Annotated in this window: 115 protein-coding genes (2 of these 115 cut by a window edge); 76 read left to right on the top strand and 39 right to left on the bottom strand. The window is 69.5% G+C overall.

Annotated elements, in window-relative coordinates; all coding sequences use genetic code 11:
- The 20 genes from nifB to KGA65_RS19085 all read left to right on the top strand — a co-directional run.
- Nucleotides 1-532: the 3' end of a nitrogenase cofactor biosynthesis protein NifB gene (nifB, locus tag KGA65_RS18990; protein ID WP_225864698.1), read on the top strand. Its footprint begins 1,049 nt before the window's first position; the window shows 532 of its 1,581 coding nt (coding positions 1,050-1,581); the start codon falls outside the window, past its left edge; it ends in the stop codon at nt 530-532.
- Between the two features lie 54 nt (nt 533-586).
- Complete coding sequence (locus KGA65_RS18995; protein ID WP_225864699.1) at nt 587-781, top strand: 4Fe-4S binding protein; 195 nt, start codon at nt 587-589, stop codon at nt 779-781.
- 148 nt (nt 782-929) lie between these two features.
- The gene (locus tag KGA65_RS19000) at nt 930-1,310 is read left to right on the top strand and encodes a HesB/IscA family protein (RefSeq protein WP_225864700.1); all 381 of its coding nucleotides are present in this window, start codon (nt 930-932) and stop codon (nt 1,308-1,310) included.
- 26 nt (nt 1,311-1,336) lie between these two features.
- Nucleotides 1,337-1,948 (top strand): hypothetical protein, encoded by a 612-nt coding sequence (locus KGA65_RS19005; protein ID WP_225864701.1) that lies wholly within the window; start codon nt 1,337-1,339, stop codon nt 1,946-1,948.
- A gap of 14 nt (nt 1,949-1,962) precedes the next feature.
- A complete protein-coding gene (locus tag KGA65_RS19010; RefSeq protein WP_225864702.1) occupies nt 1,963-2,814 on the top strand; it encodes a 4Fe4S-binding leucine-rich repeat protein in 852 nt (283 codons plus the stop codon).
- Nucleotides 2,795-3,130 (top strand): nitrogen fixation protein NifZ, encoded by a 336-nt coding sequence (locus KGA65_RS19015; protein ID WP_225864703.1) that lies wholly within the window; start codon nt 2,795-2,797, stop codon nt 3,128-3,130. Before KGA65_RS19010 ends, KGA65_RS19015 begins: the two co-directional genes overlap by 20 nt.
- 36 nt (nt 3,131-3,166) lie before the next feature.
- Nucleotides 3,167-3,454 carry a nitrogen fixation protein NifZ gene (locus tag KGA65_RS19020; RefSeq protein ID WP_225864704.1) on the top strand — a complete coding sequence of 96 codons (288 nt, stop codon included), beginning with the start codon at nt 3,167-3,169 and terminating at the stop codon, nt 3,452-3,454.
- Nucleotides 3,454-3,864, top strand: a complete 411-nt coding sequence (locus KGA65_RS19025; RefSeq protein ID WP_225864705.1) for a DUF3024 domain-containing protein — start codon at nt 3,454-3,456, stop codon at nt 3,862-3,864. Before KGA65_RS19020 ends, KGA65_RS19025 begins: the two co-directional genes overlap by 1 nt.
- A 24-nt stretch (nt 3,865-3,888) precedes the next feature.
- The gene (locus KGA65_RS19030; protein ID WP_225864706.1) at nt 3,889-5,049 is read left to right on the top strand and encodes a cysteine desulfurase family protein; all 1,161 of its coding nucleotides are present in this window, start codon (nt 3,889-3,891) and stop codon (nt 5,047-5,049) included.
- A 32-nt stretch (nt 5,050-5,081) separates the two neighbouring features.
- Entirely contained in the window at nt 5,082-5,294 is a 213-nt protein-coding gene (gene nifT / locus KGA65_RS19035; protein WP_225864707.1) for a putative nitrogen fixation protein NifT, read from the top strand.
- Between the two features lie 11 nt (nt 5,295-5,305).
- A complete protein-coding gene (locus KGA65_RS19040) occupies nt 5,306-5,587 on the top strand; it encodes a hypothetical protein (protein WP_225864708.1) in 282 nt (93 codons plus the stop codon).
- 164 nt (nt 5,588-5,751) lie between these two features.
- Nucleotides 5,752-6,900, top strand: a complete 1,149-nt coding sequence (locus KGA65_RS19045; protein WP_225865001.1) for a DegT/DnrJ/EryC1/StrS family aminotransferase — start codon at nt 5,752-5,754, stop codon at nt 6,898-6,900.
- A 13-nt stretch (nt 6,901-6,913) separates the two neighbouring features.
- Nucleotides 6,914-7,759 carry an SIR2 family protein gene (locus tag KGA65_RS19050; protein ID WP_225864709.1) on the top strand — a complete coding sequence of 282 codons (846 nt, stop codon included), beginning with the start codon at nt 6,914-6,916 and terminating at the stop codon, nt 7,757-7,759.
- A gap of 35 nt (nt 7,760-7,794) precedes the next feature.
- The gene (locus KGA65_RS19055) at nt 7,795-8,103 is read left to right on the top strand and encodes a 2Fe-2S iron-sulfur cluster-binding protein (protein ID WP_225864710.1); all 309 of its coding nucleotides are present in this window, start codon (nt 7,795-7,797) and stop codon (nt 8,101-8,103) included.
- A gap of 41 nt (nt 8,104-8,144) precedes the next feature.
- On the top strand, nt 8,145-9,782 hold the full coding sequence (locus KGA65_RS19060) for a flavin monoamine oxidase family protein (protein ID WP_225864711.1): 1,638 nt from the start codon (nt 8,145-8,147) through the stop codon (nt 9,780-9,782).
- Nucleotides 9,779-11,467 (top strand): AAA family ATPase, encoded by a 1,689-nt coding sequence (locus tag KGA65_RS19065; RefSeq protein WP_225864712.1) that lies wholly within the window; start codon nt 9,779-9,781, stop codon nt 11,465-11,467. Before KGA65_RS19060 ends, KGA65_RS19065 begins: the two co-directional genes overlap by 4 nt.
- Before the next feature lie 4 nt (nt 11,468-11,471).
- A complete protein-coding gene (locus tag KGA65_RS19070; protein WP_225864713.1) occupies nt 11,472-12,401 on the top strand; it encodes an LLM class flavin-dependent oxidoreductase in 930 nt (309 codons plus the stop codon).
- A gap of 226 nt (nt 12,402-12,627) precedes the next feature.
- Entirely contained in the window at nt 12,628-13,338 is a 711-nt protein-coding gene (locus KGA65_RS19075) for a YebC/PmpR family DNA-binding transcriptional regulator (protein ID WP_225864714.1), read from the top strand.
- Nucleotides 13,339-13,382: 44 nt separating this feature from the next.
- Nucleotides 13,383-13,640, top strand: coding sequence for a DUF3297 family protein (locus KGA65_RS19080; RefSeq protein ID WP_225864715.1), 258 nt, complete (start codon nt 13,383-13,385; stop codon nt 13,638-13,640).
- Nucleotides 13,641-13,762: 122 nt separating this feature from the next.
- Nucleotides 13,763-15,097, top strand: coding sequence for a sensor domain-containing protein (locus KGA65_RS19085; protein WP_225864716.1), 1,335 nt, complete (start codon nt 13,763-13,765; stop codon nt 15,095-15,097).
- Between the two features lie 18 nt (nt 15,098-15,115).
- Here KGA65_RS19085 and KGA65_RS19090 read toward each other — a convergent pair whose 3' ends face one another.
- Nucleotides 15,116-17,296, bottom strand: a complete 2,181-nt coding sequence (locus KGA65_RS19090) for a prolyl oligopeptidase family serine peptidase (protein ID WP_225864717.1) — start codon at nt 17,294-17,296, stop codon at nt 15,116-15,118.
- Between the two features lie 38 nt (nt 17,297-17,334).
- Nucleotides 17,335-18,558, bottom strand: coding sequence for an MFS transporter (locus KGA65_RS19095; RefSeq protein WP_225864718.1), 1,224 nt, complete (start codon nt 18,556-18,558; stop codon nt 17,335-17,337).
- A gap of 120 nt (nt 18,559-18,678) precedes the next feature.
- Here KGA65_RS19095 and KGA65_RS19100 point away from each other — a divergent pair, with 120 nt between their 5' ends.
- Complete coding sequence (locus tag KGA65_RS19100; protein WP_225864719.1) at nt 18,679-19,629, top strand: LysR family transcriptional regulator; 951 nt, start codon at nt 18,679-18,681, stop codon at nt 19,627-19,629.
- Between the two features lie 16 nt (nt 19,630-19,645).
- Here the strand turns inward: KGA65_RS19100 and KGA65_RS19105 are convergent, their stop codons facing one another.
- Nucleotides 19,646-21,094, bottom strand: a complete 1,449-nt coding sequence (locus tag KGA65_RS19105; RefSeq protein WP_225864720.1) for a sensor histidine kinase — start codon at nt 21,092-21,094, stop codon at nt 19,646-19,648.
- Between the two features lie 5 nt (nt 21,095-21,099).
- Nucleotides 21,100-21,774 (bottom strand): response regulator transcription factor, encoded by a 675-nt coding sequence (locus KGA65_RS19110; protein WP_225864721.1) that lies wholly within the window; start codon nt 21,772-21,774, stop codon nt 21,100-21,102.
- 195 nt (nt 21,775-21,969) lie between these two features.
- Between KGA65_RS19110 and KGA65_RS19115 the strand changes: the two genes are divergently transcribed.
- The 3 genes from KGA65_RS19115 to KGA65_RS19125 are packed head-to-tail and all read left to right on the top strand — an operon-like array spanning nt 21,970 to nt 24,673.
- Complete coding sequence (locus KGA65_RS19115) at nt 21,970-22,983, top strand: ABC transporter substrate-binding protein (protein ID WP_225864722.1); 1,014 nt, start codon at nt 21,970-21,972, stop codon at nt 22,981-22,983.
- Nucleotides 22,980-23,807 (top strand): ABC transporter ATP-binding protein, encoded by an 828-nt coding sequence (locus tag KGA65_RS19120; protein WP_225864723.1) that lies wholly within the window; start codon nt 22,980-22,982, stop codon nt 23,805-23,807. Before KGA65_RS19115 ends, KGA65_RS19120 begins: the two co-directional genes overlap by 4 nt.
- Nucleotides 23,804-24,673 (top strand): ABC transporter permease, encoded by an 870-nt coding sequence (locus KGA65_RS19125; RefSeq protein WP_225864724.1) that lies wholly within the window; start codon nt 23,804-23,806, stop codon nt 24,671-24,673. The genes KGA65_RS19120 and KGA65_RS19125 overlap by 4 nt, the downstream gene beginning before the upstream one ends.
- Nucleotides 24,674-24,878: 205 nt before the next feature.
- Here KGA65_RS19125 and KGA65_RS19130 read toward each other — a convergent pair whose 3' ends face one another.
- From KGA65_RS19130 to KGA65_RS19145, 4 genes are all read right to left on the bottom strand, one after another.
- Nucleotides 24,879-25,589 carry a hypothetical protein gene (locus KGA65_RS19130; protein WP_225864725.1) on the bottom strand — a complete coding sequence of 237 codons (711 nt, stop codon included), beginning with the start codon at nt 25,587-25,589 and terminating at the stop codon, nt 24,879-24,881.
- A 101-nt stretch (nt 25,590-25,690) separates the two neighbouring features.
- Nucleotides 25,691-26,128 (bottom strand): type II CBASS E2 protein, encoded by a 438-nt coding sequence (locus KGA65_RS21235; protein ID WP_510594498.1) that lies wholly within the window; start codon nt 26,126-26,128, stop codon nt 25,691-25,693.
- Entirely contained in the window at nt 26,128-27,384 is a 1,257-nt protein-coding gene (locus tag KGA65_RS19140; RefSeq protein WP_225864727.1) for a nucleotidyltransferase domain-containing protein, read from the bottom strand. Before KGA65_RS19140 ends, KGA65_RS21235 begins: the two co-directional genes overlap by 1 nt.
- Nucleotides 27,385-27,458: 74 nt before the next feature.
- The gene (locus tag KGA65_RS19145; protein WP_225864728.1) at nt 27,459-28,586 is read right to left on the bottom strand and encodes an SAVED domain-containing protein; all 1,128 of its coding nucleotides are present in this window, start codon (nt 28,584-28,586) and stop codon (nt 27,459-27,461) included.
- 258 nt (nt 28,587-28,844) lie between these two features.
- Between KGA65_RS19145 and KGA65_RS19150 the strand changes: the two genes are divergently transcribed.
- From KGA65_RS19150 to KGA65_RS19170, 5 genes are all read left to right on the top strand, one after another.
- Nucleotides 28,845-29,360: a hypothetical protein gene (locus KGA65_RS19150; RefSeq protein ID WP_225864729.1), complete on the top strand. Its 516-nt coding sequence runs from the start codon at nt 28,845-28,847 to the stop codon at nt 29,358-29,360.
- The gene (locus KGA65_RS19155; RefSeq protein ID WP_225864730.1) at nt 29,357-29,764 is read left to right on the top strand and encodes a hypothetical protein; all 408 of its coding nucleotides are present in this window, start codon (nt 29,357-29,359) and stop codon (nt 29,762-29,764) included. Before KGA65_RS19150 ends, KGA65_RS19155 begins: the two co-directional genes overlap by 4 nt.
- Before the next feature lie 95 nt (nt 29,765-29,859).
- Nucleotides 29,860-30,597, top strand: coding sequence for an ImmA/IrrE family metallo-endopeptidase (locus KGA65_RS19160; RefSeq protein WP_225865002.1), 738 nt, complete (start codon nt 29,860-29,862; stop codon nt 30,595-30,597).
- A gap of 369 nt (nt 30,598-30,966) precedes the next feature.
- Nucleotides 30,967-31,383, top strand: coding sequence for a MerR family transcriptional regulator (locus KGA65_RS19165; protein ID WP_225864731.1), 417 nt, complete (start codon nt 30,967-30,969; stop codon nt 31,381-31,383).
- Nucleotides 31,349-31,771 carry a carboxymuconolactone decarboxylase family protein gene (locus KGA65_RS19170; protein ID WP_225864732.1) on the top strand — a complete coding sequence of 141 codons (423 nt, stop codon included), beginning with the start codon at nt 31,349-31,351 and terminating at the stop codon, nt 31,769-31,771. Before KGA65_RS19165 ends, KGA65_RS19170 begins: the two co-directional genes overlap by 35 nt.
- Here KGA65_RS19170 and KGA65_RS19175 read toward each other — a convergent pair.
- Together KGA65_RS19175 and KGA65_RS19180 are read right to left on the bottom strand one after the other, a co-directional pair.
- Complete coding sequence (locus KGA65_RS19175) at nt 31,761-35,261, bottom strand: PAS domain-containing hybrid sensor histidine kinase/response regulator (protein WP_225864733.1); 3,501 nt, start codon at nt 35,259-35,261, stop codon at nt 31,761-31,763. The two genes, KGA65_RS19170 and KGA65_RS19175, sit on opposite strands and share 11 nt — an antisense overlap.
- Nucleotides 35,258-36,097 (bottom strand): transporter substrate-binding domain-containing protein, encoded by an 840-nt coding sequence (locus KGA65_RS19180; protein WP_225864734.1) that lies wholly within the window; start codon nt 36,095-36,097, stop codon nt 35,258-35,260. The genes KGA65_RS19175 and KGA65_RS19180 overlap by 4 nt, the downstream gene beginning before the upstream one ends.
- A 352-nt stretch (nt 36,098-36,449) precedes the next feature.
- Here KGA65_RS19180 and KGA65_RS19185 point away from each other — a divergent pair, with 352 nt between their 5' ends.
- From KGA65_RS19185 to KGA65_RS19240, 12 genes are all read left to right on the top strand, one after another.
- A complete protein-coding gene (locus KGA65_RS19185; RefSeq protein WP_225864735.1) occupies nt 36,450-37,271 on the top strand; it encodes a hypothetical protein in 822 nt (273 codons plus the stop codon).
- Between the two features lie 13 nt (nt 37,272-37,284).
- On the top strand, nt 37,285-37,644 hold the full coding sequence (locus tag KGA65_RS19190) for a hypothetical protein (RefSeq protein WP_225864736.1): 360 nt from the start codon (nt 37,285-37,287) through the stop codon (nt 37,642-37,644).
- A gap of 25 nt (nt 37,645-37,669) precedes the next feature.
- The gene (locus tag KGA65_RS21125; protein ID WP_310740992.1) at nt 37,670-38,182 is read left to right on the top strand and encodes a GNAT family N-acetyltransferase; all 513 of its coding nucleotides are present in this window, start codon (nt 37,670-37,672) and stop codon (nt 38,180-38,182) included.
- Between the two features lie 113 nt (nt 38,183-38,295).
- Nucleotides 38,296-39,735, top strand: a complete 1,440-nt coding sequence (locus tag KGA65_RS19200; RefSeq protein ID WP_225865004.1) for a GGDEF domain-containing protein — start codon at nt 38,296-38,298, stop codon at nt 39,733-39,735.
- A gap of 93 nt (nt 39,736-39,828) precedes the next feature.
- Nucleotides 39,829-40,581 carry a YkgJ family cysteine cluster protein gene (locus KGA65_RS19205; RefSeq protein WP_225864737.1) on the top strand — a complete coding sequence of 251 codons (753 nt, stop codon included), beginning with the start codon at nt 39,829-39,831 and terminating at the stop codon, nt 40,579-40,581.
- A 70-nt stretch (nt 40,582-40,651) separates the two neighbouring features.
- The gene (locus KGA65_RS19210; protein WP_225864738.1) at nt 40,652-40,966 is read left to right on the top strand and encodes a 4a-hydroxytetrahydrobiopterin dehydratase; all 315 of its coding nucleotides are present in this window, start codon (nt 40,652-40,654) and stop codon (nt 40,964-40,966) included.
- Nucleotides 40,963-41,871 (top strand): phenylalanine 4-monooxygenase, encoded by a 909-nt coding sequence (gene phhA, locus KGA65_RS19215; protein ID WP_225864739.1) that lies wholly within the window; start codon nt 40,963-40,965, stop codon nt 41,869-41,871. Before KGA65_RS19210 ends, phhA begins: the two co-directional genes overlap by 4 nt.
- 50 nt (nt 41,872-41,921) lie before the next feature.
- Nucleotides 41,922-42,941 carry a CE1 family esterase gene (locus KGA65_RS19220; protein WP_225864740.1) on the top strand — a complete coding sequence of 340 codons (1,020 nt, stop codon included), beginning with the start codon at nt 41,922-41,924 and terminating at the stop codon, nt 42,939-42,941.
- A 225-nt stretch (nt 42,942-43,166) separates the two neighbouring features.
- On the top strand, nt 43,167-45,185 hold the full coding sequence (locus KGA65_RS19225) for a TonB-dependent receptor plug domain-containing protein (protein WP_225864741.1): 2,019 nt from the start codon (nt 43,167-43,169) through the stop codon (nt 45,183-45,185).
- A 13-nt stretch (nt 45,186-45,198) separates the two neighbouring features.
- The gene (locus KGA65_RS19230; protein WP_225864742.1) at nt 45,199-46,557 is read left to right on the top strand and encodes an ABC transporter substrate-binding protein; all 1,359 of its coding nucleotides are present in this window, start codon (nt 45,199-45,201) and stop codon (nt 46,555-46,557) included.
- An 11-nt stretch (nt 46,558-46,568) separates the two neighbouring features.
- The gene (locus KGA65_RS19235) at nt 46,569-47,969 is read left to right on the top strand and encodes a di-heme oxidoreductase family protein (RefSeq protein ID WP_225864743.1); all 1,401 of its coding nucleotides are present in this window, start codon (nt 46,569-46,571) and stop codon (nt 47,967-47,969) included.
- A gap of 38 nt (nt 47,970-48,007) precedes the next feature.
- A complete protein-coding gene (locus KGA65_RS19240; RefSeq protein WP_225864744.1) occupies nt 48,008-48,400 on the top strand; it encodes a TfoX/Sxy family protein in 393 nt (130 codons plus the stop codon).
- Here the strand turns inward: KGA65_RS19240 and KGA65_RS19245 are convergent.
- Nucleotides 48,349-49,380, bottom strand: coding sequence for an ABC transporter substrate-binding protein (locus KGA65_RS19245; RefSeq protein WP_225864745.1), 1,032 nt, complete (start codon nt 49,378-49,380; stop codon nt 48,349-48,351). The two genes, KGA65_RS19240 and KGA65_RS19245, sit on opposite strands and share 52 nt — an antisense overlap.
- Nucleotides 49,381-49,945: 565 nt before the next feature.
- Here KGA65_RS19245 and KGA65_RS19250 point away from each other — a divergent pair.
- Nucleotides 49,946-50,941 carry an isopenicillin N synthase family dioxygenase gene (locus tag KGA65_RS19250; protein WP_225864746.1) on the top strand — a complete coding sequence of 332 codons (996 nt, stop codon included), beginning with the start codon at nt 49,946-49,948 and terminating at the stop codon, nt 50,939-50,941.
- Between the two features lie 35 nt (nt 50,942-50,976).
- Here the strand turns inward: KGA65_RS19250 and KGA65_RS19255 are convergent, their stop codons facing one another.
- The gene (locus KGA65_RS19255; RefSeq protein WP_225864747.1) at nt 50,977-52,512 is read right to left on the bottom strand and encodes a methyl-accepting chemotaxis protein; all 1,536 of its coding nucleotides are present in this window, start codon (nt 52,510-52,512) and stop codon (nt 50,977-50,979) included.
- 180 nt (nt 52,513-52,692) lie between these two features.
- Between KGA65_RS19255 and KGA65_RS19260 the strand changes: the two genes are divergently transcribed.
- Complete coding sequence (locus KGA65_RS19260) at nt 52,693-53,106, top strand: GFA family protein (RefSeq protein WP_225864748.1); 414 nt, start codon at nt 52,693-52,695, stop codon at nt 53,104-53,106.
- On the opposite strand, the gene KGA65_RS19265 is transcribed toward KGA65_RS19260, so the two are convergent.
- From KGA65_RS19265 to KGA65_RS19330, 14 genes are all read right to left on the bottom strand, one after another.
- Nucleotides 53,103-53,342 carry a DUF1653 domain-containing protein gene (locus tag KGA65_RS19265; RefSeq protein WP_225864749.1) on the bottom strand — a complete coding sequence of 80 codons (240 nt, stop codon included), beginning with the start codon at nt 53,340-53,342 and terminating at the stop codon, nt 53,103-53,105. The two genes, KGA65_RS19260 and KGA65_RS19265, sit on opposite strands and share 4 nt — an antisense overlap.
- A 59-nt stretch (nt 53,343-53,401) precedes the next feature.
- On the bottom strand, nt 53,402-53,635 hold the full coding sequence (locus tag KGA65_RS19270; protein ID WP_225864750.1) for a hypothetical protein: 234 nt from the start codon (nt 53,633-53,635) through the stop codon (nt 53,402-53,404).
- Nucleotides 53,636-53,700: 65 nt separating this feature from the next.
- Nucleotides 53,701-54,255, bottom strand: coding sequence for a hypothetical protein (locus tag KGA65_RS19275; RefSeq protein ID WP_225864751.1), 555 nt, complete (start codon nt 54,253-54,255; stop codon nt 53,701-53,703).
- A 207-nt stretch (nt 54,256-54,462) separates the two neighbouring features.
- Nucleotides 54,463-54,735, bottom strand: coding sequence for a DUF6156 family protein (locus tag KGA65_RS19280; RefSeq protein ID WP_225864752.1), 273 nt, complete (start codon nt 54,733-54,735; stop codon nt 54,463-54,465).
- Nucleotides 54,732-56,123, bottom strand: coding sequence for a (Fe-S)-binding protein (locus KGA65_RS19285; protein ID WP_225864753.1), 1,392 nt, complete (start codon nt 56,121-56,123; stop codon nt 54,732-54,734). The genes KGA65_RS19280 and KGA65_RS19285 overlap by 4 nt, the downstream gene beginning before the upstream one ends.
- A gap of 16 nt (nt 56,124-56,139) precedes the next feature.
- Nucleotides 56,140-56,580: an OsmC family protein gene (locus KGA65_RS19290; RefSeq protein WP_225864754.1), complete on the bottom strand. Its 441-nt coding sequence runs from the start codon at nt 56,578-56,580 to the stop codon at nt 56,140-56,142.
- 12 nt (nt 56,581-56,592) lie between these two features.
- Nucleotides 56,593-56,841, bottom strand: a complete 249-nt coding sequence (locus tag KGA65_RS19295; protein ID WP_225864755.1) for an FmdB family zinc ribbon protein — start codon at nt 56,839-56,841, stop codon at nt 56,593-56,595.
- 3 nt (nt 56,842-56,844) lie between these two features.
- Entirely contained in the window at nt 56,845-57,312 is a 468-nt protein-coding gene (locus KGA65_RS19300; RefSeq protein WP_225864756.1) for an ArsC/Spx/MgsR family protein, read from the bottom strand.
- Between the two features lie 12 nt (nt 57,313-57,324).
- Nucleotides 57,325-58,152: an ankyrin repeat domain-containing protein gene (locus KGA65_RS19305; protein WP_225864757.1), complete on the bottom strand. Its 828-nt coding sequence runs from the start codon at nt 58,150-58,152 to the stop codon at nt 57,325-57,327.
- Complete coding sequence (locus KGA65_RS19310) at nt 58,149-59,846, bottom strand: nitroreductase family protein (protein WP_225864758.1); 1,698 nt, start codon at nt 59,844-59,846, stop codon at nt 58,149-58,151. Before KGA65_RS19310 ends, KGA65_RS19305 begins: the two co-directional genes overlap by 4 nt.
- Nucleotides 59,839-60,780, bottom strand: a complete 942-nt coding sequence (gene draG, locus KGA65_RS19315) for an ADP-ribosyl-[dinitrogen reductase] hydrolase (RefSeq protein ID WP_225864759.1) — start codon at nt 60,778-60,780, stop codon at nt 59,839-59,841. Before draG ends, KGA65_RS19310 begins: the two co-directional genes overlap by 8 nt.
- Nucleotides 60,773-61,621, bottom strand: a complete 849-nt coding sequence (locus KGA65_RS19320) for an NAD(+)--dinitrogen-reductase ADP-D-ribosyltransferase (protein ID WP_225864760.1) — start codon at nt 61,619-61,621, stop codon at nt 60,773-60,775. The genes draG and KGA65_RS19320 overlap by 8 nt, the downstream gene beginning before the upstream one ends.
- An 18-nt stretch (nt 61,622-61,639) precedes the next feature.
- Nucleotides 61,640-62,230 (bottom strand): hypothetical protein, encoded by a 591-nt coding sequence (locus tag KGA65_RS19325; RefSeq protein WP_225864761.1) that lies wholly within the window; start codon nt 62,228-62,230, stop codon nt 61,640-61,642.
- Entirely contained in the window at nt 62,227-62,787 is a 561-nt protein-coding gene (locus KGA65_RS19330; RefSeq protein WP_310740993.1) for a group II truncated hemoglobin, read from the bottom strand. Before KGA65_RS19330 ends, KGA65_RS19325 begins: the two co-directional genes overlap by 4 nt.
- Before the next feature lie 429 nt (nt 62,788-63,216).
- Between KGA65_RS19330 and nifH the strand changes: the two genes are divergently transcribed.
- From nifH to KGA65_RS19360, 6 genes are all read left to right on the top strand, one after another.
- Complete coding sequence (nifH, locus tag KGA65_RS19335; protein ID WP_225864762.1) at nt 63,217-64,098, top strand: nitrogenase iron protein; 882 nt, start codon at nt 63,217-63,219, stop codon at nt 64,096-64,098.
- Between the two features lie 86 nt (nt 64,099-64,184).
- A complete protein-coding gene (gene nifD / locus KGA65_RS19340; protein ID WP_225864763.1) occupies nt 64,185-65,651 on the top strand; it encodes a nitrogenase molybdenum-iron protein alpha chain in 1,467 nt (488 codons plus the stop codon).
- Between the two features lie 50 nt (nt 65,652-65,701).
- Entirely contained in the window at nt 65,702-67,261 is a 1,560-nt protein-coding gene (nifK, locus tag KGA65_RS19345; protein ID WP_225864764.1) for a nitrogenase molybdenum-iron protein subunit beta, read from the top strand.
- 67 nt (nt 67,262-67,328) lie between these two features.
- A complete protein-coding gene (locus KGA65_RS19350; RefSeq protein ID WP_225864765.1) occupies nt 67,329-67,646 on the top strand; it encodes a hypothetical protein in 318 nt (105 codons plus the stop codon).
- 13 nt (nt 67,647-67,659) lie between these two features.
- Nucleotides 67,660-68,145: a hypothetical protein gene (locus KGA65_RS19355; protein ID WP_225864766.1), complete on the top strand. Its 486-nt coding sequence runs from the start codon at nt 67,660-67,662 to the stop codon at nt 68,143-68,145.
- 124 nt (nt 68,146-68,269) lie between these two features.
- A complete protein-coding gene (locus KGA65_RS19360; protein WP_225864767.1) occupies nt 68,270-71,332 on the top strand; it encodes a ligand-binding sensor domain-containing diguanylate cyclase in 3,063 nt (1,020 codons plus the stop codon).
- Here KGA65_RS19360 and KGA65_RS19365 read toward each other — a convergent pair.
- Nucleotides 71,329-73,146 carry a bifunctional metallophosphatase/5'-nucleotidase gene (locus tag KGA65_RS19365; RefSeq protein WP_225864768.1) on the bottom strand — a complete coding sequence of 606 codons (1,818 nt, stop codon included), beginning with the start codon at nt 73,144-73,146 and terminating at the stop codon, nt 71,329-71,331. The two genes, KGA65_RS19360 and KGA65_RS19365, sit on opposite strands and share 4 nt — an antisense overlap.
- A gap of 142 nt (nt 73,147-73,288) precedes the next feature.
- On the opposite strand from KGA65_RS19365, the gene KGA65_RS19370 reads away from it, so the two are divergent.
- Complete coding sequence (locus KGA65_RS19370) at nt 73,289-74,446, top strand: methyl-accepting chemotaxis protein (RefSeq protein ID WP_375142657.1); 1,158 nt, start codon at nt 73,289-73,291, stop codon at nt 74,444-74,446.
- Between the two features lie 13 nt (nt 74,447-74,459).
- Here the strand turns inward: KGA65_RS19370 and KGA65_RS19375 are convergent, their stop codons facing one another.
- Nucleotides 74,460-75,086 (bottom strand): hypothetical protein, encoded by a 627-nt coding sequence (locus tag KGA65_RS19375; RefSeq protein WP_225864769.1) that lies wholly within the window; start codon nt 75,084-75,086, stop codon nt 74,460-74,462.
- Nucleotides 75,087-75,370: 284 nt separating this feature from the next.
- Between KGA65_RS19375 and nifE the strand changes: the two genes are divergently transcribed.
- The 11 genes from nifE to modD all read left to right on the top strand — a co-directional run bounded on the left by nifE (nt 75,371) and on the right by modD (nt 83,586).
- A complete protein-coding gene (gene nifE / locus KGA65_RS19380) occupies nt 75,371-76,819 on the top strand; it encodes a nitrogenase iron-molybdenum cofactor biosynthesis protein NifE (RefSeq protein ID WP_225864770.1) in 1,449 nt (482 codons plus the stop codon).
- Nucleotides 76,820-76,974: 155 nt separating this feature from the next.
- Nucleotides 76,975-78,408 carry a nitrogenase iron-molybdenum cofactor biosynthesis protein NifN gene (nifN, locus tag KGA65_RS19385; protein ID WP_225864771.1) on the top strand — a complete coding sequence of 478 codons (1,434 nt, stop codon included), beginning with the start codon at nt 76,975-76,977 and terminating at the stop codon, nt 78,406-78,408.
- Nucleotides 78,409-78,439: 31 nt separating this feature from the next.
- Complete coding sequence (gene nifX, locus KGA65_RS19390) at nt 78,440-78,835, top strand: nitrogen fixation protein NifX (RefSeq protein ID WP_225864772.1); 396 nt, start codon at nt 78,440-78,442, stop codon at nt 78,833-78,835.
- A 4-nt stretch (nt 78,836-78,839) separates the two neighbouring features.
- Nucleotides 78,840-79,325, top strand: a complete 486-nt coding sequence (locus KGA65_RS19395) for a NifX-associated nitrogen fixation protein (RefSeq protein WP_225864773.1) — start codon at nt 78,840-78,842, stop codon at nt 79,323-79,325.
- Nucleotides 79,318-79,518, top strand: coding sequence for a CCE_0567 family metalloprotein (locus tag KGA65_RS19400; protein ID WP_225864774.1), 201 nt, complete (start codon nt 79,318-79,320; stop codon nt 79,516-79,518). Before KGA65_RS19395 ends, KGA65_RS19400 begins: the two co-directional genes overlap by 8 nt.
- A gap of 14 nt (nt 79,519-79,532) precedes the next feature.
- The gene (gene fdxB / locus KGA65_RS19405; protein ID WP_225864775.1) at nt 79,533-79,838 is read left to right on the top strand and encodes a ferredoxin III, nif-specific; all 306 of its coding nucleotides are present in this window, start codon (nt 79,533-79,535) and stop codon (nt 79,836-79,838) included.
- A gap of 3 nt (nt 79,839-79,841) precedes the next feature.
- On the top strand, nt 79,842-80,312 hold the full coding sequence (locus KGA65_RS19410) for a nitrogen fixation protein NifQ (RefSeq protein ID WP_225864776.1): 471 nt from the start codon (nt 79,842-79,844) through the stop codon (nt 80,310-80,312).
- A gap of 81 nt (nt 80,313-80,393) precedes the next feature.
- The gene (gene modB, locus KGA65_RS19415; protein WP_225864777.1) at nt 80,394-81,071 is read left to right on the top strand and encodes a molybdate ABC transporter permease subunit; all 678 of its coding nucleotides are present in this window, start codon (nt 80,394-80,396) and stop codon (nt 81,069-81,071) included.
- Between the two features lie 32 nt (nt 81,072-81,103).
- Entirely contained in the window at nt 81,104-81,883 is a 780-nt protein-coding gene (gene modA / locus KGA65_RS19420; RefSeq protein WP_225864778.1) for a molybdate ABC transporter substrate-binding protein, read from the top strand.
- A gap of 18 nt (nt 81,884-81,901) precedes the next feature.
- On the top strand, nt 81,902-82,690 hold the full coding sequence (locus KGA65_RS19425) for an ABC transporter ATP-binding protein (protein WP_225864779.1): 789 nt from the start codon (nt 81,902-81,904) through the stop codon (nt 82,688-82,690).
- Nucleotides 82,687-83,586 carry a ModD protein gene (gene modD, locus KGA65_RS19430; RefSeq protein WP_225864780.1) on the top strand — a complete coding sequence of 300 codons (900 nt, stop codon included), beginning with the start codon at nt 82,687-82,689 and terminating at the stop codon, nt 83,584-83,586. The genes KGA65_RS19425 and modD overlap by 4 nt, the downstream gene beginning before the upstream one ends.
- On the opposite strand, the gene KGA65_RS19435 is transcribed toward modD, so the two are convergent.
- Nucleotides 83,576-84,004, bottom strand: a complete 429-nt coding sequence (locus KGA65_RS19435) for a TOBE domain-containing protein (protein ID WP_225864781.1) — start codon at nt 84,002-84,004, stop codon at nt 83,576-83,578. The genes modD and KGA65_RS19435 overlap by 11 nt on opposite strands.
- 93 nt (nt 84,005-84,097) lie before the next feature.
- Between KGA65_RS19435 and KGA65_RS19440 the strand changes: the two genes are divergently transcribed.
- A complete protein-coding gene (locus tag KGA65_RS19440) occupies nt 84,098-84,943 on the top strand; it encodes a TOBE domain-containing protein (protein ID WP_225864782.1) in 846 nt (281 codons plus the stop codon).
- On the opposite strand, the gene KGA65_RS19445 is transcribed toward KGA65_RS19440, so the two are convergent.
- The 3 genes from KGA65_RS19445 to KGA65_RS19455 form a co-directional block, all read right to left on the bottom strand.
- Entirely contained in the window at nt 84,906-85,385 is a 480-nt protein-coding gene (locus tag KGA65_RS19445) for a globin family protein (RefSeq protein ID WP_310740994.1), read from the bottom strand. The two genes, KGA65_RS19440 and KGA65_RS19445, sit on opposite strands and share 38 nt — an antisense overlap.
- Nucleotides 85,386-85,573: 188 nt before the next feature.
- Nucleotides 85,574-85,945, bottom strand: a complete 372-nt coding sequence (locus tag KGA65_RS19450; protein ID WP_225864784.1) for a hypothetical protein — start codon at nt 85,943-85,945, stop codon at nt 85,574-85,576.
- Nucleotides 85,938-86,162, bottom strand: a complete 225-nt coding sequence (locus tag KGA65_RS19455) for a hypothetical protein (RefSeq protein WP_225864785.1) — start codon at nt 86,160-86,162, stop codon at nt 85,938-85,940. The genes KGA65_RS19450 and KGA65_RS19455 overlap by 8 nt, the downstream gene beginning before the upstream one ends.
- Nucleotides 86,163-86,306: 144 nt before the next feature.
- On the opposite strand from KGA65_RS19455, the gene KGA65_RS19460 reads away from it, so the two are divergent.
- The 3 genes from KGA65_RS19460 to KGA65_RS19470 are packed head-to-tail and all read left to right on the top strand — an operon-like array spanning nt 86,307 to nt 90,535.
- On the top strand, nt 86,307-87,860 hold the full coding sequence (locus KGA65_RS19460; protein ID WP_225864786.1) for an ATP-binding protein: 1,554 nt from the start codon (nt 86,307-86,309) through the stop codon (nt 87,858-87,860).
- Nucleotides 87,857-88,570: a response regulator gene (locus KGA65_RS19465; RefSeq protein ID WP_225864787.1), complete on the top strand. Its 714-nt coding sequence runs from the start codon at nt 87,857-87,859 to the stop codon at nt 88,568-88,570. The genes KGA65_RS19460 and KGA65_RS19465 overlap by 4 nt, the downstream gene beginning before the upstream one ends.
- A gap of 54 nt (nt 88,571-88,624) precedes the next feature.
- Nucleotides 88,625-90,535: a potassium transporter Kup gene (locus tag KGA65_RS19470; RefSeq protein ID WP_225864788.1), complete on the top strand. Its 1,911-nt coding sequence runs from the start codon at nt 88,625-88,627 to the stop codon at nt 90,533-90,535.
- A gap of 24 nt (nt 90,536-90,559) precedes the next feature.
- On the opposite strand, the gene KGA65_RS19475 is transcribed toward KGA65_RS19470, so the two are convergent.
- The 4 genes from KGA65_RS19475 to ilvA all read right to left on the bottom strand — a co-directional run bounded on the left by KGA65_RS19475 (nt 90,560) and on the right by ilvA (nt 95,008).
- A complete protein-coding gene (locus KGA65_RS19475; RefSeq protein WP_375142658.1) occupies nt 90,560-91,558 on the bottom strand; it encodes a zinc-dependent alcohol dehydrogenase family protein in 999 nt (332 codons plus the stop codon).
- A gap of 34 nt (nt 91,559-91,592) precedes the next feature.
- Entirely contained in the window at nt 91,593-92,225 is a 633-nt protein-coding gene (gene mobA / locus KGA65_RS19480; protein WP_225864790.1) for a molybdenum cofactor guanylyltransferase MobA, read from the bottom strand.
- 1 nt (nt 92,226) lies between these two features.
- Nucleotides 92,227-93,321 carry an iron-sulfur cluster carrier protein ApbC gene (gene apbC, locus KGA65_RS19485; RefSeq protein WP_225864791.1) on the bottom strand — a complete coding sequence of 365 codons (1,095 nt, stop codon included), beginning with the start codon at nt 93,319-93,321 and terminating at the stop codon, nt 92,227-92,229.
- A 100-nt stretch (nt 93,322-93,421) separates the two neighbouring features.
- A complete protein-coding gene (ilvA, locus tag KGA65_RS19490; RefSeq protein ID WP_225864792.1) occupies nt 93,422-95,008 on the bottom strand; it encodes a threonine ammonia-lyase, biosynthetic in 1,587 nt (528 codons plus the stop codon).
- 354 nt (nt 95,009-95,362) lie between these two features.
- On the opposite strand from ilvA, the gene KGA65_RS19495 reads away from it, so the two are divergent.
- Nucleotides 95,363-95,788, top strand: a complete 426-nt coding sequence (locus KGA65_RS19495) for an OsmC family protein (RefSeq protein WP_225864793.1) — start codon at nt 95,363-95,365, stop codon at nt 95,786-95,788.
- A 10-nt stretch (nt 95,789-95,798) separates the two neighbouring features.
- On the opposite strand, the gene coq7 is transcribed toward KGA65_RS19495, so the two are convergent.
- Nucleotides 95,799-96,431 carry a 2-polyprenyl-3-methyl-6-methoxy-1,4-benzoquinone monooxygenase gene (coq7, locus tag KGA65_RS19500; RefSeq protein ID WP_225864794.1) on the bottom strand — a complete coding sequence of 211 codons (633 nt, stop codon included), beginning with the start codon at nt 96,429-96,431 and terminating at the stop codon, nt 95,799-95,801.
- Nucleotides 96,432-96,761: 330 nt separating this feature from the next.
- On the opposite strand from coq7, the gene KGA65_RS19505 reads away from it, so the two are divergent.
- Nucleotides 96,762-97,730 (top strand): porin, encoded by a 969-nt coding sequence (locus KGA65_RS19505; RefSeq protein ID WP_225865005.1) that lies wholly within the window; start codon nt 96,762-96,764, stop codon nt 97,728-97,730.
- A gap of 72 nt (nt 97,731-97,802) precedes the next feature.
- Here the strand turns inward: KGA65_RS19505 and lptM are convergent, their stop codons facing one another.
- The gene (gene lptM, locus KGA65_RS21205) at nt 97,803-98,021 is read right to left on the bottom strand and encodes an LPS translocon maturation chaperone LptM (RefSeq protein WP_375142659.1); all 219 of its coding nucleotides are present in this window, start codon (nt 98,019-98,021) and stop codon (nt 97,803-97,805) included.
- Between the two features lie 12 nt (nt 98,022-98,033).
- On the opposite strand from lptM, the gene cyaY reads away from it, so the two are divergent.
- A complete protein-coding gene (gene cyaY, locus KGA65_RS19515; protein WP_225864796.1) occupies nt 98,034-98,381 on the top strand; it encodes an iron donor protein CyaY in 348 nt (115 codons plus the stop codon).
- 13 nt (nt 98,382-98,394) lie between these two features.
- On the opposite strand, the gene KGA65_RS19520 is transcribed toward cyaY, so the two are convergent.
- Nucleotides 98,395-100,755 (bottom strand): penicillin-binding protein 1A, encoded by a 2,361-nt coding sequence (locus KGA65_RS19520; protein WP_445666959.1) that lies wholly within the window; start codon nt 100,753-100,755, stop codon nt 98,395-98,397.
- Between the two features lie 306 nt (nt 100,756-101,061).
- On the opposite strand from KGA65_RS19520, the gene KGA65_RS19525 reads away from it, so the two are divergent.
- The 8 genes from KGA65_RS19525 to aroB all read left to right on the top strand — a co-directional run.
- A complete protein-coding gene (locus tag KGA65_RS19525) occupies nt 101,062-102,099 on the top strand; it encodes a pilus assembly protein PilM (protein ID WP_225864798.1) in 1,038 nt (345 codons plus the stop codon).
- A complete protein-coding gene (locus tag KGA65_RS19530) occupies nt 102,096-102,725 on the top strand; it encodes a PilN domain-containing protein (protein WP_225864799.1) in 630 nt (209 codons plus the stop codon). The genes KGA65_RS19525 and KGA65_RS19530 overlap by 4 nt, the downstream gene beginning before the upstream one ends.
- A gap of 9 nt (nt 102,726-102,734) precedes the next feature.
- Nucleotides 102,735-103,430 (top strand): type IV pilus inner membrane component PilO, encoded by a 696-nt coding sequence (locus KGA65_RS19535; protein WP_225864800.1) that lies wholly within the window; start codon nt 102,735-102,737, stop codon nt 103,428-103,430.
- A complete protein-coding gene (locus KGA65_RS19540) occupies nt 103,427-103,957 on the top strand; it encodes a pilus assembly protein PilP (protein WP_225864801.1) in 531 nt (176 codons plus the stop codon). The genes KGA65_RS19535 and KGA65_RS19540 overlap by 4 nt, the downstream gene beginning before the upstream one ends.
- Nucleotides 103,954-106,116, top strand: coding sequence for a type IV pilus secretin PilQ (locus KGA65_RS19545; RefSeq protein WP_375142660.1), 2,163 nt, complete (start codon nt 103,954-103,956; stop codon nt 106,114-106,116). Before KGA65_RS19540 ends, KGA65_RS19545 begins: the two co-directional genes overlap by 4 nt.
- A gap of 72 nt (nt 106,117-106,188) precedes the next feature.
- The gene (locus KGA65_RS19550) at nt 106,189-107,793 is read left to right on the top strand and encodes a hypothetical protein (protein ID WP_225864803.1); all 1,605 of its coding nucleotides are present in this window, start codon (nt 106,189-106,191) and stop codon (nt 107,791-107,793) included.
- Between the two features lie 28 nt (nt 107,794-107,821).
- Nucleotides 107,822-108,391: a shikimate kinase gene (locus KGA65_RS19555; RefSeq protein ID WP_225864804.1), complete on the top strand. Its 570-nt coding sequence runs from the start codon at nt 107,822-107,824 to the stop codon at nt 108,389-108,391.
- Nucleotides 108,392-108,401: 10 nt separating this feature from the next.
- A protein-coding gene (gene aroB / locus KGA65_RS19560; RefSeq protein ID WP_225864805.1) for a 3-dehydroquinate synthase crosses the window boundary here: on the top strand, nt 108,402-108,724 show its beginning. 781 nt of this gene lie beyond the right edge of the window; only the first 323 of its 1,104 coding nucleotides appear in the window; its start codon is at nt 108,402-108,404; the stop codon falls past the right edge of the window.

Here is a 108,724-nt window from a genome sequence, read left to right on the forward strand (position 1 = left end):
CAAGGCCTACCAGGACAAGGTCGAGTCCGAGCGCCAGGCCCAGGTGGCGGCCAAGGCCGAGGCGCTGGCCGCCGCGGCCAACGACGACGGCGTGGACCCGGACATGAAGGTGCTGGTCGCCGTGGCCACCGAAGGTCATGGCAAGGTCAACCAGCACTTCGGCCACGCCACCGAGTTCCAGATCTTCGAGGTGAGCAAGGCCCAGGCCCTGTTCGTCGGCCACCGCCGCGTCGACCTGTACTGCCAGGGCGGCTATGGCGAGGACGAGCAACTGCCCTCCATCGTCAAGGCCATCAACGACTGCCACGCCGTGCTGGTGGCCAAGATCGGCGCCTGCCCGCGCGACGAGCTGAAGGCCGCCGGCATCGAGCCGGTCGACCAGTACGCCCACGAGTTCATCGAGAAGGCCGCGCTGTCCTGGTTCACCGACTACCGCCAGCGCATCGCCAGCGGCCAGCTCGTCCACCAACCGCGCGGTGACGCGCAGATCCGGCAAGGTGCCTTCACTGGCACGGCCGAAGCGGCCGCCTGAGCCATTGCGCCAAGCGGTCGCCCCTTCCCCAGCCCCTAGCCAAGGAGTCCCATCATGGCCCTGAAGATCATCGCCTCCATGTGCACCGGCTGCTCCGCCTGCGAGCCCGAGTGCCCCAACGTCGCCATCCGTGAAAAGGGCGGCACCTTCGTGATCGACCCCAAGAAGTGCACCGAGTGCGAAGGCCAGTTCGACGCACCCCAGTGCGTGTCGGTCTGCCCGGTGGACGGCTGCATCAAGCCCGCCTGAATGGGGCACCCGGTCCCGGGGTGAACCCCGGGACCACCCGCCGGGCGGGTGCGCGGGCCGCTTGGGGCGGCCCGGCGCTGGCCCACGGGGAATGGGGCACCCGGCCCACGTTGTCCGCTTCTGACCTCTTTTGAATGACGAGCTGAACATGATCCTGCCCAACGTCACTGTCACGCCCGCCGCGGCCAAGTTCATCCGCCGCATGGTGCGTTTCTCCGAACACCCCGCCGGCGGCATGCGCCTCCTGGTGACGCCGGGCGGCTGCTCCGGCTACAGCGCCGAGTTCTCGGTGCTGGCGGCGCCGCTGGACGGTGATGCGGAGCTGCTGCTCGGCGACGTGCGCGTGTTCCTGCCGGCCGAGAGCCGTCTGGTGCTGGACGGCGTCACGATGGATTTCAGCGAGAGCCCGACCCATTCCGGCCTGAGCTTCTTCAACCCGGCAGCGGCGCCCTGCGCCTGCTCCAGCTCGGGGGATGCGGCCAAGCCGGCGCAGGCCACGGTCTCGCTCGATTCGCTCAAGCGCCACTGAGCGCCCGGCATCACAGGGGCCACGCCATGACCGTCGCGACCACCGGCACCCTCGGCGTGGACTTCGATGACGCCGTGCTGGGCCTGGGCTTGCCGCCGTTGGCCGAGGCCGCGCTGCGCGAGGCCGGCGAGCACCGCAGCGATGCGCCGCGGTCCATGGCGGCGCTGATGCGGGCCCAGGCCCTGGCGCCGGAGCACCCGGCCGTGCTGATCGCGTTCTACCGCCACCACTTCTACGGCCACCGCCTCGGCCCGGCCCGCGACGTGGCCCGCCGGGCGCTGGTGGCCGGGGCCCGGGCCTTGGGCCTGCCGGCCTGCTGGCGCGACGTGCCGCGTCAAGCCCTGGCGGGCGCACGCGACGAGCCGATCACCCGGTTCTACCTGTTCACCCTCAAGGGCTATGCCTACCTGAGCCTGCGCCTGGGCGACGAGACCGAGGCCCGCGATGCGCTGGCCTTGCTGCGTCACCTGGACCCGGACGACCGGGTGGGCGGCGCCCTGGTGGAGGCGGTGCGTCAGCGCGCCCTGGTGGGCGAGGACGAGGACGCACCCAGCGCACCGCCGGCCTTCGGGGCCGCGGCCTGGGCCCGGCTGGCGCCGCAGCGTCCGTCGGGCGTTCACCCCGCGGCGCCGGCCTGAGCCCGAGGTTCGACGTGAACACCACCGCCACGCCCCCCACCGCCCGCGCTACGGTCCGTCCGCCGGCCGGGGACATCCCGACGCGGGACTGGCAGGGCCTGCCGGTGGACTGTGCGCGCTGCCCACACCAGGACCTGCGGACCGAGGGCGGCTGCGAGCCCGGCCACAGCTGCATGCAGGACGCCTATGCGCGCCGCATCGACCGCTTCTTCCGTGCCCACCGCGACCTGGCCGGGCAGCACCTGGACCATCCGTACTTCGAGGTGCGCGCCATCGCCGCGCGCTATGTCGACATCTTCCAGCTGGGTCCGCTGCGGCAGGATCCGGATGAAACGGTGCGCCTGCAGGTGGCCCTGCGCGTGCCGCAGCGCCTGCTCTCGCCGATGTGCGACGACCCGCACCGCGAGGTCCGCATCCGCGTGGCCCAGCGCATCGACACGCCCGAGCTCAGCCGCCTGATCCACGACCCGGACTACGAGGTGCGCACCGTGGTGGCCCGCCGCCTGCCCGTGGCCCTGCTGCCCCTGCTGGCCGGGGACAACGACGAGCAGGTGCGCCGCGTGGTGGCCGAGCGCCTGGAGATGCCGGCGCTGTGGCGCCTGGCGCAGGACCCGTCCGGCCGGGTGCGCCGCAGCGTGGCCGAGCGCGCGCCGCAGCCCCTGCTGTCCGCCTTTCTGACCGACCCGGACTGGGCCGTGCGCTGGACCGTGGCGCACCGGGCCGACGCCCGCCAGCAGCGCGAGTGGCTGTTGCGCCTGTCCGAGGACGCCGACCCCGAGGTGCGCGCCCAGGCGCAGGAACGTCTGGCCGAACCGACCCCCTTGTCATTGCCTGCAGGAGCGCCCCATGGTGGACATCGACCGTGACGACGACATCATCGAGATCGCGCTGCCGCCCCGCTTCGAGATGGGCGAGCGCGTGATCAGCCGCACCGTGATCCGCAACGACGGCACCTACACCGGCAAGGACATCGGCGAGGTGCTGGTCAACAAGGGCGACATCGGCTACGTGCGCTCGATCGGCACCTTCCTGCAGCAGTTCTACATCTACGCGGTCGAGTTCACCGACTCGGGCCACCAGGTGGGCATGCGGGCCAAGGAGCTTTGCACGCTGGACCACCTGCCCGAGGAGATCCTGGCGCAGCTGGGCGAGAAGGCCCAGCGCCTGGTCGACCTCCGCTGAACCGTCCGTTTCATTCCCCTCCCCAGGAGCCTCACCATGATGGAACCCGCCCAGCCCAAGTACGAATGGGGTCAGCGCGTGCGCGCGGTGGCCGATCTGGTCAACGACGGCAGCTTCCCCGAGGCGGCCGAGGGTGAGCTGCTGGTGCCGGCCGGCGGCATCGGCGAAATCGTCAACGTGGGCCTGCACACCGAGGCCAATGTGCCGGTCTACCTGGTCGAGTTCGGCCCGCGCCGCGTGCTGGGCGTGCTGGAAGACGAGATCGAGCTGGACGTGCCCGGTGCGCCGCGCAGCGCACCGGCCCCGGCGGGCGAGGTGGCGTGATGGCCAGCGCCTCCTGCTCCGGTCGCCGCCCGCCCGACGAGCCTGGGCGACCCGCGGACAGCGGCAGCCTGGTGGGGGGCCAGGTCTTCGTGCTCGACCGGGTGCGCATCGAGGTCGCGCTGGAGCAGCGCAGCCGCTACAAGTACGTGCACCCCCGCGTGCTGCGCGAAGGCCTGGGCTGGAAGGTGGTCAGCCCCAACTGCTCGCGCAACATCGAGCGCGACGGTGGCGAGATCGACATCGCCTGGCTGGTGCCCACCCAGACGCCCGACAGCGGCGTGCCCGGGGCCTGGCTGCTGCATGCGCGGGACCATGTGAATGGCTGCTGGGTGCTCAAGCAGCGTGCGCCCACGCTGGCCGCCGCGTTGGACACCCTGGTGCGCGACGAAGCGCGCGATTACTGGGTCTGACCCGGCACGACGCAGGAGGCCACCATGATTGACCTGGACCACAACGCCACCACCCGCCCGCTGCCGGCGGTCGTCGCGGCCATGGTGCGGGCCATGGAGGGCACCTGGGCCAACCCCTCGTCGATGCACGAGCCCGGCCAGGCCGCCCGGCGCGCGCTGGCCGAGGCCCGCGCCCGTGTCGCCGCGCTGCTGGGCTGCCAGCCGGTCGAGCTGGTGTTCACCAGCGGCGCCACCGAGGCCAACCACCAGGCCGTGCTGGGCGCACTGGCCCGCGGCCGCGCGCTGGGCCGCACCCGCTTGGTCGTGTCGGCCGTGGAACACGCGGGACTGCTGGCCCTGGTCGAGCGTCTGCAGCGCGAGGGCACACCGGTGGACCGCATCCCGGTGGATGGCGAAGGCCGGTTGGACCTGGACGCCGCGGCGCGCCTGATCGGCCCGGACGTGGCCCTGCTGTCGGTGATGGCGGCCAACAATGAGACGGGGGTGTGGCATCCGCTGGCCGAACTCTCGGCCCTGGCCCGAGCGCAGGAGGTGCCCTTCCATGTCGATGCCACCCAGGCCGTGGGCAAGTCGCTGCTGCGCTTCGACGCCAGCGGGGCGGACCTCTGGTCCTGTTCGGCCCACAAGCTGCACGGCCCGCAAGGCGTGGGCGCGCTGGTGGTGCGCAAGGGCCTGGCCTGGCCCGCGCTGATCGAGGGCAAGCAGGAGCGCAAACGCCGCGGCGGCACCGAGAACGGCCCCGGCATCGCCGGCTTTGCCGCGGCCGCCGAGGTGCTTGGCGCCACACTGGCCGAGGACGTGGCCCGCATGACCGACCTGCGCCAGACCCTGGAGCAGGGCCTGCTGGCCCTGCACCCGGCCATCGCGCTGCTGGGGCAGGGCGCTGAGCGCATGCCCAACACCGTGTGTGTGCGCTTTGGCGAGCGCGATGCCGAACAGGTGCTGGGCAAGCTGGAGCGGGCCGGCGTGGTGGCCAGCAGCGGCGCAGCCTGTGGCGCCGGCAGCACCCAGCCTTCCCACGTGATGCTGGCCATGGGCCTCACGCCCGCCCAGGCCAAGGCCGAAGTGCGTTTCTCGCTGGGGCGTGACACCACGGCGCAGGACATCGGCCAGGCCCTGGCCGCCGTGCGGACCAGCGTGCTGCCCCTCTTGCTCGAAGACCAAGCCCTGGCCACCGCGGCCTGACCGAACCCCTCTCACCATCCCCCGGAGTTCCCATGAAAGTGATGATCCGCAAGAGCGCCGCCGGTGTCCTGTCCGCCTACGTGGCCAAGAAGGACCTGGAGGAGCCCATCGTCTCGCACGAGAAACCCGATCTCTGGGGCGGCACCGTGACCCTGGCCAACGACTGGGTGCTGGCCCTGCCGGAGATGCCCGAAGGCACCAGCCTGCCGATCACCGTCGAGGCCCGCCGCCTCTCCGGCGACTGAAGGGGACCGCCATGAACGCCTCCGCCGACGTGCGCTCCCCCACCGCCTCGCTGGCCGAGGCGCTTGCCTTGGCCGACAGCGCCAACACCGTGCGCGAGGCGGCCCTGCTGCTGCGCGAGCGCTTCGCCCCGCTGCGGGTGATCGTCGTCGATGCCTTCGACATGCGCGGCGAAACCCCGGCCGCCAGCGGCGAACGCCGCCTGCTCTGGGGCGCCGTCAGCGACGGCCACTGCTGGCAGATCAGCACCGACCTGTCGGCCTTGTCCGGCTTCTATCTGGCCGACAAGGCCTGAACCCCCAAGCAAAGGTCGCCGCCATGAACAGCCCCGCCACCCTGATCGCCGATGCGGCGCACGTCACCCCGGTGCCCGGCGGCAATGCCGAGGGCAGCGATCCCTTTGCCGCCATCGGCCAGGACGGCCTGGTGGCCGACGAGCAGCCCGAGAGCGATGCGCTGTTGGGCGACGACTGGATCGTGCTGTCCGACCCAGACCTCTCGGCGCTGGAGCTCAAGCTGGTCGAGACAGCCATGTCGGGCTCGCGCCTGACGGCCGGTCCCATGGTCGAGCGCTTCGAGCAGAGCTTTGCCCGCTGGGTGGGGCGCGCGCATGCGGTCTCGGTGGCCAGCGGCACCCTGGGCACCTGGCTGGCGCTGCGGGCCCTGGGCATCGGCCCGGGCGACGAGGTGATCGCCTCGCCGCACGGCTGGCACCAGGTGGCGCAGGCGGTGAGCCTGGCCGGCGCCACGCTGGTGTTCTCGGACATCCATTACTGGACGGGTTGCCTGGACCCGGTGCGGGCCGAGGCCCGCATCACCCCGCGCACCAAGGCCATCCTGGCCGGCAACATCAACGGCCACCCGGCCGCCTGGGGCCCGCTGCGCGCACTGGCCGACCGGCATGGCATCGCCCTGATCGAGGACTCCACCGAGGCCCTGGGCTCGCGTTACCAGGGCCGCCAGGTCGGCAGCTTCGGGGATCTGGCGGTGTTCGATTTCTCGCAACCCAGCGCCCTGTCCTGCGGCGATGGGGCCATGGTCGTCACCGACGACGACCGTCTGGCCATCGAGCTGCGCTACCTGCGTCAGCGTTCCATCAAGGACCGCAACTCGCTGTCGGTGGGCGCCCGCGTGCCGCTGCAGGCCGGCATCAGCGAGCTGACCGCTGCCATGGGCGTGGGGCAGCTGGCCCGCATCGACGAGCTGCTGGAACGCCGCAAGGTCGTGGAGGCCCTCTACCGCGACCTGATGAACAGCTTCGAGGGCATCAAGCCGCCCTACATCGCCGACGAGGTCGACGAGGTGCACTGGATGGTCTGGCAGGTGCACCTGGGCACCCGCTTCACCGCCAGCGCCCGCAAGCAGATTGTCGACGACCTCAACCGCGAGCACATCGAGGCGGCGCCCTTCTGCAAGCCGCTGCATCAGCAGTTCTTCTACCAGCAGCAGGGCTGGAAGCGGGGCGACCTGCCGCTGGCCGAGCGCATCGGCGACCGCGCCCTGGCCCTGCCCTTCCACGCCCAGCTCGACGAGGACGCGGTGCGCTTCATCGTCGGGGCGCTCAAGGACATCGCCACCAACATCGGGGCCGGCGTGCCCATCTACTGACCCGGAGATGCCCATGACCTTCACCACCCTGGACCACCTGCCCGACGATGTCGCGGCCGGTCTCATCGCCGGCTCGCTGGCCCCCTACCTGGGCCCCGGCATGCTGGGCCTGGTGGCCGACCTGCCGGTGCCCGGCGACCCGCTGGCCCTGGCGACCGTGCTGACCACCCGCAACAGCGTGCCCGGCAAGATCAAGCACCGCCTGACCCAGGCCGCCCAGTTCATCGAGAACTTCAAGCACCGCAAGACCCTGGTCAGCGGCATGGACCTGGCCTTTGCCGCTCTGCCCGCGCCCAGTGCGCTGCACCGTTGGGTCGCCAGCCTGAAGGCCCCGCTGATCGTGGACGCCTGGTACGACGACACCATGCGCGGCGCGCTGAGCGCGCGGGCGGACTGGGCCGAGGTGCAGGGGCTGTCGCAGAGCGAGCACTTCGGCACCTGGTTCGGCTGGTATGGCGCCGATGGCCAGCCGCTGACCGAGGAGCCGGTGGACATGGCCACCGTGTACTACAAGCCCTGGGGCGGCCACCTGCCGGCCAGCAACTACCTGGTGTCCGACACGGACCATGTCGAGGTGCTGACCGAGATCGACATCCAGACGCCCATCCCACCGGTGGTGCAGGCCCGCCGCGCCCGCCTGGGCTTCGTGTTCCTGGGCTGCCGCTTCAACGACCAGCTGCCGCGCACTTTCGCGCGCCAGATCATGAAGCGCTCCGGCGGCCCGCACTACGCCGTCCTGCCCGACGAGCCCACCCGCATGGAGGCCCGCTTCCTGGAGGAGCAGGGCGTCACCCGCATTGCGCTGCCGTTGGCCGAGGTGGCCGCACAGCTCACCCGAGGCGTGGCCGTCCCGGCCTGAGCCCCCTCTCTTTCCCACACGACAAGGAGAACACCATGACCACCCTGACCATCCTGCCTTCGGGCACCACCCTGGACGTGAGCGAAGGCGCCAACCTGCTGCAGACCCTGCTGGCGGCTGGCGAGAAGCTGGTGAGCAAGTGCGGCGGCCAGGCCAAGTGCGGCGCCTGCCACGTGTTCATCAAGGAGGGTCGCAAAGGCGTCTCCAAGATGACCTCCGAGGAAAACGCCAAGCTCGACAGCCTGGTGGGCGTGGGCAGCAAGTCCCGCCTGGCCTGCCAGGTCAACATCCTGGGCACCGAGCCGGTCACCGTGGAGTTGCTGGGCGCGCTCTCCGGCTTCTGAGCCGGGCTTCCGATTCCCACCCCCCGGCCGCAGGAGGCCCCATGGACAAGATGCTGGACGTGGCCATTGTCGGTGGCGGCGTGTGCGGGCTGGCGCTGGCGCACAGCCTGCAGGCCCGCCGCCTGGACTGGGCCTTGTTCGAGGCGCGTGAGCGCCTGGGCGGCCGGGTGCTGACGGCCACCGGCGCCCAGGGTCAGCCCCTGGACCTGGGGCCCACCTGGTACTGGCCCGGCCACCAGCCGTCCATGGCGCGCCTGGTGGCTGACCTCGGGCTGGACACCGTGGCCCAGGCCGATGACGGTCGGGTGCTGTTGCTGGACCAGGCCGCCGAGCTCCCCGCCACGGTGACCGTGGCCAGCGCCACCGCGCAGGACGCGGATGCCGCCCTGCCGGCCCCGCCCGGGCAGGGCAGCCTGCATGGCGGCGCCCATCGCCTGGCCGGTGGCATGGGGGCCCTGGCGGCCGCCCTGACGCGGCCGTTGCCGCTGGCCCGCCTGCACCTGGGCCAGACCCTGCTGGCCGTGACCGATGCGGGCGACCATGTGCGTCTGTCCCTGCGCCTGGGCGGGCAGGAGCACACGGTGCGGGCCCGGCGTGTGGTGCTGGCCCTGCCACCGCGGGTGGCCCAGGCGGGCGTCCGCTTCGAGCCGGCCCTGCCGGTCGAAGTGAACGAGGCCCTGCAGGCCCAGCCCACCTGGATGGCCACCGCGGCCAAGGCGGCCGTGGCCTACCCCAGCGCCTTCTGGCGGGCCGACGGCCACAGCGGCAATGCCTGGGTCACCCATGCCCAGGCGGTGCTGGCCGAGGTTTTCGACGCCAGCGGCCCGGCCGGTGCCGCGCTGGCGGGCTTCAGTGCCCTGGCCGCGTCACAGCGGCCGGCCTTTGCGCGCAGCATGCCGCTGCTGGTGGAAAGCCAGATGGCCATGCTCTTCGGCGAAGGCGCGCGCGACGGTGAGCTGCACTGGCAGGACTGGGCCGAGGAGCCCTTCACCTGCAGTCCGCTGGACCGGGCGACCGAGGCCCTGGCCGCCCATCCCGAGCCCGGTGCCGCCACCGACACCTTGCAGTTGCCGCAGTGGGACGGGCGGCTCCTGTTCGGCGGCGCCGAGACGGCCCAGCGCGGCACGGGCTACCTGGAGGGCGCGCTGGGCGCGGCAGCCCGCTTGCGCCACCTGCTGCAGCAGCCCCTGCTGCCGGCCCGGCCGCCCGAGGCCGCCAACGACGCCCAGCTGCGCCTGTTCGGCGACTGGGTGGCGGAGCAGCGCGGCCAGGCGGTGCAGCGCTACCGCCAGCGCCTGCACCAGGCCCTGTCGCGCCAGCAGGATGCCCAGCTGACCCAGCGCGCCCTGGTGGAGGCGCTGGAGTCGCTCTACACCGAGGCTTTGCAGCATCTGGATGTCCTGCCACTGCAGGCCGCCACGCCACCGGCCCAGGGACGGGCGGCCCTCACGCCGCAGGTGCTGGCCCCTTTCCACGGCCTGGCCGACGAGTTGCTGGTGGAGGCGGTGCGCTTCAACAGCAGCTCCTGCGCGCTGTCGAACTTCCCCTTCGAGCACCAGCCGTCCCGTGAGTACCTGGCCACCATTCGCCGCGATCTGGCCGCCGTCTGGCAGGCCTTTGCGCTGGCCGCCAACGACCGCCTGCTGCGCAAGGCGGACACCGCCACGGGGGCCGCATGAAACTGGCGCTGGAGCGGGCCCAGGTGCAGGCCCTGAGCGAGTCCTTCCCGCGGCTGGCCCAGCTGCAGGACCAGCTGCGCTACACCCACCGGCTGGAGCTGCCCTGGCAGCAACTGCAACTGGCCGAGCTGACCTTCCTGGGCAAGCTCTACCAGGCCCAGGGCGCCGAGGCCCGCCACCGCCAGTTGCAGGGTCTGCTGGCCGCGCTGCAGGACGAGGGCCCGCGCTTCGGCGAGGACGACGAGCTGGAGCAGCTGCTGCCGGCCCTGGCGCATTACCTGATCCAGGACGCCCAGCGCGGCTGGCTGTTCGCCACCGCGCCCAGCGGCCGGGCGGCTGCGTGGGTGGTGACGCGGCTGGACTATGTCTCGGGCTCCAACGAGGAGATGGGCAAGGTGCTCATCGAGCTCAAGGCCCTGCTGCGCGCCGGCATCGTCAGCACCACGGTGCGCATCGTCGAGGCCGATCTGCCCGGCCACACGGTGGCCGAGATCCTGGCGGCCAAGGGCCTGCTCAAGGAGACACCCGCGCTGCTGGCGGCCTACGACGCCATGGCCGAGCGCTACATCGACTGGCGCGGCCGTTACGGTGCACAGTTCTGCGGCCAGGGCATCGGCTTCGTGGCCGAAGACCCCAGCGCCACCCACCGCGACACCGACTGGACCCGCAAGGACCAGGTGGTGCTCTCGGCCTCGGGCCAGCCGGCCCGTCTGGTCAACGACGAGGGCATCCTGCCGCCGCGCAGCGCCACGCTGGACAGCACCGGCGACATCCTGGGGCCCTATCTGCGCAAGGCCGCCAAGAGCAACCGCTACGCCGCCGAGGACGAGGTGCAGGCCGAGCGCGCCGCCCAGCCCGAGGGCCTGTTCACCCAGCTGCCGGTGCAGGGCTTTCTGTTCCTGTTCCACCTGGAGCTGCACCAGCACCTGTGGGTGCATGTGGACGACCTGACGCCCTATGTCTACCAGCCCGAGCTGAAGACCCGGCTGGTGCTGCCACCCGAGCAGACCGACCTGATCGACATCCTGACCGCCGAGATGGACGTGCTGATGGACGACATCGTGGCCGGCAAGAGCGGCGGCACCACGGTGCTGTGCGCCGGCCCCCCGGGCGTGGGCAAGACGCTGACCGCCGAGGTCTACGCCGAGATCATCGGCCGGCCGCTCTACCGCGTGCACTCGGGCCAGCTGGGCCTGAACGTGGCGACGATGGAGACCGCGCTGAAGGAGGCGCTCACGCGCGCCCAGCGCTGGGGCGCGGTGATGCTGATCGACGAGGCCGATGTCTACATCAAGCGGCGCGACGACAACCTGGCCATGAACGCGGTGGTGGGCGTCTTCCTGCGGGTGCTGGAGTACTTCAACGGCCTGCTGTTCCTGACCACCAACCGCATCGACGACATCGACGAGGCCATCGTCAGCCGCTGCATCGCGCTGATCCGCTACCAGGCGCCCGACGAGGCGGCGCGGGCCCGCATCTGGCGCGTGATGGCCGGGCAGTTCGGCCTGGCGCTGGACGAGGCGCAGATCGCGTGGCTGGCCCGGCACTACGCCCAGGCCAGCGGCCGCGACATCAAGGGCCTGGCCAAGCTGGTGACCACCTACTGCCACCACAAGCAGGTGGCGCCCTCGCGCGAGGTCTTCGAGCGCTGCGCCGTGTTCCGCGGCTTTGAACCAGGAGTCTGAGACCATGGGGGCGCCACAGCTGGGCTATCTGGCCCTGTCCGAGAACCCGACCGACGAAGCCGGCCGGGCCTTGGTGCGGCAGTTCGTGCTGGCCCGCGAGGCCGACCGCATGGGCTACGACGACATCTGGCTGGCCGAGCACCACGGTGAATCCGCCTGGCCGCAGGCGGGCGTGCTCAGCCTGCTGGGCCACCTCAGCGCCGTCACCAGCAAGGCCCGCATCGGCAGCCTGCCGCTGCTGCCGGCGCTGCGCGACCCGGCCCTGCTGGCCGAGGAACTGGCCACGCTGGCCTTGCTGTCCAAGGGCCGCTTCCAGCTGGGCGTGGCCAGCGGCGCGGCCTTGCCTGGTTTGCTGCAGCGCCATGGCCTGACGGCCGGGCAGGCCCGTCAGGCCCTGTGGCACTTTCTGCGCCATTGGCCGGCCGCCTGGGCCGAGGGGCCGCAGGCCGTGCAGCCCGCGCCGGCGCCCGTGCCGGTGTGGCTGGCCGCGGAGGACGAGGCCAGCCTGCGCCTGGCCGGCGAGCAGGGCTGGGGGCTGGTGGCCTCGGCCACCCACACGGCCGAGCGCGTGCAGCGCATGGTGCGGCTCTACACCCAGGCCAGCGGGGGTCAGGCGCCCCGGCTGGTGCTGGCCCGCTTCGCCTGCAGCGCCGACACCCCCGAGGAGGCCGAGGCCGTGGCCCGGCCCTACCTGCAGCAGCGGGCCGAGCGCGCCATCCGGCAGGGGTGGGGCGCCACGGCCTGCGACCCCGCCGCACTGCGGGCCCTGGCGCTCGTCGGCCGCCACGCCGAGGTGGCCGAGCAGTTCAAGGCCCTGGCCGACCGCTACGGTGCCACCCACGTGGCCATCGTGCCCACCAGCGGCCAGTTCGACACCCACAAGCACATCCTTGCCGCCTTTGTCGACGAGGTGCGGCCCCTGCTCGACGAGTGAGGCCGGGATGGCCATCGCCGCGCGCCCGCGGACCGGGGGATCGCCGCGTGGCCGCGCCACCGCCACGCAGGGAACGCCTGGGGTGAGCCATCGGCACCCGCCTGTCCCCTAAAATTGCCGCCTCTTCGCGCCGGTCGGGGCGGTTTTCTCCGCGGCGCGCTCTTCGCCATTCGCCCGCATCCTGCCAGCGGCCCATGGTTCACGGCAACGCAAGGGAAGCTCCACCATGGGTGCGCAATGGAAAGCAAAGCACAAGGACCTGGCTGCCAATGCCAAGGGCCGGCTGTTCGGCAAACTCGCCAAAGACATCATGATCGCGGCGCGCAACGGCGCCGATCCGGCCGCCAACGCCCGCCTGCGGCTGGTGGTGGAGCAGGCCCGCAAGGTCTCCATGCCCAAGGACACGCTGGAGCGCGCGATCAAGAAGGGCGCCGGGCTGACCGGCGAGGCGGTGCACTTCGAGCACGCCCTCTACGAGGGCTTCGCCCCGCACCGCGTGGCGGTGATGGTCGAGTGCCTGACCGACAATGTGAACCGCGCCGCCTCCGACATGCGGGTGCTGTTCCGCAAGGGCCAGCTGGGCACCTCCGGTTCCGTGTCCTGGGATTTTGACCACCTGGGCATGATCGAGGCCGAGCCCGCCCGCCCGGGGGCCGACCCGGAGATGGCCGCCATCGAGGCCGGGGCCCAGGACCTGGAGCCAGGCGACGATGGCGCCACCCTGTTCCTGACCGATCCGGCCGACCTGGATCTGGTCAGCCGTGCGCTGCCGGCCCAGGGTTTCACGGTGCTGTCGGCCAAGCTGGGCTACAAGCCGAAGAACCCGGTCGACCCGGCCAGCCTGAGCGCCGAGCAGCTGGAGGAGGTGGAAACCTTCCTGGCCGCCCTCGACGACAACGAAGACGTGCAGAACGTGTACGTTGGCCTGCAGGGCTGAGCCCCCCGGCCTTCTCCCTTTTTGATCTCACCACGCACCGCCTCATGACCGACGCCACGCCCACCACCGACCGCCCCGAACTGCCCGACCATCTCTCCACCGACGCGAAGAGCCCGTTCTTCGATGCCAAGGTGTTCGAGCACGACGTGGGCATCCGCTTCAACGGCCAGCAGCGCATGGACGTGGCCGAGTACTGCATCAGCGAAGGCTGGATCAAGGTGCCGGTGGGCAAGAAGGTGGACCGCAAGGGCCAGCCGCTGCTGATCAAGCTCAAGGGCACGGTCGAGGCGTTCTACCTCTGACCCCGCCGCATGGCAGGCCGCGGGCCTGCCGGGGTCCACGGATCTGCGGCTGGAAACATCCCTCTTTGTGAGGACCTGGCCGGTCCGGCACCCCTACACTGGTTCACCGGGAGGCTGTCGTCATGTCCGACCAGATCTCGCCCATGGCATCCTCGCTGGCACCCGCATTCGATCTCTTGCTCGATGCGGTCTGCATGGTGGATGAGCAGGGGCTCTTCGTCTACGTCAGCGCGGCTTGCGAACCCATCCTCGGCTACACGCCGCAGGAGTTGATCGGAACCCGCATGATCGAGCTGGTGCTGCCCGAGGACCGGGAGCGCACCCGCGAGGCCGGCCAGCGTGTCATGGCCGGGCACACCCACCTGAATTTCGAGAACCGCTACCTGCACAAGGACGGGCGGATCGTGCACCTGATGTGGTCCGCACGCTGGCTGCCCCAGGAGCGCCTGCGCATCGCCGTGGCGCGCGACATCACCGAGCGCAAGCGGGCCGAGCTGATCCAGGCCGCCACCTACGCCATCTCCGAGGCCGCCCACCGGACCGAGGAGCTGGGCGGGCTGTGCCAGCAGATCCACCTGGCGATCGTGGGGCTGATGCCGGGCCACCACCTGGCCGTGGCCCTGCGCGACGACGCGGCCAGTGGCGGGCTCAGTTTCCCGTACTGGGCCGATGGGCGGGGGGAGGTGAACGCCGAGCGGCGCGCCGACCTGGCGGCCTTCTGCGAGGAGGTGATCCGCCAGGGCGAGGTTCGGCTGGTGCGCCGCGGGTGCCATCCCGAGGCCGAGGCCTGGCCGGATGGCGACCTGCATTGCCGGGTGGGCGTGCCGCTGCGCACCCACAACGGGGTCATCGGCGCCCTGGTGCTCAAAAGTTACGGGGATGAGGCCGGCTGCGGCGAGCAGGACCTGGCCCTGCTGCAGTACATCTGCACCCAGATCGCGACCGTGATCGAACGCCAGCGGCTGTTTGGCCGGTTGCGCCACATGTCGCACCACGACGCCCTGACCGGGCTGCCCAACCGGGCCTTGCTGCGCGACCGGCTCCAGCAGGCCATCGCCCGGGCCCGGCGGGGCAGCAGCTTTCTGTCGGTGCTCTACCTGGACCTGGACCGGTTCAAGGAGGTCAACGACACCCATGGCCATCTGGTGGGCGATCGCCTGCTGCAGGCCTTCGCCGAGCGCCTGAAGTCCCAGCTGCGGACCTCGGACACCGTGGCCCGCGTGGGCGGGGACGAGTTCGTCGTGCTGCTGGAGTCACCCAAAGGGCTGGCCGGCAACCGGGCGGCGGCCGACAAGATCCGCGAGGCCTTTGTCACCCCCTTGTCGGTGGACGGCCGCCCGCTGCCCATCCAGCCCAGCATCGGCCTGGCCGACTTTCCCGCCGATGGCGAGGAGGAGGGCCAGTTGCTCAGCGCGGCCGACAGCGCGATGTACTCGGCCAAGGGCGGCCGGCCCTGAGGCTGGCGCCCACGCCGGTCAGGGCGTCGCCGTGGCCAGGCCGAACTGCCAGAGCAGGAAGGCCATGATGTCCGCCTGCTTGGCGTAGGCCTGCTGGGCCGTGCTGCCGATGCCGTGGCCGGCCTGCTCGTCCAGGCGCAGCAGCACCGGCTTGCCGCTGCTGGAGCTGGCCTGCAACTTGGCGGCGGTCTTGGCGCTCTCCCAGGTGTCCACCCGCGGGTCGTTCATGCCGTGGATCAGCAGCACCGCCGGATAGGCCACCCCCTTCTCAATGTGCTCATAGGTGCTCATCGCCTGCAGGGCCTTGAACTCCGCAGGGTCCTGCACCGTGCCGAACTCGGAGATGTTGGTCACCCCGTTGGCCGAGTTCTCGGAGTGCAGGGCGTCCAGCATGCCGACGTCGAAGATGGCGGCGGCGAACAGCTCCGGCGCCTCGGTCACCGCGCGACCGACGAAGATGCCGCCCGCGCTGGTGCCCCAGATGCCCAGGCGTTTCGGGGTGGTGTAGCCCTGGTCGATCAGGTACTTGGCGGCGGCGATGCCGTCCTTCCAGGTGTTGGGCTTGGTGGCCTTGAAGCCCGCCCGGTGCCAGGGGTCGCCAAAGGCGCCGCCGCCGCGCACATTGGCGATGGCGATCACGCCGCCGCGCTCGAACCAGGCGAAATCGCGCGGTAGGAAGTGCGCCTCCTCGCTCACGCCGTAGGCGCCGTAGCCGATCAGCAGCGTCGGCGCCTGGCCGTCGCGCTTCAGGTCCTTGCGGTGCAGGATGGCCAGCGGCACCTTCACGCCATCGTGGCTGGTCACCATCACCTCCTCGGCGACGAGCTCCGGCACGCCCGCGGGGGCCTGCTGGTTCAGCAGGCCGGTGTCGCGGGTGTGGCCCTGGGCATCCACGCGCAGCAGGCGCGCGGGCTGGGTCCAGGACGAGGTGCTCACCAGCGTGTCACCGGCCAGATGGGCCGGGTTGCCGGTGATCAGCGTGCTGCCGGGCTGCCCCGGCGCGATGTCGTGCCGGCCCTGGGCGTCGTAGCGCACCGCGCGCAGGCTGAAGCCGCTGCGTTCCTCGGCCAGGATGGCGTCGGGCGTCAGCTCGAAGCCTTCCAACACCGCGGTGGTGGGTTCCGGCACCAGGGTGCGCGGGCCAGCCAGGGTGTTGTCCTCCAGCGGCAGGGCCATCAGCCGGCCGCGCGGCGCCCCCCGGTAGGTGCGCACCACCAGTTCGTCACCGCGCAGCGCGGCGTCGGTGATCTGGTCCTCCGGCCCGGCGAGGCGCCGCCAGGCCACCTGGGGCGCCTGCAGGGCCGCCAGCGGGGCGACGAACAGCTGGCCCTCGGGCGAGGTGGTGTCGGTGGTGCGGGCCACCATGTAGCCGCTGTCCGGGCTGAAGAAGACCTGGCCCACCTCCAGGCGGTCCAGCTTCAGGGCGGGGGAGACCGTCCGGCCGAACAAGGGCCGGGCCTGATCGGCCTTCTGGCCCACGGTCTGCAGGAAGACGGTGCTGTCCTGGTAGGTCTCGGTGTCCGGTGCCTGGGCGGGCAGGGCGCGCAGCTGGTTGTAGGCAAAGCGGCGGCTGTCGGGCATCCAGCTCACGCCGTCCTCCACCACCCGCGGGATGGGCTCGCCCACGGTCTGGCCGCTGCCGATGTCCAGCACGGACAGCGTGGCGTTCTCGGAGCCGCCGGCGGAGACGCCATAGGCCAGGTAGCGGCCATCCCAGGACGGCATGAAGTAGTTGATGGCCTGCGGCACGCCACCGGCCGCCCGGGCCAGGGCCTCTGGGTCCACCAGCACCCGCTCGGGCCCCTCCAGGCCCAGGCGCATCACCAGCTGGAACTGGTTCTGGCCCGCCTGGCGCCGCAGGTAGTAGTAGCGCTCGCCGGGCATGCGGATCACGTTGCGGACGGCATCGCCGGTGCTGCGACTCAGTTGCCCGATGCGCGTGAGCAGCGGCTGGCGCTGGTCGATGCGCGCCAGCGTGTCGCTGGCAAAACGGGCCTGGGCCCGCATCCAGGCCAGGGTCTCCGGCGAGCGGGTTTCCAGGTTGCGGTACGGGTCGACCCAGGTGACGCCGTGCCGGGTTTCGGTCACCGGGTGGCTGGGGGCGGGCGGGGGCGTCTGGGCCCGGGTGGGGGCGGCCAGACCGCAGGCCAGGGCGCCGGCCGCGATCAGCGGGCCCAGCGCGAAGGGCTTCAGGGGCATGGAAGGTTCCAGGAGCGGAAGGACGGCCATGTTACGGCTCAGGGTCGGCGTGGCGCGGGGCTGGCCATGCGCACCCCCCAAGCTGCTGCCGCCATCAGCGTGGCCAGGGCCACCACCGCCAGCCAGCCGCCGTGCGCCAGCGCCTGGCTGCCCAGGGCCGAGCCGGCGGCCATGCCGATGAACATGGCGGTCAGCAGCACCGCGTTCAGGCGGCTGCGGGCGGCCGGCTCCAGGCCGTAGATCAGCGTCTGGTGGGCCACCAGCGTGGCCTGCACGCCGAAGTCGAAACCGATGGTGGCCAGCACCAGCAGCGGCAGCCAGGCCGGGGCGGGCAGCCACAGCTCCAGCGCCATGGCGGCGAAGGACAGGGCGGTCAGGCCGGTGCCCAGGCGGGTCACCCAGCCGGGGCCGCGGCGGTCGGCCAGCCGGCCGGCCAGCGGCGCGGCCAGGGCCCCGGCCGCACCGGCCAGGCCGAAGGCGCCGGCCGTGGCGCTGCCCATCTGGTAGCGCTGGAACAGCATCACCGCCAGTGTGGACCAGAAGGCGCTGAAGCCCACCGACAGCAGGCCCTGGGCCCAGGCCGCGCGGCGCAGCGCCGGGTGGCGCTGCCACAGCTGGGTCAGCGAGCGCATCAGCGCGCCATAGCCCAGCGTGGTGGTGGGCGCCAGATGCGGCAGGCCGCGCCAGCTGGCCACGCCGATGGCGGCCACGCCCACCGCCGCCAGGCCATAGACGGCGCGCCAGCCGAACTGCTGGGCCACCAGGCCGCTGGCCACCCGCGACAGCAGGATGCCCAGCAGCAACCCGGTCATCACCGTGCCGACGATGCGGCCGCGCTGCGCCTCGGGCGCCAGCGCGGCGGCGGCCGGCACGATGTCCTGCGCCATCGTGGCCGTCACGCCCACCACCAGGCTGGCGGCCAGCAGCGTGCCCACGCCCGGGGCCAGGCCGCAGGCCAGCAGGGCCAGGGCCAGGCCGGCGGCCTTCAGCGTGATCAGGTTGCGGCGGTCGTGCCGGTCGCCCAGCGGGGCCAGCAGCAGGATGCCCAGCGCATAGCCCAGCTGGGTCAGCGTGGGCACCAGGCCGATGGTGCCGGTGCTGGCGTGCAGGCTCTCACCGAGCCGGCCCAGCAGCGGCTGGCTGTAGTAGATGGAGGCCACGGCCAGGCCGGTGCCGGTGGCCATCAGCAGCACCAGCGAGCGGGGCAGGGGCGGGTGCTCCGGGTGGGGGGGCACTGGGGCCAGGGTGGAGGCGGTGGACATGGCGGTGTTCCTTCAGGGGGCAGGCGGCGCGACCACAAGCGGCGCGATGGGTTGAATTCTCTCGATGCATGAAAAATCGCGGTAGTGGGCTGAATTGCAGATTGGCTATACGCTTGACGTATGAAACAAGCCTCCCAAGGCGCCGACCGCCTGGACCTGCTGCAGACCTTCGTGCGCATCGTCGAGGCCGGCAGCCTCTCGGCCGCGGCCCAGCAGCTGGGCACCACCCAGCCCACCGTGAGCCGGCGGCTGCAGCAGCTTGAGCGCCAGCTGGGCCTGCGCCTGCTGCAGCGCTCCACCCATGCGATGAAGCTCACCGGCGACGGCGAGCGCTGCTTCGAGCATGCCAAGGGCCTGCTGGAGCGCTGGGACGCCACCCTGGCCGACCTGCGCGGCGTGCAGGACGCGCCGCGCGGCCATCTGCGGGTGCTGGTGCCGTCGGTGTTCGGCCAGCAGCAGCTGGTGCCGCCGCTGGTGGCCTTTTTGCAGCAGCACCCGGCCGTCTCGGTGGAGTGGCTGCTGCACGACCGCCTGCCGGACTTCATCGCCGAGGGCATCGACTGCGCGGTGCGCATTGGCGTGGTGGAGGACCCGGGCCTGGTGGCCATCCGCCTGGCCGAGCTGCCGCGCATCGTGGTGGCGGCGCCCGGGCTGTGGGGCGACGGCCCGTTGCCGCAGACGCCGGCCGAGCTGGCCCGCCTGCCCTGGCTGGCGCTGAACACTTTCTACCGCGACGAGGTGGAACTGATGCACGCCGGCCGGGGCCAGCCCGCGCGCTTCGCGATCCGTCCGCGCCTGTCCACCGACCACCTCTACGCCCTGTGCAATGCGGTGCGTGGCGGGCTGGGGGTGGGCATTGCGTCCACCTGGGCGGTGGCCGAGGACCTGACCGCCGGCCGCCTGGTGCAGCTGGCGCCGGACTGGACGGCGCCGGCGCTGCCCATCTCGCTGGTGCATCCGCCCGGGCGCTTCCCGCCGGCGCGGCTGCGGGCCTTCATCGCGCTGATGCGCGACTACCTGCCCCAGGTGCCCGGCGTGCGCCCGCCCAGCCGGCCGCCGCGGTCGGTCTGAACACGCCGCGCGGGGCTCAGACCCCGGTGGGTACCGCCGGGCAGGGCGCAAACCGCACCTGCGCGCGCAGCCCGCCGTCCGTGCCGGGCGGGCGGTTCAGCACCACCTCGGCGCCCCAGGCGGTGGCGATCTCGCGCACGATGGCCAGGCCCAGGCCGGTGCCCTCGGTGTCGCCGGCCAGGCGGTAGAAGCGCTCGAACACCCGCTCGCGCGCCTCCGGCGGGATGCCCGGTCCGTCGTCGTCCACCGTGAACAGACCCTGGTCACCCTCGCGGCCCACCGTGATGGTGACGTGGCCGCCCTCGGGGCTGTAGCGCAGCGCGTTGTCCACCAGGTTGGACAGCAGCGCATCCAGCAGGGCGGGCTGGGCCTGCACCGGCACCGGCAGCGATGGCGCCTCGAAACCCAGGTCGATCTGCCGGCGCTCGGCCAGCGCGGCCAGTTCCTCCACCACCCGCAGTGCGGCGGCGGCCAGGTCCACCGTCTCGCGCTGGGTGGCGGCGTCCTGGTGCTCCGCCTGGGCCAGCAGCAGCAGCTTGTTGGTCACCGCCACCAGGCGCCGGTTGCTGGCCTGCATCTCGCGCCACATCGCGTCCATGTCCTCGCGCAGCAGCTCGCCCGGGGCGCGGTGGGCACGGCGGTGGCGGGCATAGGCGATCTGCGAGGCCTGCATGGCCAGCGGCGTGCGCAGCTGGTGGGCGGCGTCGGCGATGAAGCGGCGCTGGGCCTTGATGTGGTGGCGGATCTGCCGCGCGAAGGCGTTGATGGTGTCGGCCACCGGCCGCAGCTCGCGGTGCAGGCGGCGCGCGTCGACCGCGATGTCGGCGCGCAGCGCGTCGCGCGTCTCCAGCTGGCGGGCCAGGCGCACCAGCGGCCGCAGCTCGCGCCGCAGGCCGAAGCTGACGAAGGCCGCGGCGGCCACCAGCGTCACCAGCAGAAAGGCCACCGTGGGCCACCACAAGCGCAGCGCCATGTGGTCGCGGCTGCGGGTGGTCTTGCCCACCGCGATGGTGATGGCCCGGCCGCTGCCACCTTCGTACATGGCGCGCTCGGTCACCACCGCGCGCAGGGTCTGGCCATCGAAGGACGCGTCGTACCACTGGGCCCGGTCGGTGCCCACCAGCCGCCGCGGTCGGGGCAGCGGAAAGCCCGGCGAGCCGGCCAGCAGATTGCCCTCGGCGTCGGTCACGCTGAGGTAGACGCGGTCGCGGTCGGCCGAGGCGAACAGGCTCAGCGCCGAGGGCGGCACGCTGGCGGCCACGTCGTTGTCCTCCCAGATCAGCCGGTCCGACAGCACCTTGGCCGAGGCCAGCAGGTCGTGGTCCTGCACATAGTCGGCCACCGTGGCCACGCCCAGCCAGGCCAGCCAGGCGCAGCCGGCCACGCACAGCGACAGCGGCAGCAGCAGCCAGGCCAGCAGGCGCAGCCGCAGGCTGGGCGCGCGCGGGACGGCCGGCGTGCCCATCGGGCTCACTCCTCCTCGCGCGGGCGCAGCAGGTAGCCCACGCCGCGCAGCGTGATGATGGCCGCCTGGCGGCCTTCGAGCCGGCGCCGCAGCCGGTGCACATAGAGGTCCACCGCGTCGGTGCCGGCCTCGTCCTCCTGCGCGAAGATGCTGTCGTGCAGGGCCTGCTTGCTGACGGTGCGGCCCAGCTGCAGCACCAGGGCCTCCAGCAGCGAGCGCTCGCGCGGCGGCAGGGCCAGGGCTTGGCCGGCCAGCGTGAACTGACGGGTGGGCAGGTCGTAGGCCAGGTCGCCGCAGACGATGTCGTTGGCCTTGCCCGGCACCAGGCGCCGCATCAGGGCCTTGATGCGGGCCACCAGCTCGGGCACCTCGATGGGCTTGACCAGGTAGTCGTCGGCACCGATCTCCAGGCAGATCACCTTCTGGTCCAGCGCGGCCGAGGCGGTCAGCACGATGACCGGCAGCGCACTCTGGCGCTCACGCAGCCGGCGCAGCACGCCCTTGCCGGACAGGCCCGGCAGGTTCAGGTCCAGGAGGGCCAGGTCGTAATGGTGGGCCTGCAGCAGCTGGTCGGCGGCCTGGCCGTCGGCCACGGTGTCGACGATGAAGTCCTGCTGGCGCAGCAGACTGGCCAGCCAGTGCGAGAGCTCGGTGTTGTCTTCGATCAGCAGCAGTTTCATGACCGCGCGCACGGTAGCAGGGGGCCGCCATGATGCCCGGCTTGCGCGTCAATTCCTTCGGGCTGTTGGGGGTTACGGGTTTCCCATGAGGGTTCGGCGCGCGCCATGAAACCTGGCCGAAAGACGGCCCTGCCTACAGTGGCCTCCAGGCACCCGGCACAGGGCGCCATCCGACACACCCTCTGGAGACATCTCATGCGCCTTCGTCCTGCCCGTTCCCTGTTGGCTGCCGCCGCCGTCGCGGCCTGCGCGCTCGCGCCGCTGGCCGGCGCCCGGGCCGCCGAGCCCATCACCATCATGGTGGGCGGCATCAACAAGATCATCTACCTGCCGGCCAAGCTGGCCGAGTCGCTGGGCTACTTCAAGGCCGAGGGCCTGACGGTGGAGCTGCAGTCGCAGCCCGCCGGCGTGGACGCCGAGAACCAGCTGATCGCCGGTGCGGTGCAGGCCGTGGTGGGTTTCTACGACCACACCATCGACCTGCAGAGCAAGGGCAAGGAGCTCGAAGCCATCGCCGTCTTCTGCAAGGTGCCCGGCGAGGTCGAGCTGGTCTCCACCAAGGCCGCGCCCAGCTTCAAGACCATGGCCGACGCCAAGGGCAAGACCCTGGGCGTGACCGGCCTGGGCTCCTCCACCGACTTCCTCACCCGCTACCTGGCCGACCGCCAGGGCGTGGCCTCCAAGGACTACACCCTGCTGCCCGTGGGCGCGGGCAACACCTTCATCGCCGCCATCAAGCAGGACCGCATCCAGGCCGGCATGACCACCGAGCCCACCGTCTCCGAACTGCTCAAGACCGGCGAGGCCAAGGTGCTGGTGGACCTGCGCACCGAAGAGGGCAGCAAGGCCGCGCTGGGCGGCCTCTACCCCGCGGCCAGCCTGTACGTGCAAAACGCCTGGGCCGACAGCCACAAGGCCGAGGCCACCAAGCTGGCGCGCGCCTTCGCCCGCACCATGGCCTGGATCCACACCCACAGCGCCGAGGACATCGCCGAGAAGATGCCCAAGGACTACTACGGCGCCGACAAGGCCCTGTACGTCACCGCGCTGAAGGCCTCGCTGCCGATGTACACCACCGACGCCCGCATGCCCGCCGGCGGCCCGGAGACGGTGCTGAAGGTGCTGGCCAGCTACAAGCCGCTGGTCAAGAGCAAGAACATCGACCTGTCCAAGACCTTCACCAACGCCTTCCTGGACGCCGCCAAATGAGCACCGCCACCCTTGAGCGCGCGGCCACCCCGGCCATCGCCGCCGGCAGCGCGCCGGCCATCGAGTTCCGCGGCGTCTCGCTGCGCTACATCTCGGCCGACGGCCATGCCACCGTGGCCCTGCGCGACTTTTCCATGGCGGTGGCCCGCGGCGAGTTCATCGCCATCGTCGGGCCCACCGGCTGCGGCAAGTCCACCACGCTGAACATGATCACCGGCCTGCTCAAGCCCACCGTGGGCGAGGTGCGCATCATGGGCCAGGCGGTGGGCGGCATCGACCCGCGCATCGGCTTCGTCTTCCAGGCCGACGCGGTCTTTCCCTGGCGCAATGTGCTGGACAACGTGGCCGCCGGCCCGCTGTTCCGCGGCGCCTCCAAGGACGAGGCCTACGCCCGCGCCCGGGACTGGATCGGCCGCGTGGGCCTGGGCAAGTTCGGCGGGCATTACCCGCACCAGCTTTCGGGCGGCATGCGCAAGCGCGTGGCGCTGGCGCAGACCTTCGTCAACCAACCCGAGATCCTGCTGATGGACGAGCCCTTCTCGGCCCTGGACATGCAGACCCGCACCCTGATGCAGGACGAGCTGCTGCAGCTCTGGTCGGCCAGCGGCAGCTCGGTGGTCTTCGTCACCCACGACCTGGAGGAGGCCATCGCCCTGGCCGACCGCGTCTTTGTGCTTTCGGCCCGCCCGGCCACGCTCAAGCGCGTCTACACGATCGACCTGCCGCGCCCGCGGGTCATGTCGCAGGTCCGCTACGACCCGCATTTCGTCGAACTGTCCAAGCGCATCTGGGACGACCTGCGCGAAGAGGTGGTGATCCAATGAATGCTGCAAGCCTCCTGACGGCCGCCCTGCCCGCGGCCCTGAGCGACGAGGCCCTGGCCCGTGAATCCGAGGCCGCGCAGGCCCGCATCCGCCAGCGCCGCTGGCTCATCATCGGCCTGCGCGTGGCGGTGCTGGTGGTGGTGCTGGGCGGCTGGGAAGTGGCCGCCCGCCTGAAGTGGATCGACCCCTTTTTCTATTCGATGCCCTCGATGATCTGGGACCAGATCGTCGAGTGGGTGCGCGACGGCACCTCGCAGGGCTCGCTGTGGCGCCAGGTGGCCGTCACGCTGGAAGAGACGGTGCTGGGCTTCCTGATCGGCTCGGTGGCCGGCGTGTTCTGCGGCATCCTGCTGGGTCGCAACAAGCTGCTGTCGGACATCTTCAGCCTCTACATCCAGATCGCCAACTCCATCCCCCGCGTGGTGCTGGGCTCGGTCTTCGTCATCGCCCTGGGCCTGGGCATGGCCTCCAAGGTGGCACTGGCGGTGGTGATGGTCTTCTTCGTCGTCTTCGGCAACGCCTTCCAGGGCGTGCGCGAGGCCGACAAGTACCTGATTGCCAATGCGCAGATCCTCGGGGCCTCGCCGCGCCAACTGACCACCGCGGTGGTCATCCCCTCGGCCATGTCCTGGATCCTGGCCAGCCTGCACACCAGCTTCGGCTTCGCTTTGGTGGGCGCGGTGGTGGGCGAGTTCCTGGGCGCCAAGGAAGGCATCGGCCTCTTGATCTCCACCGCCCAGGGCGCCTTCAACGCCAGCGGCGTGTTCGCCGCGATGATCGTGCTGGCGGTGGTGGCCCTGCTGGCGGACTTCCTGCTCACCTCGCTGGAGAAGCGCCTGCTCAAGTGGCGGCCGGCGGCGTTCTGAGGCGCCTGCGCTCGCGGTGACCAGGGGGCCTTCGGGCCCCTTTTTTAATGGCACAGGGTGTTATCTGGCTGATAAAAAACATTTGAAATCAACAAATTAAGTCGTTTCCGGACTGGCGTTGAATGAAAATTCGACTTGGGCGGCGGACGCGGCCGCCGAGAGAAGAAGCGCCTGTCCACTGAGGGGCAGGCGCCGTGAATCAACGCTAGGCTCGACGCTGACGTCGCCTTTGGTATTCGTCGTTCAGTCTCATCCAGTTCTGCTGGAACTTGTCTGCGGGCTGCGGCTTGTCTGACCAGAAGGCGGTCCAGCCGACACTCCGAAGCATGTCTACCAGTGCAGTGACTCGTGCAGGTGCCTGCCCGCCAAGCATGTACAGCTTTCGAAGCGTCTCCTCCCTTGGGGCACCGCGGCTGGGCGTACCGAACCGTACGAGGTGAATCTTCGCCGCGTCGGCAATCTGCTTCTTGCAGTTCTCTCGGATGATGACCCGATGCTGCTGGAACACGTCGACCGTGTGTTCCGGGGCCACGTGTGCCGGGAACGCTGCGTTTAACCTTGTCAGCAGGTCTTGCAGCCTGAACATCGGTCCGTTAACCGCGTTCGGCGGGATGTTCAGTTCGGCTCTGAACGCGCGCTCGTCGTCATGGTCAAGGACGATGGAAAATTCTCCGGGTTGACCGTCCGAACGAAGGTGTCTTCCGAGCAGGCGAAACTGCAGTGTCTGCTTCGTGCGAAGCAGCAGGATGAACAAGTCGGACTCGCTCCACTTCGGAGTTCCGTCCTTGTCAGAGGGTACGAAGACAAGGAATACAAACTGGCCAACACCATCTCTCAGTGGAAAGGCGATGGTTGGCATGCGCTGTGCCATCGCGGCACGGTAGAGGGGGCTCAGCCCTTGGAAGTTGAATCGCATGTATAAGATCCTTTCGAGGTTTCTGATGTTTTGGTATAGCCATTGAGGGGGCGCAAGGCGGGGCACAGCGGCTCAATCTCAGGACAACATTGCTCGCGCGGCTACTCCTCCGGATGACGCCCCCCGCCGCGCCACTCGCCGTCCACCAGCCACAGTTCGAAGAACCGTAGCCACTCGATGGTCCAGGCTACGAAGGTCTCCGCCAGCAGCATGTCCGGCGACCACTCGTTGTCGGCAGGGAAGTACAGGCAGAGGCGTGAGCTCTTGCCGTCATGCTGGTACACGTGCGGTAGCTTCTTCCCCTCGGCCAACTCGTGAAGGTTCGGAGACAGAACGAACACCTTGGGCGAGCTGCCGTCCTTCTTGAGCGTGATTCGGCACCTGTATACGCGCGCGCCCGGGAAGGGAGCGACTTCGAACTCGTACTCGAGTTGGCGACCGCCTGGTATCGAGGTGCGCGCTCCTGGTAGCCCAAGCGCCTGCAGGTGCATCGCCTGCAGCGCAAGCGACCTGTCCGTGGATGCCCCCCCGTACCTCATCAGTCGCCGAAGAAGGTGTGCGCGCGCGCAGCAATCGGCAAGACCGAAGCCACGCCAGCTGCTGCCGGAACGTAGATGCGGGTCATGCCATTGGCGCGCTCGCGTGCCGCACCAGCCGCGTACGAGTCCGTCAAGGCCTTGCTAGCCCGGGTCCCGAAGCTGTTCTGGACTGAGGTGGCGAGGGCATTTACGCCCGCGCCGTGCGGCAGGTACATCTCGGACAACCTGGCGACGTCTTGGGCGAACCGCGCCCGCCATTGACGGTAGGCGTCCTGGCGGTCACCCGAGTTCATACGGTCGGCAAGGTTTTCCTTGCGGTGCGTCGGGTTGCAGAGCACCCAGTGCTCGCGGCCATCACGGTATCCCACACTGACGTACTCCGGCATCTTCGCGAAGATGGCGAGCAGCAGGTGAACGGGGGATTGGAAGGCGGCGCCTGGCCGCACCAAGTCAGCGTAGGCCAACGCCACCTGCGTCGTGATGAAGGTGCTGGTCGGCGCGAGCTCCGGGTGCACGGCGAACAGGAGGTTCCTGTGAATCTTGAAGAGCTGGACATAGCGAGCCAGCGGTTTTGCCCATGCCGATGGACCCGGTAGCGGCAGCACGTCAGCTTTGACAAGTGCTTGGCGCGACTCCATCAACGAGAACCTCGGCAGGAGCGCTGCCGCGTCGTTGAAGAAGCGGACGTATCCGCGGGGGTTGGTCCCCAGGTGTTCCCCGCGCTCACGGTCCGGAACCAGACCCGCCACATCGCCGTAAGCCTCCAGATGGCTCGGCCAGTCGATGACCGGGGTCACGTCGGTATGCATGGCGTTCGCGTACTGGACTTGGGTGCACCGGCGCTTGGGCTCGACCTTGAGGTCGTGCCGCTCGGCGTACTCCCCCATCGCCTCGTCCAGCTGTTGGAGCAGGTGCACCGCGCTTTGCCGCTGCGCCGACGAGGTCAGCCGGGCGACCAGGTCAACGTCAAACTCGGCCTTGCCCTCAGGCTTGGTCGTCGTGCCGATGGCCATCGAGCCCTGGGGATGAACCTCGACGGTGAGCCCGCCAAAGAAGGGGTGCTCGCTCAGGAACTCGCCGATGGACTCGTAGCTGCTCTTCAGCCGCTCGCGCTCGGTATCGCTGAGGGAGTGCGCCTGGGTGATGGCGGCCAGCGCGCCGGATGCGCCGACGAGCGCATCTTCATTGCTGGGCAGGGGCATGGGAAAGTCGTGATGCACGTTAACCTCCTCTTCTAGCTCGGGGTTGGGCGTCACGCTCGACTTCCGGGCGCCCTGGGTAGTAAGACTCTCGAGCCGTCGAAGTTGGACATAGTCGTGGCGGCGTCGGGCTACTTCAGGCAGAGGGCATGAACCCAGGTCGGGGCCTGCCGGTCCCAGACGTGGACCTCTTCGAGCGTCTTTGGCAGGAGCAGCCTTCCCAGCTCGACGCTTGCGCACAGTGGCGTGGCCGGGAAGATGTGCACGACGCGAGCGCCGGCCGCGGTCAGAGCCACGAAGAACTCGTTGCAGCGAGCGCGAAACTCCTGAAGATGGGCCTGGGTCCGAATGATTCCCCGATTGGGCATAGCGGCCTCGAACCGCAGAACCGGCGCGCCGTCTGGTGGCAGCACCCCCGTCACCCGGCTCGACACACCTACCTCGACGGCAACGACACGCGGAAGTTGCGTCGGTACGGCAAACTGCCAGTTGGGCGCCGCGACATTTGTGCGTTTGTCCCAAAGCCAGCGCTCAACCGGCAGGTCCAGCACGCTGGCGTCCATCTTGTCGCCAAGCAACGCCCCGAGCTTCATGAGCAGGGGAATCGGTGCGAACGCGGCAATGGTCAGGTGGGATGGAGTGTGCCGAGCAGTCAGTTCTGGTCGAAGCCGCGTCTCGAAGATGCTCGTGAGCGTCGCCTCTGCCCGTGCCCAGAAGTCAGGTGACCCGTCTGTGATGTCGAAGTCGCTCCGGTCGATGTGAACATGCCTCCCGGACGGGAATCGCTTGTACTTCGAGTTTTCGATGATGGCGTGGTTGATGTCGCGGATGTCGATGACTGGCGTGTGGCTCGCAATCGGGAACGTCATCAGCACCGGCAGTGTCTGCTTGACGCCCGTGGACGAATAAATGAGCTCCACGCGAGCCTCGTGTTCCCGTTTCATCGCCAGCAAGTCAGCCTCGCTGTACGCATTGGCCTTACCGTGACGGTCGATGCGCTTGTGGCACCCGTAGCACATGAGCATCAGGTTTCGCTCGTCTTGCGCGAGCAGCTTCGAGCGAACCAAGTCGCCGCGCGGCGCGTCGGGGCTATCGCCCACGATGTGTGCGAACTCGCCGACGTACGCAGTGCGCTCCGTAAGGAAGTCCCGCGAGACCGGTTCGTTGCAGCCGCGGAACTCGCACCGCCCAGCGGCGGCAATCCAGAGGCTGTGCCGAACCGGCAGCGGGATAGGCAGTCGTTTGTGGTTCGTGGCCATAGGGGTCGTGGTCCGCTTTCGAGTTGTGGTTTGGCGCTGGTCAAGCGCGCCACCAGACCACTGACGAACCGGTGGCTGGGCGGTACAGTCAGTAAGACTCTCGGGAACGAGCGCCTGGACGCGTACAAAGAAATAAATTTCGAGCGTCCGACTGACTACACGCCGAGAGTCTTACGAGGAGGAAGGCAAGCAATGCGGACAAGGTCCGACAAACACGAGTACCTTAGTGGCGCAGAGGTGGAGGCAGCGTTGAACGCTATGCCTCCCGCCGACTGGGAGCGGGCGAAGAGCCTGGCTCGCGAGCGCGCGGTCGGCCTGACTGAGATGTCGAGCGACGACCTACTGCACAAGGTCGTCGAGAAACTGCTTGGGGAAGACCGAGGGTGGCGACGCGGCATGTCGGCGCTCGTCACGCTGGCCACGGCTATGGATGGCGTGGCCTTCAACGAGCGGAAGAAGGTCAAGAACGCACCAATCGACAGTAGACGGCAGACCACAACGCTGGACGAGGCAGCGGAAGACGACGAACCGCATCTCGATTACGCTGTCGAACTGAACACTCCCGAGGACTACGCTGCGGCGCAAGAACTCTTCGATGCACTCGAGGAACTCGTGGCCGGTGACCAAGAGCTCGAGGACCTGCTCACGGTACGCATGGAGGGTCTCAGCGGACCTAAAGCTGCTGCGGCTTTGGGCCTCGACCAGAAGCAGTTCGACGCGCTGCGCAAGAAGCTGGAACGCAAGCTTGCTTCCCTTCAACAAAAGGGGCAATGACCATGGGACAAAGTTCAAACAAGCATCCGACCGCGGCCTTTCTAGAGGCACAGTTCCATGACTTGGTGGCGACGCCTGATTCGGAAATCCTGGCTGGAACGACGGAAGACGAGGCGCGTGCATTCGGCCTTGCGTTGGTGCGCTCCGCGAAGGCGGCCGTCGCAAAGCGCAAGTTTGCTGCTGCCAAAGCAGCGCTCGCCCGCGGCGCTGAAGCTGGGGGAGCCGCTAAGCCGGTACTCGTTTCGGTCGCCGAAGCGCGTGCGTTCATCGCTGCAGCTGCGAACGACGTTAGGTTCACGCTTGCTGCTCGCGAGCTTGATGAGATGTCCGATGAGGACATCCTGCGTCTGTACGCAACCATGCAGCAGGTTCTGGCGGACGCGAAAGGCGAGAGCGAAAAGTGACCGAACCCGGGGAACTGGCTGAGGCCCTGGTCGAGGAGTGCGGTATCTCTGCGCCAGGGGAACTGGACGTGGAGGCGCTTGCGCTCATGCACGGTATGCGTGTACAGCGAGCGGAGTTGGACGGATGCGCGGCGACCCTGGTTGGGTACGGTGATAGTGCCATCGCCACGATTAGGCCTGCGCCGGCCGCGGGTCGAGACCGCTTCTCAATCGGTCACGAGTTTGGACATTGGATGCTGCACCGCGGGCAATCATTCCGTTGCCGAGCGGATGGCATGAATCAAAACCTGTCCTCTAACCGCCCCCTTGAGCGTGAGGCTGACACGTTCGCGGCCCACTTGCTCATGCCGCGTTCCCTGTTCAACCCGTGCGTCGCGTCACTCGGTCGGCCGGGCTTCCGACAGCTTGATGAGCTGCGTAAGGAGTTCGACACGAGCCTGATGGCCACCACGTTGCGGCTGGCAGGCATCAACACTCTCCCAGTTGTCGTAGCTTGCTTTGGCAAGAACGGGCGACGCTGGAAGATTTCGGCGCAGGACGTGCCAAAGCGATGGTGGCTGTGCGACGAGGTCGACCCCGACTCGTTCGCGTACGACGTGCTCTTCCAGGGCAAGACCACTGGTCAGGGGAAGCAACCTGCGGATACGTGGTTCACTAACGAGGACGCCGGTAGATTTGAGGTAACGGAGCACGCTGTACGCACTCGCAACGACGACGTGCTCGTGCTCATCTACCTAGAGGGCGAGGCGGCCTTTCACTCCAGGTTCGACCCGACTGTCGGCGCTCGCAAGTACACCGAGTACGGGTCGTATGTGCCTTCCCGCCGGAAGTGAACTTGGCGCTCTTCGGCCACGCGCGCCTGGCTTTGGCTCTCTTTTCTAGGCCGTTGCGTATTCGACGATGGCCCGATGGCCAGCCGCTGAGCCCGTCCGTCGACCGCTTGTGCGTACCTTGCTGTGCACTAGCCCGTTGAAGACACTCGTTCTCCCGTCGTCGTCGAGGCCACAGGTCGTCTCCCACGGCTTCCACCCGCTCTGCGTCCATAGCCAGCAAGTCAACAATTGACAGCTGGTCGACCTTCCACCGCCACAGGCCTGGCGAATTCGGCATCGTCTTGACGGCTAGATAACACCCGTGCCACGGCGACAGCGCACGACAAAGCGCTTGACCTGGAGCGCACTCCAACTTCCAGAATGCCTGCCATGGACTTGCTTCTCACCATCGCGCAGGTGGCCGCCCGCACCGGGCTGAGTGCCGACACGCTGCGCTACTACGAGCGCATCGGCCTGCTGGCGTCGGTGGCTCGCGCCGCCGGCGGCCAGCGCCGTTACCGCGCGGCCGACCTGGACTGGCTGGCCTTTGTGCAGCGCCTGCGCGCCACCGGCATGCCCATCCGCGACATGCTGCACTTCGCCGCCCTGCGCAGCCAGGGGGACGCCACCGCCGCCGCGCGCCGCGACCTGCTGCAGGCCCACCTGGCCGGCGTGCAGGCCCACATCCGAGATCTGCAGCAGGCCGCCCGGGCGCTGCAGACCAAGATCGCCCATTACGACACCCTGTGCCAACCCCCGGAAGGAGAACCCCATGCCGAACGTGAACACCCCCGTCGCGCCCGCTGAGGACAGCCGCTACGCGCGTGGCCTGGCCCGCCTGAAGGAGATCGATGGCGCGGCCGGCGAGGCCGTGGTGGCCAGCCTGGCCGACATCGCGCCGGATTTCGCCCGCCACCTGATCGAGTTTCCCTTCGGCGACATCTACAGCCGTCCGGGGCTGGACCTGCGGGCCCGCGAGATCGGCACGGTGGCGGCGCTGACCGCGATGGGCACGGCCGCGCCGCAGCTGGCGGTGCACATCCGCGCGGCGCTCAACGTGGGCGTGCGGCGCGAGGAGCTCGTCGAGCTCATCATGCAGATGGCCGTCTACGCCGGCTTCCCGGCGGCGCTCAACGGCCTGGCGGTGGCCCGCCAGGTCTTTGCCCAGGCCGAGGCCACCACCGTCATGACGTGACCGGCGGCGGCCCGGCGGGGACAGCCGGCAACCAGTGCTGCAGCCGGCGGTAGAGCTCGACCGGATCGACCGGCTTGCCCAGGTGGTCGTTCATGCCGGCGGCCAGGCAGCTCTGGCGGTCTTCCTCGAAGGCATTCGCCGTCATCGCGATGATGGGCAGTGCGTCGCCCAGCGCGGCGCGGATGCGCCGGGTGGCCTCCAGGCCATCCATCTCGGGCATCTGCATGTCCATCAGCACCAGGTCCGGCCGTTCCTGCAGGGCCCGCTGGACGGCCTGGTGGCCGGTGTCGGCCACGCTCACTGTCAGGCCCACGCTGTTCAGCAGTTCGAGGGCCACTTCCTGGTTGACCTCGTTGTCCTCGGCCAGCAGCACCCGGCGACCGACGGTCTGGCGGCGCAGCGCCTCGATCAGCACCGCCGGCGGCGGCGGGGCCGCATCCAGCGTGCGCCCGCCATGCTCGGGGGCCAGCGCCTGGGCCAGGCCGTCATGCAGGGTGGAGGGCGTGACCGGCTTGGGCAGCACCCGGGCCGTCAGGCCGGCCAAGGCCAGGGCAGCCCGTGCCTCGTCCTCGTCCAGCGCGGTGATGAGCAGGCAGGGCGGCAGCGGGCCTTCCCACTGACCCTGCAGGGTTTGCAGGGTCTGGATGCCGTCCAGGCCCGGCATCCCCCAGTCGACCAGCAGCACGTCGGGGGGGCGTTCCTGCTGCCGGGCCGCGAGCGCCTGCTGGATGCCCTCGCTCCCGCTGGCGGCGGTCTCGACCGCCAGGCCCAGCTGCTCCAGCTGGGTGCCCAGGGCCTGGCGGGCCTCTTCCAGGTCGTCGATCAGCAGCGCCCGCAGACGCTGGGCGGGCAGCTGGGGGGGCGGAGCGATCTGCCCGGACGAGCGCGCCAGCCAGGCGGTGAACCAGAAGGTACTGCCTTCGCCCGGCCGGCTCTGCAGGCCGGCGTCGCCACCCATCAGCCGGGCCAGGTGGCGGGTCAGGGCCAGGCCCAGGCCGGTGCCGCCGAAGCGGCGGGTGGTGGAGCTGTCGGCCTGCTCGAAGGCCTCGAACAGGTGCCGCTGCTGTTCCGGGCTGATGCCGATGCCGGTGTCGCTCACCGAGAAGCGCAGCAGCAGCCGGTCGGCCTGTTCCTCCAGCTTCTCGGCTCGCAGGCGCACCCAGCCGGCTTCGGTGAACTTCACCGCATTGGCCATCAGGTTGATCAGGGCCTGGGCCAGGTGCTTGGGGTCGCCGTGCAAGCGGGCGGGCAGGTGGTCGGTGTCGACGATCAGCTCCAGGTGCTTGGCCGCCGCGGCCTCACCGACCATGGCCACCACGCGCGCCATCAGCGCGTCGCGCCCGAAGTCGACCTGTTCCAGCAGCAGCTTGCCCGCCTCGATCTTGGACAGGTCCAGGATGTCGTTGATCACCTGCAGCAGGTGGCGGGCGGCCACGTCCACCCGGTGCAGGCGCTCGCGCTGCTCTTCGTCGCGCAGGTCGCGGGCGATCAGGTGGGTCAGGCCGATGATGGCGTTCATCGGCGTGCGGATCTCATGGCTCATGTTGGCCAGGAAGGCGCTCTTGGCCCGGGTGGCGGCCTCGGCCTGATCGGCACGCAGCGCCAGGGCCTGGTTGGCCCGGGCCAGCTCCTGTTCGGCCTGCTTGAGGGGGGTCACGTCGGTGATGACGACGATGAAGCCCTGGGTCTGCTCGCCGATGCGGTGCGGCACATAGCTGCCCAGGGTGTGCACCTCGGTGCCGTCGGGGCGGGTCAGGGTGCGTTCCAGGTCCTGCCGCTCGCCGTTCAGCGCCGCCTCCAGGTAGGGGCGGGTGCGCTCGTAGAAGGTGTCCCCCAGCACCTCGGTGACCGATTTGCCGATCAGCTCGGTCGCCGGCTTGCCGAACCAGTCCAGGTAGGCCTGGTTGGCGAAGCGGCAGCGCAGGCCCTGGTCCCAGTAGGCGATCATGCTCGGCACGTTGTCGGCCAGCCGGCGCAGGAACTTCTCGTTGCGGGCCAGGGCCTCGGCCAGGCTCTCGGCGCGCTGGCGGGCCAGGATCAGTTCGGTGATGTCGGTGGCCGACGAGATGAAGCCGGCCTCGGGCACCTCGGTGCGCCGATCGGGCACCCGGGTGACCAGAAAGTGCCCCCGGTGACCGTCGTGGCGGATCAGCTCGAATTCGTCTTGCACCGTCTCGCCAGCCAGCACACGCTCCAGCGATGGCTTGCGCTGCTGGTACGACGCCATTCCCAACACCTCGCCATAGCTGCGGCCGATCAGGGCATCCCGCGGCAGGCCGAACCAGTCGATGAAGGCCTGGTTGGCAAAGGCCAGCCGCAGGTCGCGCGTCCAGTAGGCCAGCAGCGAGGTCTGGTGGTCGCTCATCAGCTGGGCAAAGGACTGCAGGGCCAGCTTGGCCTGCAGGGCGGCAGAGAGCTCGGCCGTGCGCTGCGCGACCAGGGCCTCCAGATGGCCCCGGTGGGCCTGCAGTTCGATGGCCTGCTGGCGCAGTTCGGTGATGTCGGTGAACGAGATCACCGCCCCGTGGAGACGGTCCGCGCCGGGCTCGAACAGTGGTTCCACATTGACGCTGAGCCAGTGCAGCGGCTGCCCGGGCCGGCGGATGCCGACGATGCGGTCGCGCTGGGGCTGGCCCAGGCGCAGCGCATCGCTCAGCGGTCCGGTCTCGGGCGCCATGGGCTGGCCATCGGGTTGCAACACCTCGAAGCCCGGTTGGTCCAGGAAGCGACGGTCCGCGCTGGGTTCGGCGGCCGACCCCAGCAGGCGCACGGCAGCCGGGTTGCTGTCCAGCACCCGGCCCTGGGCGTCACAGACGAACACGCCCTCGGCCATGGCCGACAGCGTGGAGCGCATCTGGGCCTCGCTTTGCGTCAGGGCCAGGCCGGCCTCGCGCTGCCGGTGGTCCGAGCGCAGCGCGCCAAGGATCAGTCCGCCGAACAGCAGGGCGCCCAGGCCCAGGGTCAGCAGGCGCACCTGTTGCAGCTGCTGTTCCCGGGCCGTGCTCTGCTGTTCCACCCGGTTGGCCAGGGCGTCGAGCTGGCCAGCCAGTTCGTGCAGCAGGCGCCGGGCGTCCAGTTCCTGCTCCGGGCTGCCGGCACGGCCGTCCCGCCAGAGCTGTTCCAGCTGGTCCAGGGTCGTCAGCAGGGCCTGGGCCTGTTCCGGGCTGCTGTGCTGGGACAAGATGGCGCCCAGCTCGGTCCGGGTCTGGCGCAGCAGCACCCGTCCCTGGGAGCGCTGCCAGGGCGACGCCGGATCGCCGCCCAGGCGCAGGTGCATGGCACCCAGGTAGGCGTCCTGGGAGGACTGTTTGACCTGCCAGAGGATGGCGGCGGTCCGCGCCGCCTCCCGGCTGTGGACCCGGTCCACCACCGCCAGGGTCAGGGCCAGCGTCAGCGCACCCAGCAGCACGGCGAGCAGCCACAGCCGCGCCGTTCCGGGGGTGGGGGAGGGGCGTGGCGCGACCGGCCCGGGCATCACAGGCACATTCATGCGGCCGGGGGCCGGGCCGGCGGCAGATCATCCCGGCCCAGGCCCCAGCGGCTCAGCAGGGCCAGATGGGCCGGGCTGCCCAGGTAGCTGGCCAGTACCTGGTCGATGGCGGTGTCCAGGTCGGCCGCCCCCAGGGACAGGGCCAGTGCCACCTGCTGGATGGGCGTGTGCGGGCCGACCGCGGGCTGGGCCGTCAGGCGACCGGCCGAGGCGAGGGCCATCGCGCGCACCGTGGGCAGTGACAAGGCCAGGGCCCGGGCCTCGCCGCTGAGCACCGCGCCCAGGCCGCTCTGCGCGTCCGGCACGGTCAGCAGCCCGGCCGCCGGCACCTGGCGTTGCAGGAACCCCGCCTCCTCCACCGACCCCTGCAGCACCGCGACACGCCAGTCTGCACGGGGCTGCACCGCCTCGTAGGGTTGGTTCAGCGGCTGGTCGGCCCGGGTCAGCCAGCCGGGCCGCACCGCCAGGGTCGGCCGGCTGAAGCGCACCCGGCGGGCCCGCGCCGGCGTCACGAACAGGCCGGCGGCGATCAGGTCGAAACGGTCCCGCTCCAGATCCGGGATCAGCTGGTCGAAGGAGGTGAGGACCCACCGGGTGCCCAGCCCCAGCCGGGTGGCCACGGCCCGGGCCACGCCCGGTGATTCGCCGGTGGGCTGACCCTGGGGGTCGAGCAGGGCGTAGGGGGCCTCGATCGCATAGCCGATGCGCAGCGCGCCGGCCGCCCGGACGCGGGCCAGGCTGGGCGGGGGCTCGGCATGTTGCCACCAGAACGCGCCCAGCCCGCCTGCCAGCAGCACGGGCAGCCCCAGAATGGAACGTCGGTGGAAAGACCGCATGGTGATGGATGGCCCTGTGTCGGGAAGACCGGGAAGACCGGAAAGAGGGCCGCGACGGGCCGGCCACGCCCTCCGCACCCGTACTTGTCAAGTCTGCGGCCTGCCGGTGGCCGTGCCGAGGGGGGATGTCCTAAGGCGAGAGGATGTCGTGGTCCGAAGCGGCGCCTTCCTGGCGTCATCTGCAGGCCATCTGGCACGGTTTCTGCGCTGTTGCCCAGGCATCCCCGGTTCCGGCCTCAGGCCGGCCCGCCGGTGTGCGGAATGTGGCCAAGCCGACAAGAAGAAGACCCTGCCCACGTCACGCCCGCTTTCTCGTGCCCTGACAGACCGCGCCTGGCGCGACGAGCAAGCCATGACCTCTTCTTTCTGGCGCCTGGCCCTGGCCGCGGCGCACCGTGACACCCCCGCTCTGCCCCCCGAGGAACGCCCGGCCTGGGCCGCGGTGGCCGAAGCGCTGACCCAGCAGCCCCTGCCGCCGGGCGAGGCCTGGCTGCTGCTGGCCGAGGGCTTGATGGCGCCGCACCCCGGCCATTTCGTGCAGGCGCTGCGCGAGGGGGGCGTGCTGTCGCGCTGGCTGCCGGAGGTGGCGGCGCTGTTCGGCGTGCCCGAGCTGTGCGACCTGCCCACGCCGGTGGATGTGGGTGAGCACCTGCTGGCGCTGCTGGAGGAGACCGCCCGGGCCGATGCGCCGTTGCCGGTGCGGCTGGCGGCGCTCACCCACGCGCTGGGCAAGGCCGGCACGCCGCGCGAGATCTGGCCCAGCCACTACAAGCATGAGCAGCGGGCGCATGAGCTGCTGGCGCGGCTCTCGGTGCGTTTTGCCTGGCCGGTGGCCACGCTGGCGCTGTCGCGCGTTGCCATCGACGAGCTGGAGCGCGTGCACCGCGCCAGCGACCTGCGGGCCGGGGCGATCACCGCGCTGCTGGAGCGTCTGGACGCACCGGGCCAGCCCGAGCGCTTCGAGCAGCTGCTGCAGCTGTGCACCTGCGATTTCGCGGCCTATCCCGGCCACCGACCGGAGGACTACCCCAAGGCGCCCCGCCTGCGCCGCGCGTTGGCCGCCTACCTGGCCACGGCGGTCGACGGGTTGGACCCGGAGACCGCGCAGCAGCGCCGGGCCGAGGCCGTGCACCACGCGCTGCGCGGCCCGACCATGCTGCCGACCGCCCCCTGACCCAGGAGCCCCCATGTACGCCAAAGCCCTGTTCGACATCGTCCACACCCATGGCCAGCAGGCGCTCAAGCTGGTGGTCGCGCTGGAAGAGGGGGCCGAGGAGCTCTTCGCCAGCCCCAACACGCTGGCCGCGATCGAGGGCCATCTGCGACAGGTGGCCACCACGCTGGCCCACCTGCCGCCGGTGGTGATGCTGCGCCTGCCCCAGGTGGACTGGGCGGGCTGGTCTGCCCTGCTGCAGGCCTTGCAGCAGCCCACCCCGGACCGGCGCGAGATCGTCTGGTACGCCGTCTGCGGCCTGCTGCCGGCCACGCTGGTGCTGCTGGACCAGTTGCGGGACAAGGAGCCCGACTGGTTCGAGATCCAGTACTGAGCCGCGCCCGCGCCGAGCCAGGGCGATGGCGGACCTTCCGACGTTGGTGCCGGCGCGGCCCGCGCAGGCGGCTGACATCGCCGCCCTGGTTGCCACCGTGGTGCGGGCCGAGCCGGGACTGGACGCCGCGGCGCGCGCGCTGATGCTGCAGCATGCGCTGGACAACCTGGCCTGGTGGCAGACCCAGCCCGAACCCGAGCGCGCCGCCTGCCACCTGCTGGCGCTGGATCCGGCCGGCGCGCCGGTGGGCGTGGTGCTGGTGCGGGGGCACTGGGCCTTGTGCAGCCTGTTCGTCGCGCCGACCTGGCAGGGGCGGGGCCTGGGCCGGGCCCTGGTGCGGGCCGCCTGGTCGGCCTGCTGCGGCCGCACCGACCGGCCGCTGCTGCGGCTCAACGCGGCGCCTGCCGCCCAGGGCTTCTACCGGCGGCTGGGGTTTCGCGCGGTGCGCAGCCTGCAGGCGCTGCCGCCGGGCTTCGTGTCGATGGGGGTGCCGCTGACGGGGCCGCCGCCCGGGGCCGACGGGGTGGTGGCCACCTGAACGTGCGAGACTGTCGAACTGGCTTGCGCCGTGGGGCGCGGGCCGCTGTTTCTGGGCCTGCCGTGACTCCGACCGCTACGACCTCTGCCGTTCTCCCGTCCGAAGACGCCTTGATGTTCGACCTGGCGCCGGTGTCGCTCTGGCTGGAGGATTTCAGCGGGGTCGCGGCCTTGTTCGCGCAGTGGCGGGCCGAGGGTGTGAGCGACCTGCGCGCCTGGCTGCGCGCCGACCGCACGCGCGTGGCGGCCTGCACCCGGGCCATCCAGGTATTGCGGGTCAACCGCCGCACGCTGGAGCTGTTCGGCGCGGCCAGCCAGGCGGAGCTGCTGACCGGCCTGGGCCGCATCTTCCGCGATGACATGCTGGACCACCATGTCGAGGAGCTGGCCCAGCTCTGGTCCGGTGCGCTCAGCTACGCCAGCCAGACGGTCAACTACACGCTGGACGGTCGCCGGCTGGACGTGGCGCTGCAGGTGCGGGTGCTGCCCGGCCATGAGCAGGACTGGGGCCGGGTGCTGTTCTCGCTGGAGGACGTCACCGCGCGCGAGCAGGCCCGGCTGGCCCACCAGCGCAGCGAGCAGTACGCCCAGGGCCTGTTCGCGCATTCGCCTGTCTCGCTGTGGGTGGAGGACTTCAGCGCGGTCAAGCGGCTGATCGACGAAGTGCGCCGCCAGGGCATCACCGATTTCCGTGTCTTCACCGATGTGCACCCCGAGTTCGTCGAGCGCTGCATGGCCGAGATCCGGGTGGTCGACGTGAACCGCCAGACGCTGACCATGTTTCGCGCGCCGGACCCGACCACGCTGCTGCACCACCTGGGCGACATCTTCCGTGACGAGATGCGCCGCCCCTTCACCGAGCAGCTGATCGACCTGTGGGACGGCAAGCTCTACCAGCAGCGCGAGACCGTCAACTACGCGCTCGATGGCGAGATGCTGCATGTGCACCTGCAGTTCGCGGTGCTGCCTGGCCACGAGCACGACTGGTCGCTGGTGCAGGTCTCGCTGACCGACATCACCGCCCGCAAGAAGGCCGAGACCTACCTGGAGTTCCTGGGCAAGCACGACGCGCTGACCAAGTTGCGCAACCGCTCCTTCTTCGACGACGAGCTCAACCGGCTGGAGCGCAAGGCGGTGCAGCCGGTGGCGCTGCTCATCATCGACCTCAACGGCCTCAAGCAGGTCAACGACGAACAGGGCCACCGCGCCGGCGATGCGCTGCTGCGCCGGGTGGGCGAGGTGCTGGGCCAGGCCGTGGAGGCACCGGCCACCGCCTCGCGCATCGGCGGCGATGAATTCGCGTTGCTGCTGCCGGGGGCGGACCAGGCCGCGGCCGAGCAGCTGATCGGCCAGATCCAGGGCCTGGTGGAGATCAACAACCAGTACCACGCCGGGCTGCCGCTGCAGTTCTCGGTCGGGCTGGCCATCTCCCGCCCCGGCGAGCGGCTGGAGACCGCGCTGCACCGGGCCGACAAGCAGATGTATGCGCAAAAGCGCGTCTACTACACCAGCCTGCCCCACGACCGCCGCCGCGGCGACGAGGCCGCCGACTGAGAGCGCTCCGCGTCGGATTTGAGCCAGCTCAATGCCGACTGCCGCCACAGGCTCTTAGGCTGAGCCTTTTGCTGGCACGCCGGAGCGCACTCCATGGACACCTCCACCGCGGCCGCCTCGGGCGGGCCGCAGGATTTCTACCGGGCCTTGCACCAGGCCTTTGACGCCACGCTGGCCCGGCACCCGGGGCGGCCGGCGCTGCTGGATGCGCTCTTGGGCCAGGCCTTCGACAGCTTCCAGGGCAATGTCGCCATCCAGTGCGAGGACGAGCCGCCGCTGGCCTGCCACCGCGGCTGCGCCACCTGCTGCACGCTGCGGGTGACGGCGACCACGCCCGAGGTGCTGCTGGTTGCGCGCTTCCTGCGGGCGGTGCAGCCGGCCCTGCGGGCGCGCGGCATCGATCTGATCGGCCAGCTGCGGGCCGCCAATGCCGGCAGCCAGGGCTTGGGCGAGCAGGAGCGGGTGGGCCTGCGCCAAGTCTGTCCCTTCATCGCCCAAGGCGTCTGCGTCATCTACGCGGTGCGGCCGCTGGCCTGCCGGGGCCATGCCTCGCACGACGTGAAGGCCTGCGTGGCCGCGGCCCGCGGCGAGCGCGACGAGGTGCCCTACAGCGCCGGCCACCACCTGGTGCGCGCGCTGGTGCAGAACGCGATGCAGTCTGCGCTGCGCGACGCCGGCCTGGCCTGGGGTTCTGTCGAGTTCAACCAGGCCCTGCTGCTGGCGCTGGACCAGCCCGAGGCCGAGGCTCGCTGGCTGAGCGGCGAGGACGTGCTGGCCGCCGCCGCGGTGCACGAGGTGCCGGCCGACGAGATGGCGGCCGTGTTCGACCGCCTGCGCCCGCACTGAGGGCCGCACCGTCCGCGTCCCCCGGGTTCCCCCTGGGGTGCGGCCGGCGGGGCGCGGCCTAGCATGGGGCATGGACAAGCTCGACGCCTCTACCCTGCGCGCGGGCCTGGAAGCACTGCCCCAGTGGCAGCTGGACGACACGGGCACGGCCATCCGCCGCAGCCTGCGTTTCGCCGACTTCAGCCAGGCCTTCGGCTTCATGACCCAGGTGGCACTGCATGCCGAACGGCATGACCACCACCCGGAATGGTTCAACGTCTACAACCGTGTCGACGTGCGGCTCACCACCCACGACGCGGGCGGCCTGACCGACCGGGACCTGGCCCTGGCCCGGTACATCGATGCGGTGCATGCCGCGCTGACCGGCGGCGGGGGCCGGTCATGAAGCACAGCCCGCCCCATCTCGATCCGGGCGGGCCCGTGCTGCATGGCCTGGCCGCTGGCGCGGGGGGGCCGCCCGCCCGCGCCGACTGGACCATCCCGCAGGACTGGGCCAGCTACAGTCCGGCCGAGCACGCCACCTGGGCCACGCTGTTCGCGCGCCAGAGCCGGCTGTTGCCGGGCCGCGCCTGCGACGCCTTCCTGGCCGGCCTGCGGGCCTTGCCACTGTCGCCCGACCGCATCCCCGATTTCGACGCCCTCAGCGCGGTGCTGATGAAGACCACCGGCTGGCAGGTGGTGGCGGTGCCGGGGCTGGTGCCCGACGAGGTGTTTTTCGAGCACCTGGCTCACCGCCGCTTCCCGGCTGGCCAGTTCATCCGCCGGGCCGATCAGCTGGACTACCTGCAGGAGCCCGACGTCTTCCACGACGTGTTCGGCCATGTGCCGCTGCTGATGAACCCGGTGATGGCCGACTACCTGCAGGCCTACGGGGTGGGCGGGTTGCGGGCGCAGCGCCTGGGCATGCTGGCCGAGCTGGCGCGGGTCTACTGGTACACGGTGGAGTTCGGCCTGGTGATGCAGCCCGAGGGGCTGCGCCTCTACGGCGCCGGCATCGCCTCGTCCTTCAGCGAAAGCCGCTTCTGCCTGGAGGACGCCTCGCCGCACCGCCTGCGCTTCGATCTGGCGCGGGTGATGCGCACCCGCTACCACATCGACGACTTCCAGGCCTGCTACTTCGTGCTGCGTGACCTGGACGAGCTGCTGGCGCTGGCCCGGGTCGACTTCGGGCCGGTGTATGCCCAGGTCGCGGGGGGCGAGGTCCTGGAGCCCGGCGAGCTGTGCCCCGGCGACACGGTGCTGCAGCGGGGCACGGGCGCGTACCATCGCGACCGCCGCCCGTCGCATTGAGCGCCGCCCCGGGCGACGGCCGGTGGTTCCGGGCGGCGCGCGGAGTCTTCATGCAGCAAGGCAAATCGGTGGGCGCCAGCCGGCGCCGGTGGCAGCAGCGGGTGGGTGCCCTGGCCCTGGGCGCGTGCCTGGGGTGGACCGGGCTGGCGCAGGCAGCCGCCCCCCAGCCGCAGACCCTGGCACGTCCCGAAGGCCCGCGCCAGTACCTGCTGGCGCTGCCGGACCACGCGCCGGCCGGCCCGCGGCCGCTGGTCATCCTGCTGCACGGCCATGGCGGCTCGGCGGCCCAGGCGCTGGGGCAGGCCCGCACGGCGGCACCGCTGTCCGAGTGGCTGGCCATCGGCCAGCGCGAAGGCCTGCTGATCGCCGCGCCCGATGGGCTGTCCGGCAGCGATGGCCGCAGCGGCTGGAACGACTGCCGGCGCGACACCGCCACCAACCCCCGCTCGGACGACGTCGCCTTCCTGAGCGCCCTGATCGAGCGCGAGGTGGCCCAGCACCGGGCCGACCCGAACCGCATCTACCTGATGGGCATGTCCAACGGCGGGCTGATGGCCTTGCGCTATGCGATGGAGGCCGGCGACCGGCTGGCCGGCGTGGTGGCCGTCAGCGCGTCGATGGCCACCGACAGCCGCTGCCCGTCCATCAAGGCGCCGTTGTCGTTGCTGCTCATCGGCGGCACGGCCGACGGCACCATGCCCTGGGACGGCGGCCCGGTGGGCCGACGCCAGGAAGGGCGGCGCGGCCGCGTGATCGGGGCCGAGGCCACCGTGATGCGCTGGCGCGAGCGCGACGGTCTGTTCGGGGAGCCGCAGCGCAGTGAATCGGTGCCGCACCGGGATCCGGCCGACCCCACCCGGGCTCAGCGCACCGTCTGGGGCGCCAGGCCGGACGGGCTGCAGATCGAGCTGCTGCGCCTGGATGGCGCCGGCCATGTGGAGCCCAGCCTGCGCCACCGGGTCACGGCCGCCTATGCGGCGGTGGTCGGCCGACAGAACGGCGACATCGAAGTGGCCGAGGAGGCCTGGACCTTCCTGCGCGACAAGCGCCGCCAGGGCGCTGCGCACTGAGGCGACCCGCCGCACACCGCAGGCGCGGCGGGGCCCGCGACGGCGGGGATGTGTTGTGTACGCTATGTAGCAAACAATACAACGTGAATGGCGCCCGGTGCGTTGCTGGGCGGACTCAGAATCCGGGTGACCCGGTCTCGTCCCGGAGAGAAGATCGGACGCGTTGTATTGGTATGTATATTGCGGTGCCGGTTCGATCCAACGTCGTTTCAGGAAAGAACCACCATGCAGCACCGATGGGTTCCTTGCACCCTCGCCGGGTCGATCGCCCTGGCCTCTGCGTCGGCCGCCCAGGCCGATGACACGCCCACACCCGTCTTCACGCTGGGCCAGATCAGCGTGGTCGGCCAGACCCCGGAAGGCCCCGCGCTGGCCACCGACACGCTGGACGCCCAGCAACTGCAGGACTTCAGCAAGGACGGCCTGGCCGATGCACTGAACCTGGTGCCCGGCGTGGCCAGCACCGCCGGCTCGGGCCGGCGCAACGAGGCGCTGATCAGCGTGCGCGGCTTCGACCGCTGGCAGGTGCCGCTGCTGATGGATGGCATCCGTCTGTACCTGCCGGCCGACAACCGCATCGACTTCGACCGCTTCCTCACGCCGGACCTGGCCGAGATCCAGATCTCCAAGGGCTATGTCTCGGTGCTCAACGGGCCCGACGGCATGGGCGGCGCGATCAACCTGGTGACCCGCAAGCCGGTCAAGCCCTTCGAGGCGGAGGTGCGCAGCTCGCTGCTGCTGGGCGGCAATGGCCAGTACAACGGCAGCACGCTGTACGCCCATGTGGGCAGCCGTCAGGAGCGCTATTACCTGCAGGCCAGCGCCGAGCAGCGGGTGGTGGACCAATGGGCGCTGTCGCACAACTACGAGCCCACCGCCTACGAGGACGGTGGCGACCGCGACCACAGCCACAAGCGCGACTGGCGGGTCAACCTCAAGGCCGGCCTGACGCCCAATGCGGTGGACGAGTACTCGCTGAACTTCGTGACCCAGAGTGGCAAGAAGTCCCAGAGCGGCTCGACCGAGGCCGCGGACAGCCAGTGGTGGGACTGGCCCAAGTGGGACACCTGGAGCCTGTACGCCCTGACCCGCACCGAGCTGAGCCCCGGCTGGACGCTCAAGACCAAGCTCTACTACAACGCCTTCGTCAACGACCTGCTGGCCTACACCGTCAAGACCGGCGCCAAGAACTGGATCAGCCATTACGACGACAACGCCAAGGGCGCCAGCGCCGAGCTGGGCACCACCGTGCTGCCGCAGCAGACGCTCAAGGCCGCGCTGCATTGGCGGCGCGACGACCACACCGAGTGGCAGACCACCTATGCCACGGACTTCACCGAGCCCAAGCAGAACACGGTGGAGGACGTCTATTCCGTGGCGCTGGAGGACACCTGGCGCTTTGCGCCCGGCTGGCAGCTGGTGGGCGGCCTGAGCCGGGACCAGCGCAAGACACAAGAGGCGCAGGAATACGCCAGCGGCACCGGCCTGTTCGACCAGCCCACGGCCGACAGCCACGCCACCAATGGCCAGGCGGCCCTGCTGTGGCAGTACCGCGCCAGCGGCAAGCTGCACCTCTCGGCCTCGGACCGCACCCGCTTTCCGACCCTGTTCGAGCGCTTCTCCTCGCGCTTCGGCGGCGCCATCTCCAACCCGGGGCTGAAGCCCGAGCGGGCGCTCAACCTGGAGCTGGGCATCGAGGACGACCTGGCCCCGGGCTGGCATGGCTCGGCCACGCTGTTCCACAGCCAGGTCAAGGATGCCATCCAGTCGGTCAACATCCTCTACAACGGCAGCACCTACAGCCAGAGCCAGAACGTGGGCGAGGCCACCTACCGTGGCCTGGAGCTGGCGTTGGGCGTCACGCTCAGCCCCACCCTGGCCTGGGGCGGCAACTACAGCTATGTGGACGCGACGATCGACAACCCCAGCGACGCCACGGCCCGCCTGACCACCACCCCGCGCAACAAGGCCCTGCTGTGGGGCCGCTGGCAGCCCCTGCCCGAGCTGAGCGTGATGCCCAACCTCGAGTATTCCGGCGCCCGCTGGTCCAGCGCGGCCAGCGGCACGGGCTACACCAAGCTGGGCGCCTACCCGCTGTGGGGGCTGAAGGCCGCATTGCAGCTCACGCCCACGGTGGAGCTCTCGCTGGCCGCGCGCAACCTGCTGGACCGCAACTACGCGACCACCGCCGGTTATCCGCAGGAAGGTCGCAACTTCGTGGTCAGCGCCGTCGGGCGCTTCTGATCGGAGGCCCCGCATGACATCCACCTTCCAATGGACCCGCCGCGACTGGCTGCGCGGCCTGGCCGCGGGCATGGCCGGCGCCACCGGCTGGGCCCGTGGCGCCGAGACGCCCCCGGGCGCGGGCACCGTGGTCGTGCTGACCAGCTATGCCGAGGAGCTCAGCGTGCGCTACCAGGCGCTGTTCGAGCGCCTGCACCCGGGCAGCCGGGTCGAGATCCTCTGGCGCCAGTCGGCCGATGCGCTGGCCTACCTGCGCCGCAGCCCGGGCGAGGTGGATGTCTACTGGGCCCCTGCGCCCGGCAACTTCACGGCACTCGCGGGCGAGGGTCGCTTCGCCCCCCTGCAGGCCATCCGCCAGGACGGCCCGGCGCTGGCCCACGCCGTGGCGGGCCAGCCCATCGACGACCCGCAGGGCCGTTATGCCGCCTTCGAGCTGGCGGGCTACGGCATCGCCTACCACCCGGCCGCGGTGCAGCGCCTGGGGCGGCCCACGCCCAAGGACTGGGCCGACCTGACCCATCCGGCCTATGCCGGCCAGGTTCAGATCCCCATCCCGGGCCGCATCGGCTTTGCGCCGGTGCTGATCGAGGCGCTGCTGCAGGGCCCTGGCTGGGACGCCGGCTGGGCGCTGCTGGCCGCGCTGGGCGCCAACGCGGACTTCGGCGCGGCCAGCGACGCCAGTCCCGGGCCGGACCAGGTGGTCAGCGGCGCCCGCGCCGCGCGGCTGACGATCGACTTCTTCGCCAACCAGGCGATCGCCGGCGGCGCGCCGCTGGCCTTCGTCTACCCGCGCCGCACCGCCTACAACCCGGCCCAGATCGGCGTGCTGGCCGATGCGCCGCACCCGGCGCTGGCCCAGGCCTTCGCGGCCCTGTGCCTGTCCGAGCCGGGCCAGACCCTGCTGCTGCACCCGGACGTGCGGCGCCTGCCGGTGCGACCGGGCCTGTATGCGGCCCACCCCGAACTGCCGGCCCGGCCTTTCGCCCCCGGCAACCTGGCCTACGACGGCACGCTGACCCGCGCGCGCAACGGCCTGGTGGCCGCGCTGTTCGAACTGGCCCTGGTGCAACGCCACGACGAGCAGGCGGCGCTGTGGGCGGCCCTGCACCGGGCCGAGCAGGCCCAGCCCGGCCACGCCGCCATCCGGGAGGCGCGGGCCCTGCTGAGCGCGCCGCCGGTGGCGGACGCTCAACAGACCGACCCCGCGCTGCGCCAGCGCTTTGCCTGGCCCGAGCGCCGTCCCGGCCAGCCCGAGCCGGCACCCGACCCGGCGCGCAACGCTTTGCTGGCCCACTGGGCGGCCGATCGCGATGCGCGGCTGGCGGCAGCCCGCCAACAGCTGAGCCGTCTGCCGGTGGCCGGCCTGGCCTGAAGGGAGTGTCCATGCGGGTTCTGAGTCTGCGTCGGTGGCGGCGCCTGCTGGCGCTGGGGGGCGGTCTGCTGGCCTGTGCCGGTCTGCTGGCGCTGGCGTCTGCATCGCGCCTGGGCGCCGGGGGCGTGCTGACCGTGGATGCGGCCGACCGCGAGGCCTACAGCCGCATCGTCTGGGCGGCCGTGCCACCCGAGGCCCAGGGCAGCGTGGCCCAGGGCCGCGGCCTGGTGCGCCAGACCTGGGTCGTCTCGCCCTCGCTGGACCCGGGCATCGCCGGCCTGGGGCCCACCTGCAACCGGCCGGCCTGCACTGCCTGCCATGCGCGCAACGGCGGCGGCGCGCCGCCCGACAGCGCGGCCGAGCCGATGCGTTCGTTGCTGGTGCGCCTCTCGGTGCCGGGCCAGGACGCTCATGGCGGCCCGCGGTCCGAGCCGCGCTATGGCGACCAGCTCAACGAGCAGGGCGTGCCCGGCGTGCCGGGCGAGGGCGAGGCGGTGCTGCAGTGGGCGCCGGTGCCGGTGACGCTGGCCGACGGCACGGTGATCACCCTGCGCCGCCCCCACCTGTCCTTCCAGCACCTGGCCTTCGGGCCGATGGCGGCGGCGGTGCAAACCTCCGTGCGCGTGGCCCCGCCCATGGTCGGCCTGGGTTTGCTCGAGGCCGTGCCCGAGGCCGACCTCCTCGCCCTGGCCGAGGCCCAGCGCCGCGCCGGCCAGGGCGTGGCCGGCCAGCCCAACCGGGTGTGGGACGCGGTGGCCGGTCGCACCGTGCTGGGCCGTTTCGGCTGGAAGGCCAACCAGCCCAGCGTGCGCCAGCAGGTGGCCGGCGCGCTGGCGGGCGACATGGGCATCACCACGCCGGTTTTTCCCACGCCCAACTGCCCGCCGACGCAGACCGCCTGCGCCGCCTGGTCGGCCGACCGCCACCCCGAGCTGGCCGATGGCGGGCTGGACGCGATGACCCGCTACCTGCAGGTGCTGGGGGTGCCGGCGCGGCGCGAGGCGGACGCGCCCCGCGTGCGCCGCGGCGAGGCCCTGTTCGCCCAGGCCGGTTGCGCGGCCTGCCACCAGCCGGTGCTGCACACCGGCCGCTTCGACGCGCTGCCGGCGCTGTCGGACCAGACCATCCACCCCTACACCGACCTGCTGTTGCACGACCTGGGGCCGGACCTGGCCGACGGCCGGCCTGACTACCAGGCCAGCGGCCGCCAGTGGCGCACGCCGCCACTGTGGGGCCTGGGCCTGCGCGCGGTGGTGGACGAGCGGGTGGGCCTGCTGCACGACGGCCGGGCCCGCGATCCGCTGGAGGCGGTGCTGTGGCATAGCGGCGAAGCGGCGCCGGCCCGCGCCGCGGTGGTGGGTTGGAGCGCCGAGGACCGCGCGGCCTTGCTGGCCTTCCTGGCCTCGCTCTAGGTGCTGCGCCGCGCCGGGTGCCGGCTTAGGATGCCGCCATGGCCACCGATGTCGATTTTCTGCAGTTCGTGCTGGACCAACTGGCCGGCACGCCGGGCATCACCCACCGCAAGATGTTCGGTGAGTACGCGCTGTACCAGCACGGCAAGGTGGTGGCCTTTCTGTGCGACAACCAGTGCTTTCTCAAGCCCACCGAGGCCGGCCGCGCACTGCTGGACCCGGTGGTGGACGGCTTCCCCTACCCCGGGGCCAAGCCGCACTTCCTGTTGAGCGATGCGCTGGAGGACCGCCAGCGGCTGGCCCAGCTGATCGGCGTCACCGCCGACGCGCTGCCCGCGCCGGTGGCCAAGCCGGCGCGCTCACGCCCCAAGCCGGCCGGTCAGGCCTTGACCAGGCGCTCGGCCAGCGGGGGCAAGAAGGACAGGTCGTAGAGCTGGGCGCCGGTCGGCGCGCTGCTCAGGCCGAAGGTCTCGGTCACCCCGGCGATCTGCCGGCCCACATGCGCCATGTGCACGCCGCCCAGGCCTTCGCTGCGGGTCTCGGCGGTGGCCACATAGCCGCGGGTGATGCCCCAGCGCTGGCGCTCCACCGCCAGGTCGAGGATGGGCTCGCGCTGCTTGAGGGCGGCCAGCGCGGCCTCCGGGTGGGCCAGGGTCTCTTTGATCGCGCGGGTCGTGGCGCGCAGAAAGCCGCGCAGCGCCTGCGGGTGCTCCGCGATCAGCTTGCGGCTGGCCAGGACGGCGTTGCCGTACAGGTCCAGGCCGGCGTTGGCATAGGGCAGCACCGACAGCTCGGCGGGCGGCATGCGGGCGAACAGCGAGATGGCCGAGTCGTGGAAGTAGGTGGCCGCGTCCACGTCGCCACGCACCATCACGTTGTCGCGCACCGAGAAGTCGGTCGTCACCCATTCGAAAAAGTTGCCCCCCAGCTTCAGCTTGCGCTCCACCATCGGCCACAGGCGGCGGGTGGACTCGACCGCGGCGGCGGCCACGCGCTTGCCCTTGAGGCTGTGGAAGTCGGTCGTGATGCCGCGGTCCTTGCGGCCGATGATCACGAAGGGCGCGCGGTTGTAGTACTGGAAGATCGCCTTCACCGCGTCGCCGTTGCGGGACTGGAACTCGATCAGCGCGCTGATGTCGCCCAGGCCCAGGTCGTAGGCGCCGCTGGCCACCCGGGTGATGGAGGCCACCGAACCGGCCCCGGTGTCGATGCTGACGTCCAGCCCCTCGGCGCGGTAATAGCCCTTGGCCTGCGCCAGGAAGAAGGGCGACGTCTGGCCGGTGATGCGGAAATCCAGCGTGAAGCGCAGCGGCAGCAGGCCGGGCGTGGCGGCCCGCGCGGCACCCGACAGGGGCCAAGCGGTGCTGGCGGCGGCGGCAGGCAGAAGGGACAGAAGCTGGCGACGGTGCATGGGGCAGGGCTCCGGATCAAAACGGCTTGGAACCCGGTGGGCCCCTGAGGAGCCACACCGGCGTTGCAAGAGCAATTTCCGGGCGCCGGCCAGGCCGCGCGCTGAACGCTTCTACTCTTGCCCCGCATCAAGCATCTGGCGTGCCAAGCGGGCCGTCGCCGAGGGCCTCGAACTGGGACCGCGCGCACGCGAGGGGGCCTGGGAGGTATGAACCAGCCTGGGGCAGGCTTGCCCGCCTGGGGGGCAACAGGCCCGTGGCTGGGGCAGGCCGGCTGACATTGGCCGTGCCGCCACCGGGGCGGCCCCGGGGGCGTGGCCCCTGGCCTGAAACCTGCTTGATACCGGACAAGAGTAGAAGCGTTCAGTCGCGCAGCCCTCCTTCTCCCGGAGGGCGTGCTGGCGGGTCATTGCTCTTGGAGCGGTGGGGTCCGCAAGACCCCGCCATGGACTTCAAGAGGCGATGCATGCCGGCGGACGTGGCCACGGGCTCATTCACAGCGCCCGTTGACGCAGCGGTCGGCATCGTCCCTCCCAACATGGCCTGCAAGAGGCCTGGAGCATCAAGATGAACGATCGCGTGAACGACTACACCCTGGACGAACTGAAGCTGGAAGCCCGCATGGGCGGTGCCGGCAGCACCCGCGCGCGCGAGGTGCGCCGCATCGACGTGAGCGACTTCGAGGCGCGCCGCGCCGAGATCACCGAACAGCTCTGGTCGGCCGCGGTGGAGGTCGGCTTCTTCCAGTTGGTGAACCACGGCATCGACGTGGCCCGCGTGCGCCAGATGTTTGCCGACGCGGACCGCTTCTTCGCGCTGCCGCAGGACGTGAAGTCTCAGTACATCATGGCCAAGGGCACCAATGCCGGCTGGGAGTTCCGCGCCCAGGTGCGGCCTTCCACTGGCACGCCGGACCAGAAGGAAAGCTATCAGATCACCCGCCCGCGCATGGCCCAGCTCTGGCCCAGCGAGGCCGAGCTGCCGGGCTTCCAGGCCGCGGCGCTGGACTTCGAGCAGCGCTGCTGGACCCTGGCGATGAAGGTGCTGTCCTGCTTCGCCGAGAGGCTGGGCTTCGACCGCGACTTCTTCGCCCGCGCCCATGCCTATGACGCGCCCGACTACCAGAGCACGCTGCGTCTCTTGCACTACTTTGCGGTGCCCGAGGGCGAGACCCTGCCCGAAGGCGTGTGGCGCGGCGGCGCCCACACCGACTTCAACTGCCTGACCCTGCTGTTCCAGCGCACCGGCCAGGGCGGTCTGCAGGTGCTGCCGGGCAAGGAGGCCGAAGGCCAGGCCTGGACCGAGGTCGCGCCGGCCGACGACGTCATCACCTGCAACATCGGCGACATGCTGATGCGCTGGAGCGACGACCGCCTGCCGTCCAACTTCCACCGGGTGCGCAACCCGCGCCCCGACGAGTACCAGGGGGCGCGCTACAGCATCGCCTACTTCGCCCAGGCCAACCAGAGCGTGCTGATCGACAGCCCGCAGCACACCCACGCGCCCATCACCGCCGGCGAGTTCCTGACCCAGCGGGTGATGGCCAACTACGGCAAGTACTGAGTCGGCGCGCCGGGGGGGAGGGCCCGTCCGGGCCCTCAACCCACCTGAAACACGTTGACCGTGCGCGAGAGGTGGGCGGCCTGGCTGGACATCTCCTGCGCCACCGAGGCCGTCTCCTCCACCAGCGCGGTGTTCTGCTGGGTGGCGTGCTCGATCTCGGTCATGAAGCCGTTGACCATCAGGATGCCCTCGCTCTGCGAGGTGGTCACCTGGGTGATGTCCTCGATCATCCCGTGGATGCGGTCCACGCTGGCCACGATCTCGTCCATGGCCTGGCGGGCATGGCCCACCAGGGTGCTGCCGGCCTCGGCCTTGGCCACGCTGGTGTCGATCAGGGTCTTGATCTCCTTGGCCGCCTCGCCGCTGCGCTTGGCCAGGCTGCGCACCTCGGCCGCCACCACCGCAAAGCCGCGGCCCTGTTCGCCCGCACGGGCGGCCTCCACTGCCGCGTTCAGCGCCAGGATGTTGGTCTGGAAGGCGATGCCGTCGATCACGCCGGTGATCTCGCTGATCTTGCGGGCCGACTGGTGGATCTCTTCCATCGTCACCACCACCTGCGACACCACCTCGCCGCCGCGCGCGGCCACGCCGGTGACCTCGGTCGCGTACTCGCGGGCGTGGTGAGCCGATTCGCTGCTCTGCTGCACCGTGGAGGCGATCTGGCTCACGCTGGCCGCGGCCTGCTGCAGGCTGGCCGAGGTCTTCTCGGTGCGCTGGCTCAGGTCCATGTTGCCGGTGGCGATCTCGTCGCTGGTGGTGGAGATTTGCCGCGCCACCGACTGCACCCCGCCCACCAGGCCCGAGACCTTGTCCAGGAAGCTGTTGAACACCTCGGTGACCTCGTGCAGCTCGGCCTGGGCCGGCGGCAGCCGGCGCGAGAGGTTGCCGTTCTCCGCATTGAGCTCATGCACCGCCTGCTGCATGCGGTCCAGCGGCCGCAGGATGGCCCGCACCGTCACGGCCCCCAGGCCCAGCAGCAGCCCCAGGCTGGCGGCGATCACCGCCCAGGTCAGGTGCTGGCCCTGGGCCAGCTGGGCGTCGGTCCGTGTCCGCAAGGTTCCTGCGGCGGCCTCGATGGCGTCGCCCGCGGCGCCCATCGAAGTCTCCAAGCTGGCGAAGGCCTTGGCAAACGTGGCCTGTGCCGCCGCCTGGTCCGGTTGTGCCAGGGCCGCACGGGCCGCCGCCAGGTAACGCTCCGCGTCGGGGCGGGTGGCCGCCAGCGCCGCCAACGCCGCCGGCGGCAGGGTGTCGATGTGTGCCGCCGCCAGGCTCTTCTGCAGCGTGTCCATGTGGCGCGCAGCATCGGCCCGGGCCTCCTTCAGCCCCACGGCCTGCCCTTTCTCCTGCGCGTCGGCGGCGCCCATCACGTCCGCGCGGATGGCGTCGTGCATCATGTCCGCCATCATCGCGTCGCGCACCGCATCGGCGGTCTGCTGCAGCGCCAGGGCGGCCTGGCGGGCCTGACCGGCATTGCGGTGGGCCAGCGCGGCCACACTCAGGGTGGCCACCACGGCCAGCGCCACCAGGGCGTACAGCCGGTGGCGGATGCTCATCTCGCGCAGAATCGTCATGTTCGTCGTGCCTCCAGGTGGCCACCAAGCCGCCCCACCATGAAGGGGCCACGGACCTCAGGAAAGTCTGACACCGGTCCCCGCAGGGCGGCGGCGGGAAAAGCGCCCGCCGGGCCGGCCAGTCGCGGTGCTTCCCGTGGGGGATTTCACGGTGCCCGAAACGGCATGCAGGAGGGGGTGATGTCTTGTTTGTTCAGCGGCCGTTGCCTGTGTGGGGCCGTGGGCTTCTCCGCCCAGGGCCCCAGCCTGTGGGTGGCGCATTGCCATTGCCAACGCTGCCAGCGCGCGCATGGCGCGGCCTTCGTCACCTGGGTGGGGTGGAAGACGGCCCAGGTGGCGTGGCAGGACCCACAGCAGGCCTTGCACTGGTACCGCGCCGAGGCCACCGGCGCCGAGCGCGGCTTCTGCCGCCATTGCGGCAGCCCGATGGCCTTCCGCTCACCGCGCTATCCGGGCGAGCTGCACCTGGCCCGCGCGCTGTTCGACGGCCCGCTGGACCGCGCGCCCGAGTCCCACGCCTTCTACGCCAGCCATGTGGACTGGGTGCATGTGGCCGAGCCCCTGCCGGTGGATGAGGATCCGCCGGAGGTTTAGGGGACGCTCACCAGGCGGAAACGGGGTTGCCTCTGGCCGTCGTGCTGCACCGGCTCCAGGAACATGCTGAACGGGCGCACCCACGCGCCCGAGTCGTTGTAGAGCGGGCGGTAGAGCACCAGGGGTTCCAGCGTCTCGCTGTGCCGGACGACGCCCAGCACCTCGTATTCGCCGCCCTTGTAGTGGCGGTAGCGCCCGAGCGGGAGGGAGGGGAGCGGCGGAAGGTCAGTGGGCATGGTGGCTGGGTCCTGGGTGAGCGACCAGGGACTTTAGCGCCCGTTGGCGCAAGCCTGCCCTACCAACGGATAACGACGAGGGCGATGACGCTCAGGCCCATTGCCAGGGCGCCCAGCGGGCGGTGTGGAGAAGGCCCAACTGTCCTGAAATGCAGATACAGCGCGAGCGGCGTCGCGCGGAGCAGACCCGTCCGCCATGCATGGTGAATGAACATGCCTGCTTCAAGCAGGAACAAGAGTCCCACCGTCAGATGCAGCCCACCCGATCGCATCGCGGGCAGCAGGATGGCCATGGCGGACACGGTCACCAGGACCACCTGCCGCATGGCTCTCAAGAGTCGCTTGACAGCGAGTCGCCTCACGACCTGGGCGCGGCCGGGGTCTGACAGCCGGCGAATTGGCCCAGGCCCTTGAGGTAGGCGCGCCGGACCTGGCCGGCGGTGATTGCGGCCGAAACATCGCGGGCGTGGCGCTCTGCGCCGGTGAGCTTGCGAACCCAGCCGCGGAAAGGGATGACCCCTTCGGTCGTGTTTCGCACCGCGCTGACGGCCGCATCGCCGGCGGCGCCGGTGCCCTGCTCGACCAGACTCGGGTCGTCCCCGGTGGCCGGCACGTCGAGGTCGGCACCCAGCACCGCGTCCAGCGCCAGGATGTCGGCGCCCAGTGTGTTGCAGGAGCGGTCCGCCGGCGCCGCATACGGCGCTTTGCGCGCCGCCAACAGAACGGGCGGAATCTCGTCGCGTACCAGGTTCAGGTCGTTCAACGGCGCCACCGCCGCCTGCGTCAGACGGGTGTCGGTGCCGGGCTGTGACGGGTTGGTGGGCGTGGCAGTCTGTGTCGACGCACAGGCGGCGAGGGTGGCGGTCACCACGAGCAGGGGCAGGTGTTTCAACGTGGACAGGCTGGGGTTCAAGGCGAAACCTTTGACGGTACTTGGAGGAAAGGATCCAGGGTCCTCATGATTTTCACGAAGGTGCTCATCCAGGCGTCCCGCTCGGGCTTGAAATGGCGGGGGGCGTCTTGGTGGCAGCGAGGCAGCGTATCACCGCGCCACGGCGAGAACGGCGCGGGTGGGGGCGTGGACCGAGCCCGTCTCCTCCCTCTGGCGGATGCGTCGGCCTCAGCGCGGGAACTCTCGCACCAGCGGTGCCTCGTCGCCGAGGGTGACGGTGGCCCGGCACAGGCGGCCGCTGGCGTCGTAGTCGTAGCGGTGCTGCATTTCGGTTTCGCCATAGACGCGCTTGTCGATGGCGATGAGCCGGCCGGCAGCGTCGTAGCGGGCCTCGAACCAGGTGTTGCGGTGGCGCAGGTCGGCTTCGGCCAGTTCCTCGGTCAGTGTCAGCGGCAGGCCGGCGCCGCGGTAGGTGAGGAAGTAGCGCAGGGTGTCGCTCATGGGGCGGGGGCGGCAGGGTCGGGCGGCGTAGCAGGCAGGGCGGCGCGCAGCAGGTGAGCCAGGTGGCGGGCCTGGCGCTGGGCGCCGTCGTGGATCTGGTGGCGGCAGCTGGTGCCGTTGGCCAGCAGCCAGGTGTCGGCACTGGCGGCCCGCACGGCGGGCAGCAGCTCGGCCTCGGCCATGGTCATCGAGATGGCGTGGTGCTCGGCCTCGTAGCCGAAGGCGCCGGCCATGCCACAGCAGCTGCTGTCGATGAACTGCACCTGCAGCCCCGGCACGCCGCCCAGCACCTTGCGCAGGGCCTTCATGGCGCCGAAGGCCTTCTGGTGGCAGTGGCCGTGCACCAGCACCGGTGGGCTGGGTTCGGGCAGGGCCTGGAAGGGCAGTTCGCCGGGCTTGAATTCGCGCGCCAGGTATTCCTCCAGCAGCCAGGCCTGCTGGGCGGTGCGGGTGGCGGCTTCGCCCAGGCCCAGGGCCAGGTGCTCGTCGCGCAGGGTCAGCAGGCAGGAGGGTTCCAGGCCGATGATGGGCAGGCCGCGCTCGACATAGGGCGCCAGCGCGCGCTGCAGCCGGGTGGCGGCGGCCCGGGCGGTGGCCACGTCACCCACGGCCAGGGCGCTGCGGCCGCAGCACAGCGGCGCTTCACCCGCGGGCGCGTGCAGCACGTGCACACGGCAGCCGATGGCTTGCAGCACCTCCAGCGCGGCTTGGGCCGTGGACGGGTCGAGCTGGTTGTGGAAGGTGTCCACCAGCAGCACCACTTCGCGCGGGCCCGGGCCCACGGGGCCGCGGGGCGCCTGGTCCAAAAAGGCCTGCGCGGCCGGGCGGGGCAGGCTGCGGGCGGCGGCCAGGCCCAGGCGGGCCTGAACCTGGCGCGCCAGCCAGGGCCAGCGTTCGCGCAGGGCCAGCAGCGGGTTCAGCAGCACCCGCCAGCGGCGCAGCCGGGGCAGCCACTGGGGCAGCTGGGCGATCAGGCGCTCGCGCCGTGGGCGGGGGCGGTCGGCCCAGCGCTGGGCCAGGGCCTCGGTGCGCAGCAGGGCCATGTCCACGCCGTTGGGGCATTCGCGCTTGCAGCCCTTGCAGGCCACGCAGAGGTCCAGGGCCTCGCGCAGGCGCTCATCCTCGAAGGGCCGCTCGCCCAGCTCGCCATCCAGCGCGGCGCGCAGCATGGCGGCGCGGTGCTGGGTGCTGTGGGTGCCGTCCTGCGTGGCCCGGAAGCTCGGGCACATCACGCCCTTGGCGTCGGCACGCTGGCAAGTGCGGCTGCCGATACAGACCGCCGCGGCCTTGCCGAAGCCCGCGCCGTGGGCCGGCAGGTGGGCATAGGCATCGCCGGCGCCATAGGCGTCGTAGGCGGTCCAGTCCAGCTGGAGCGAGGGTTCCTGCATGGCGGGGCCGCTCCGCTCAGGCGGGCGTGTCCAGCACGGCCTTGAGGTTGACCGTGACGTTGTTCTTGATGGCGGCCTGGAAGGGGCAGATGCCCTGGGCGCGCTGCACCAGGTCGTCGGCCGTGGGCTGGTCCAGCGGGCCGGCCAGGTAGACCACCATGGACAGGGCCATGCGGTAGCCGCCCTCGAAATCCTGGAACTGCGAGAGCTTGGATTCGACGTAGCAGCCCTTGACCGGCAGCTTGCCCTGGCGGGCGATGTGGCGCACCGAGTGATCCAGCGCGCTGGCCAGCGCCCCGCCCATCAACATCTCGGGGTTGGGGCCGGGGGCCGCATCGGGGGCGCCGCCCATCTCGGGGGGCACGCTCAGTTTGAGCTTGAAGCCGCCGTCATCGCTCTGCATCTGGCCGCCGCGGCCGCCCTGGCTGAGCATGGTGGTGGAGTAGACGAGGTCCATGGTGTGCTCCGTTCAGACGGTCTTGCCCTTGAGCAGGCGGGCCCGCTCGCTGGGCGAGTAGTGGTTGAACAGGCCCTGGGCGTCGGCCGCGCGCCGGTTGGACAGACGGATGGCCTCGATCTTGCCGGCCGGGGCGATGCGCGAGACGGCCTTCTCCAGCGTGGTGCTGCCGCAGTGCGGGCAGGTGGGCGTGGTGCTGGCGCGCACCAGCAGCTCGAAGTCGGCCCCGCATTGCGGGCAGTGGTAGTCGAAGAGCGGCATGGTTCAGGCTCCTGCAACAGGGGTGGAAGGGGAGAGCTCGGAAACGGTGGGCGTGGGGCAGTGCTCGACGGGCGAGGCGCAGCCTTCCAGGCTGGCGCGGGCGGTGCCGGCGGGCGTCAGGCCCACCCAGGCCGCCACCTCGGCGGTGTCGAAGCCGACGCAGCGGCTGGCGTCGTCCAGGCGCTGCATCAGCGGCCGGCGGATCAGCAGTGGCTCGGCCAGCAGCAGGGCCAGCGCGGCCTCGGCGTCCAGGGCCTCGGGCTGCACCTCACCACTCTTGACCCGCGGTGCGGCGCGGTTGAACCACTGGGCCACCGGCAGTGGGGCCAGAAAGGCCAGCAGGCTGTCGCGGGTCCAGGGCTCGGCCAGCAGGCTGCGCACCTGCAGGGTGTGGCCGGCAGCCAGCAGCGCGGCCTTTTGGCGGGCGTTGCCGCCGCAGCCGGGTTTTTCGTAGAAGAGCAGGGCGGTCATGGGCGTTCTCCTTCAGGCGGCTTGCCGGGTGGCGCTGCGCAGCAGGCGCAGGCACTCGATCGTGGCGGCCATGTCCAGGGCGCTGAAGTCGTCCTGCGTGCGCCGGTGCGGGTCGGCGCCCAGGGCCAGCAGGGTGGCCACCACCTCGGCCTTGCCGGCCGAGGCGGCGTACATCAGCGCCGTGGCGCCGGTCAGGTTGGCATGGTCGAGCGGCACACCGTGCGCCGCCAGCGCGCGGATCAACCCCGGCTCGCCGTTCACGCAGGCCAGCCACAGGGCGTTGTTGCCGTCGCCGTTGGTGGCGTCCAGCGGCACGTCCAGGGCCAGCAGGGCGTCCAGCGTGTGGTGGGCGCCGCGCCAGGCGGCGTGCATCAGTGGGGTGTTGCCGTGCGGGCCAGGCGCCGCGGGCTGACCGGGGTCGAAGCCGTTGGCCGCCAGCCAGGTGGCCAGCTCGGCCGGCACCGGGCCGGCGGCGGGGGCCGGGGTGGCCGGGGGGAACACCGCTTCCAGCGGCTGCGGGCCGTAGAGGCGACCACCGCCATCCACCGCGCTCCAGCCACCGATCAGGTCGGCCACCTCGGTGAAACCGAAGTCGGTGAACATGCCGGCCCAGGTTTGGCTGGCGTTGCCGTGGTAGCAGTAGATGAACACCGGCCGGCTCTTGCGCTCGCGCATCAGCAGGGTCTCGTGGTTGCGACCGTCCAGCCGGGTACAGCCGGCCAGGTGGCTCATCGCGTGATGCCGGGCCTCGCGGGCGTCCAGGATCAGCGCATCGGGCCGGGCCTGCAGCCAGGCGCCGGCCTGGGCCGGCGTCAGGCGTTGAAAGTGGTGATCGTTCATGGGGTGCTCCTGTCTGCGGCGTCGGCCAGGCGCTGGGGCCTGGCCGGCAGGTGGGCATAGGGCGCGGTGGTGGCGATGCGGGCATCGACCAGCGGGCGTCCGATCGTGAAGTGGTAGACCGACTGCAGCGGGGCCTGGGCCGCGGCGGTGGGCGTCAGGCCGATCAGCTGGTGCAGCGCGTCGTCAAAGAAGCAGCCGATGCCGGTGCCGGCCAGGCCCATCGCTTCGGCTTGCAGGTACAGCACCTGGCCCAGCAGACCGGCCTCCATCAGCCGCTCTCGGTAGGCCCAGGGCGTGGGCAGGGGCTGGAACTCGGCCAGCAGCGCGAAGCCCAGGACGGCGTCCGAACCCAGCGCCTGGTGGCAGTTGAGGGTGCGCAGCGTGCCGGCCAGCGCGGGGTTGGCGGCCAGGCGCCACAACGGCAGCTCGGCCGGAGCGTCTGGCACCGGGGCCCAGTCCATCGACACCGGCAGCTGGCGGCGCAGCAGCGTGGCGCCGCCTTCGCTGCGCGGCAGCAGGTAGGCGCCGGGTGCCAGGCCGTCCACGCGATGGGCGAAGAGCAGCAGGTGCACATGGTCGGCCACCGGCAGGGCCGAGAAGGGCAACTGGCCGGGCAGCAGGGCCTGCAGCAGCGGCCACAGGGCGCTGGCGTCCAGCCGGGCCTGGGCATCGAAGCGCTGGGCACTGCGGCGCCGGCGGATCAGCGTGGCGGCGTGCCGGGGATCGCCAAGCGTGACGGGGGAGGGCGGGCGGAGCGGGCGCACGCTGTTTTCGGCCGTGGCGGGCGCTTCCGTGGGGCGGGTGGCGGCCAGGGCCTGGTCGATCACCGGCCAGCGGTACATGGGGTGGGCATCCAGCCGGTTGGCGTGGCCGTGCCACAGTGGCTGGTGCGGCCACAGGCCTGGCAGCGGGGCGGGCGACTGGCCGGGCGGGCAGAGCTCGAACAGCAGCTCGGGCTCCTCGCGTTCGGCGCCACCGGGGAAGTCGCCGTCGCGGTCCAGGCCCAGCCAGGCGGCCAATTCGTGGGCGGCCACGGGGCGGGGCTGCAGGGCCCAGCCCTGCAGCGCGGCGGCGTAGGCCAGGGCACCGGCGGCATGGCCGGCGTCCAGCAGACAGTAGCGCAGCGCGCGCTCACCGTACTTCCAGGCCTCGCGCCAGGCGATGCTGCTGAGCGCGACGAAGACACGCGGCGTCGCATCGCCCGCGTCGGCTGGCCGGGCGGCCCGCAGCTCCAGCGCGTGTTCATGCGGCGCATAGTGGTGCACCCCGTCGGGCAGGCCGGCCACACCCTGGCACAGCAGCCAGCCCTCGGTGGGGTGCAGGTTGCCGCTGGAGGGGTTGATGCGCACCGACCAGCGGTCGGGGCCGGCCTGCTTCCAGGCGGCCAGGGCCAGGCTCAGCTCGAAGAAGGCGCCCAGGCTGTCCAGGCCAAAGGCCTGGGCCGGCGCAGCACCGGGTGTGCCCAGGGCGGTCCAGGGCGTGGCCGGCTCCTGGGTCAGCAGGGGCAGCGGGGTCAGCGGCGCGCCCCGGTAGCGGCGGAAGGGATCGGGCTGGGCGTCCCAGTCCAGGGTCTCGGGGCCGTTGGCGTAGCGTTCCAGCCGGTGCTTGGTGCGCTCGTGGTAGGCCGCGGCCAGCGCGCAGCGGCTGACGCGCTCGGTGTCGCTCAGGCGGGCTGCGGTGGTGGTGTCAGGCATGGGCGGCCTCCGACAGGCGTTGGGCCAGGGCCAGCAGCCCACTGGTCTGGTCGGTGATCGCCTGCACGATGGCGGGCTGCAGGCGCTGCAGCCAGCGTGGCGGCAGGCCACTGGCGCCGCAGCGGGCGCCGGCCAGCATGCCGGCCAGGGCGCCGGTGGTGTCGGCGTCGTCGCCCTGGTTCACGGTGGCCACCAGCGCATCCTCGAAGAAGCCGTGCAGCGTCACATGGTGCAACACCGTCTGCACGGTGTCCACCACATAGGCGGTGGCGCGGCCGGGGTAGGGCGTGAAGCGGAAGGCGGGTTGGGTGCTCACCCACTGCAGGGCCGTCTGGTTGAGCAGCGTGGGATCGTCACTGCTCAGCTGGTTGCGCAGCAGATGGCCCAGGCCCAGCGTGGCCGCGTCGGACAGCGGGTGGTGGTGCGTGATGTGGGCCTGGGCCAGCGAGAGCTGCTCGAACAGGGCATCGTCGCCCAGCGTGGCCAGCGCCGCGGGCAGGTTGCGCATCAGCGCGCCATTGCCGCCGTCGCCCTCGTTGAGGGGCCCGGCCAGCGTGCCGTCGTGCAGATACCGCAGGATGCCGCGGCGGCAGGTGTGGCCGCAGTCCACCGGCTTGCCGCGCCACCAGCGCACGTAAGCGTCGGCGATGCCGCGCGTCAGGCCGGTGTCGCCATGGGCCAGGCCGCGCAGACCCTCTTCGCCCCCCAGCAGCAGTGCATCGCCCAGGGCCAGGCTCATCGTGGTGTCGTCGGTCACCTGGCCGCGGGCCAGGCGCAGCCAGCCGCCGCCGACGATGTCGCGGTGCACGCCGTACTGGGCCTGGATCTCGCGCGGGCGCATGAACTCGACGGTGGCGCCCAGCGCGTCGCCGATGGCCAGGCCCAGGTAGGCGCCCAGGGCCTTGTCGTAGAGCCGGCCGTCCCAGTCAGACATGGACGATCTCCACGTTCACATCGCCGCCCAGGGCCAGCACCTCCTGCTCGCCCTGCAGCACCTGGCCCGGCAGCAGGCCGGGAAAGACCAGCAGCTTGCAGGCCGGCAAGGCGGTGCGAAAGACCGTGTCGCCGAAGCAGCCGGCCTCGGTGGCGTCCAGGCTGAAGGAGACCAGATTGTTCAGACGCAGCGTGCCCTGGCGGCGCAGCGGGCCAGCGCCGACGCGCTGTTCCTCGCTCAGCAGGGTGCCGCGCCAGAGCGTGATGTGGCGCGCGCCGGGTGCACTGTGGCCGGGGATGCCGAAGCGCGCCAGCGCCCACTGGCAGAACTCGTAGAGCAGGTCGAGCTGCTGGTGGATGTTGTTGTTGTGGTAACGGCTGGCGGCCTTCTCTTCCAGGTAGCGCACCCAGGCCGGCGAAGGGAAGCGCCCCAGCGGCGCGCGGTGGAAGCGCGGCACCAGGCCGAAGCGGCTTTCCACCCAGCCCTTGAGCACCGCGCCGGCCGGGCCGTTGGCGTCCATGCCCCAGCCCTGCAGCAGCTTGCGCCAGCTGCTGCGCCAGCGTCGCTGTTCGGCCGGGCCCAGCCGGGCCAGCTCGGCCGCGTCGGGTTTGCGCAGGCCGAAGGCGGTGCCCAGGTAGTGGTCGAACATCTCGCGCGCCTCGTTCAGGTGGTCGGCGCGCGCCAGCAGCGCGAAGAGGCCCGGGTGGGCCTCGCGTGTGCCGGCGATGTGCAGGGCCTGGGGATGCGCATGAAAGGCCACGCTGGCCAGCACCGGGGCGGGCACGCCGACCAGGTTGGTGCTGTACCAGCGGTGCGGTTGCTCATCGTCCACCTCGGCCATGCCTGCCCTGCGGGGACATCAGACGGGTCTGTTTTCGTACAGGTTGCGCACGGGGCCCATCAGCGCCAGGCCTTCCTCGTAGCTGATCTTCGGGAAGCTGTCGCTGAACTGCAGGGCCTTGTCGGCCACGGCGTCGGTCTTGCCGGCGGTGTCGAGCTTCTTGAGGTCGCCCTTGTCGATGTAGAGCAGCTGCAGCAGCTCGTTGTAGACGGTGGATTCGTCGATTGGCAGGATGTAGAAGGTCGCGCCGCCGTACTCGCACTGGTACTTCTTCGAGATGTCGATGTTGTCGACGAAGAGGAAGTACTTGCCGGTGGGCGAGAGCGTGTCGCCCAGCACCTCGGCCAGCATCTTCAGGTACTCGAAGCTCAGCAGGAAGCCGGCCAGGAAGGGGAGGGTGCTCTCGCCGGCCTGGGCCACCGCGATCACCTGGTCCGAGGAGATCTCCGGCGGGCGGGCCTCGTCGGCCAGCTTGGCCTGGAACTTCAGCGCGATGTCACCGCGGAAGCCGAAGCGGCCGGGCTTGTGGGTGGCGGCCTTGAGCACGCTGTTGAGCAGGCGGCCTTCGGACTCAAGACGGGCGAAGGCGGTTTCCTGGATGGTGGTCATGTCGAACTCCGGGTGGGGGGTGGAACAGTTGCGGCAGGGGAAACGGACACCCCGGCGGCGGCCGCCGACGCATGCGTGGCCGGGGTGGCATGGGGGGCGACTTCCATCGGCCGGCCGGGGTGCGGGCGGGTGGCGCCGCCGTCCTCGGTGTTGCGGATGAAGTCGGCGATCTTCCAGAAGGCGGCGTCCAGCTCGGCGCGCAGGCCTTCGTTGTCAATGCACTCGGCCAAGGCCTGGCGCATGCAGGCCATCCAGGCGTCACGCGCGGCGGCGTCGATGGCAAAGGGCTGGTGGCGCCGGCGCAGCATCGGGCTGCCGCGCTGGCCGCTGTAGTCCTTGGGGCCGCCCATCCATTCGCACAGGTACTGCACCAACACGGCCTTGGTGGGGCTCAGGTCGGGCTCGTGCATCGCGCGGATGGTGGCGGCCTCGGGCCGGGTGTCCATCGCGCGGTAGAAGGCGTCGACCAGGCGCACCACGGTGTCACGGCCGCCCACGCGCGCCCAGTGCGGGTTGGCGGGGGGAGCCGGTCGGACGGGGAGGGCGGGCGTGTTCATGCGGCCGAAGACTGCAAACCCCGTACCACCCCGAGCGGTGCCGTGCCCGGAAGGGCCGGGGCGTTCGCCAAACCCCTGTGTTTCCCTGGGAGAACGCCTGCGTTGCGCGTGCGCGAGGCCGGTCGGGCCTGGCGCGTTCGGGCTGCGACAGGCTCACGTCGCGAACCTGTCTTTGTCGGGTTTCAAACATTCCCTGTCAGGCTGGCTTATCGCCGGTCAAGGCGATTTTTCCCAAGCAAAAACAAGCACTTGCATGTTGCGGGTCAACATGGCACGGCCGTTGCAATGACGAGGCTGCGCGGCACCCGTGTAAGTCCCGACGAGGCTTCAGAAGAAGACCCATAGAGGCACCCAAGGCTGCATCGAGATCGCGACAAACGCATGAGCCCTCAACCTCGGTTTCGCTAGATCACTTACTTGGAGATAGCAATGGCTGCACTTCGTCAAATCGCCTTCTACGGCAAGGGTGGCATCGGCAAGTCCACCACCTCGCAGAACACCCTGGCCGCTCTGGCCGAAATGGGTCAGAAGATCCTCATCGTCGGCTGCGACCCCAAGGCCGACTCGACCCGCCTGATCCTGCACGCCAAGGCCCAGGACACCATCCTGTCGCTGGCCGCGGAAGCCGGCTCGGTGGAGGATCTGGAGCTGGAAGACGTCATGAAGATCGGGTATCGCGACATCCGTTGCGTGGAATCCGGTGGCCCGGAACCCGGCGTGGGCTGCGCCGGCCGTGGCGTGATCACCTCGATCAACTTCCTGGAAGAGAACGGCGCCTACGACGGCGTGGACTATGTGTCCTACGACGTGCTGGGTGACGTGGTGTGCGGCGGCTTCGCCATGCCCATCCGCGAGAACAAGGCTCAGGAAATCTACATCGTGATGTCCGGCGAGATGATGGCCATGTACGCGGCCAACAACATCTCCAAGGGTATTCTGAAGTACGCCAACAGCGGCGGTGTGCGCCTGGGCGGCCTGGTCTGCAACGAGCGCCAGACCGACAAGGAACTGGAACTGGCCCAGTCGCTGGCCGGCAAGCTGGGCAGCCGCCTGATCCACTTCGTGCCGCGCGACAACATCGTGCAGCACGCCGAGCTGCGCCGCATGACCGTGATCGAGTACGCCCCGGACAGCAAGCAGGCTGCCGAGTACCGCACGCTGGCCCAGAAGGTGCACGCCAACGCTGGCAACGGCACCATCCCCACCCCCATCACCATGGACGAGCTGGAAGACCTGCTGATGGAGCACGGGATCATGAAGTCCATTGACGAGTCGCAAGTCGGCAAGACCGCCGCCGAACTGGCCGCCTGATCACGGCCTTGGCTCGCACCGGGCGGCGGTCGTCGCCGCCGCCCGGTGCCCCAACCCCCGCGCTGGAACCTGACGGAGCATCCACCATGAGCATCACTGTTGAAGACCGCAAGGCCGAGAACAAGGCCCTGATCGACGAAGTCCTGAAGGCCTATCCCGAAAAGATGGCCAAGCGTCGTGCCAAGCACCTGGGCACCTACGAAGAGGGCAAGCCCGACTGCGGCGTGAAGTCCAACATCAAGTCGCTGCCGGGTGTGATGACCATCCGCGGCTGCGCGTACGCCGGTTCCAAGGGCGTGGTGTGGGGCCCGATCAAGGACATGATCCACATCTCCCACGGCCCGGTGGGCTGCGGCCAGTACAGCTGGGCCGCCCGCCGCAACTACTACATCGGCGTGACCGGTGTGGACACCTTCGTGACGATGCAGTTCACCTCCGACTTCCAGGAGAAGGACATCGTCTTCGGCGGTGACAAGAAGCTCGACAAGATCATCGACGAGATCCAGGACCTGTTCCCGCTGAACAAGGGCATCTCGATCCAGTCGGAATGCCCGATCGGCCTGATCGGCGACGACATCGAGGCGGTCTCGAAGAAGAAGTCCAAGGAATACGAAGGCAAGACCATCGTGCCGGTGCGCTGCGAAGGCTTCCGCGGCGTGTCCCAATCGCTGGGCCACCACATCGCCAACGACGCGATCCGCGACTGGGTCTTCGACAAGACCGACCCCAACAAGCGTCCCGAGTTCGTCTCCACCCCGTATGACGTGGCCATCATCGGTGACTACAACATCGGTGGCGATGCCTGGGCCAGCCGCATCCTGCTCGAAGAGATGGGCCTGCGCGTGATCGCCCAGTGGTCCGGCGACGGCACCATCGCCGAGCTGGAGAACACCCCCAAGGCCAAGCTCAACGTGCTGCACTGCTACCGCTCGATGAACTACATCTCGCGGCACATGGAAGAGAAGTACGGCATTCCCTGGGTGGAATACAACTTCTTCGGCCCGAGCATGATCGAGAAGAGCCTGCGCGAGATCGCCAGCCACTTCGACGACACGATCAAGGCCAACGCCGAGAAGGTCATCGCCAAGTACCGCCCGATGGTGGATGCGGTGATCGCCAAGTACAAGCCGCGCCTGCAGGGCAAGAAGGTCATGCTGTACGTGGGCGGCCTGCGTCCGCGCCACGTGATCGGCGCCTACGAGGACCTGGGCATGGAAGTGGTCGGTACGGGCTACGAGTTCGCCCACAACGACGACTACCAGCGCACCACCCACTACATCAAGGACGGCACGCTGATCTATGACGACGTGACCGGCTACGAGTTCGAGAAGTTCGTCGAGAAGGTCCAGCCGGACCTGGTCGGTTCGGGCATCAAGGAAAAGTACGTCTTCCAGAAGATGGGCGTGCCCTTCCGTCAGATGCACAGCTGGGACTACTCCGGCCCGTACCACGGCTATGACGGCTTCGCCATCTTCGCCCGTGACATGGACATGGCCATCTCCAGCCCGATCTGGGGCCTGTCCAAGTCGCCCTTCAAGAAGAAGGCGGCTTGAAGCCCGGCTCGCCCCCTGCCCATCCAACCTGAATCGTCTGGAGCGCCACCATGCCTCAAAACGCCGACAAGGTCATTGACCACGAAATGCTGTTCCGCGAGCCGGAATACCAGGAGCTGTTCAAGAACAAGAAGGAGAACTTCGAGTTCAACCACAGCGATGCCAAGGTCCAGGAGATCCGCGACTGGACCAAGTCCCGCGAGTACATGGAGAAGAACTTCGCCCGTGACTCGCTGGTCGTCAACCCCGCCAAGGCCTGCCAGCCGTTGGGCGCGGTCTATGTGGCCAATGGCTTCCACAAGACCCTGTCCTTCGTGCACGGCTCGCAAGGCTGCGTGGCCTACTACCGCTCGCACTTCAGCCGCCACTTCAAGGAGCCGACCAGCTGCGTGTCGTCGTCGATGACGGAAGACGCCGCCGTGTTCGGTGGCATGAACAACATGATCGACGGCCTGGCCAACACCTACAACCTCTACAAGCCGGACATGATCGCCGTCTCGACGACCTGCATGGCCGAGGTGATCGGTGACGACCTGGACGCCTTCATCAAGAACAGCAAGCAGAAGGGCTCGATCCCGGCCGACTTCGATGTGCCGTTCGCCCACACCCCGGCCTTCGTCGGTAGCCACATCACCGGCTACGACAACGCGCTGCTGGGCGTGCTCAAGCACTTCTGGGACGGCAAGGCCGGCACCGCCGAGCCGCTGACCCGCGTGCCGGATGCGTCGATCAACTTCATCGGCGGCTTCGACGGCTTCGTGGTCGGCAACATGCGCGAAGTCAAGCGCATCTTCGACCTGTTCGGTGCGGACTACAACATCATCTGCGACCCGTCCGAGGTGTGGGACACCCCCACCGATGGCGAATTCCGGATGTACGAAGGCGGCACCACCAAGGAAACGGTCGAGAAGGCCCTGAACGCCAAGGCCACCATCGTCTTCCAGGAGTTCTGCGCCGAGAAGACGATCAAGTACCTGAAGGAGAAGGGCCAGGAGGTCGTGGTGCTGAACTGCCCGGTGGGCGTGGCCGGCACCGACCGCTTCATCCAGGCCATCGCCGACCTGACCGGCAAGGATGTGCCCGAGCAGCTGATCAAGGAACGCGGCCGCCTGGTGGATGCCATGGCCGACAGCCAGGCCCACCTGCACGGCAAGCGCTTCGCGATGTACGGCGATCCGGACCAGCTGCTGGGCCTGACCGAGTTCATCCTGGAGCTGGGCGCCGAGCCGGCTCACGTGCTGTCCACCAACGGTACCGAAGACTGGGCCGGCAAGGTCCAGAAGCTCTTCGACGCCTCGCCCTACGGCGCCGGCTGCAAGGCCTACCCCAAGCGCGACCTGTGGCACATGCGCAGCCTGATGAACGTGGAGCCGGTGGACTTCCTGATCGGCAACACCTACGGCAAGTACCTGGAGCGCGACACCGGCACGCCGCTGATCCGCATGGTGTTCCCGATCTTCGACCGTCACCACTACCACCGCTTCCCCACCTGGGGCTACGAGGGTGCGCTGCGCACGCTGGTGATGTTCCTGGACGAGTTCTTCGAGACCCTGGACGCCAACACCATCGTCCCGGGCAAGACGGACTACAGCTACGACATCATCCGCTGAACGCGGACCGCGGCCCACGGGTGACCGTGGGCCGCAGCCGCTCCTCTTCGATCAAAGGTGGCACAGCATGGACAAGGTACTCGTCAAGACCACTCTGGACGGCCGCGCCGTCGAGGTCATCAACGGCTGGGTCTGTCTCGCGGGTCAGCCGGAGACCGACGAGGTCGTCGTGCTGGAGGAGCACCCCAACCGCCAGGCCATCCTGAAGGCGGTGCCCAACGCCACGCACATGGCCGGGCGGTTGCCGCTGACGATGCCGGAGGCCTCGGTGGCCCAGGCCGCCCTGCGTCGCCACCATGACCGTTTCGACGGCTCGGCGCTGGCGGTGTCCGAGCGCATGCGCCAGGCGGCCTGGAAGAAGGTGTTCGCCGAAGGCGCCGAGTGAACGGGAGGCGGCCATGATCTTCGTGGTCGAACAGCCGGACAGCACGCCCGCCCGCTGCTGGTTCGCTTATGACGCCGACGACTTCCTGCGCAAGGTCTGCACCGAAGACACGCTGGAGCCCTGGGCGGTGCACGACGTCATCACCGCCCGCGAGTTGCTGGCGCTGACCGAGCGCACCCCCGACAGCCCGGACGCCCGTAGCGCCTGCCCGGCCATCTGCGCCCTGGCGGACACGCATGGCTGGGACACGCCGCTCTACCGCGCCGACCACCTGCTGGGGGCCGGCCAGCTGCGGCCCGAGCCGGTGACGCCGCTGGAGGCCGGCCTGGCGGCACTGCAGGCCCGCGGCGGGCAGTGGCGGGTCTATGGCCACGAGGACGTGGCGCTGGCCGCGGTGGACGCGCCCGACGCCTTGTTCGACGCCCCCGGCGGCTGGCGGGCCCGCTGGGCCCTGCGCGAGCAGCTGATCGCCGTGGAAGCGCTGGCCGACGACCATTGACGCCGGGCCCGCGTCCGGGCTCAGTTTTTTCCTGCGGCGGTCGATAGCAGTGGAGAATTCCCTGCTTTCCGGTGGGAGGGGTGCGGTCTGCCCGCGCCGAGTCCTCCACCCAACCCCGCTGCGCATGTTCCGAGGTCTTGCCGTTGTCCTGTGGATGGCGCTGTCCTGCCTGACAGCGCTGGCGGCGCCATTGGGCCGCTGGAGCGGCTGGGACGACCGCCTGTTCCAGCGCGTCACCAGCGCCACCGGCGAGCCCAACGACCTGGGCGTGATGGCCATGGCCCAGGACCCGGTCGGCTTCCTGTGGGTGGGCACGCAGCAGGGCCTGGTCCGCTGGGACGGCTACCGCCTGCGCACCTATTCCGCGGACCTGAGCCAGCCCCACGGCCTGCCCGATGGCTTCATCCAGTCGCTCTGGGTCGCCCCCGAGGGTACGTTGTGGATCGGCACCGTCGCCCATGGTCTGGTGCGCTACCGTCCCCACAGCGATGACTTCGAATCCGTCGGGCTTGGCCCGCACGGCCTGCGCCATGTGGGGGTGAATGTCATCGCCGGCGCGCCGCAAGGCTGCCTGTGGGTGGGCACGGGCGCCGGGCTGGACCGGCTGGACCCCACCACCGGCCGGGCCGAGCGGGTGGTGCTGAACCCCGGGCGCACCGAGGACCCCGCCGTGCAGGCGGTGCTGACCGACCGGTCCGGGCAGCTGTGGATCGGCTCCGACGCGGGCCTGTTCCGGGCCGCGGCCGATGGCCGGGGCGTGGCCCGCTACCCTTTGCCCGGCACGGGCGACACACCTCGGATCAGCCGGCTGATGGAGGACCAGCGGGGCCGGCTCTGGATCGCGGTCGACCACCAGGGCCTGTGGGTGCTGGACCTGGCCCAGGGCAGCCTGCGCCGGGTCGAGAGCCGGAGCGTGGACGCGGCCGCGGGCCTGGACCAGCAGACCGTGCGCTCGCTGGTGGAATCCGGCGACGGGCAGGTCTGGGTGGGCACCCGCAGCAACGGCCTGGTGCTGGTGGACGAGAACAACCTGACCTTGCGGCGCATCCACCGCAACGCGACCAGCGCCTTCGGCCTGGACAGCGAGGCCATCTGGTCCCTGTTTCGCGACCGCTCCGGCATCCTCTGGGTCGGCACCTCGCGCAGCTTGCTGCGCCACAACCTGCAGGCCACCTTCGTCCACACCGTGTTTGGCGGGGACGGACCGCGCGATACCTTGCGCAGCGAGGATGTGCTCGCGGTCATCCCGACGCCCGACGGCCGCATCTGGCTGGGGGTGGGCACCGAAGGGGTCGACATCGTCGATCCGGCGCAGGGGGTGGTGGCCACCTTGCGCCCCGACATGAAACACCCGCTCGCCGCCTTGCCGCCCGAGCGCGTGCTGACCGGCCTGCCGCTGGAGCAGCGCGCCGAGGTGCTGCTGGGCACGCAAAAAGGCCTGTACCTGGCCGATCTGGCCGGCACGCGGGTGCGGCGGCTGGAGGTGCCGGGCCACCGGTCGGACGAGGAGGTGCAGGTGCTGGCCCGGGGCTGGAGCGGCATCTGGGTCGGCGGACCGGAGGGGCTGTGGCGGCTCACGCTGGACCGCCAGGGGCGACCCGAGGGTGCGCGGTGGGCCGTCGGCATGAGCGACCGCCGCATCAGCGCGATCACCCGGGCATCGCCGCACCGGATCTGGGTGGGCACCAACAGCGGCGTGAACCTCTATGACGAGCGCACCGGCCAGGTGCTTCACCTGGGGGCTGGAGGCCGTTGGCAGGACGCCGCCCTGGCGAGCGTCAATGTCACCTCGCTGGAGCTGGACCCGAAGGGGCGGCTCTGGGTGGCCACCGGCGGTACCGGCCTGTTCGTGGTCGACGCGCCCGAAAGCGATCATCCCCAGGTGCGCCACCTGGGCTCGGCGCAGGGCCTGCCCAAGGACTTCATCAACAAGGTGCTGCCCGATGACCTCGGCGGCGTCTGGGCCAGCACCGACCAGGGCATTGTGCAGATCGACCCGGCCACGCTGGCGGTGCGGGCCTACGGGGCCAAGGAAGGCGTGGCGCTGCTGCAATACTGGGCCGCCTCGGGCGCCCGCACGCCCCAGGGCGAGCTGATCTTCGGCGGCCTGGGGGGCATCAGCGTGGTGGTGCCCCAGGTCACCGAGTGGCGCACCTACCAGGCGCCGGTGGTGGCCACCGAGGTCTGGGTGGGCGGGCAGGCCCAGACCATGGGGCGCTTCAACCAGCCCGGGCAGGTGACCCGGCTGACGCTGCCTCCGGGGCAGCATGACCTGGCGGTGGAATTCGCCGCGCTGGACTACCTGGCGCCTTCATCCAACCGCTATGCCTACCGCCTGGACGGCTACGACGAGGATTGGATCCCGACCGATGCCAGCCGCCGCCGCGCTGCCTACACCAATCTGCCGCCGGGCGAGTACCGGCTGGAGCTGCGCGGCTCGAACGCCGACGGCTTGTGGTCGTCGCCGCCGATGGTGATCGACGTCGAGGTGCAGCCCGCCTGGTTCCAGCGGGTCGGCTTTCGCCTGCTGGCGGCGTTGCTGGGATTGGCCCTGCTGTGGGGGATGCTGCGGGTGCGCACGCTCTGGCTGACCCGCCGTCAGCATGAGCTGGAGCAACTGGTGGCCGAGCGCACGGCCGAGCTGGAGCAGCGCAGTGCCGAGCTGCAGCTGAGCCAGGCCAAGCTGGCCGAGATGGCCTACTTCGATGCGCTGACCGGCCTGCCCAACCGGCGCATGCTGGCCGAGCGCTTCGACCGCCTGGCCAGCACGGTGCGGCGCGAGGGCGAGGGCGGCTTTGCCCTGCTGCTGCTGGACCTGGACCGCTTCAAGCAGATCAACGACAGCCTGGGCCACGCGGCCGGCGATGCCCTGTTGCAGGCGGCTGCCGAGCGGCTGAAACAGGCCGTGCGGGAGGTGGACACGGTGGCCCGCATCGGCGGCGACGAGTTTGCGATCCTGCTCTCCGGGCTGACCGACCCGCACACGATCGAGCCGGTGTGCCGCCGCATCGTGCAGGCCTTCGAGCGCCCGGTGGTGTTCGGTGACGAGCCGATGAGCACCAGTGCCAGCATCGGTGTGGCCTGCTATCCGACCCAGGGACGCACGCTTGACGAGCTGTCGCGCCTGGCCGATGGCGCGCTCTACCGCGCCAAGGCGGCCGGGCGCAACACCTGGCGTTTTGCCTAGTCGGCCAGCGTGATGCGCGGCTGCGGGTCCGGGGCTGGCCCACGGGCCAGCTGCTCCACCAGGGCCTGCAGGTCCTGCACGCCGCCCAGCCGCTCACGGCCCGCGCGGAAACCGTGGAAACCGTCCCCGCCCTCGGCCAGGTAGCTGTTCACCACCACCCGCAGCGGCTGGTCCGGCGTGATCGGTTGGCCGTTGAGCCGCATCTCCTGCACACGCTGGCCCCGCGCGGCACTGCGCCGCCAGCGGTACTGCAGGCTGGCCGAGGGTTGCAGCCAGTGAGGCTCATCGTCGGCGCGGTGGGCCTGGTTTTCCAGCAAGGCCTTCAGCTCGGCGCCGGTCAGCGTCATCACCACCAGGCTGTTGCCGAAGGGCTGCAGGGTGAAGGCTTCGCCAAAGCTGACCGGGCAGGGGGGCGTGCCGTGGCACAGCAGGTCGCTGCGCAGCCCGCCCCGGTTGGTCAGCGCGATCTGCGCGCCGCCCAGGGCGGGGGCCCGGGTGGCGGCCAACTGGGCGTCGGCCACCAGCCGGCCCACGGTGCTGTCCGTCGCGCCGGCGCGGGTGAAGCTGCCGCCGATGCGGCCCACCGGCCGGTCGGCCTGCGGCGCGGCCAGTGCGGCATAGCGGGCCACCGTGGCAGCCACGCCGGCATCCTCGCGGGCCTGGGCCAGGGCGTCATGCCAGGGGGCGGGCGTGTCGGCCAGCACCCGCGCCCGCGCCGCGGCCGGGGTGTGGTCGTTGAGCACCGGCAGGTTGCGGCTGCGGGTGGCGGCCCGGTCCACGTCGCCGGTGACCGGGTCCAGCACCAGGTCCACCACGGCCAGGCCGCGGCCGTAGGAGCCGGCCTGCACCACCGGGCGGCCGTCGATCAGGCAGCGGTAGCCCTGGTGGGTGTGGGCCGAGAAGACCACGTCCACCGCCGGGGTGATGTGCCGGGCCATGTCGAAGATGGCGCCACTGGCGCCCGGGCAGCGCTCGTCGTTCCAGTCGCTGCGGTGGGCCGCGTCCAGCTCGCCCCCTTCGTGCACCAGGGCCACCAGGGCCTGCACCCCCTGGGCCTGCAGCGCGGCGGCGGTGCGGTTGATGGCCTCGGCCTCGTCGGTGAAGCGCAGCCCGGCCACGCCGGACGGCACGACGATGGCCGGGGTGTGGCGCGTCACCGCGCCGATGAAGCCCACCTTCACGCCGCCGATCGTGCGCACCAGGGCCGGGGCCAGCAGCGGCTGGCCGTCCGCCTGTTTCACGACATTGGCGGCCAGCAGCGGAAAGCGCGCCCCCGGGTAGGGGCCGGTGGCGCAGCTGCTCAGGGTGGGGTCGGCGGCCGCACACCCGCCCTTCAGCAGGCGCAACAGCTCGGTCTGGCCGGCGTCGAACTCGTGGTTGCCCGGAATGCCCAGGTCCAGCCCGATCTGGTTCATCACCGTCACGGTGGATTCGTGTCGGAACAGCGAGGACACCAGCGGCGCGGCCCCCACCAGGTCACCGCTGGACAGGAACAGGCTGTGCGGCACCTGGGCCCGCAGGGCCTGCACCAGCCCCGCCAGTGCCGGGGCGCCGCCGGTGGGGAGGCGCAGAGCCGGGCCGGCCGGGGCCGACGCCGACCAGGTCAGCGTGAGGTCCGCCTCTTCTTCGAGGTGGCCGTGGAAGTCGTTCACCGCCATCAGCCGCAGCGGGATGCCCGACGCTGCCGGCACCGGGGTGGAGGCCACGGGGGGCTGGGCACAGGCGGCCAGCGTCAGGGGCAGGAGGGCCAGCAGGCCGACCGGGCGGCGCCAGCGCAGGGACGGGATCGGCAGACGGGGCAGGAGGAGGCGCATGGCAGGGCGGTTCGTGGAACGGGGAGTGCGCATTGTGGGTCGGTGACGCACCGGTTTTGGCCGCCGGCGCCACTTCAGTCCCCCTGTCGGCCGCCGAAATGTCCGTCCAGAACCGCGCTTCACAACACAACCAAGGAGACCCATGCAAGTGCTCGACCGACTGAAACTGGGACGCCGCCTGGCGCTGGGCTACAGCGTTGTGATCGCACTGATGCTGCTGGTGGCCTGGCTGACCGCTGAGCAGATCGGCCAGAGCGAGCTGGCCCGGCAGGCGGCCCAGGCCGAGCAGGTCAGCCAGCATCTGGCGCGGGCCCGCGCCACGCTGTGGGGAGGCACCGGCCTGGGCGTGCTGCTGGCGGTGGCGATGGCCTGGAGCCTGGCACGCAGCCTCACCGCGCCGCTCAACCGCCTGCAGCAGGCGGCCCAGCGCATCGCCCAGGGTGACCTGAGCCACGAGGTGCCGACGATGGACGGTGCATCGGAGACCGCGCTGCTGACCCGTGACGTGGCGCAGATGCAGGAATCCCTGCGCCGCCTGGTCAGCCAGGCGCGTGCTGCGACGGACTCGATCGAGGTGGCCAGCCGCGAGGTGGCGGCCGGCAACACCGACCTGAGCGCCCGCACCGAGCAGACCGCGTCCAGCCTGCAGCAGACGGCGAGCTCGATGGAGCAGCTCACCGGCACCGTTCAGCACACCGCCGATGCGGCCCGGACGGCCAACCAGCTGGCCGGTGGCGCGGCCGGCGTGGCCCAGCAGGGCGGCGAGGTGATGCAGGCGGTGGTCAAGACCATGGGCGACATCCACCAGGCCAGCCAGAGGATCGCCGACATCATCGGCGTGATCGACGGCATTGCCTTCCAGACCAACATCCTGGCGCTGAACGCGGCCGTCGAGGCGGCCCGGGCCGGCGAGCAGGGCCGCGGCTTCGCGGTGGTGGCCGGTGAGGTGCGCTCGCTGGCCCAGCGCAGCGCCGAGGCCGCCAAGGAGATCAAGACCTTGATCGGCGCCAGTGTCGCGCAGGTGGAGAACGGCTCCCGTCTGGTCGGCGATGCGGGCCAGACCATCGGCAAGGTGGTCGACAGCGTCGGCCAGGTGCGCCGCATCGTCGGTGAGATCTCCACCGCCGCCGGCGAACAGAGCCAGGGCCTGGGCGAGGTGAACACCGCCGTGGCCCAGCTGGACCAGATGACCCAGCAGAACGCCGCGCTGGTGGAGCAGTCCGCCGCCGCGGCCGAGAGCCTGCGTCAGCAGGCCCGCCAGCTGGCGCAGGTGATCAGCGGCTTCCAGCTGCCGGCCTGAGGCCTTGCTGCGCTCAGTGCGCAGCCGCCGGGTCGATCGGCTCGTAGCGCTGGCCCTGCAGCAGCGCGATGGGCGAGCGCCAGTAGATATCGATGTTGTGCAGCGGGTCGGTGATGATCTTGCTCATCCAGGCCAGGCCCCAGGCCGGGCTGCGCAGGAAGCACAGCTGCAGCGTGCGCAGCAGCACGCCGCCCGTGCCCAAGGCCAGCCACAGCAGGCCCAGGTCGTGCCAGTAGCCGCTCAGGCCGAGCACGCCGACCGTGCCGGTGCTGGGCATGATCAGCCCGAACAGATCGCGCCGGGCCCACAGCAGCAGCGGCAGGGCCAGCCACACGCCAATCAGGATGGCCTTGCGCCGCATGTTGTAGCCGGCCTTGAAGCCTTCCTTGGCTTCGTAGCTGCAGCCGTTGATGGCGTCGTAGCCCTTGGGCTCGAAGAAGATGTGGCCGGACTGGCGGCTGACCATGCCCACGCACCAGCCCACGAGGGCGGCCGCGGCCGGGTCCACGAACAGCAGGCCGTAGGCCACCAGGAAGCTGATTGCGCTGACCAGGTGCAGCGTCTGGTTGATGCGGCACTGGTGGTAGTAGCGGTGGTCGTCCCAGCGCAGGGTGCGCAGCTTGGCGATGAAGTCATGCACGGTGTGTGGCTCCAGGAAATGTGACACCCCGCCAGCGTGACCACCGTGCGTGACGGTTCCGGGTCGTCTGCATGACGGCACCGTGGCATGGGCCTGGCTTCTGCGCCAGATCAAACGCCAGGGCGCGCGGCTGTGGGGTTTGTCGCAAACGCGCCAAGGTCCGCCGCGCGGGCACTGGCGCCAAGTGATTGATCTGTCTCAGGTTCTGCGGTCAGACCGGGTTGGCACCGAAGCTGCATGGTGAGTCACACCGCACCACGCTTGCACTGCGCCAGGAGGCCCCCATGTCCGCGTCGCTGAAAGCCAAGATCGCCCAGGTCCTTGATGAACCCGGTTGCGACAAGAACCAGGGCAAGAGCGAGAAGGAGCGCAAGAAGGGCTGCACCAAGCAGCTCACGCCGGGAGCTGCGGCGGGCGGCTGTGCCTTCGACGGCGCCAAGATCGCACTGCAGCCCATCGTGGACGTGGCCCACCTGGTGCACGGCCCCATCGCCTGCGAGGGCAACAGCTGGGACAACCGGCACAGCGCCTCCAGCGGTTCGCAGGTCTACCGCACCGGCTTCACCACCGACATCAACGAGTTGGACGTGATCTATGGCGGCGAGAAGCGCCTGTTCAAGTCCATCCGCGAGATCATCGAGAAGTACGACCCGCCGGCGGTCTTCGTCTACCAGACCTGCGTCACCGCGCTGATCGGCGATGACATCGAGGCCGTCTGCAAGCGGGCCACCGAGAAGTTCGGCAAGCCGGTCATCCCGGTCAACGCGCCGGGCTTTGCGGGCCCGAAGAACCTGGGCAACAAACTCGGCGCCGAGAGCGTGCTGGACTATGTCATCGGCACCGAAGAGCCCGAGACCACTACGCCCTACGACATCAACATCATCGGCGAGTACAACCTCTCGGGTGAGCTCTGGCAGATCAAGCCGCTGCTGGACGCGCTGGGCGTGCGCATCCTGTCCTGCATCTCGGGCGATGGCCGCTACCACGAGATCGCCACCGCGCACCGGGCCAAGGCCAACATGATGGTCTGCTCCAAGTCGATGATCAACATCGCCACGCGCATGCAGGACCGCTACGGCATCCCGTACTTCGAGGGCTCGTTCTACGGCATCTCGGACATGAGCACCACGCTGCGCGAGATCGCGCGGCTGCTGGTCGAGCGCGGGGCCGACCCGGAGCTGAAGGACCGCACCGAGGCGCTGATCGCGGCCGAGGAGGCGCGGGCCTGGGAGCGCATCCGCGCCTACCGCGAGCGCCTGGCCGGCAAGAAGGTGCTCTTGATCACCGGCGGCGTGAAGAGCTGGTCGGTCGTCTCGGCGCTGCAGGAGGCCGGACTGCAGGTGGTGGGCACCTCGGTGAAGAAGTCCACCAAGGAAGACAAGGACAAGATCAAGGAGATGTTCGGCGACCAGGCCGACGCCCACATGATCGACGACATGACCCCGCGCCAGATGTACGCCATGCTGCGCGAGGCCAAGGCCGACATCATGCTCAGTGGCGGGCGCAGCCAGTTCATCGCGCTCAAGGCCCGCATGCCCTGGATGGACATCAACCAGGAGCGCCACCATGCCTTTGCCGGTTACGAGGGCATGGTGACCATGGTGGCCGAGATCGAGAAGGCCCTGTTCAACCCGATGTGGGCGCAGGTGCGCACGCCGGCGCCCTGGGAGCTGGAAGACCCGCTGCTGCGCGAGCAGGACGCGGCGCAGCTGGCCAGCGAGGCGGCGCATTGAAGCAGGCCGTCACGGTGGACTTTGTCTCAAACCTTTCAAAGCCCGCGCAGGGGTTGTGGCCCGTGTGGTGCGCCAAGTCCTTGAATTCAAAGGACTTCATGGTTGGCACCAAACCTGCGATGGACTGACCGAACCCGCTTGTGCAGGAGTGCCCCATGGCCCATGTCAGCGAATCCAAGAAGGCGTGTGCGGTCAACCCGCTGAAGATGAGCCAGCCCCTGGGCGCGAGCTACGCCTTCATGGGCCTGCAGAGCTGCATGCCCGTCATGCACGGCTCGCAGGGCTGCACCTCCTTCGGCCTGGTGCTGCTGGTGCGCCACTTCAAGGAGGCCATTCCGCTGCAGACCACGGCGATGAACGAGGTCACCACCATCCTGGGTGGCTACGAGAACATCGAGAAGGCCCTCCTCAACATCCGCCAGCGGGCCAAGCCGCAGCTGATCGCCCTCTGCTCCACCGGGCTGACCGAGACCAAGGGCGACGATGTGGAGGCCTACATCGAGCTGGCCCGCCAGAAGCACCCCGAGCTGGCCGACACCGAGATCGTCTACGTCTCCACGCCCGACTACGTGGGCGCCTTCCAGGACGGCTGGGCCCATGCGGTCACCGCCCTGGTGAAGAACCTGCCCGAAGCCGGCCGCCCCACCGTGGCCGGCCGCGTGGCGGTGCTGCCGGGCGCCCACCTGACCCCGGGCGACCTCGAAGAGCTGCGCGAGATCATCGAATCCTTCGGTCTGACCCCGCTGATCGCGCCGGACGTCTCCGGCTCGCTGGATGGACACATCCCCGACGACTGGCTGGGCACCACGCTGGGTGGCACCCCGCTGGCCGATCTGAAGGCCCTGGGCACGGCCGAACACTGCCTGGCCCTGGGCGAGCAGATGCGCGAAGCGGCCGAGAAACTGCAGGCGCGCTGCGGCGTGCCCTTCACCTTGTTCGACCGCCTGACCGGCCTGACCGCCACCGACGCGCTGATGCAGCGCCTGTCCGAGCTCTCCGGCCGGCCGGTGCCCGCCAAGTGGCGGCGCCAGCGCAGCCAGCTGGTGGACGCGATGCTGGACGGCCATTTCCACTTCGGCAACAAGCGCGTGGCCATTGGTGCCGAGCCCGACCTGCTGTGGGACGCCGGCAGCTTCCTGGCCGAGATGGGGGTGGAGCTGTCGGTCTGCGTCACCACCACCCAGAGCCCGGTGCTGGCGCGCCTGCCCGCCAACGAGGTGGTGATCGGTGACCTGGAAGACCTGGAGCTGGCGGCCAAGGCGGCCGGCTGCGATGTGCTGATCACCCATGCGCACGGCCGCCAGGCGTCGGAACGCCTGGGCCTGCCGCTGTTCCGACTGGGCATCCCGATGTTCGACCGCATCGGCAATGCGCACATCTGCCATGTCGGCTACCGCGGCACGCGCAACTTCGTCTACGAGCTGGGCAACCTGTTCATCGACCTGATCCACCACCACCACGCCGACGACTGGCCGCTGCCGGCGCTGTCACTGGCCGCCGCCCAGGGGCAGGTGGCCGCGGCCATGCCCGGCGTGGCCCATGTGCCGGCCCAGATCCCCCGCGCACGCCCCGCCGACGCGGCGGCGTGACCCCCGATTCCATCCACCCGAGGAGCCTGCGATGAAAGTGGCTTTCGCAACCCAGGACGAGCAGCGTGTCGACGCCCACTTCGGCTGGGCCAAGCACCTGGCGATCTACGACGTGACGCCCGAGGGCTTCAGCTTCGTGCAGACCTTCCACTTCGGCGAGGACCTGGCCGAGGACGGCAACGAGGACAAGCTCGCGCCCAAGCTGGATGCCATCCACGACTGCGCCATCCTGTACGTGGCCGCCATCGGCGGCAGCGGCGCGGCCCGCGTGGTGGCCCTGAAGATCCACCCGATCAAGGTGCCCCAGCCCGAACCCATCCTGGACATCCTGGAAAAGCTGCAGGAGGTGCTCAAGGGCACCCCGCCGCCCTGGCTGCGCAAGGCGCTGACCCGGGGCCAGGAAGTGACCCACGACTTCGAGGAGTGAACCCATGACCGACGCCGTCGCCACCGAAGCCGCAGAGACCTCTGACGAGGCCCTGCTGCAAGACCCCTTCATCCGCGAGCTGGTCAAGCAGCTGCGGGCCCAGGACACCCATGGCACCTGGGAGGGCAAGCCCGACCTCAAGCTGCTGGAGCCCTACATCCTGACCGCCGAGGCGCGCAAGGCGCTGCCGATGATGGGCGATCCGGACCCCGAGACCCTCTGGCGCCTGGACCTGTTCCACAACGCCATCGGCCTGTGCATCGAGCGGGCCACCGGCTGCATGGTCAGCCCGATGATGAAGATGAGCCACGAGGGCTTCGGCCGCGCGGTGCTCACCACCGGCCGCCTGATCGTCGTCAACCGCTACCTGCGCGATGTGCACCGCTTCGGCTACCCCAGCCTGGCCAAGCTGGCCGAGACCGGCAACAAGCTGGTGGCCGAAGGCGTTGGCATGGTCGAAAAGTACAAGGAGGTGGCCACCTATGGCTGACATCGACACCCTCAAGACCGAGGTCAAGAAACTCAACGCCAAGGCCACCCAGGCCAAGATGGACCTGCACGACCTGTCCGAGGAACTGCCCACCAACTGGGAAAAGATCCTCGAGGTGGCGCAGACCGCCCACGATGCCCACGCCAAGCTGATGGCCGCGCGCAAGGCGCTGGCCGACGCCACCCCCGCCTGAGCCGGAGCCCCGCCATGTCTGCCTTTCACGTCACCCTGCCCAGCGGCGCCGACTGGACGCCCACCTTCGTGCAGGAACTCAACGAAGACAAGTGCATCGGCTGCGGCCGCTGCTTCAAGGTCTGCCCCCGCGGCGTGCTGGAACTGGTCGGCCTGACCGAGGACGGCGAACGCATCCACGTCGACCTGGACGACGACGAGGACGAGGAGTACGAGAAGAAGGTGATGACCATCGCGCATCAGGAGCTGTGCATCGGCTGCACCGCCTGCGCCAAGATCTGCCCCAAGAAGTGCTACACGCACGCCGCGGCCGAGGTCTGAGCCATGGCCCAGCCGGCACTGCGCACCGACTTCGCCGACCGCCTGGCCCGCCGGGGCGATGAGGTGGAGGACGTGCGCGGCCTGCTGCTGGCGCATGCCGACCCGGCCGCCGGCCCGGCCGAGATGGCCTGGCTGGTGGCGCAACTGGTGGCCGTGGCCTGCCTGGGCGACGACCACCTCTGGCAGGACCTGCGGTTGGCGCACCGCGGCGAGCTGGGCGCCTTGCTGCGCCATTGGTTCCCTTCGCTGGTGGCGCTGAACACCGGCGACATGAAGTGGAAGAAGTTCTTCTACCGTCAGCTCTGCCAGCAGGCGGAGATCCTGATCTGCAAGTCGCCCAGCTGTGCGGTCTGCTCGGACCACGCACAGTGCTTCGAGGCGCCTGAGGACGGCCAGGCGCTGGCCGGGCCGGCCCCGCTTGCGGGTGGTCGCCCGGTTCCTTTGCCGGGCAGCCCGTCCGTCCATTCCCACTGACGCTTCCCCCGGACCCGTGGGCAACCCGTGATCTGGCCCGCTGTTTGCTTGGACTTCGTTGTATACGTCAAAATACAGCGAATGTGGCAAACCCTACAGGCCCTGGACTGGGCACCGTTCTGGCTCTCGCTCAAAGTGGCTGGTGTGGCCACCGCGCTGGCCTGGGTGTTCGGCGTCGGGCTGGGGTGGGTGTTCGCCCGCACCCGCCTGCCGGGGCGCGGGCTGCTGGAGGCCATCTGCATGCTGCCGCTGGTGCTGCCGCCCACGGTCATCGGCTACGCCATCCTGCTGGCCGCCGGCCGGCGCAGCGCGATCGGCAGCTGGCTGCATGCCCACCTCGACTACTCGATCATCTTCAACTGGCATGGCGCTGTGGTGGCATCGGCCGTGGTGGCCCTGCCGCTGGTGCTCAAGTCCGCCAGCGCGGCCTTCGGGCAGGTGGACCGGCACCTGGAGGCCGCCGCCCGCACGCTGCGCCAGTCGCCCTGGTCGGTCTTCGTGCGGGTGACGCTGCCGCTGGCCGCGCCCGGGATCATCGCCGGCACGCTGCTGGCCTTTGCCCGGGCGATGGGCGAGTTCGGCGCCTCGCTGATGGTGGCCGGCTCCATCCCCGGCAAGACGCAGACGCTGTCGATGGCCATCTACGACGCGGTGCAGGCCGGGGAGGACGACATCGCCCTGGCCCTGGTGCTGGTGACCTCGGTGCTGTCGGTGTCGGTGTTGGTGTTGTCCAACTGGCTGCTGGCCCGCAAGCGCTGATCTTTCCTTGACCCTTCCCTTGGAGGTATCCCATGTCCTTTCGTGAAACCGCAGTGAGCCGGCGCGTGCTGGTGAGCGCCCTGGGCGCGCTGGCGCTGGGCCTGTCCAGTCTGGCGGCCTCGGCGCAGACGCTGACCGTCTCGGCCGCCGCCAGCATGACCAATGTGCTCAAGGACCTGGGCGCGAAATACGAGGCCGCCCACCCGGGGGTGAAGCTGCAGTTCAACTTCGCCGCCTCGGGCGTGCTGCTGCAGCAGATCAGCCAGGGCGCGCCGGTGGATCTGTTCATCAGCGCGGACGAGGCCACGGTGGACAAGGGCATCGGGCAGAAGCTGCTGGATGTCGACAGCCGCAAGACCCTGGCCTCGAACGCCGTGGTGCTGATCCTGCCGGCGCAGGATCCCCAGCCCATCACGGGCCTGGCGGACCTCTATGGCCCTGCCGTCAAGCGCATTGCCGTGGGCAAGGTGGCCAGCGTGCCGGCGGGGCGCTACGCCAAGCAGGCGCTGGAGTCGGTGCACCTGTGGAGCGCGCTGGAGCCCAAGTTCGTCTATGCCGACAGCGTGCGCCAGGTGCTGGACTATGTCTCGCGCGGTGAGGTGGACGCCGGCTTCGTCTATTCCACCGATGCAGCCATCATGGCCGACAAGGTCAAGGTGGTGATGACCGTGGGCGGCCACACCCCGGTGCGCTACCCGATGGTCCTGGTCAGCGAGAGCAAGCAGAAGGCACAGGCTGGCCAGTTCGCGGCCTATCTGCTGACCCCGGCGGCGCAGAAGGTGCTGGCTGCGGCTGGCTTTGGCAAGCCCTGAGCACGCGGGGCGTTCGGCATGATCGATGTGGACCTGAAGCTGACGGTGGCGGATCGCCATCGCCGCTTCGATCTGGCCATGCGCTTTGCCAGTGATGCACCGGTGGTGGCGCTGTTCGGCCCTTCCGGTGCGGGCAAGTCGCTCACGCTGCAGGCCATCGCCGGGCTGATCCGACCGCAGGCCGGGCATGTCCGCATCGGCGGGCGCACGCTGTACGACCAGCAGGCCGGTGTGGACCTGCCGGCCGCCCAGCGCGGCGTGGGCTATCTGTTCCAGGACTACGCGCTGTTTCCGCACCTCACCGTGCGGCAGAACGTGGGCTTCGGCCTGACCAGCTGGCGGCGGCGCCAACTGGGGGCGGCCGATGCCCGGCGGGTCGACGGGCTGCTGGAGACCTTCGGCCTGACCGCGCTGGCCGCCTCCCGGCCGGAGGGCTTGTCCGGCGGGCAGCGTCAGCGGGTGGCCCTGGCCCGCGCGCTGGCCTGCGAGCCCGCGCTGCTGCTGCTCGACGAGCCCTTCGCGGCCCTCAACCCCATGCTGCGGCAGAGCCTGCGCCAGGAGCTGGCCCTGGTGCGCCAGCGTTGGCGCATCCCGATGCTGCTGATCACCCATGACGTGGAGGACGTGCTGGCCCTGGCCGATGTGGCCTGCGTGGTCGAGCACGGGCAGGTGATCCGGGCGGTGGATGTGGGGCAGGGCATGGAGCGGGCGGCGGTGCACCGCTCGCTGGGGCTGGCGCCCCCGCCGCTCGAGGATGACCGCACCCGGGCCGTGCGCCGTCTGCTGGCCTTGCCGGGGGCGCTGTGAGCGCCGGGGCCGCGCTGTCCAGCGTCTGGGCCGGCGGTCTGGAGGATGACCGCTTGCGCGCGCTGCTGCGCGAGGATGCACCGCAAGGCGATCTGAGCAGCCGCGCCCTGGGCCTGGGGCGGCAGCCGGCGCGCATCACCTTCACCGCGCGGGGGCCGATGGTGGTGGCCTGCATCGAGGCCGCCGCCCGGCTGCTGCAGCTGTGCGGCGTGGTGGCGGTGCCGGCCGTGGGCAGTGGGGACCGTGCGGTGGCCCGGGCCCTGCTGCTGGAGGGCCATGGTCCGGCCGAGGGTGTCTTGCTGGGCTGGAAGGTGGCCCAGAATCTGGTCGAGTCGGCCTCCGGCATTGCCGGGGCGGCGGCGGCCATCGTCGACCGGCTGCGCGCGGCGGGGCTTGACACGCCGCTGGCCTGCACCCGCAAGGCACCGCCCGGCACCCACTGGTGGGCGGCCTGGGCGGTGGAGGCCGGTGGGGCGGTGATGCATCGCCTGGGGCTGTCGGAAACGCTGCTGGTCTTCCCGGAACACCGGGCCCTGCTGGCCGGCCAGGATGTGGCTGCGCGGCTGCAGGCACTGCGGCGCCAGCAGCCCGAAAAGCGCTTGGTGGTGGAGACGGCCGATCCCCAGGAGGCCCTGCACCTGGCCCGACTGGGCGTGGACGTGCTGCAGCTGGAACGCTTTTCGCCGGCGGCGTTGGCCGAGTTGCGGGCGGCCCTGTGGGCCGAATCGCTGACCACGCGCCTGGCCCCGGCCGGCGGGGTGACGCTGGACAACGCGCTGGACTATGCCCGTGCCGGGGCCGACCTGCTGGTCAGCTCGGCCCCCTATTTCGCCCGGCCCGCCGATGTGAAGGTGGGCATCACCCCCGTGCCCGGCGACGGAGGCCTCAGCCCTTGACACCCACCAGCACCGAACCGGCCTTGAACAAGGCGGTGACCGGCGAGCCCACGACGAGCGCCAGATCGTCCACGGCACCGTTGGTGACGATGCTGGAGATCTCTGCCCCCCCGGGCAGCTTGACCGAGACCGCCGCATTGACCGCGCCCTTGTGGATGGCCGACACCGTGCCGCTGAGCTGGTTGCGCGCACTGAACTTCCAGCCGGCGATGTCGGTGGCCAGCAGCACCAACGGGGCCTTCACGAAGGCCACGGCCGGGGCGCCGACCTTCAGACCCAGGCTGTGCACGCTGCCTTCGGTGATGGCCGCCACCAGGGTCTCGCCGGTGGTCAGGCGGAAGTCGACCTCGGCATTCACCGGGCCTTCCTTGACCGCGGCGATGGTGCCTTCGAATGCATTGCGGGCGCTGATCTTCATGGGAGCCTCCTTGGCAGTCGATGGAGAGCCGGACAGGTATGCCGGCCTCCCGGCATCTTGCGCCCCAGCGTTTTCCCTCGTCCAGCCCAACGCATGAACCGCCCCACCGACACCGCTTTCGGACGCCTGCAGGCCCGGCTGCAGATCGACACCCCGTTGGGGGCCTTCCTGGGCGAGCAGCGCATTGCCTTGCTGGAGGCCATTGGCCTGCAGGGCTCGATCGCTCGGGCGGCCAAGGTGGTGGGCCTGAGTTACAAGGCGGCCTGGGAGGCGGTGGACGACATGAACAACCTCTCCACCGAGGCCCTGGTGCTGCGGGTGGCGGGCGGGCCGCGCGGCGGCGGCACCACGCTGACGGCGCATGCGCTGCGGCTGATCGCGTTCTACCGGGCCTTGCAGGCCGAACACCAGGCCACCTTGCAACGCCTGCAACAGGTGCTGGCCGGGCCGGCGCAGGCCGTGCCGGCGGACGATGCGCTGGCCTACCGTCGGCTGCTGCACCGCTTCTCGCTGCAGACCAGTGCCCGCAACCAGTTCGTGGGGACCGTGCAGCGGGTGCTGGCCGACGAGGTGGAGGCCCGGGTCTGGCTGGATCTGGGCAGTGGCCTGACGTTGGAAGCGCTGGTCACGACCGAATCGGCCGAGCGCCTGAAGCTGGGCCAAGACCAGGAGGTGCATGCGCTGGTGAAGTCCGGCGCCGTGGGCCTGTGGGGCCCCGAGGGGGAGCGGCCCGAGGGGCTCAACCACTACCCTGGGGAGATCACCCGCTGCGCCTGGGGGCAGCGCAAGGCCGACATCACGGTGGCCCTGGCCGGCCACCACCTGCAGGCGACCTCGGTGCTGTCGGTGGCCTGCGCCCGGGATCTGGGGTTGACGCCCGGTGGGCAGATCGTGGTGGGCTTCAGGCCGGCGGATGTGCTGCTGGCGGTGGCGGCCTGAACCAGCCGCGCACCTCCTCGAAGGGATAGCGCCGCAGCGGCAGGCGGCGCGCGCGCGGCGCCAGCAGGTGGATGGACAGGGGCTCGGCCCAGCGCCAGAGGTCGGCCCGCAGCCAGTCGGGCAAGCCCACGTCGTCGAAGCTGTGCCACAGCTGCACCAGCCAGATCTCCCGCCCCACTTCGTCGAGCAGCACCGGCAGGCCTGCGCCGGCCTGCAGCCGGCTGTGTCGCTCGCTGTAGTAGAGCGGACCGCCGCAGGACTCGATCACGAAGTCGGCCACCCGGTCGGCCACGCAGTCGAAGCAGTCCTGCACCTCGTCGAGCAGCGGCGTCAGCTGCAGCCGCGTCATGTGCCGGTGCACCAGCCGGCGCAGGCCCCCTTCGCCGCACAGGGCCAGCACGCTGTGGGCCGGGGGCGGCACCTCGGGCAGCGGCGCGGGCATGGGCCAGACGCCTGGCGCGTCCGTCGACGGGGGCGGGCTCTCCTGGCGGACTGGCCAGCGCAAGGTGGCTCGGCAGGCGTGATCGCAGGGGCGCCAGCGGGCCGGGCTGGTGGGGTCGGGAGGATGCATGGAGGCCATGAGGGGATCGCGCTTGTCGCGTTTGTCAGGCTTGTCGCAATGGCGGGGCCTCAGCCCCCGGTCAGCGGGGCCGGGGCCTGTCGCGGGCCCTCGCGCAGCACGCGGGGGCGGCAGCTGTCCAGGCGGTCCATCCGGTCCAGCACGGTCAGCCACTGGCCGTTCTGCAGACGCCAGGCGATGCGGCGCTCCCGCAGCACCGCCACTTCCAGCGGGAATTCGTCGATGTCGAAGCGATCTTCCGTCACCGTGTGGGTGTGGCGCAGGTAGCAGCGCTGGCCCTGGGCATCGAGCCCCACCACCATGCGCGCATGGGCCAGGCCGTCCTCATGGGCCTCGTAGCGGGTGGGGACGATCACCTGGCCGGCATAGTCGACCGGCAGCTCGTCCAGCCATTGCAGGGGATCGGTGAAGGGTTCAGCCATGGCGCACCTCCAGGGCATGCAGGGCCTGGGCGTCCAGGTCGATCCGGACCGCCTGCCCGATCCGCGGGCGCCAGCGCTCCGCCTCGGCTGCCGACAGCGGCAGGCGCAGGAACTGCCAGCCCGCCAGGGCCAGGACGGCCTCCGCACCGTCGGCGGCGACATGGATGCCGCGCAGACAGGCGGTCTGCCAGGGGGAGACATGCGGGACAAGGGACATTGGGGGCTCCTTGTTTCGTTATATACAAAACACTATAGCGAGACAACAACAGGCAATCCCCATGCCAGACCAGCGCTCCTCAGGTGCCCCGGCGGTGCCCGGCCCTGATGTTTTCCTGATGGCGGTCCGGTTATGGTTCGGTTCATGGCAGAGCTTGCAGACAGGGACACGCAGGGCCGCGGCTGGCGGAGCGCGCTGGCCTTGCTCGTCTGGCTGGGGGGCTGGGCGCTGGTGCTGGGGTTCCAGGCCCGCCTGGACCTGGCCAACGAGGCGCTGATCCTGGTGGCGGCCGGTGCGCTGTCGGCCGTCTGGCTGCCGGTGTGGGGCGCCCTGGGCCTGGGCCTGGTCGGCATGGTTGCTTTCAACTGGCGCTTCGTGCCGCCACGCGACACGCTGCAGGTGGACAGCACCCAGAATCTGGGGCTGCTGCTGGGCATGCTGGCGATCACCGTGGAGGTGAGCCTGCTGCTGGCAGCGCAGCGCCGACAGGCCGGTCTGGCCCGCCGTCAGGCCCAAGACGCAGAGGCGCTGCGGGCCTGGAGCGACCGGCTGCGTGAGAGCCCCGACCCGCAGGCTTTGCTGCCGGAACTGGTGCACCGGCTGGAGACCGCCGTGGACGCGCCAGTGGCCCTGCTGGCGTGGCGCGAGGCGCCTCGGTGGCCCTTGGAGGAAGCGGCCCTGCAGACGCTGGGCGCACCCGTGGACGAGGAGGCGGGCGCGGCCCTGCGACACACCTTGGCCGAGGGCCGCCCCATGGGGCCGGGCACGGGCTACCACGACGGACTGGGTTTCTGGGTGCTGCCAATGCGCGGCACCGGGGTGGCCCAGGGGGCGGTGGCCGTGTTCGGCCAGGCCGTCGAGGGGGACGGCCAGGCCCTGCGGCAGCACCTGCAGTCCCTGTGCGATCTCTGGGGTGCGGCACGCCAGCGGGCCCGCGCCGAAGCCGACGAGCAGGCGGCCCGCGAGCGCGAACAGACCCAGTGCGTGCGCAACGCCCTGCTGGCCGCGGTCTCGCACGACTACCGCACCCCGCTGGCCACCATCCTGGGCGCGGCCTCCTCGCTGCAGACACAGGGCGAACGCATGACCGCCACGCAGCGCGAGCGCCTGGCCCACACCATCGTTGAGGAGACCGAGCAGCTGGGGCGCCTGACCGACAACACCCTGCAGCTGGCCCGCCTGGAGGCACCCGGGCTGCGGCTGCACCTGGACTGGGAGTCGGCCGAGGAGGTGGTCGGTGCGGTGTTGCACCGGGTGCGGCGCCGGCCGGGCGGCGAGCGGGTCAACGGCCGGGTGGAACCGGATCTGCCGCTGCTGCGTTGCGATGCGCTGCTGCTGGCCCAGTTGCTGGACAACCTGGTGGACAACGCCTTGCGCTACAGCCCGCCCGCATCGCCGATCGAGGTGCTGGCCCGCCAGCAGGACGGGCAGGTGGTGCTGGCCGTGCGGGACCGGGGGCCCGGGGTGCCCGCCGCCTGGCGGGACAAGGTGTTTGAACCCTTCCAGCGCGGCCCGGGTATCGGGGCGGATGGGGCCCGGGCGGGCGCGGGGGTTGGGCTGGCGGTGTGCCGGGCCATTGCCCGTGCCCATGGGGGCGAGATGCGCGTGCGACGGCGGGCCCACGGAGGCTGCGCGTTGGAGTGCTGGCTGCCCGTGGCCAGACAGCCCGCCCCGCCCGAAGCGGAGGTGTGGTCATGAGCCAGCGGGTGCTGCTGGTCGAGGACGACCGCGAGCTGCGCACGCTGTGGTGCGAGGCCCTGGCCCTGGAGGGGCACGCGGTCCAGACCGCGGCCAGCCTGGCCGAGGCCCTGGCCCTGTGGCGCCACGGCGGGACGGCCCGCCCCGAGCTGGTCATCCTGGACCTGGGCTTGCCCGATGGCGAGGGCGCTGACTTCCTGGCCACCGTGCGGCGGGAGGGCGCCGTGCCGGTGCTGGTGGTCTCGGCGCGCCAGGCCGATGAGCACAAGATCGGGCTGCTCGATGCCGGCGCGGACGACTACCTGGTGAAACCCTTCAGCGTGGGCGAGCTGCTGGCCCGCATGCGGGTGGCCTGGCGCCACCGGGGCACCACCGTGGCGCCGGCGGCCCTGACTTACCGCCATGGAGCGCTGGCGATCGATCTGGCCAGCCGGCGGGTGACGCGCGGCGGCGAGCCGGTGCACCTCACACCGACGGAGTTCAAGCTGCTGGCCCGGCTCGTGCGCAGTGCCGGGCAGGTCGTCACCCACCGTCAGCTGCTGTCCGATGTCTGGGGGGCCGAGTGCGTGGAGCAGACTCAGTACCTGCGGCTCTACATGGGGCAGTTGCGGGCCAAGCTGGAGGAGCAGGCCTCAGCCCCGCGTTGCTTGCTCACCGAGCCCGGGGTGGGCTACCGTCTGGTCGATGTGGAGGATGAACCACTGGCCTGAACCGGCTCCCCGGGGCTTATGCCTTCCTGATCCCTGTCGCGGCACACTGACACCATGAGCACAGACATCTCCCACGAAGCTTCCCCCCCCCACCCGGGAGGGGCCCACGGTCCCCTGGGTGCCCTGGTGCTGGGGGCCATCGGCGTCGTCTACGGCGACATCGGCACCAGCCCGCTCTACACGATGGCGGAGGTGTTCTCGCCGGCCAACGGCGTGCCGCTGACGCCCGAGGCGGTGACGGGGGCGGTGTCCACCCTGTTCTGGGCCCTGATGTTCGTGGTCACGCTCAAGTACGTGGTGCTGATCCTGCGGGCTGACAACCGCGGCGAAGGCGGCATCCTGGCGCTCACCGCGCTGGCGGCCCAGGCGGTCGGTGGCCGGCCGGGGCGGCGCGCGGTGCTGCTGATGCTGGGCGTGTTCGGCGCCACGCTGTTCTATGGTGACAGCATCATCACGCCAGCCATCTCGGTGCTGGGGGCGGTCGAGGGGCTGTCCGTCGTGGCGCCGGGGCTCTCGCGTGCGGTGCTGCCCTTGTCGCTGGTGGTGCTGGTGGCCTTGTTCGCCATGCAGCGCCGGGGCACGGCGTCGGTCGGGCGGCTGTTCGGCCCGGTCATCGTGGTCTGGTTCCTAACGTTGGCCGCCACCGGCCTGTGGCAGATCCTGAAGGCGCCGGCCATCCTGGCGGCGCTCAATCCCGTGCACGCGCTGCATTTCCTGCTGGAGCGGGGCTGGCATGTGTTCGCCGCACTGGGCGCCATCGTGCTGGCGCTGACCGGGGCCGAGGCGCTGTATGCCGACATGGGGCACTTTGGCCGCCGGCCCATCCAGCTGGCCTGGACCGGCCTGGTGCTGCCCGCGCTGGCGCTGAACTACCTGGGCCAGGGGGCCCTGCTGCTGCAGGAGCCGGCGGCGCTGGCCAGTCCCTTCTTCCACATGTTCCCGGACGCCTGGCGGCCCGCGGCGGTGGTGCTGGCCACCCTGGCGGCCATCATCGCCTCGCAGGCGGTGATTTCCGGCGCGTTCTCGATGACGCGCCAGTCCATGCTGATGGGCTTTCTGCCGCGCATGGCGGTGCGCCACACCTCGGCCCGGGAGCAGGGGCAGATCTACATGCCGCTGGTCAACTGGCTGTTGCTGGCGGGCGTGCTGGCGGCGGTGCTGGCGTTCCGCAGCTCGGCGGCGCTGGCCGGGGCCTATGGCGTGGCGGTGACGCTGACCATGCTGATCACCACCGTGCTGGCCTATGTCGTGGTCAGCAAGGTCTGGCGCCTGCCGGTCTGGGCGGTGGTGCCGGCCACCGCGCTGTTCCTGACCGTGGACCTGGCGCTGTTTGCCGGCTGCGCCCTCAAGTTCACCGACGGCGGCTGGTTCCCGCTGGCCATGGCCGGTCTGTTCTTCACCGTCATGAGCACCTGGCGGCACGGCCGCGTCCTGGTGCTGGAGGCCATCCGCCGCGAGGGGCTGGACCTGCTGCCCTTCGTGCAGGAGATGTCGGCCAGCCCTATGCCCCGGGCCGCCCGGGTCGCGGTCTACGCGGTGGCCGATCCCACCACCGTGCCTCAGGCCATGCTGCACAACCTCAAGCACAACCAGGTGCTGCATGAGCGCAATGTGATCCTGAACGTGCGCTTTGCCGACCAGCCCTGGGTGGACGAATCCGAGCGGGCCACGGTGGAGCTGCTGGCGCCGGGGTTCTGGCGCGTGCTGCTGGTGTTTGGCTTCATGGAAACACCGGACGTGCCCCATGCGCTGGCCCAGTGTGGCGCGCAGGGCCTGGAGGTGCCGTTGTTCGAGACCAGCTACTTCCTGAGCCGAGAGACGGTGGTGTCCACGCCCGGTGGTGGCATGGCCGCCTGGCGCGAGCGCCTGTTCGCCACCCTCAGCCGCAATGCGGGCAATGCCGCCCACTTTTTCCAGCTGCCCGACAACGCGGTGGTCGAGCTGGGGACCCGGGTGCAGATCTGACCGGCCCCGGTGCCCTGCCGTCGGTCAGGGCACCAGCACGGCCGCGCCCACCAGCTCGCCTGCCCGCAGCTGGCGCAGCGCCTCGTTGGCCTCGGTGAGCGGGAACACCGTGGTGGTCACCTCCAGCTGCAGCGTGCGGGCGGCGGCCAGGAACTCCTCGCCGTCAGCACGGGTGAGGTTGGCCACCGAGCGGACCTGGCGCTCCTCCCACAGCAGGCGGTAGCGAAAGGCCGGGATGTCGCTCATGTGGATGCCGGCGCACACCACCGTGCCGCCCTTGCGCAGCTGCGCCAGCGAGATCGGCACCAGCGCGCCCACCGGCGCGAAGATCAGGGCCGCGTCCAGCGGCTCGGGCGAGGGCTCGTCGGAGCCGCCGGCCCAGACGGCACCCAGCGAGCGGGCCAGGGCCTGCGCGGCGGTGTCGCCCGGCCGGGTGAAGGCCAGCACCCGCCGGCCCTGCTGTCGCGCCACCTGGGCGATCAGGTGAGCGGCAGCACCAAAGCCGTACAGGCCCAGGGTCTGGGCGTCGCCCGCCATGCGCAGCGCGCGCCAGCCGATCAGGCCGGCACACATCAGCGGCGCGGCATGCACATCGTCCAGCGGCACGTCCTCCAGCGAGAAGCAGTACTGCGCGTTGGCGATGACCTGGGTGGCGAAGCCGCCGTCGCGCAGATAGCCGGTGAAGACAGGCGTGTCGCAGAGGTTCTCCTGCCCGTGGCCGCAGTAGAAGCAGTGGCCGCAGGTGCCGCCCAGCCAGGGCACGCCCACGCGCTCGCCCAGGCGCAGGCCGCTGACGCCGGGGCCCAGCGCCTCCACAGTGCCGACGATCTCATGGCCGGGCACGATGGGCAGCGGCCCCGGGGGCAGGTCGCCATCGACCACATGCAGGTCGGTGCGGCAGACGGCACAGGCCCGCACCGCCAGCCGCACCTCGCCCGGGCCGGGTTCCGGCTGTGGGCGTTGTTGGGGCACCAGGGGCTGGCCGATCGCCGGCAGGGTCATCGCAAGCATCACGCACTCCATGCGAGGGGATGCGACGATTGTGCGACGGACCCGGTCAGCGAGTGTGGCGCTGGCGCAGGTCCTCGGGGGTGTTGACGTTCAGGAAGGCGGGGCCGTCGTCGAACGCCACCTCCACGGTGGCGTGGCGGGCCAGCCAGTCGCGTACCCGCCGGCCGCCCTGCTGCAGGTAGAGCGCCAGGTCGTCCTTCAGCCGCACCTGCAGCAGGCAGAACACCGGGTGCAGCTTGGGCGCCCAGTGGCCGGCCTCGTCGGGCGCGGGGGCCACGGCCACCGCCAGGTCGGCACCGGCTGTCTGGACGGCATCGACCAGCCGGGCCACCACGTCGCCGGGGAAGTCCGGACAGTCGCAGGGCACGCTGGCCAGCCAGGGCGTGTCGGCATGGGTCAGGCCGGTCAGCAGGCCGGCCAGAGGGCCGGGCTGATCGGGCAGAGTGTCCGGCCAGACCGGCACGCCCAGCGCGCGGTAGGCCGCCAGATGGCGGTTGGCGCTGAGGCCGATCGGGCCCACCTGCGGCCGCAGCCGTTCCAGGGCCCGTGCCGCCAGCGGTTGGTCGTGCAGGGGCAGCAGCCCCTTGTCTTCGCCCCCCATGCGCCGGCCCCGGCCACCGGCCAGCACCAGCCCGGTGATGGCCTCGCGGGGGATGGCGCTGGGCGATGTGGGCGCCACCTCAGGTGTTCTTCGAGACGGTGATGGTCGGGAACTTGGACGAAAAGTCCTTGGCCCGCTGTGCCACCGTGACCGCCACCTGGCGGGCAACGGCCTTGTACAGACCGGCGATCTCGCTGTCCGGCGCGGCCAGCACGGTGGGGTGGCCGGCGTCGGCCTGTTCACGGATCGAGCGGTTGAGCGGCAGGGCGCCCAGGTAGTCCACGCCGTACTCGGCCGCCATGGTCTTGCCACCATCCACGCCGAAGATGTGTTCGGTGTGGCCGCAGTGGGGGCAGCAGTAGACGGCCATGTTCTCGACGATGCCGAGGATGGGCACGCCCACCTTCTCGAACATCTTCAGGCCCTTCTTGGCGTCCAGCAGGGCGATGTCCTGCGGCGTGGTGACGATGACCGCGCCGGTGATGGGCACGCGCTGGCTCAGCGAGAGCTGGATGTCGCCGGTGCCGGGGGGCATGTCCACCAGCAGGTAGTCCAGTTCCTTCCAGTTCGTCTGGCGCAGCAGCTGGTCCAGGGCCTGGGTGGCCATCGGGCCGCGCCAGATCATGGCCTCGTCCGGGGCGACCAGGAAGCCGATCGAGTTGACCTGCACGCCGTGGTTCTGCAGCGGCTCCATGCTCTGGCCGTCCAGGGATTCGGGCCGCTGGCCGGACAGGCCCATCATCATGGGTTGGCTGGGGCCGTAGATGTCGGCGTCCAGGATGCCGACCCGGGCCCCTTCGGCGGCCAGCGCCAGGGCCAGGTTGACGGTGGTGGTGCTCTTGCCCACGCCGCCCTTGCCAGAGGCCACGGCGATGATGTTCTTCACCCCGGGCAGCAGGGCCACGCCGCGCTGCACCTGGTGCGGGGTGATCTCGCTGCGGATGTCGATCTCGACCGGGCCGGTGAGGCCGGCCTGGCGCAGGGCACCGGTCAGCTGCTGGCGCAGGCTGTCGTGCAGGCTGCGGGCCGGGTAGCCCAGCACCAGCTCGAAGCCGACGCCCTCGCCACCGAGCTTCAGGTTCTTGATCTGCCGGGTGCTGACGAAGTCCTTGCCCGTCAACGGGTCGATGACGGTCTGCAGGGCTTGGAGGACGGCGGGTTCGGTCAGGGCCATGGCGTCGGGTGCGCAGGTTCGTGGAGTGGACAACGGCCCCACAGTCTAGCGAGGGGGCAACACCCGTGCAGCCCGCGGGGCTGAAGCCCCGGGGCGGTGCTCAGCGCAGGAACAGGCGGTAGATCGGGTTGTCCGTCTCGTCCACGCAGGGGTAGGCCAACCCGTCCAGGAAGGCCTTGAAGGCCTTCTTGTCGGACTTGGGCACTTGCATGCCGACCAGGATGCGGCCGTAGTCGGCGCCCTGGTTGCGGTAGTGGAACAGGCTGATGTTCCAGTCCGGGCTCATGGCCGACAGGAAGCGCATCAGCGCGCCCGGCCGTTCCGGGAACTCGAAGCGGTAGATGCGTTCGTCCTCAGCCAGGTCGCTGCGGCCGCCGACCATGTGGCGCACGTGTTCCTTGGCCAGTTCGTCGTGGGTCAGGTTGACGGTGGCAAAGCCCTGGCGCTGGAAGCTGCGGGCGATCTTGTCAGCTTCTTCCGGCTTGTTGATCGAAACGCCGACGAACACGTGACCATGTTGCGCATCCGAGATGCGGTAGTTGAACTCGGTGACGCTGCGCGAGCCCACCAGCTCGCAGAAGCGGCGGAAGCTGCCGCGCTCCTCGGGCATGGTGACGGCGAACAGGGCCTCGCGCTGCTCACCGTATTCGGCCCGCTCGGCGACGAAGCGCAGGCGGTCGAAGTTCATGTTGGCGCCGCAGGCGATGGCCACGAAGGTCTGGCCCTTGCACTTGTGGGTGGCCACGTACTGCTTGATGCCGGCGATGCCCAGCGCGCCCGCCGGTTCCACGATGCTGCGGGTGTCCTGGAAGATGTCCTTCATCGCCGCGCACAGCGCGTCGGTGTCCACCAGAATGAAATCGTCGACCAGTTCGCGGGTCAGGCGGAAGGTTTCCTCGCCCACCAGCTTCACGGCGGTGCCGTCCGAGAACAGGCCGACATCGCTCAGCGCGACACGCCGGCCGGCCTTGACCGAGCGCGCCATCGCGTCGGAATCGACCGTCTGCACGCCGATCACCTTGATCTCGGGCCGAACGGCCTTGATGTAGGCCGCGACGCCGGAGATCAGGCCGCCGCCGCCGATGGCGACGAAGACCGCGTCGATCGGGCCCTGGTGCTGGCGCAGGATCTCCATCGCGATGGTGCCCTGGCCGGCGATCACGTCCGGATCGTCGAAGGGGTGGACGAAGGTGAGGCCCTGCTCCTGCTGCAGTTCGACCGAGCGGGTGTAGGCGTCGGAATAGCTCTCGCCCGCCAGCACCACCTCGCCGCCCAGCGCGCTCACGGCGTCGATCTTCAGCTTGGGCGTGGTGGTGGGCATCACGATGACGGCGCGGCAGCCCAGGCGCTTGGCGCTCAGGGCCACGCCCTGGGCGTGGTTGCCGGCCGAGGCGCAGATCACGCCGCGCTTCAGCTGCTCGGGCGTCAGGTGCGCCATCTTGTTGTAGGCGCCGCGCAGCTTGAAGCTGAAGACCGGCTGCAGGTCTTCGCGCTTGAGCAGCACCTGGTTGCCCAGGCGGCGGCTCAGGGTGCGGGCCGCATCCAGCGGGGATTCGATCGCCACGTCATAGACCTGGGCGGTCAGAATCTTGCGGAGGTAGTCAATGCGGCTGGGCGCCTTGCTGCGGGGGGACGTTGCTTTCTGGGGCGCGCGCGAGCTGCGGCGCGCCGGGGTGGCGCCAGCCATGGGAATCTCCTGGGTGCGGTGTGGACAAGGAATGTCGCATCGCCCGGTGTGTGTCCAGGCGGTGTCCAAGGACCGCAGGGTAGTCGGCCGGAACCGCCCAGAAAAAAGCCCGGAGCCGCGAAGCTCCGGGCTGAATCCACCAATGGAGGAGGTGGAGGAGACAACCGGGGCATTGATCGGTAAACCATCAATGCGATGGCAATCAGTGTACACCCGGGGGATGTTGCATCGCAATGACGGTTGTGTTCTCCCGGATACAGCTCGCACGGACCGTGAGGAATTGCCGGGTTGCAGATAATGCCGTCCCTGAGGGGTTCGGTGCCGAGTCCCGTTGGCGATCAAGGAACGAGAACGATGGAGTGCACGATCCACTGGGTGCCGGATGCCGGCATGGCGATGATGGCAGTGACCGGCAGCGGCCACACGCTGGTGATGGATGGTGCACCCGAGGGGGGAGGGCGCAACCTGGCGCCGCGGCCGATGGAGACACTGCTGGCCGGGGCCGGTGGCTGCACGGCCTATGACGTGGTGCTGATCCTGCAGCGTGGGCGGCACCAGGTGAGCGACTGTTCGGTGCAGCTCAAGGCCGAGCGCGCCGAGACCGATCCGAAGGTGTTCACCCAGCTGCACCTGCACTTCGTGGTGACCGGCAAGGGATTGCCGGAAGCCGCTGTGGCACGGGCCGTGGCGCTGTCCCATGAGAAGTACTGCTCGGCCACCGCCATGCTGGGGCAGACCGCAGAGATCACGACCAGCTTCGAGGTGCGGGAAGCGACCTGACCCTCAGACCTCAGAGGTAGTGAGCGGTGGTGGTCATGACCTTGGCCGCCGCCCGCATGGCCTGACGCACCGGCCAAGGCAGGGGGCGGCCGCCCGCCTTGGCGGCAGCCTCGGCATGACGGGCTTCGTCGTCCTTCATCTGGGTCACGACGGCCCGTGAGGCCACGTCGTGTTCTGGCAAGCGGTTCAGATGGTCGGCCAGATGGGCCCCGACCTGACGTTCAGTCTCGATCACGAACCCCAGGCTCCAGCGGTCGCCCGCCTTGGCGGCGAGGCTGCCCAGGGCAAAGGCCCCGGCATACCAGAGTGGATTGAGCCAGCTGCGGTGGGCGCCCAACTCCTCCAGACGACGGGCCGTCCAGGCCAGATGATCGGTCTCTTCCTGGGCCGCCTGGCGCAGATGGTCGCGCTGCGCGGGGTCCCGGGCCCCCAGGGCCTGCGCCTCATAAAGGGCCTGGGCACAGACCTCCCCCACATGGTCGACCCGCATCAAGGCACCGGACAGGCGTTGCGCTTCGGGTGACAGGGCTGGGTCGTTGACCAGATCGCGGGCCGGGCTGGGGCGCCGGGCCTGTGCGCCGCCAGACACGGTGCGCAGCATGGTGTCGGCCGCGATGATCCACGCATCAAGGGCAGGGCTCATGGCAGAAATGACCAGTGGGTCTTCTTCTTGGGTCTTGGGCGCAAAACGAGAACCGACTGGTAGTAATACCTAGATATGCGATAGGATTATGACATTGCAGCTACAGCGGATGGCCGTTGTGCATCGGCAACGCCTGTTGCCGCCAGTCGCCGAAACCTTTGCCAGCGCCCCAGGCCTCTGGTGCAATAGCGTCAGCTTCCGCAAAGGGGCGTCCACCCGCTGCGCCATGGTTTCTGCCCAGCGTTTGATGGCAGTGCAATGAATGGCGCTGTTGGCGTGTCGACGAAGGCCGGTGGAATCTCTCGTTCTCACACACTGGAGAAAGTTGCAATGAAAAAATCCCTCCTCGCTCTCGCCGTTCTGGGCGCTTTCGCTGGCGTTGCCTCTGCCCAATCGTCCGTGACCATCTACGGCCGCGTGGACCAAGAGTTTGCCAAGCCCGCTGCCTCGAAGGACAAGCAGATCGCCGATAACGCCAGCCGTCTGGGCTTCAAGGGCACGGAAGATCTGGGCAATGGCCTGTCGGCCGTGTTCCGCTTCGAACATGGCTTCAGCGCGGACACCGGCGCTGCTTCCGATCCCTTCTGGAATCGCTATGCGATGGTCGGTCTGTCCTCCGCCAAGTACGGCACCCTGACCCTGGGTCGTCTGGAAAACGGTGCCTGGGACGTGGAATCCTCGTTCGATCCGTTCGCCGGTGAGGCCTATGCCAACCTGCGTGACGTTGGCTCCACGCTGCAAACCTCTTCCTGGGATGCGGCGAAGGCCACCACGTTGGATGCCCGCCGTGTGAACAACGCGGTCCGTTACGACATCGCCTACCAAGGCTTCAAGGGCTCGGCCTCGATCGGCGAAGCCACGGCTGAAGACAAGCCCTGGGCCGTCGGTGGTTCCTACACCGCGGGTCCTCTGTACGTCGGCGCTGGCTACGAAAAGCTGTCGGCTGACAAGGCCAAGATGTGGATCGTCGGTGCCACCTACGACTTCGGCATGGCCAAGGCCTACGCCAACTACGCCGCGGGCACCAACGCTGCGGACCGTGACGTGAAGGGCTTCCTGGTGGGCGCGACCGCTCCTTACGGTGCCTTCGTGTTCAAGGCGGGCTACGCTCAGTCCAAGGTTGAGCTGGCCTCTGGCGACCAAGTGGTCAAGAAGGGCAGCCTCGGCGCCGACTACAACCTGTCCAAGCGCACCAAGCTGTACGCCGACTACATCCGCGCCGCTGGCGACATGGTGGATGGCGGCACGGCCGACAAGAACAAGAACGGCTACGAACTCGGCCTGCGCCACACCTTCTGATGGCGTTCACTGGCCTTCGGGCCAGTGTGCAGCCTGCAGATGGCTAAAAGCCGCCCCTCGGGGCGGCTTTTTTCATGGGGCGGGCTGCGAACCGGGGGGCGAGGCAGTCTTCGCCGCGTGTTTGGCCGGTGGTGGGGCTTGATCGGGATGCACCAGGGGGGCGCGTTGGCCGCAGGCGGCCAGCAACAGAGCGGCTGCGCAGCAGAGTGTCCAGGTCGGGAACAGGGGTCGCATGGAATGCCTCGAAATGCGGAAGATTACACTGGCCAAACTATCTTCGACCAACTGCATCAGCCAGCCATCATGACGGCCTTTCCTCTTTCGGATTTGGAGTATCACCAACTCGCCACCCGGGTTCTGGATGTCGTGGAGTCGCAAATCGACCAATGGCTGGATCAGGATGTGGTGGACATCGACACCCACCGGACGGGTGGGCTGCTGGAATTGTCGTTTGAGAACGGCAGCAAGATGGTGCTGAACACCCAGCCACCGTTGCAGGAAATCTGGCTGGCGGCCAAGGGGGGCGGTTATCACTATCGCCACGAGCTTGGCCGTTGGGTGGACACCCGGGATGGGACTGAACTCTTCGCCAGTCTGTCTCAGCACGCCTCGGCTCAGTCGGGGCGGTCACTGATCTTCCAGGCGCCCTGAGGGCGCGTCTCGCTCAGCGGAACAGGTCGAGGATGCCCTTCTTCTCGTCCTCCGTCGGAGGGTGGGGAAGGTGCTCATCGTTGGTCAGTGCGCTGACCCCGTGGCCGTTGGCGTACTCGTCATAGAACCATTCGCCGTTGACGTTGACGACCCCGGCCGGCGGCTCGTATTCCGCGACTGGCACATTCTTGATGGCCTGGCTCATGTACTGGATCCAGACCGGCAGGGCCAAGCCACCGCCGGTTTCCCGAGCACCGAGCTTGCGCGGGTTGTCATAGCCGATCCAGACCACGGCGGCGAGACTGGGTTGGAAGCCCGCGAACCAAGCGTCCATCGAGTCGTTGGTGGTGCCTGTCTTGCCGAAGAGGTCAGGTCGTTTCAGGGTCGCCTGCGCTTTGGCGGCGGTGCCTGAACGAGCCACTTCCTGCAGCAGGCTGTCCATCACAAACGCGTTGCGGGGTTCGATGACCCGCAAGGACTCGTCTGGATCCTTCAGAGGCGTCTCATGCAGCACATGGCCGCGCGCATCAGACACCTTGGCAATCAAGACCGGGTCGACACGGTAGCCACCATTGGCAAACACGCTGTACGCCACCACCATCTGCATGGGGGTCACCGAGCCGGCACCGAGGGCCATCGTCAAATAGGGGTCGTGCTTCTCTTTTTCAAAGCCGAACCGGGTGATCCATTCGCGGGCGTAGGGCACGCCAATGGACTGCAGCACGCGGATCGACACCATGTTCTTTGACTTGGCCAGTGCGCGCCGCAGCGTCATGGGCCCATCGTAGGTGCCGTCGTAGTTCTTCGGCTCCCAGGGTTGGCTGCCGGTGGTGCCAGCGTCGAAGAACAGCGGCGCATCGTTGACCACGGTGGCCGGCGTGAAACCCTTCTCGAGTGCTGCGGAATAGATGAAGGGCTTGAAGCTGGAGCCTGGCTGGCGCCACGCCTGGGTGACGTGGTTGAACTTGTTCTTGCTGAAATCGAAACCGCCCACCATGGCATGGACGGCCCCGGTATGGGGGTCCATGGACACGAACGCGCCCTCTACCTCGGGTTGTTGGGTGAGGATCCAGTTGCCTTTGTTGTCCTGCAGAACGCGCACGATCGCGCCGCGCCGGACCTGCACTTTGGGGTCCGCCTTGTCGGACAGACCAGACTGGGCGGGTTTCAGTCCATCGCCAGTGATGGTCACGGTGTCACCAGACTGGAGGGCGGCCACCACCTTGCGCGGCGAAGCGGACAACACCACGGCAGCCTTCAACTCATCGTTGTCGGGATGGTCGGCGAGGGCTTCCGCCACGCGGGCATCCAGATCCTGTGGGTCGGCCGGCAGATCCACGTAGGACTCCGGGCCGCGGTAATGCTGACGCTGCTCATAGTCCATCAGCCCCTTGCGCAGGGCCCGGTAGGCGGTGTTCTGCTCCTCCGAGCGCACGGTCAGCTGAACCTGCAAACCGCGTGTGTAGGTTTCGGGGCCGTATTCGGCAAAGATCATCTGCCGGGCCAGCTCTGCCACATATTCACCATGCACGGGCAGATCGTTGGTGGGGCGGTACGCCAGCTTCTGGGCCAGGGCGGCATCCCGCTCCTCGGCCGTGATGAAGCCGTTTTCGTACATGCGGTCAATGATGTAGCGCTGCCGGACCGTGGCCCGCTTCGGGTTGGCGATCGGGTTGTAGGCGGAGGGGGCCTTGGGGAGGCCGGCCAGCATGGCAGCTTCGGCCACCGTGATGTCCTGCAGCGGCTTGCCGAAGTAGATCTCGCTGGCCGCGGCGAAGCCATGGGCGCGCTGCCCCAGGTAGATCTGATTCATGTAGATCTCGAGGATCTGGTCCTTGTTCAGCTGGCTTTCGATCTTCAGGGCCAGCAGCACCTCGTAGAGCTTGCGGGTGAGCGTCTTTTCCGTCGAGAGATAGAAATTGCGCGCCACCTGCATGGTGATGGTGGAGGCGCCTTGGCTGCCGGCTGCGCCCAGCTGAGCCATGGAGGCCCGCAGCACGCCCAGGTAGTCCACGCCACTGTGCTGATAGAAGCGGGCGTCTTCGATGGCCAGCACCGCATTGCGCATCACCTTGGGGATTTCGGCGATGGGGGTGAAGTGACGTCGTTCGTCACCAAATTCACCCAGCAGCAGGCCATCGGCGGAATAGACCCGCAGCGGCAGTTTGGGTTGGTAATCGGTGATGGCACTCAGCTCGGGCAGAGCCGGGTAGGCCACGGCGAGCGCAATGCCGCCACACAGGGCGGCGGTGGCCAGCAAGGCACCCAGCAAGCCGAAAGACCACAGGAAGAAACGTCCCAGCATGCGGGCCAGGCGGGAGGCCAGAGTCGAAGAGCGGGGGGGCGGGGAGGGGGTGTGTTCTGCGTCGGTCATGTGGCTCCCGGGAGGACTCCCGGCGGGGCGCAGCGATTATAGGAACTGCCCCTGGAAGGGGCGTGTTTCTCCGGGCTTCTCGGCTGGCGCGGCCGCCTACAGTGCGGGCGGGATGTAGCGTTCTCTTACTAAATGCATCCACACTGCAACGCAACCCGCAAGTGCCCTTGAGGATTTCCTTGTTGTGTCAACGGGCTTGCTGCTAGGATTCAAGTGCCTTCTTAACTTTAACGTGGCCATCGCGGGCCGCTGGAGCCGTCTTTCGTGGGTTTTCTAGATCGCCTTGTAGGCCGGAAACATCCCCAGATGATGGGTCTCGACGTCAGCACGTCCAGTGTCAAGCTGGTGGAGCTGGGGCAGACCGCTTCCGGGGACTTGGTGCTCGAGCGGCTGGCCAGCGAGCCCTTCGAGAAGGGTTGGATCGTGGACGGCCAGATCGAGAAATTCGATGAAGTGGCCGACGCTGTGCGGCGGGTCGTCGCCCGCAGCGGTTCGCGAACCCGCCAGGTGGCGATGGCCATGCCGGCGGCCTCCGTGATCACCAAGCGGATCGTCCTGCCCGCAGGGCTGCGAGAAGAAGAGATGGAAGTCCAGGTCGAGGCAGAAGCCCACCAGTACATTCCCTTTTCGCTGGATGAGGTGAGCCTGGACTTTTGCGTGATCGGTCCCAATGCCAATTCGGCGGGGGATGTGGATGTGCTGATTGCAGCGTCCCGCAAGGATCGTGTCCAGGACCGGCAGGGCTTGGCGGAAGCGGCCGGACTGACGCCGATGGTGCTCGATATTGAGTCGCACGCATCCCGCCTGGCGATCGGTCGGATCATCTCGGCCTTGCCGGATCGAGGAAAGGACGCATTGGTCGCCTTGTTCGAGATCGGTGCGGATACCACCAGCCTCAAGGTGCTGAAGGAGGATGAGCTCCTTTATGACCGGGACCAGTCTTTTGGCGGCTCCCAGCTGACCCAGCTGATTTCTCGCCAGTACGGTTTCTCTTATGAGGAGGCGGAGCAGAAGAAGCTCAGCGGGGACTTGCCGGACGATTACGGTCCGACGCTGCTGACCCCTTTCGTGGACAGTCTGGCCCATGAGATTGGCCGTGCGCTGCAGTACTTCTTCACCAGCACGCCGCACCACAAGGTTCACCATGTGATGTTGGCCGGTGGCACCGCTTCCATGCCTGGCCTGAGCGAACGGGTCCGGGATGTCACGGGATTCGACTCCCAGGTGGTGAATCCCTTCGAAGGCATGAAACTGGGGCCGGCGGTGCGCGAGTCCAAGCTCAAGCGTGAAGCGCCTTCTTACCTGACGGCCTGCGGCCTCGCCATGCGGAGGTTCGTGCAGTGATTCTCATCAACCTCTTGCCTCATCGCGAGGCACGGCGACAGGCGCGCAAGCGTGCTTTCTTCTCGACCCTGGGGCTGGCTGCACTGGTTGGTGTGGGGGTGCTGGTGCTGTGGTACGGCTTGCTGCAGCAGATGATCTCGACCCAGGAAGGCCGCAATGCGTTCCTGAAGGGCGAAATCGGCAAGCTGGACGTGAAGATCAAGGACATTGCCAATCTGAAGGCGGAAATTGAAGCACTCAAGGCCCGCCAGAATGCCGTCGAGAACCTCCAGACCGACCGCAACGTGCCGGTCTATCTGCTCAATGAACTGGTCAAGCAGACACCTGAGGGCGTCTATCTGACGTCCTTGCGCCAACAAGGGGCAGTGGTGACCTTGGCTGGTAAGGCTGAGACCAACGAACGGGTCTCCGAGTTCCTTCGAAATACCCTGTACAACTCACCTTGGCTGGAACGGCCGGAGTTGGTGGAAATCAAGGCGGCAGCGCCGCAGCCGGGGCGGGATCAGCGCAGGCTCTTCGACTTCTCGATGAAGGTGTACATCAAGCAGCCCGGTGCCGCGGCGGAGGCGGCCAGTGGTGCGGCTTCGGGCGCAAAGCCAGGCGTCAAGTCGGCGGCGGCTTCCTGAGGGCTTGACATGGCGACGAAAAGCAAGAAACTCGAGATCGACGTCTCTGCCTGGCTGCAGGGGGCCTCTGCGCAATTCCAGGGGCTTGACCCCAAGGAACCTGGGCAATGGCCCCTTCTGCCGAAGGTGACCGTGTGGGTGCTGGCGGCGGCGGTGGTGGTCTTCCTGGGCTGGTTCCTTGTGCTCAGTGATGAAGGCGATCGGCTGCAGGCCGAGCGTGATCAGGAACCCCGGCTGAAAGCCGAGTACAGCCAGAAACTGGCGCAGGCCGTGAACCTGGGTGAACTGCGCAAGCAGAAGGAACAGGTGCAGGAATATGTCACGCAGCTGGAAAAGCAGCTGCCTGGCAAGGCCGAGATGGACGCCTTGCTGTCGGACATCAACCAGGCCGGCATCGGGCGCGGCCTGCAATTTGAGTTGTTCCGGCCCGGGCAAGTGGTCGTGAAGGACTACTACGCCGAACTGCCCATCGCGATCCGTGTCTCGGGGCGGTATCACGATGTGGGGTCCTTTGCCGCCGACATTGCCAACCTGTCGCGTATCGTCACCTTGCACGACCTGTCGATTGCGCCGAAGGACAAGGACAGCTCAGGAAATCTGGCGATGGAGGCGACCGCACGCACCTACCGTTACCTGGATCCGGCCGAGGTGGCGGAGGTGAAGCGCGCCGCAGCCGCCAAGAATGGCAAGAAGGGGCAGCCATGAGTCGGCACCACCTGATTTCGCTGGGGTGCCTGGCCCTGATGCTGGCGGCCTGCAGTGGCGAGAACGACGACATCCGGGCCTGGATGGACCTGCAGGCCCAAGCGGCCAAGCCCAACGTGCAGCCCATTGCGCCGCCGCGCAAGTTCGAGCCGGAGCCTTACGCTGGTGCCAGTGGCCCCGATCCCTTCGGACCGGGCAAGCTGGTGGCTGGTACGCGTCTGGATGCAGCCGGCTCCAGCGCCCTGCTCAGCGCCGAGATGACGCGGCGCAAGGAGCCCCTGGAGGCCTACCCGCTGGATGCCATGACCATGGTGGGGACGGTGGTGCGCCAGCATCTGCCACATGCCTTGATCAAGGTCGACGGACTGCTTCATTACGTCAAGGTGGGGGACTACCTTGGCCAGAACTTCGGCAGGATCAATCGGATCACCGAAACCGAGGTGGACCTGCGCGAAATCGTGCAGGATGCCTCGGGCGAGTGGATTGAACGCACCAGCACCCTCCAGCTTCAGGAGTCGGGGAAATGAACAACAGGTTGGAGTCTCGCAAGATGCGTGGATGGTTGTCGGCTGCACTGCTGCTGTCGGCTGGAATGCTGGCCCCCGCGTGGGCGCAGGCGCAGAACATGATCCGGTCCGTCACGGCCAGTCAGCAGGCCAATGGGGATGTGGTGCGCGTTGAGTTGAGCCAGCCGCTGGTCGGCGCGCCTTCCGGCTTTGCCATCCAGGCGCCGCCACGCGTGGCCATCGACCTACCCCAGGTCGGTAATGGCCTGGGCACGTCCAGCGTCGAGCTCAATCAAGGCAATGTCCGGTCGGTGAGCGTTGCCAGCACGGGCGAGCGGACGCGTCTGGTGTTGAACCTCAAGCAATCAGCGTCGTACCAGACCAAGGTGCAAGGCACCGTGCTCACCATCACACTGGATGCTGTGTCCTCCAACCCCGTGGGGGCGGGAACATCCCAGTCGGTGCACTTTGCGAACAGCCAGAACGTGGACCAACTGGCCATCCAGGACATTGACTTCCGTCGTGGGCCGGACGGCGCGGGCCGGGTGATCGTCGGGTTGGCGAGTACCCAGGTGGGCGTCGACCTGCGCCAACAGGGGCAGAACCTGGTGGTGGACTTCCTGAAGTCCACCTTGCCTGAGAGCCTTCGCCGCAAGCTGGACGTATCCGACTTCGGGTCGCCGGTTCAATCGGTCACCACGACACAGGTCGGCGACCGGGTGCACATGGTGGTGCATCCGACAGGCGCCTGGGAGCACAGCGCCTATCAGACCGACACCCAGTTCGTGCTGGAAGTCCGGCCGGTGCGCATGGATCCGAACAAGGTGGTGCAGGGCCCTGGCTACCAGGGCGAAAAACTGTCGCTGAACTTCCAGAACATTGAAGTTCGCGCGCTGCTGCAGGTGATCGCTGACTTCACCAACTTCAACGTCGTCACCAGTGACACGGTCACAGGCAACGTCACACTGCGTTTGAAGGACGTGCCCTGGGATCAGGCCTTGGACATCATCCTGCAGGCCAAGGGCCTGGGCATGCGCAAGTCTGGCAACGTGCTGTGGATTGCGCCCAAGGATGAGCTGGCGGCCAAGGAGCAGGGCGATCTGGAAGCCAAGAAGAAGATTTCTGACCTGGAGCCGGTGCGCACCCAGTCCTTCCAGCTCAACTACACCAAGGCCGAAGAGGTGGCCAAGTCGCTGATTGGGGACACCGCCTCGACCGGCTCGTCGGGCAATGCCACCCGCATCCTCACGCAGCGAGGTTCTGTCCTCTACGAGACGCGGACCAACCAGCTGTTCGTCTCGGACATTCCTTCCAAGCTGGAGGAGGTGTCAATGATGATCGCCAAGATCGACGTGCCCGTGCGGCAGGTGTTGATCGAGGCACGCATCGTTGAGGCCGACGACAAGTTCGGGCGGGCCTTGGGGGTCAAGCTGGGGGCGACCGATCTGCGCGGTGTGCGTGGTGGCACCCCAGGGTATTCCGTGGGCGGGAGCAACTACGTCACTGTCGGGGGCAATTACAACCAGGTGGGCTACCAGACGGGTCAACAGACCACCTCCACCGACTACTCGAACACGCAGTTCGTGAACCTGCCGGCCAACACCAGCGCCATCAGCACGGCCTCTGCCGCGACTTTTGCGCTGTCCTTGTTCAGCTCCTCGGCCAATCGTTTCCTGAACCTGGAGCTCTCGGCGCTGGAGTCTGAAGGCAAGGGCAAGATCGTCTCGAGCCCGCGGGTGATCACCACCGACCAGACCAAGGCCGAGGTGGAGCAGGGCGTGGAGATCCCCTACCAACAGGCCACATCCAGCGGTGCAACCTCGGTGAGTTTCAAGAAGGCCAGCCTGCGACTGGAAGTGACGCCCCAGATCACGCCAGAAGGCAATGTGATCCTGGCACTGGAAGTGAACAACGACAGCCGCGGCTCGGACACCACCGCGGGGCCGGCCATCAACACCAAGCGCGTGAAGACCCAGGTGCTGGTCGAGAACGGTGGGACCGTGGTCATCGGCGGCATCTTCACCCAGCAGGATCGCGACGACGTCGACAAGGTGCCGCTGCTGGGGGACATCCCCGTGCTGGGCTATCTGTTCAAAGACCGTGTCCGCTACACCACGCGCACGGAATTGCTGGTCTTCATCACACCCAAGATCGTGACCGATCGGTCTGCCACCCGCTGAGCGGTGGATATTGGGTACGACGATTCTGAGGGGGAATTGACAATGTTTCGTAGGCTTTGGAGTGGATTGCTGATGGCCATGGTTGTGGCCATCAGCGGCTGCGGCGGTGGCAGCAGCAGTGACGCAGGAACGTCTCCGTTTGGTGATGGCACGTCGACCGCGGTGTCCGATCTCGTTTTGTCCCTGGGCTCAACCACTCTGTCGAACAACGGAACCGACACCTTGGCCGTGACGGTGACGGCGGTGGACGCGAATCGCAATGCCGTGAGTGGGGCCACGGTCAATCTGTCGGCAGATTCTGATGCAATCCTGACGACCTCCTCCACGACAACAAGCACCAGCGGGGCGGTGACCGGAACGGTGTCCCCTGGTGCGGACCGGTCCAATCGTGTGATCACGGTGACCGCGACAAGCGGCAGCATCAAAAAGACCGCCAGTTTCCAGGTGACGGGAGCTCAGATCACGGCTTCTCTCTCGGTTTCGGTGGCACCTTCGTCGACTGGCAATCAAGTGGTCTATCGGGTTACCGATGTCAATGACAACGCCATCTCCAATCAAGCGATCACGATTTCGGCACCGGGATTGACGACGGTGGATGGCGTGACTGATTCGAATGGTTCGTACGTCTATACCTATTCGGCGCCCTCCTCGCCGGGGTCTATCACACTGACCGCCACGGCGGCGGGGGTCACGGACACCCAGGTCATTCAGGTGCTGGCGCAAAATGGGTCGGTGCCCACGGCGCAAGGCGTGGTCAGTTCGGCCTCTTTGAGCGCAAATCCCAGCGTCGTGGCCGTGAACACGTCTTCGACTTCGAATCAGGCGCAGTTGCGTGCACTGTTCATCGGGGCGGACAACCAGCCCGTCCAGAATGTACGTGTTCGATTTGATCTTGCTGGAGACGTCAACAACGTTGGTGGCAGCATCCTGTCTGGAACCACCATGCTGTATTCCAACAGCAGTGGTGTGGTGACGGGGGCCTACAAACCTGGCTCACAGGCCAGTCCGACAAACGGGTTGACGGTTCGGGCTTGTTGGGACTATGCGGATTTTGCGGTGGGGACCTGTCCGAACAGTGTGACCACGACCTTGACCGTGACGGCCTCTCCTGTCGCGGTGACACTGGGGACCAATGAGTTGATCTCCGAGGGCGATGACACGCTGACTTACATCAAGCAGTTTGTGGTGATGGTCGTCGATAGCTCGGGGGCTGCCATGTCTGGTGTCACCGTGACGCCAGTGCTGGATCTGCCTGCGTTCTACAAGGGGGCATACCAAAAGGGCACCCAGTGGACTCGTGTGATTCAAGATGCCTGTTCGAATGAAGACGTCAATCGCAATGGCGTGCTGGACATTCTGAATGGCGTGTCTGAGGACATGAATGGCAATGGGGAATTGGATCCCCACAAGTCGGATGCGTCGGTGACGGTGGTGGGTTCCAAGACCACCAGCAGCGACGGTTTGGTGGTGCTGCAACTGCGTTACCCGAAAAATGTCGCCTCTTGGGTGGGTTACACCCTGTCGGTGACTGCAAGCGGCATCAGTGGGACGGAAGGACATGCAAGCATGCAGGGCATCCTGCCTATTCCGGCTTCTGCTGTCACCAACATCAACAGCACCCCGGCCTTCGTCTACTCTCCGTATGGAGTCAGCGCAGGCTGCTCCAACACGTATTGATGGTGGCCAGCCACTGGGCAGCATCAGCGTGACCGTGTGTTTGATCGGCATGCCCGGCAGTGGCAAGTCCACAGTCGGGCGCCAGCTGTCCAGGCTGCTTGGTTGGCGCTTTGTCGACAGCGATGCCGAGATCGAGCGCGAACTGGGTCACTCCATTCGCGCCCATTTCGAGCAGCATGGGGAGGCCAGCTTCCGGGAGTTGGAGCAGGCGGCGATTGAGCATCTGGCGGCCCAGCCTGGCATCGTCCTGGCCACGGGCGGAGGTGCGGTGCTGCGGGAAGCCAACCGCCGCGCGCTGAAGGCTCACGGCAACACCGTGGTGTACCTGCGGGCCAGCGTTGATGACTTGGCGCGGCGTCTTCGGCACGACACCCAACGGCCGCTGCTGCAGGACACGGACGCCGTGATCCGCCTGCAGCAGCTCTACACCCAGCGGGATCCGCTCTACCGGGAGATGGCCGATCACGTGATCGACACTGGCCGCTCTTCCGTGTCCGCCATCTCCCATCTCCTGGCCATGCAACTGGAACTGGCGCCGAACGGTGTTTCGCCTGCCTCGGCACCGGTGGAGACCGGCCAACGCAGCGGCTCCGCGTAAACTCCCTCCCATGGAGGAAGTCGTGGATCGGATGGTCGCTCGAGTGCCTGTTGCGCTGGGAGAGCGTAGCTATGACGTGCTGATTGGTGAGGGCCTGATGCAGTCGGCACAGGCCTGGGCCGATCTCCCTGCAGCCAGCGCTGCCATGGTGGTCACCAACACTGTGGTCGCGCCGCTCTATGCCCAGTCGCTGGTGGCGGAACTGGCGTCCCGTTATCCCCGCGTCGAGCAGGTGGTGCTCCCCGATGGGGAGAGCCACAAGGACTGGACCTCCCTCAACCTGATCTTCGATCACCTGCTGACGCGGCAGTGCGATCGCAAGACCGTGCTGGT

The sequence above is a fragment of the Ideonella benzenivorans genome, assembly GCF_020387415.1.
GTDB lineage: Bacteria > Pseudomonadota > Gammaproteobacteria > Burkholderiales > Burkholderiaceae_C > Ideonella > Ideonella benzenivorans.

Excerpts from the sequence above, each read along its gene's own strand:
- KGA65_RS18995 (WP_225864699.1), top strand. The coding sequence starts at position 587 with ATGGCCCTGAAGATCATCGCCTCCATGTGCACCGGCTGCTCCGCCTGC.
- KGA65_RS19000 (WP_225864700.1), top strand. The coding sequence starts at position 930 with ATGATCCTGCCCAACGTCACTGTCACGCCCGCCGCGGCCAAGTTCATC.
- KGA65_RS19005 (WP_225864701.1), top strand. The coding sequence starts at position 1,337 with ATGACCGTCGCGACCACCGGCACCCTCGGCGTGGACTTCGATGACGCC.
- KGA65_RS19015 (WP_225864703.1), top strand. The coding sequence starts at position 2,795 with ATGGTGGACATCGACCGTGACGACGACATCATCGAGATCGCGCTGCCG.
- KGA65_RS19020 (WP_225864704.1), top strand. The coding sequence starts at position 3,167 with ATGATGGAACCCGCCCAGCCCAAGTACGAATGGGGTCAGCGCGTGCGC.
- KGA65_RS19025 (WP_225864705.1), top strand. The coding sequence starts at position 3,454 with ATGGCCAGCGCCTCCTGCTCCGGTCGCCGCCCGCCCGACGAGCCTGGG.
- KGA65_RS19030 (WP_225864706.1), top strand. The coding sequence starts at position 3,889 with ATGATTGACCTGGACCACAACGCCACCACCCGCCCGCTGCCGGCGGTC.
- nifT (WP_225864707.1), top strand. The coding sequence starts at position 5,082 with ATGAAAGTGATGATCCGCAAGAGCGCCGCCGGTGTCCTGTCCGCCTAC.
- KGA65_RS19040 (WP_225864708.1), top strand. The coding sequence starts at position 5,306 with ATGAACGCCTCCGCCGACGTGCGCTCCCCCACCGCCTCGCTGGCCGAG.
- KGA65_RS19050 (WP_225864709.1), top strand. The coding sequence starts at position 6,914 with ATGACCTTCACCACCCTGGACCACCTGCCCGACGATGTCGCGGCCGGT.
- KGA65_RS19055 (WP_225864710.1), top strand. The coding sequence starts at position 7,795 with ATGACCACCCTGACCATCCTGCCTTCGGGCACCACCCTGGACGTGAGC.
- KGA65_RS19060 (WP_225864711.1), top strand. The coding sequence starts at position 8,145 with ATGGACAAGATGCTGGACGTGGCCATTGTCGGTGGCGGCGTGTGCGGG.
- KGA65_RS19065 (WP_225864712.1), top strand. The coding sequence starts at position 9,779 with ATGAAACTGGCGCTGGAGCGGGCCCAGGTGCAGGCCCTGAGCGAGTCC.
- KGA65_RS19070 (WP_225864713.1), top strand. The coding sequence starts at position 11,472 with ATGGGGGCGCCACAGCTGGGCTATCTGGCCCTGTCCGAGAACCCGACC.
- KGA65_RS19075 (WP_225864714.1), top strand. The coding sequence starts at position 12,628 with ATGGGTGCGCAATGGAAAGCAAAGCACAAGGACCTGGCTGCCAATGCC.
- KGA65_RS19080 (WP_225864715.1), top strand. The coding sequence starts at position 13,383 with ATGACCGACGCCACGCCCACCACCGACCGCCCCGAACTGCCCGACCAT.
- KGA65_RS19085 (WP_225864716.1), top strand. The coding sequence starts at position 13,763 with ATGTCCGACCAGATCTCGCCCATGGCATCCTCGCTGGCACCCGCATTC.
- KGA65_RS19090 (WP_225864717.1), bottom strand. The coding sequence starts at position 17,296 with ATGCCCCTGAAGCCCTTCGCGCTGGGCCCGCTGATCGCGGCCGGCGCC.
- KGA65_RS19095 (WP_225864718.1), bottom strand. The coding sequence starts at position 18,558 with ATGTCCACCGCCTCCACCCTGGCCCCAGTGCCCCCCCACCCGGAGCAC.
- KGA65_RS19100 (WP_225864719.1), top strand. The coding sequence starts at position 18,679 with ATGAAACAAGCCTCCCAAGGCGCCGACCGCCTGGACCTGCTGCAGACC.
- KGA65_RS19105 (WP_225864720.1), bottom strand. The coding sequence starts at position 21,094 with ATGGGCACGCCGGCCGTCCCGCGCGCGCCCAGCCTGCGGCTGCGCCTG.
- KGA65_RS19110 (WP_225864721.1), bottom strand. The coding sequence starts at position 21,774 with ATGAAACTGCTGCTGATCGAAGACAACACCGAGCTCTCGCACTGGCTG.
- KGA65_RS19115 (WP_225864722.1), top strand. The coding sequence starts at position 21,970 with ATGCGCCTTCGTCCTGCCCGTTCCCTGTTGGCTGCCGCCGCCGTCGCG.
- KGA65_RS19120 (WP_225864723.1), top strand. The coding sequence starts at position 22,980 with ATGAGCACCGCCACCCTTGAGCGCGCGGCCACCCCGGCCATCGCCGCC.
- KGA65_RS19125 (WP_225864724.1), top strand. The coding sequence starts at position 23,804 with ATGAATGCTGCAAGCCTCCTGACGGCCGCCCTGCCCGCGGCCCTGAGC.
- KGA65_RS19130 (WP_225864725.1), bottom strand. The coding sequence starts at position 25,589 with ATGCGATTCAACTTCCAAGGGCTGAGCCCCCTCTACCGTGCCGCGATG.
- KGA65_RS21235 (WP_510594498.1), bottom strand. The coding sequence starts at position 26,128 with ATGAGGTACGGGGGGGCATCCACGGACAGGTCGCTTGCGCTGCAGGCG.
- KGA65_RS19145 (WP_225864728.1), bottom strand. The coding sequence starts at position 28,586 with ATGGCCACGAACCACAAACGACTGCCTATCCCGCTGCCGGTTCGGCAC.
- KGA65_RS19150 (WP_225864729.1), top strand. The coding sequence starts at position 28,845 with ATGCCTCCCGCCGACTGGGAGCGGGCGAAGAGCCTGGCTCGCGAGCGC.
- KGA65_RS19155 (WP_225864730.1), top strand. The coding sequence starts at position 29,357 with ATGACCATGGGACAAAGTTCAAACAAGCATCCGACCGCGGCCTTTCTA.
- KGA65_RS19160 (WP_225865002.1), top strand. The coding sequence starts at position 29,860 with ATGCGTGTACAGCGAGCGGAGTTGGACGGATGCGCGGCGACCCTGGTT.
- KGA65_RS19165 (WP_225864731.1), top strand. The coding sequence starts at position 30,967 with ATGGACTTGCTTCTCACCATCGCGCAGGTGGCCGCCCGCACCGGGCTG.
- KGA65_RS19170 (WP_225864732.1), top strand. The coding sequence starts at position 31,349 with ATGCCGAACGTGAACACCCCCGTCGCGCCCGCTGAGGACAGCCGCTAC.
- KGA65_RS19175 (WP_225864733.1), bottom strand. The coding sequence starts at position 35,261 with ATGAATGTGCCTGTGATGCCCGGGCCGGTCGCGCCACGCCCCTCCCCC.
- KGA65_RS19180 (WP_225864734.1), bottom strand. The coding sequence starts at position 36,097 with ATGCGGTCTTTCCACCGACGTTCCATTCTGGGGCTGCCCGTGCTGCTG.
- KGA65_RS19185 (WP_225864735.1), top strand. The coding sequence starts at position 36,450 with ATGACCTCTTCTTTCTGGCGCCTGGCCCTGGCCGCGGCGCACCGTGAC.
- KGA65_RS19190 (WP_225864736.1), top strand. The coding sequence starts at position 37,285 with ATGTACGCCAAAGCCCTGTTCGACATCGTCCACACCCATGGCCAGCAG.
- KGA65_RS21125 (WP_310740992.1), top strand. The coding sequence starts at position 37,670 with ATGGCGGACCTTCCGACGTTGGTGCCGGCGCGGCCCGCGCAGGCGGCT.
- KGA65_RS19200 (WP_225865004.1), top strand. The coding sequence starts at position 38,296 with ATGTTCGACCTGGCGCCGGTGTCGCTCTGGCTGGAGGATTTCAGCGGG.
- KGA65_RS19205 (WP_225864737.1), top strand. The coding sequence starts at position 39,829 with ATGGACACCTCCACCGCGGCCGCCTCGGGCGGGCCGCAGGATTTCTAC.
- KGA65_RS19210 (WP_225864738.1), top strand. The coding sequence starts at position 40,652 with ATGGACAAGCTCGACGCCTCTACCCTGCGCGCGGGCCTGGAAGCACTG.
- phhA (WP_225864739.1), top strand. The coding sequence starts at position 40,963 with ATGAAGCACAGCCCGCCCCATCTCGATCCGGGCGGGCCCGTGCTGCAT.
- KGA65_RS19220 (WP_225864740.1), top strand. The coding sequence starts at position 41,922 with ATGCAGCAAGGCAAATCGGTGGGCGCCAGCCGGCGCCGGTGGCAGCAG.
- KGA65_RS19225 (WP_225864741.1), top strand. The coding sequence starts at position 43,167 with ATGCAGCACCGATGGGTTCCTTGCACCCTCGCCGGGTCGATCGCCCTG.
- KGA65_RS19230 (WP_225864742.1), top strand. The coding sequence starts at position 45,199 with ATGACATCCACCTTCCAATGGACCCGCCGCGACTGGCTGCGCGGCCTG.
- KGA65_RS19235 (WP_225864743.1), top strand. The coding sequence starts at position 46,569 with ATGCGGGTTCTGAGTCTGCGTCGGTGGCGGCGCCTGCTGGCGCTGGGG.
- KGA65_RS19240 (WP_225864744.1), top strand. The coding sequence starts at position 48,008 with ATGGCCACCGATGTCGATTTTCTGCAGTTCGTGCTGGACCAACTGGCC.
- KGA65_RS19245 (WP_225864745.1), bottom strand. The coding sequence starts at position 49,380 with ATGCACCGTCGCCAGCTTCTGTCCCTTCTGCCTGCCGCCGCCGCCAGC.
- KGA65_RS19250 (WP_225864746.1), top strand. The coding sequence starts at position 49,946 with ATGAACGATCGCGTGAACGACTACACCCTGGACGAACTGAAGCTGGAA.
- KGA65_RS19255 (WP_225864747.1), bottom strand. The coding sequence starts at position 52,512 with ATGACGATTCTGCGCGAGATGAGCATCCGCCACCGGCTGTACGCCCTG.
- KGA65_RS19260 (WP_225864748.1), top strand. The coding sequence starts at position 52,693 with ATGTCTTGTTTGTTCAGCGGCCGTTGCCTGTGTGGGGCCGTGGGCTTC.
- KGA65_RS19265 (WP_225864749.1), bottom strand. The coding sequence starts at position 53,342 with ATGCCCACTGACCTTCCGCCGCTCCCCTCCCTCCCGCTCGGGCGCTAC.
- KGA65_RS19270 (WP_225864750.1), bottom strand. The coding sequence starts at position 53,635 with ATGGCCATCCTGCTGCCCGCGATGCGATCGGGTGGGCTGCATCTGACG.
- KGA65_RS19280 (WP_225864752.1), bottom strand. The coding sequence starts at position 54,735 with ATGAGCGACACCCTGCGCTACTTCCTCACCTACCGCGGCGCCGGCCTG.
- KGA65_RS19285 (WP_225864753.1), bottom strand. The coding sequence starts at position 56,123 with ATGCAGGAACCCTCGCTCCAGCTGGACTGGACCGCCTACGACGCCTAT.
- KGA65_RS19290 (WP_225864754.1), bottom strand. The coding sequence starts at position 56,580 with ATGGACCTCGTCTACTCCACCACCATGCTCAGCCAGGGCGGCCGCGGC.
- KGA65_RS19295 (WP_225864755.1), bottom strand. The coding sequence starts at position 56,841 with ATGCCGCTCTTCGACTACCACTGCCCGCAATGCGGGGCCGACTTCGAG.
- KGA65_RS19300 (WP_225864756.1), bottom strand. The coding sequence starts at position 57,312 with ATGACCGCCCTGCTCTTCTACGAAAAACCCGGCTGCGGCGGCAACGCC.
- KGA65_RS19305 (WP_225864757.1), bottom strand. The coding sequence starts at position 58,152 with ATGAACGATCACCACTTTCAACGCCTGACGCCGGCCCAGGCCGGCGCC.
- KGA65_RS19310 (WP_225864758.1), bottom strand. The coding sequence starts at position 59,846 with ATGCCTGACACCACCACCGCAGCCCGCCTGAGCGACACCGAGCGCGTC.
- draG (WP_225864759.1), bottom strand. The coding sequence starts at position 60,780 with ATGTCTGACTGGGACGGCCGGCTCTACGACAAGGCCCTGGGCGCCTAC.
- KGA65_RS19320 (WP_225864760.1), bottom strand. The coding sequence starts at position 61,621 with ATGGCCGAGGTGGACGATGAGCAACCGCACCGCTGGTACAGCACCAAC.
- KGA65_RS19325 (WP_225864761.1), bottom strand. The coding sequence starts at position 62,230 with ATGACCACCATCCAGGAAACCGCCTTCGCCCGTCTTGAGTCCGAAGGC.
- KGA65_RS19330 (WP_310740993.1), bottom strand. The coding sequence starts at position 62,787 with ATGAACACGCCCGCCCTCCCCGTCCGACCGGCTCCCCCCGCCAACCCG.
- nifH (WP_225864762.1), top strand. The coding sequence starts at position 63,217 with ATGGCTGCACTTCGTCAAATCGCCTTCTACGGCAAGGGTGGCATCGGC.
- nifD (WP_225864763.1), top strand. The coding sequence starts at position 64,185 with ATGAGCATCACTGTTGAAGACCGCAAGGCCGAGAACAAGGCCCTGATC.
- nifK (WP_225864764.1), top strand. The coding sequence starts at position 65,702 with ATGCCTCAAAACGCCGACAAGGTCATTGACCACGAAATGCTGTTCCGC.
- KGA65_RS19350 (WP_225864765.1), top strand. The coding sequence starts at position 67,329 with ATGGACAAGGTACTCGTCAAGACCACTCTGGACGGCCGCGCCGTCGAG.
- KGA65_RS19355 (WP_225864766.1), top strand. The coding sequence starts at position 67,660 with ATGATCTTCGTGGTCGAACAGCCGGACAGCACGCCCGCCCGCTGCTGG.
- KGA65_RS19360 (WP_225864767.1), top strand. The coding sequence starts at position 68,270 with ATGTTCCGAGGTCTTGCCGTTGTCCTGTGGATGGCGCTGTCCTGCCTG.
- KGA65_RS19365 (WP_225864768.1), bottom strand. The coding sequence starts at position 73,146 with ATGCGCCTCCTCCTGCCCCGTCTGCCGATCCCGTCCCTGCGCTGGCGC.
- KGA65_RS19370 (WP_375142657.1), top strand. The coding sequence starts at position 73,289 with ATGCAAGTGCTCGACCGACTGAAACTGGGACGCCGCCTGGCGCTGGGC.
- nifE (WP_225864770.1), top strand. The coding sequence starts at position 75,371 with ATGTCCGCGTCGCTGAAAGCCAAGATCGCCCAGGTCCTTGATGAACCC.
- nifN (WP_225864771.1), top strand. The coding sequence starts at position 76,975 with ATGGCCCATGTCAGCGAATCCAAGAAGGCGTGTGCGGTCAACCCGCTG.
- nifX (WP_225864772.1), top strand. The coding sequence starts at position 78,440 with ATGAAAGTGGCTTTCGCAACCCAGGACGAGCAGCGTGTCGACGCCCAC.
- KGA65_RS19395 (WP_225864773.1), top strand. The coding sequence starts at position 78,840 with ATGACCGACGCCGTCGCCACCGAAGCCGCAGAGACCTCTGACGAGGCC.
- KGA65_RS19400 (WP_225864774.1), top strand. The coding sequence starts at position 79,318 with ATGGCTGACATCGACACCCTCAAGACCGAGGTCAAGAAACTCAACGCC.
- fdxB (WP_225864775.1), top strand. The coding sequence starts at position 79,533 with ATGTCTGCCTTTCACGTCACCCTGCCCAGCGGCGCCGACTGGACGCCC.
- KGA65_RS19410 (WP_225864776.1), top strand. The coding sequence starts at position 79,842 with ATGGCCCAGCCGGCACTGCGCACCGACTTCGCCGACCGCCTGGCCCGC.
- modB (WP_225864777.1), top strand. The coding sequence starts at position 80,394 with ATGTGGCAAACCCTACAGGCCCTGGACTGGGCACCGTTCTGGCTCTCG.
- modA (WP_225864778.1), top strand. The coding sequence starts at position 81,104 with ATGTCCTTTCGTGAAACCGCAGTGAGCCGGCGCGTGCTGGTGAGCGCC.
- KGA65_RS19425 (WP_225864779.1), top strand. The coding sequence starts at position 81,902 with ATGATCGATGTGGACCTGAAGCTGACGGTGGCGGATCGCCATCGCCGC.
- KGA65_RS19435 (WP_225864781.1), bottom strand. The coding sequence starts at position 84,004 with ATGAAGATCAGCGCCCGCAATGCATTCGAAGGCACCATCGCCGCGGTC.
- KGA65_RS19440 (WP_225864782.1), top strand. The coding sequence starts at position 84,098 with ATGAACCGCCCCACCGACACCGCTTTCGGACGCCTGCAGGCCCGGCTG.
- KGA65_RS19445 (WP_310740994.1), bottom strand. The coding sequence starts at position 85,385 with ATGCCCGCGCCGCTGCCCGAGGTGCCGCCCCCGGCCCACAGCGTGCTG.
- KGA65_RS19450 (WP_225864784.1), bottom strand. The coding sequence starts at position 85,945 with ATGGCTGAACCCTTCACCGATCCCCTGCAATGGCTGGACGAGCTGCCG.
- KGA65_RS19455 (WP_225864785.1), bottom strand. The coding sequence starts at position 86,162 with ATGTCCCTTGTCCCGCATGTCTCCCCCTGGCAGACCGCCTGTCTGCGC.
- KGA65_RS19460 (WP_225864786.1), top strand. The coding sequence starts at position 86,307 with ATGGCAGAGCTTGCAGACAGGGACACGCAGGGCCGCGGCTGGCGGAGC.
- KGA65_RS19465 (WP_225864787.1), top strand. The coding sequence starts at position 87,857 with ATGAGCCAGCGGGTGCTGCTGGTCGAGGACGACCGCGAGCTGCGCACG.
- KGA65_RS19470 (WP_225864788.1), top strand. The coding sequence starts at position 88,625 with ATGAGCACAGACATCTCCCACGAAGCTTCCCCCCCCCACCCGGGAGGG.
- KGA65_RS19475 (WP_375142658.1), bottom strand. The coding sequence starts at position 91,558 with ATGGAGTGCGTGATGCTTGCGATGACCCTGCCGGCGATCGGCCAGCCC.
- apbC (WP_225864791.1), bottom strand. The coding sequence starts at position 93,321 with ATGGCCCTGACCGAACCCGCCGTCCTCCAAGCCCTGCAGACCGTCATC.
- ilvA (WP_225864792.1), bottom strand. The coding sequence starts at position 95,008 with ATGGCTGGCGCCACCCCGGCGCGCCGCAGCTCGCGCGCGCCCCAGAAA.
- KGA65_RS19495 (WP_225864793.1), top strand. The coding sequence starts at position 95,363 with ATGGAGTGCACGATCCACTGGGTGCCGGATGCCGGCATGGCGATGATG.
- coq7 (WP_225864794.1), bottom strand. The coding sequence starts at position 96,431 with ATGAGCCCTGCCCTTGATGCGTGGATCATCGCGGCCGACACCATGCTG.
- KGA65_RS19505 (WP_225865005.1), top strand. The coding sequence starts at position 96,762 with ATGAAAAAATCCCTCCTCGCTCTCGCCGTTCTGGGCGCTTTCGCTGGC.
- lptM (WP_375142659.1), bottom strand. The coding sequence starts at position 98,021 with ATGCAGTTGGTCGAAGATAGTTTGGCCAGTGTAATCTTCCGCATTTCG.
- cyaY (WP_225864796.1), top strand. The coding sequence starts at position 98,034 with ATGACGGCCTTTCCTCTTTCGGATTTGGAGTATCACCAACTCGCCACC.
- KGA65_RS19520 (WP_445666959.1), bottom strand. The coding sequence starts at position 100,755 with ATGACCGACGCAGAACACACCCCCTCCCCGCCCCCCCGCTCTTCGACT.
- KGA65_RS19525 (WP_225864798.1), top strand. The coding sequence starts at position 101,062 with ATGATGGGTCTCGACGTCAGCACGTCCAGTGTCAAGCTGGTGGAGCTG.
- KGA65_RS19535 (WP_225864800.1), top strand. The coding sequence starts at position 102,735 with ATGGCGACGAAAAGCAAGAAACTCGAGATCGACGTCTCTGCCTGGCTG.
- KGA65_RS19540 (WP_225864801.1), top strand. The coding sequence starts at position 103,427 with ATGAGTCGGCACCACCTGATTTCGCTGGGGTGCCTGGCCCTGATGCTG.
- KGA65_RS19545 (WP_375142660.1), top strand. The coding sequence starts at position 103,954 with ATGAACAACAGGTTGGAGTCTCGCAAGATGCGTGGATGGTTGTCGGCT.
- KGA65_RS19550 (WP_225864803.1), top strand. The coding sequence starts at position 106,189 with ATGGCCATGGTTGTGGCCATCAGCGGCTGCGGCGGTGGCAGCAGCAGT.